Genomic DNA, 112,659 nt, shown 5'->3' with positions numbered 1-112,659 from the left:
GCGCTCGCGGAGGAGTACAGCCCCGACGTCATCTGCATGGATGTGGAGATGCCCCGTCTCGATGGCATCGAGTCGAGCCGCCGGATCATCGCCGCGCGGCCCGACACCAGCGTGCTGATCCTCACGACCTTCGGGCACGAGCACTACCTCTTCGACGCGCTGGCGGCCGGCGTCAGCGGGTTCTTGCTGAAGACGTCGCGGGCGGAGCAGCTCATCGACGCCGTTCGCACCCTTGCGGCCGGGGACGCGCTGCTCGGCGCCGACGTGACCCGGGCGGTCATCGAGCGGGTGGCGGCGGATCGTGGGTCGGCAGACCACGGGCCGGCAGACCACGGCTCAGCGGGGTCGATCGCACCCGAGACGCCGCGGACCGCCTCCGCCGCTGCCGATCCGATCGCCGACGCCGCGGCAACCGCACCCGCGACCGATCCCGCTGCCGCGGCCCTCGACGCCGCCATGGAGCGCGTCGGACTCACCGAGCGCGAGCGGGAGGTGCTCGCGCTTGTCGCCGAGGGCATGTCGAACGCGGAGGTCGCCGGGCGGCTCTTCCTCGGTGAGGCGACGGTCAAGACGCACGTCTCGAACCTGCTGCAGAAGCTCGGGGTGCGCGATCGCATCCAGGCGGTCGTCTGGGCGCACACGCAGGGGTAGGGGCGAGCGGTAGCCAGGCGGGGGCCATCATCGTCAGTCGCTGGCTCTGACTCCTGGATCTGCCGTGCGCTGACCGCACACGCCCCCTCCGCTTTTGTCCGCGCGCTACATCGAGAGGATCTGCCGGAGCGCCCGTTCCAACTCGACTTCGGGGTCACTGGCCATTATTGCGTTGCGCCAGGCGACATGCTGGTCGGGCCGTACCAGCAGAGCTCCCCCTTCTCCGATCTCCGAGACGTCCCTCCAGACTCCGTAGAGATCCTCGACCTCGCACCCCGGCCCGATCCTCACGGCGACGAGGGGAACGCCCAAGCGCTCTCCGACCTTCTGCGCAGCGGCGATCCACTCCGCCCCCCGATTCCGGGCGAGCAGGGTGAACTGCTCCGGGCGACAGAGATCCAGCACCGAGATCGTGCGTCCGCTCTGTGCGACCCAGGCGTGCGGAACCCGAGAACCGGGCCTGCTCGTCATGGTGAAGTGGAGATCGGCATCCCGATGCGCGAGCGGTTCGAGCCCTTCATCCTCGATGATCGCGCTGGATGCGTAGTGCTGATTCATCTCGGTGCCGTGCGCATGGTACGAGTACTCTTTGGACCGCTTAGCCCGTTCGAAGTCACTTCGTCGCTGCTCCCCTTCCTCGGAGTCCTCGAAGAGCACGTCGAACTGCGCTTGACGCTCGACCGGCGACGCCGCGGGATCAATGCCGAGCGATCGAATGACCTCCGGGTTCTGCCGCCACCCCGCAACGGCGCGATCGACCACGGTGCGACCAACGGGTTGGCGCTCGGCGCTGTAGGTCTCGAGTAGACGAGGGCCCGCGCCCCAGCGCAGCACTGCGGCGAGTTTCCACGCGAGTCCGAATGCGTCCTGAATGCAGGTATTGCCCCCGAGGCCATTCATCGGCGGGTGCCGGTGCACTGCGTCACCCGCACACATCACCCGTCCCCGGCTGTACTCTTGCGCGATCACGTGGTTGATCCGCCACGGATACGATCCGATGATCTCGATCGGCACGCTGTCATCACCGATGATCTCGTGCACCAGGCCGATGAGTTCATCCTCGCTGGCGCCACGGATGCTCTCCCCGAGATGGACGAACCCCACGATCCACTCCGACCACGGTCGCACCATGCGGAGCATCGCGTTTCCCATCGCGCCCTCGCGGTCGGGCTGAAGAATCCAAAAGATGGATCCCGGTCGATCCTCGATGAATCGGGAGAGGTCCGCGCGGAAGTGGATGTTCAATGCGGGCCCGATCCCGGGTGTCCCCTCGAACGGGAGTCCGACCGCTTCTGCGACCGGGCTCTGACCGCCGTCGGCCCCGACGACGTACTTCGAGCGCACAGTGAATTCGGAATTCGTCACCAGGTCTCGGAGCGTCGTCGTCACCCCGTCGTCATCCTGCTCGAGCGAGACGAATTCAGTGCGGAATCGCACGACGGCACCGAGTCGGAGCGCCTCGGAGATCAGGATCGGCTCGAATCGATCCTGGGGCAGATCACACCCGGTGACGGGGCTCGCGGCTCCGTATTCGTCTTGTCGCACCGGGTCGTTCCCCCAGGTCCACAGTCGCCCGAATTCCCGACCCGTGAGTGATGTCATCATCGGGTGGTTCGCCATGAGCTCGCCCGGCACTGCCGCATCGGCGCATACCGACTCGAGATCGAGAGACCGCAGCACTTCCATCGTCCGCTGATTCACGATGTGTGCTCTCGGCGAGTCCGCGACCCAGTGACCCCGACTCACGGCCAACGTGCGCACGCCGTGTCTGGCGAGCATCAGCGCGGCACTTGCTCCGGCCAGTCCGGCCCCCACCACGAGTACTTCTGTTTCGATGTGCTCCATCGCACTCCCACCTCATTCTCACGTGCCGACCGCCCAGCGACCGGCACCTCAGCTTGCACACGTAAATAGTTATGATTTAATAACTAAATACACCATAGCGCAGCTCCGTCATCGCGACAACGACCTGAGGAAGAATGGACCCATGCCCAGCACTCAGCAGCCCTACGCGGAGATCGCAGACCTCACGATTGACATCGCCCGAGAGATTCGACTGCGTGGCCACGCGACGCTCAACCAGACAGAGAGTCAAGTGATGCGACACCTCCACCAGCACCCCGGCAGCACGCCGTCGCACATCGCGGCGGGAACCGGCCTGATCCGCGCGAACGTCAGCCCGGCCCTCAGGCGCCTTCGCAGCCTGGGGTACGTCTCGAGCGATACCGACCCGAATGACGCGCGATCCGTGCGCGTGACGCCGACGGCGTTGGCACAGGACACCCTCGACTCGCTTCGAGCCTCATGGTCGGAATCCGTCCAGGAAGCATGGCCGGCAGACATCGACCCGTCCGAGACCGTCGTCGCACTCCAGCGACTGCTGCACGGGCTGATTCGCACCCGCAACGCGCCTTAGGCGATCCGCTCGGATCGCGCCCTCACGGCACCGGCGTTGCCCCCGCTGCGTGCGCTTCGCTATACGCGCGCCGTGTGCGCCTGCGGTCCTCTCGACCGCTCGGGTGGTCAGCCGGTGTCGCGCCGAGCAGTCTCCGGGTGTAAGGGTGCGAAGGATGCTGGAACACTTCTTCGGCGTCCGCGAATTCGACCAGCCTGCCCGACCGCATGACTGCAATACGATCAGAGATCTTCCTCACGAGCCCGAGATCATGGGCGATGAAGAGATAACTGACACCGGTCTCCTCCTGCAGGTCCGCGAGGAGTTCGATGATCTGCTGCTGCGTGAGCAGGTCGAGCGCACTCACTGCCTCATCGCACACCACCAGCTTGGGTTTCAAGACGAGCGCACGCGCGATGGCTACCCGCTGCTGCTGCCCTCCGGAGAGCTCGGCAGGGCGACGCGCGAGGTGGTCGTTCGTCAATCCGACCTGGGCGAACGCCTGCTCCGCGAGATGTTCGCGTTCGGCGCTCTCACCGATGCCGTGTCGCGCGAGAGCCGCGGTGAGGGCATTGGAGACCGGTTGCTGCGGATTCAACGACATCGATGGGTCTTGGAAGACCGCCTGCACATCGCGACGGTAACTCAACGGGGTGCGAGCGCCGAAAGTCGTGATGTCGACTCCCTCGAACGCCACGCTCCCGCCCGCGATGGGAAGCAATCGCAGAATCGCGCGGCCCGTCGTCGATTTCCCCGAGCCCGACTCTCCGACCAGCCCCAGGGTCTCTCCGGACCCGATGTCGAAGCTCACACCCTCGACGATGGGCGCGGGAGCCTTGCCCCACACCCCCTTCGCGCCGTAAGACAGAGCGAGTTCCTGAACACGCAAGAGCACGTGATCCGACGCATCGCCGTCGTGATCCGCCCCGCGATGCGCCGTGTCAGACCGGACTCCCGGTTCCACCCCGACATGGACGGCCGGGTTCGCCGCAAGCAATCGCTCGGTGTAGGGATGCTGGGGGTGATCGAACAGCTCCCAGACACCGCTGGATTCGACGATCTCTCCCTGGTACATCACCATCGCCCGATCACACGCCTCCGCGACGACACCCAAGCCGTGCGTGATGAACAGAATGCTCAGCCCCATCTCATCTCGCAGGTCGAGCAGGAGGTCGAGCACCTGCGCCTGGGTGGTCACGTCGAGCGCACTCGTCGCCTCATCGGCGATGAGCAATTCGGGGTTCGACGAGATGGCAATCGCAATCGCAACACGCTGAGCCATCCCTCCGGAGAACTGGTGGGGATAGTCATCCAATCGCGCTGCTGCATCGGCGACCCCGACACGCGTCAGGAGTTCAACGGCACGCTGGCGTGCGGCGCTCTTCGTCATCTTCGAGTGGGTGCGAATCGTCTCCGTGAGCTGTTTTCCGATGGTGTGAACTGGAGACAGCGAAGCCATCGGGTCCTGGAACACCGCGGCCATGCGCTTGCCGCGAATGGAGCGCAGATCCTTCTCTCCGAGGCCCGCAATGTCTTGGCCGTCGAGCAGGATCTGTCCGCCCGAGATCCCGATCCCGGGTTGCATCAGACCGAGAATCGCTCGGGCGAGCGTCGATTTCCCGGATCCCGACTCTCCCAACAACCCCACGATCTCACCCGGCTCGATGCGGAAATTGACTCCGCGCACCAAGGGGACCTGACCGTGCTGGGTATGCAGATCGACGCGCAGGTCGCGGACGTCGAGCACCGGCCCACGCTCAGAAGGCGACTGCCCGGCGAAGGACAGGTGGCGCCGGATGACCTTCCGACGCACGGGTTTGATTCGCTTGCGCTGCTCGCCCGCGAGTGCGTCGTTGATGCCGTCCCCCAGCATGTTGAAGGACAGGACAGTGAGGACGATCGCGATGCCCGGCGGAAAGGCGAGGAACGGTTGAACGGCGAGTTGGCCCGCCGCAGTGCTGAGTAGTCCGCCCCATGAGGGAACACTCGACTGGAGCCCGATCCCGAGGAAGCTGAGCATTGATTCGATCGTGATCGCCGCGCCAGTCAAAATGGCACCCTGGATAACGAGCGGCCCGATCAAGTTCGGAAGGATCTGGCGGAACAGGATCGCGATCTCCCGCAACCCGGAGACCTTCGCCGCGTCGATGTACGGCTTCCCCCGCTCGGCAATCGTGATCGCTCGAGTCATACGCGCAAAGTTCATGCTGAAGATCAGGCCGATCGCCAGCATCAATGAGGGTAGGCCTCGACCGAGAATCGCGATCACGGCGAAGGCGAGAAGCAATCCGGGCATCGCATCGAGGATGTCGACGAAACGCGTTCCGATTCGATCCCACCAGCCGCCGCGGTACCCCAGCAAGAGTCCGATCGGAACGCCGATGAGCATCGCCACCAGCACCGACCCGACACCGACGAGCAGCGCAATCCTGGCGCCGAAGAGGATCCGGCTGAAGACGTCTCGACCATTCTCATCGGTTCCGAGCCAGTGCTCCGCGCTCGGGCCTTGCAGGACGGTTTCGGGGGTGAAACTGTTCAGCGCGGGGTCATATGGTGCCAGTGCTCCCGCGAACACCGCCGCGAGAACGACCGCACCGATCCAGATCAGCGACAGTACGGTGGCGGGCTGTGCCACCAGTCGCCGCAGAAACCGACGGCGGCTCGGCTGCGCAGACGCCCGCTTCGCCACGGATACGAGCTGAGTCTGGGGAGGAGTCGGGTGGCTCACTGTGGCCTCGCCTTCGGGTTGATGATGCCGTAGCAGATGTCGACGACGAGATTGACCGCGATGATGAGCACCGCGACGACCAGGACCGTCCCCTGAACGACCGGGAAGTCCTTACTGATCACACTCTCCAGCAGCATGGTGCCGACGCCGGGGAACGCGAACACCCGTTCCATCACGAGGCTCGTTCCGAAGAGGATGGAAACCGCGAGCGCCGACGACGCCAGCACCGGCACCAGCGCATTCTTCAGGCTGTAAGACCAGATGATGCGGCGCCGGGGCACTCCCGCCGCTGTGAGCATGTCGGCGTATCGCGAGGAGAGCGAGGCCGCCATCGCGGTGCGGGTCTGGCGGGCGATGAGTGCAGAAGCGCCCGCTCCGAGCGCCAATGCGGGAAGAATGAGACCGCGCAGCCATCCCCAGACGTCCGACTCCGGCGGCACCCAGGCGACGACCGGAGCGACCCCGAGCTGGATCACGAAGACGAGCACGAGCAGGAGCCCGAGCCAGAACTCCGGCACCGACTGCATGAATGAGGTGAAGGCGGTCACCCCGCGATCGATCGGGCGACGCGAGTGTGTGCCCGCGAGCACTCCAAGTCCGATGCCAATGAGCATCGCGACGACCAAGCCCGCGCCGACGAGCGACAGCGTCGCGGGAAGTCTCGCGGCAATGAGGTCGACCACCGGTCGTCCGTTCTGCAGCGAGGTGCCGAGATCACCCTGCACCGCCAGGCCCAGCCAGTCGACCAGCCGCACGAGCACCGGGCGATCGAGTCCGAGTTCGGCTTCGACGCGCGCGATGTCGTCCGGAGTCGCGCCAGTATCGCCCAGGATCATTGCGGCAGCGCTTCCTGGAATGAGGTAGACCATGAAGAACACCAGCACGGAGACGATCAGGAGCTGCGGGATCACGAAGAGCAATCGTGTCCCAATGAGCTTCAGCATGTCGCCCCCGTCGGGCTCGCTGCTCGAGCTGACATCATCTCTCCTCTGTCAATCATCTGTACGTCCTGCCGATACTCCTGCGCGAGCCCCGATGGCCTCGCCCGTAGGGGGGGGTGAAGCGCAGTCGGATCACCCAACACGCTCACCCCCGCCGGTTCGCGATTACCCGGCTGGTGTCACGGCGCGATAGTCGATGAGATTCTGCTCCCAGGCTTGCACACCGGGTCCGACATTGGCGACGGTGTCGGTGTTGTAAGCGATGCTCTCCAGTACGACGAGGTGGCTGCACGACAGTCGTTCCTCCGACACCTGGTACATCACGTTCTGCCAGAGTTCCTCGGCTTCCGGAGTTCCTCCGGCCTGCTGGGCGGCCGACGCCGCGGCCTGCAATTCCTCGCTCACGAAGCCAGAGTGATTCACCGGCGCTTGGGCGGAGAACCAGCCGCCGTACCAGTCCGCCGGCGTGATCTGGCCGTGGCTCCCGACTCCGAGCGGATACTGGCCCCCGTTCCACGAGGAGAAGAACTGCGAGGGCGTCACCTCCTGCACCGTGATGTCCACGTTGGGCAATTGATTCATCTGCTCCACACGCACCGTGACCTGTTGGAGGTTGAACGGTGCGGCGGGAATCTCCGCCTTCAACTCGGGGTTTCCGAGCTCCTCCCAAATCTTGAGCGCTTCATCGAGATCGCCGTTCGTACCGGTGATCGCCTCGCTGAATCCCGGCTCGCCCTCAGTGAAGTGCTGATTCGCGGCCTCGAGATCGGTGGCCATATTCGCGACGACATCGTTGTCGACCGCGTAGCACAGCGCCTCTCGAACCCGCTGGTCTTCGAAGACGCCTCCGGGGCCCCGGTCGAAGAAGGTGACATTATTTCGAATGGCCGGGTAATCGAACCACTCAGCGTTCGATGCCGCGTCGATGCGAGGAATCTCTGCGACCTCGGTGTCGGTGATGTCGATGTCACCGGCCAGGAGCGCAGCCGTCGCCGCCGTGTCATCGGGAATCGCATAGAGATCGATGTTCGGGAATCCTGGCTCCTCACCCCAGTAGTCTGCGAACGCACCGAAGTACGCACTCGTTCCCTCGACGGACTTTTCCGGGTCGTAGGCCCAGGGGCCGGTTCCCACCGGATGCGTTTCGATCGACCCGTCGGCAATGGCGGTCGGACTCCCCATCGGCAAATTGCGTTGGCTCAGCAGATCCAGGAACGTCCCGAAGGGACGAGTGAAGTTGAACGTCACGGTCTGGTCGTCGACGACATCGACCGACGCTACACCGGCCTTCAGCGGCCCCCCGAACTGTCCACCCACAACGTTCGCGACGTACTCGAAATTCGCTTTCACGGCATCGGCGTTGAAGTCGGTTCCATCATGGAATTTCACGTCATCCCGGAGGGTCAGTGTCAGCGAAGTCGCCCCGTCTCCGAACTCCCACGCCGTTGCGAGATTGGGAAGGATCGTGCCGTCCTTTTCTCGGATCACGAGCATCTCATAGGGTACGCGCGCATAGCCGGGTTCCATCGCCTGCGAGCCCGGCGCCCAGGTCTCCGGAAATCCGCCGAAGTTGACCCGTAGCGTGTCGCTGCTCGGGGTGCTGGAACTTCCTCCGCCGGATCCCGAGCCTCCGCCGCTGCATCCCGAGAGCAGCAGACCCGCGATACTGAGTGGAATCAGGGACTTCATGAGAAGTGACCTTCTGGACATGGACGCCTCCTTGCGTCTGACCGGGACTGACGCTTCCGCGCCAGGCTCGTGTTGTGGATATGTTGACCAGTTGTGGATGAGTGAAAGAGAGGTCGAGCGCACCGGTGGTCCCGATGCGACTCGCGATGATTCAGCTGGGCGCCGGAAGCACCGCGAGCAGGTCGGCGTGGATCAGGCTGCCCCGGTCGAGGACCGCGGCCATGACCTGGCGGGCTGGGCGGTGCGCGGGATCCGGGAAGGCCCGCTCCCACTCGCGGTTCAGGGCGGTGCGATCCCGGTAGTCGACCAAGTGCACTGTCAGTTTGAGCACATCGTCGAGCGTGCCGCCGGCTTCAGCCAGCAGCGCTCGCACGTGGGCGAACACGTTGACGCACTGGTCGTCGAGGTTCGCCGGCATCTCGTGCGTCACGGGATTCCGCCCAGTCAAGACACCGGATGCGAGGAACGGCCCGATGCGGCTCGCCACAGGCACGGGGTTCTCGTGACTGAATCCCGGAAGAGAGATACTGACTCGACTCGACATGATCACGACTCCTGAACAACACGGTTCTCGATGGCCCCGAGTCCCTCGATCTCCGCGCGAACGACGTCGCCGACCCGGAGGAAGTTCCCGGTGGGGGCTCCAATGCCCGCAGGAGTCCCCGTCGCGAGGATATCGCCTGGCAACAGCGTGAAGACCTGCGACAGGTAGGCGATCTGCTCGTAGATGTCGTAGATCATGTCGTCGGTGCGCCAGTCCTGTCGCACGTCGCCGTTGACCGTCAGTCGCATACGCAGTTGCAGCGGATCCGGAATCTCGTCGTCCGTCGTGAGCCACGGTCCGATCGGGCCGTGCGTGTCGAAGGACTTGCCGAGCGTGAAGGTTGGCGACCGCTTCTGCAGCCAATCCCGCACGGAGACGTCGTTCGTCACCAGGTATCCCGCAATGACCGAGCGCGCATCTTCCACGGCGACGTTCTTGCATGTCCTCCCGATCACAACGCCGAGCTCGACCTCGTAATCCAGGGCGTCCGAGATGTCCGGTTTCACGATCGCGCCGTACGGCCGATTGATGCAGGAGACCTGTTTGTTGAACCACATCTGATTGTCGGGGATCGGGATCCCGGCCTGCCGGGCCTCTTCAGCGTGCTCGCGATAGTTCATGCCGATCCCGAGATACTTCTGAGGGTCATCGACGGGAGCCTCGAGGATCACCTCGGAGAGGGGGTATCGGTTGCCCGAGGATGCGAGGATCGCAGCTCGATGCTCGTCGAGCTGCGGCAGCATCGCGCGCAGCGACGTCTCCCCTCCCACCGCCTCCGTCAGGTCGACGATGGTGTCACCGGTGCCGGAGAGGTCGACACGTCCCAGAGCTACGGGGCTGTCGCCGAGCCGAAATCGTGCGAGTCTCATACAGGGTCCCTTTCGTCGTTCTGCGAGGGAAGTGCCCCCCATGCCTTATCGCCGTAGGGCGTCATCTGGAAGCTCACGAAGACCCACTCCGCATCATCCGTGCACCGCAGCACCTGGGTGGCTTCACCCGAGATCGACCGCTCTCCACCACCCGGAGCTTTCATGCGGTTGGTGATCGCACCAGTGATGATCGCCACGTCCCCGATGATGCGCACGGTGAGGGCACCTCGAGTGATCTCCAAATACACGCCGCGGGTGGCGACGTGCTCAAGGAGCAACGCCTTCGTGTGCACTTCACCCGGTGCGTGGACGTGCACCAGTGAGTCGTCGAAGAGGGCCTGCAGAGCACCGAGATCCTGCGCGATCAACGCCTCCTGCCGTCGAGACTCCGCGGCGAGGATCTCCTCGCGGAGCTCGCCCGTCGCCTCGATGACGGCGCTCACGTCGTCTCCCACGTGCGGAATCCGCTGGAGTAGGTCTCGTGCCCGTCGCGGAGCGGCTGACCGACGAGGCGGTGGTAGTTGCTGAAGATCTCATCCGCCTCGGCAAGTGGCAGCACGGCTTCGATCTGCTCTCGAGTGTCGAGCGGTGTCCCGTCAGTCCGTTCCGCGACCATACGGCGCACGACTTCGTACCCCTCTCCGCGCATGTTCATGACGATGCGATTGACCGGCACACGGCGTTCGGCGTCGTACGCGGCGAACGCCGTGTGTGGGTCGTCGTGCAGGGCGAGCTGCTCGGCAACGACTCGGGCATCGAGGATCGCCTGGCACACGCCATTGCCCCCGCGCGGGTACATGGCGTGCGCTGCGTCACCGAGCAGCACAACACGGCCGTCGACCCAACTGTCGAGTGGATCGTGGCGAATCAATGGGAAGAGATAGACCTCGCGGGCATCCCGCATGAGCTGCTGAAGATCGAGGAATTCGAGGTTCGCGGTGTCGTACAGCGGAATGATGTCATCGGTGGAGCCGAGCTGATTCCAGTCCTCGATCGTCTCCTCACCCTCCACCTCGACCACCCAGTTGATGAGTTGCTTCCCGGTGCCCTCGAAGTCATCGGCAATGGGGTAGATGATCATCGTCGAGATCCGCGGATCACCGACGTGGAGGATCGTGTGCCCATCACGAATGGGCTCCCGCAGCGTCGTCCCCCGATACATCGTGATCCCCGAGTAGTGCGGTTCCGCGAGATTGGGGTGCATCTGTGCCCGGACGACGGACTTGATCCCGTCCACGGCAATGACCGCTCCGTGCCGTACGCTCTCGCGGCGACCGTCCCGATGCTCGAGGTGCAGCGTCACCCCGGTGTCATCCTGCTCGTAGTTGACAAGACGAGCACCGAGCTGCACCGCATCCGGTCCGAGGCGATCGAGTACGGCACGGTACAGCATCATCTGGAACGCCCCGCGGTGCACGAAGCGCTGCTCGTGGAGGTATCCCATGTGCACCCCGCACTTCTCCGCGTAGATCTCCTGGCCGAAGTGGTTGTAGAAGACCGAATCGACGGCGTCGACCGACATTGCTCGAAACTCGTCAAGCAGCCCGATCTCCTCGATCTCCTTGACCCCGTACACCTTGATGTCCACGCCGACCCCGAGCGGCTTCAATTCGGGGACAGACTCGTAGATTCGGGTGGGGATGCCCCGCTGGTGGAGCCGGAGTGCGGTGAAGAGACCTCCCGGGCCGGCCCCGATAATGGCGATGTCGTGCATATGGTCCTCGTCTGTAGGTTCGGACGCGCAGGAGATGGTCTGCGCGGTCGGTGTCAGAATCGAACGCCGTCTCGGAGTTCGATCAGGAAGTCTTCCGTTGCCCGCCACGCTCGTGCCGCGTTCCGAGGGTGGTACATCACCGTTTCGGGGTCCGGCGAATCTGCCGCGCGCGGACTGGTGAATCCGTGCACCGTGCCGCTGTAGAGATGCAGTTCCCAGTCGACTCCGGCAGCGCTCATGTTCGCCTTCGTTCGGCGCCACTGCTCGGGGGTCGCCATCGGATCGTCAGCGCCGAAACACACGAGCGCGGCGGGCGCCCGCTCGGGTTCCACCGAGGACCAGTCGAACTCGATGAGATCGAGCCCGGGGTGGATGGCGATCACCGCGCGCACGTCCCCTCCGCTCCGCGCATACTCCAGAGCTGACGAGCCCCCGAAGCAGTAGCCGAGCGAAATGGGCCGTGCTCGCGAGGAGCCGGGCTGAGCCAGAGCCACCTCATGTGCAAGAGCGACTCGTTCAATCCACGTCGCCCGTCGGGACACCATCGCACCGATGAGCGGGCCGAGTTCGTGCTGCTGACCCGGGGTCGCACGATCTCCCCAGATATCAGCGGCGAACACCGAGAAGCCGAGCAGAGCGATACGCCGGGCAATCGACACCATCTCGTCTGCGAGCCCGAACGCATCGTGCAGCAGCACGACGGTCGGTGCGTCGACGGCCGCTTCCGGAGCGCAGTGGAGGCCGAGCAACCTCGTGCCAGCGTGCGTATATTCCACATCGCGGATATTGAGCTCGGTCACGTGCATTCCTCTCTGAATGGGCTTGATCAGTGATCGTACGCAAGATCACACACGATTTCAACTGCGATACAAAATCGAGTCCAGCGAGTTTCGCGAGAGGGTGGATCCGAAGCGGAAGCGACCTGCACGCGCGCGAGCAGGAGTGCGCCGAGCCGCAGAAATGGCGGAAAGACGAGAACTCGGGCCTGATGACTTGATTTCACGTAGGAAATCACACACGATTGTCAGTGGCAGTAGTCGCTCTGATGCGCGCATCAGGGATCGGACTGCATTTCTTTCCGCAACGATGCACAGTAGGAGTGCCGACATGACTGTCGTAGACATCAACATCCACCATCTGCCCGAAGATCTCTTCACGAACGAGAAGATCCTTAACGGCTTTCTGAACAGCGCCCCGCGCGGGTTTGGCGAGATCGCCAGTGTGATCACCATGGAGAGCGGCAAAAAGCAGCTCATCCTGGAGAAGCCCAGCGGGTATCAGAATCTCAACTACGTCGAGGGCGACTACTCCGTCGAGTCCAAACTCGCCGCCATGGATGAAGCGGGGGTCGACTACGGCATCATGCGCGTGCCCGTGTGGCAGGAATGGCTCGGCCTGGAGACCTGCAAGGCCGTGAACGACAACGCTGCCGACATCGTGAGTCGTTCCGGTGGACGCCTGTTCGCCACCGCCTGCGTTCCGCCCTGGGGTGGCAAGGAGAACATCTATGAACTCGAGCGCTGCGTGAACGAGCTCGGCGCGGTGGGCGTGCAGCTCGCTTGCCACTACGGCCAGCTCTACCTCGACGATGAGGTGTTCGAGCCCTATCTCAAGGTCATCGAGAAGCTCGATGTCCCGGTCGTCGTGCACCACACCCCACTTCCGGTTGAGTACAAGTCGGTCATCGACTACACCAATCTGCGCCGAGAGTACGGGCGGATCGTCGATCAGGGAGTCGCCGTCGGTCGGGAGCTCTTCAGCGGAATGTTCGACCGGATGCCCGGGCTGCGGTTCATCCACACCATGATGGGCGGCAACTGGTTCGCGAATACCGCTCTGCTCACTCCGCATGCGACCAACAAGAAGGAAGCGATGGAGCGCCTCGACCCCACGGGCGGCGAGAAGATCAAGCAGTATCTGGATGAGAACATCTTTTTCGACATGACGCACCCCCACTCCTGGGGCAAGGACCAGGTCGAGGCGGCCCTGAAGATCAATGGGGCAGACCACTACCTCTTCGGCTCATCCTTCCCGGTCTTCTATAGCTGGATGGGCCAGGGGGTCGACTTCGTGCAGAACGAACTCGAGATCAGCGAGGCGGATCGTGAGCTCGTGCTGTCCGGAAACGCCAAGCGGCTGTTCAACCTTCCGATCTAGCGCCGAGATGTCACAGCGGAATGACATTGACGAGTTCTTCTCGAGCGACCGCACGAGCGCTCGCTCTGAGAGCATCGAACTCGGATCGCTGAGTTATCGAGAGCACCTGTACCCGCTGCAGGATGAGGTGCTCGCCCCTTACCGGGGCATGACGTACGAGGAGTTCACCGCTGACAGATACTCGGCGCCGTTCCTCCGGTCCCTGCTCGAGTACTGGAAAGGTCTGTACGACGAGCCCTTCGTGGGCTTGACCACCGATGGATCGCCGATCGAGGGTCTCTACGGGCCCGCCGATCCGGAGGGGACCGCGGATCCCGAGCTGCTAGCGGCAGCATCGCACCTCCTGGATCTCGTGTCCACCGATCAGCGGGACGACCTCTGCTATCCACTCGATGCACCCGAGTGGCGCGGCTGGAGCAACCCCGAGTTCGTGTTCTTTCGCACGGGCCTGCGTCTGGAAGACCTGCATCCCGCGATCGCTTCAGCGATCCTGGACGTCGTCGAACGGTCGCTGAGCCCAGAAGGGTTCGCGCGCGTCAGCGAGGCGATGCACTTGAACGCCTACCTCGGGGAACTCGTCGACCTGCCTCGGATCATGAACAGCGAGAGTTACTGGTTCGCTCTGTTCGGCACTCCCGGGAGCGAGGCGCCCTGGGGCTGGCAATTGTTCGGGCATCACGTCGCACTGAACTTCCTCACCGTCGGAGATCGAGAGATCGTTGCACCCGTGTTCCTCGGAGCCGAGCCGGCGCTCTCGGAGGGAGCGCGGCCTCCGCTCTTCGATGCGCGTGAACAGCTCGCCATATCGCTCGCAGAATCACTCGATTCCAGCCAGCGGCGTGACGCGATCGTGTTCGAGTCGGTGCTCGATCCGCTCATGCCCGAGGGGCGGCTGCATCCGGCCGACGAACGCCACGTCGGAGGTGCCTTCCGGGACAACCGAGTGGTTCCGTACGAGGGGATCTGCGCGGATTCGCTCGATGATCATCAGTGGGACCTGGTGTTGCGCATTGTGGAGGACTTCCACCTCTTGCTCCGGCAGGAGCAGCGCGAGGCAACGATGGCCGAGGTGCGGGCGCATCGGGCAGCGACGTACTTCTCCTGGTACGGAGCGACCGACGGTTCACAACCGTTCTACTTCCGCGTGCACAGCCCGGTGATCCTCGCAGAGCTCGATCACCACGCCGGGGTCTGGCTGAGCAATCGGTTGCCCGCTCGATTCCACGTCCATACGACGCTGCGGCTGCCGAACGGTAACGATTACGGCAAGGCGACGCTGGCGGCATGGGAGCGGGAGCACTCGGAGCACTGATGCGCGGTCGGGGTGGATGAGCCGCCCCGACCGCGTTGTTCTCCGCGGAGTCACGCCAAAGATGCATCCTCGGCATGACGTTGCTCGTCGTGGGCGAGCACCGCCTCGAGCGTATTGACCTCGTGGCGTCGTGCGGCGGTTTCGATGGTCTCCGCGTCTTCGCCGGCTTCGATCAGATCGAGGAGCGCATCGTGTTCAGCGAGTGAGGCCACCGCGCGCCCCGGGGCGTACCAGAACGCCGAGCGTCGGATGATATCCATGCGGGTCCACTCGGCCTCGACCATGTCGACCAGCCGCTCGTCGTCGCAGCGGGAGCAGAGGAACTGGTGGAACTTCCGATTGAGCCGACCGAAACGATTGGTATCGAAGTTCTCCAGCGCATCGCGCATCTCATCATTGAGCGCCCGCGCCGTGGCGATGTCCTCGGCGCTCAGCTGTTCGGCGGACAGCGCCGTGGCCAGACCCTCCAGTCGGGCCAGCAGACGAATCGTGCGCTTCCAGGTGCCCGTGTCGAACGTCTTCACGAGCGCCCCGGCATTCGGAATGATGTCGACCCACCCTTCCGCCTCGAGCCGGCGCAGCGACTCTCGCCAGGGGACCGAGCTGATGCCGTACTCGCGCCCGAGTTGATCGATGACCAGCCGATACCCCGGACCGTACGTGCCATCCATGATCTTGACCTTCAGGATGTCGTAGCATTGCTCGGCTTTGCTCTTCGCCATCGCCGCCCTCCCGGTTCTCGCTCCAGTGCGCATTCGCAGGGTTCAATTGAAGCCCGAAGACTCCGCTTCTGCAATCCTATCTGATTTCACACACGATTCTCGGATGCCTCGCCTGCAATCCGAGACAGCAGCCCGGCCAGCGCGGGATCCGAGGCCGCGCCGATCCGGGAAAGCACGAGTGCGCGCAGCGGTGCGGGAGCAGGGTGCAGGGTGCGAACCGTGAGATCGAATCGCGCGAGGCTGCTCCGATCGGGATCGGGCAGAATTCCCCACGCAACGCCTGCCTCGATGAGTGGAACACTCGCCTGGATGGTCTCGGCGGTGCGTACGCGAGCGGGCTCGATCCCGTAGCGCTCGAACGCCGCATCAATGGCCTCCGGGAGACTCGGGACCGCAGCGGTACTCCGTGGCATGACGACATCAGCATCATTGAATGACAGCAGCGGGAATGGGCTCGCCGCATCCGCACGTTCCGGGGGAAGCGCTGCGACCAGCGGCACGTCACCCCAATCAACGATCTCGAACTCTCCTCTGAGCCGTTGAGCAAATTGCCGGTGATCCGAGACCAGGATGGCTGCCAGGTCGACCTTGCCCTGCTGCAGCATGTCGATGGCCGTCCACGGGGGCGGATCCACCAGCCGGACGTCGATCTCCGGCACGACCGCAGCGTGCGTGCGCACCAGCTTGGGAAGCCGGTGCCACATGAGCACGGGAACGGCGGCGATGGTCACCGACCCCGCGGTCCCCGACCCGAATCGGGCGAGTGTCGCGAGCATGTCGTCGACATCCCCGAGCACCCGAGTCGAGGCATCAAGCAGAAAACGGCCAGCGCTTGTCGCCTGCACACCTCGAGTCGAACGTCGAATCAGCTGCACTCCGACTTCGGATTCCAGTTTGGTGATCGCCACGCTGAGTGACGGCTGCGACATGTGCAACGCCGCCGCTGCCGCCGTCAACGATCCGGCTTCAACCACCGCGGCGAAGTATCTCAACGATCGAAGCTCCATGGTGTCAAGCATATTTGAGCACCCGCCATAGGTACAGGCTATGTCCGTGCGAGTGCATTCCCTGCTTCCGGAACGCGCACACCACGGCGAAGCTGGTGATCACCGTGGACCGATCTCGACCCGAATTGGAGCTCCCGTGCTACCCGTCAGCAACCCTCATCCGCAGTTTTCCATCACGCGCGCGAGCCATGTCGTCCTCGGGGTCACCGACCTCGAGCGAAGCCGTGATTTCTACCGAGACGTCGTCGGGCTCGTCGTGACCGAGGAGACGGACACCACCATCTACCTGCGGGGCCTCGAGGAGGCTGCCCACCACAGCCTCGTTCTGGAGCGGTCCGCCGCGGCGCACGCGCATCGGATCGGTCTGCGTGTGCGCAGCGATGAGGACATCCATGCGGCCGAGCGCCACTTCGCCGCAGCGGGCATCGAGCATCGCCGGGTCGAGCGTGATCACCAGGGACCGACCCTGCAGTTCCGCGATCCCGTAGGTACGCTCATGGAGTTCACGTCCTCCATGGACGTGGTCGATCGCAAGATGCAGAACTATGACGAATACCGGGCAGGATTCCCGCAGCGTCTCGATCACTACCAGGTCGTCACCTATGACGTTCAGACCGCGACGGAATTCTGGACCGGCCTGGGCATGCGCATCTCGGAGTACACCGCGACCGACGGCTCAGACGAGCTGTGGGGCTCCTGGATGGAGGTCAAGGGCAATACGCACGACCTCGTCTTCACGAACGGTCGCGGGCCCCGACTGCACCACTTCGCCTACGCAGTACCGGACGGCTCGTCGCTCCTCCATGCAGCCGACGTCGCCGGCGCGATGGGGTTCGGGGATGAGATCGACCGAGGCCCGGGCCGGCACGGCATCAGTAACGCGCTCTTCCTGTATCTGCGAGATCCCGATCAGCACCGCGTGGAACTGTTCAACACGCACTATCAATTCATCGACCTGGAGACCCCGCCGATCCGGTGGGACATCAGCAATGCCCGCCGCGCACAGTTGTGGGGCATGCCCGCCTCGAATCGATGGTTCTTCGAAGCCAGCGAGTTCCCCGGCGAGGCGGTGCAGGACCCGCTCCTGACCGCTACTCCGCAAACGCTCGAGACCTACCTCGGTCTGCACTAGTCGCGCGGCAATCAGCAGGCGAGGGGGGGGTGAGGCCCGCCCTCCACCTCACCCCGCGCGCGGGGCCCCGTGCTTCTCCAACCGGAACTCGAGGCCCCGGCGCACGCCCGGCCACTCCGCTTCGGTGATCGAGAAGACCACCGTGTCGCGGAGGTAGCCGTCGCCGCGGATATGGCCGCGCAGGATACCGTCCTGCTTCGCCCCGAGTCGCGCGATCGCGGCGCGGGACTGCTGGTTGTGGAAGTCCGTGCGAAACTCCACCGCCGGGCAGCCCCAGACCTCGAAGGCGTGACGGAGCAGCAGCAGCTTCGACTCCGCGTTGGTCCCCGTACCCTGCGCGCTCGCAGCGTTCCACGTGGAACCGATCTCGACACGCGGGGTCTCCGCGTCGATGTTCATATAGGTCGTCATCCCGATGAGCGTCCCAGTATCGAGACGTCGGGCCGCGAACGGGATCATCGATCCCTGCCGCCGCAGGTCGAGGCGGCGCTCGATCTCCGCGCCCATCCCGTTCGGGTGCGGGATCCGGGTGACCCACAGCCGCCACATCTCGCCGTCGCGCGCCGCCTCGGCGAGCCCCGCCTCGTGCTCCATCGCGAGCGGCTCGAGCGCGACCAAGTGTCCGCTCAACGTGCCGGGATCCTGCAGCATGTCCACTCCTTCGGGGCCGACCGGGCTTGCAACGCCGGTAATCCTCCCACGCTACGGAATGCACCCGAGCGCGGGGTGAGAATTGCGTGGCGACACGCCCGCGTGCAGTGACGCTCGCCCCCGTCTACGCGGAATCGCTGGCCCAGCTGTCACAAAGCTCCATACCTGGGGTATTCTGGGAACATGCAATCACGTGGCTTTCAGGGACTCCCCTCACAGGTACAGGATCTCGTCCTGCAGGGCCTCGACTCCGAGGTCGAATCCGCCAAGTCGAAGATCGAAGAGGCCGAGGAGAACCGTCCCGTCGACGCCGATCTGCTCGGCTCGCTGCAGGGCGACATCGTCCGCGTCGAAGGTCTCCGCTCGCTGCTGACCAGCGGTCAGGCCTAACAACCGGGTCGAGCGCGGCGAGTCGAGACCCGGGCCCCCAACCCTCACGCACTGAGGCAGAACTCGGCGCGCCCGAACCTTACGGCGCCGCCCGCAGGATCCGCGTCAGCGCAGTCAGTTCCTCCGCCGACAGGCCGCCCGACCGCAGGTACGCCCCCGCGTCGCCGTGCTGCTCGGCGATCCACCTCAGTGCGGCCTCGATGGCCGATGCGGGAGATTTCGTCGCGAGCTCGGCGAGCTTCGGGGTGAGCGGCAGCCCGAAGCCGGTGATGAGCCCGGTGAGCGCCTCGGCGAACGGGCCGGCGAGGTTCACCTCGGTCTGCGTGTAGTCCGCGACGATCGTGTCGTGGGGCACTCCCGCAACCGAGAGCAGGATCGCCGCGGCGAGCCCGGTACGATCCTTCCCCGCGGTGCAGTGGAAGATGACCCCGGGCCGATCCGTGTCCGCCGCGGCGATCACCGCACGCGCGAGCTCCGCGAACTGGGCCGCGCTGCTCGAGAGGATGCCCTGGTAGAGCTGCTCGAGGGTCGGCACCTGATCGAGCAGGGCTGCGAGCTGATCCGGATCCAGCGCGGCCTGCGCCCCGTCGGCGGGCAGGATCCGCCGCACCATCTCGTCCATCGCGCCGCCGAGCACCGGCAGCGTGACGAGGGTGATACTGCCGTCCTCCGGCAGCACGTCGGCCGCGCGCGCCCGTTCCCCGTCGGTGCGGAGGTCCACGATCGTGCCGATCCCGAGCTCCGCGAGTGCCGCGAGTCCGTCAGCGGTGAGCGCGGAGAGCGAGTCCGAGCGGAACAGCACCCCCTCCGCGACGGTGTGCCCGTCGGCCGTTGCGAGGCCGCCCAGACCCCGAGCATTGTGCGTGACGAGAATGCGAGAACTCAGATTCGGCATGCCCACTCCCCCAGGAACGTCGTGTGGTCTCCAGCGTATCGGCGTGCGCCCGGAGTGCGCAGCCCAGGCGGTTCCCACAGTTCAGGCGGTCGGATCCAGTGGATCTCGACCGCCTGACGTGCAGGAACCGCGTGACGTGCAGGACCGGCAGCGCCCACCACCACCCGATCACCGCCCCGCGGTCTCGAAGTCGTCGAAGATGAGCTGGGTCCGGGTGCCGCGCACGGCCGGGATCGACTGGATCTCACCGAGCACGACGCGTCGGAGGTCGGGGTTGTCGCGCGCCCGCACGAGCGCGATGACGTCGAACTCCCCACCGATGAGCGCGATGTGCCGGATCTCGGGGATCTCGGTGAGCCGATCCCGCAGCTCCTGCCACTCCGTCTGCTCCGCCGAAATCGTGACGTAGGCGGAGGTGTGCCGGCCGGCGAGCACCGGATCCGTCTGCACGGTGAACCCCCGGATGATGCCGGACTCGATCAGGCGTTTGAAGCGCGCGTGCGCGCTGGCCCGCGACACGTGGACCTCCTCGGCCAAGGTGGTCATCGAGACCCGCGCATCCGCCTCGAGTGTCGCGATGATGCGACGATCGATGTCGTCCAACTCCATGGTGGGCTCCCCGTCGAGCACGACCCGTTCGCGGTGGAATTCGCGCGGGGCACCCGGGTCCGTCGGCGCCCCGCACGATGCCCGACTACGTGAGCAGCGCCCGGTCGTCGAGCAGCGCACCCTTGATCTTGCCGAACTCCGCGAGCAGCAGGGGCACCGTGAGCTCGCGCTTCTCCGCTTCGGAGGCCTGGAAGACGATCCGGCCCTCGTGCATCATGATGAGCCGGTTGCCGAGGTGCAGCGCCTGCTCCATGTTGTGCGTGACCATCAGGGTGGTGAGTCCGCCCTGCGACACGATGCGCTCCGTCAGATCCGTCACGAGCGCGGCCCGCTGCGGATCGAGCGCGGCGGTGTGCTCGTCGAGCAGCAGGATCCGCGGGTGCGTGAACCCCGACATGAGGAGCGACAGCGCCTGGCGCTGCCCGCCCGAGAGCAGGCCGACCTTTGCGGGCAGCCGGTTCTCCAGCCCCAGCTCGAGCGTCGCCAGCTCCTCGCGGAATCGCGCCCGCTGCTTCGAGGTCAGAGCGAGGCCGAGGCCCCGCGGCTGCCCCCGCCGCAGCGCGAGCGCGAGGTTCTGCTCGATCGTGAGGTTCGGCGCGGTACCGGCCATCGGGTCCTGGAAGACCCGGCCAATGTACTTCGCCCGCTGGAACTCCTGCAGCCGGTTGACGCGCTTGCCGTCGATCTCGATCGTGCCGCTGTCGACGGTGTAGCGGCCGGAGATGGCGTTGAGCAGCGTGGACTTGCCGGCGCCGTTCGAGCCGATCACGGTGACGAAGTCACCCTCGGCGAGTGTCAGGTCGAGGTCGACGAGCGCCTTGCGCTCATTGACCGTGCCCGGGAAGAAGGTCTTGGAGATCTTATCGATGTTCAGCATGGCTGGCTACCTTTCTCCGGTCTTCGCTGCGGGATCCTGCGCCGCGGCCATCTCGGCCTCGGTGAGGCCCACGACCCCGACCCCGGCGGTGAGTGCGACCCCGGGATCCCCCGAGGACTTCGGCCCGACTTTGCCGCCGCGTCCGCGGAGCGACGGGATCCGTTTCAGGAAGCCCCAGCGCGGCAGCAGCAGCGCGAGCACCACGAGCACCGCGGTGATGAGCTTCATGTCGTTGGGGTCCAGACCACCCTTCATGGCGAAGAAGATGATCATGCGGTAGAGCACGGCGCCGAAGACGACCGCGAAGCTCGCGATCCAGATGAACCGGGATCCGAAGACCGCCTGGCCGAGGATCACCGAGGCAAGCCCGACGAGGATCAGGCCGATGCCCATACTGATGTCGGCGAATCCCTGGTACTGGGCGACGAACGCACCGCAGAGTGCGACGAGCCCGTTGGAGAGGGCGAGCGTCAGGATCGTGGTGCGGTCCGTGCTCACGCCGAAGCTCCGGATCATCGGGCCGTTGTCACCCGTCGCCTGGATCGCGAGACCCAGGCTCGTCGACAGGAACCAGTCGATGATGAACTTGAACGCCATCACCGCGAGGAACAGGATCAGCACACCGACCCAGGTGCCGAGCACCCCGGCGTCCCGCATGGGCGTGAAGAGCGTGTCGGCGCGGAGCAGCGGCAGGTTCGCGGCGACCGCGGATCCCTCTTTCGCCGTGCCCATGATCCGGAGGTTGATCGACCACAGCGCGATCATGGTCAGGATCCCGGCCAGCAGGCCGTCGATCTTGCCCTTCGTGTGCAGCAGACCCGTAATCGTGCCGGCCACGAGCCCCGCCCCGCCACCCGCGAGAGTGGCGAGGACGGGGTTGTGACCGTTGGTGATCAGCGCAGCCGCCACCGCAGCGCCCGTCGTGAAGCTGCCGTCGACCGTCAGGTCGGGGAAGTTCAGCACTTTGAAGGTGAGGTAGACCCCGAGGGCCATCACCCCGTAGATGAGCCCGAGCTCGAGTGCGCCAATCATGTCGTGTCCTTATTCGATGCGGTCGTTCGAACTACTCGACGAGCTCGGCCTGCGCGAGGATCTCCTCGGGCACCGTGACGCCCATGCGCTCCGCCGCGCCCTCGTTCACGACGTAGGTGAACTCCTTGGAGAACTCGACCGGGGTGGTCGCGGGATCGCCGCCGTCCTGGAGGATCTTGAGCGCCATCTCACCGGTCTGGATCCCGAGCTTGGTGTAGTCGATGCCGAGCGTCGCGATGGCGCCGCCCTCGACCGTGCCCGACTCAGCGCCGATCACGGGGATCTGCTTCGCCTCGGCGACCTGGATCAGCGACGCGATGCCGGAGACGACGGTGTTGTCGGTCGGAACGTAGATCGCGTCGACATCGCCCAGCGACTCGGCAGACTGCGCGATGTCGTTCGCGGTGGTCACCGTCGACTCGACGATCTCCATGCCGCGCTCCTCGGCGGCCTCCTTCGCGGCCTTCACCTGCACCTCGGAGTTGACCTCGCCCGAGCTGTAGACGATGCCGATCTTCTTCGCGTCGGGCACGATCTCGGCGAGCAGATCGAGCTGGTCGCCGATCGGCGCCGCGTCGCTCGTGCCGGTCACGTTGCCGCCCGGCGCGTCGTTCGACTCCACCAGCTCCGCGGAGACCGCGTCGGTGACGGCGGTGAAGAGGACCGGCACGTTGGTGATCGCCTGCGCGGAGGCCTGCGCCGCCGGCGTCGCCACCGCGAGCACCATGTCGAGGTCGCTCGAGGAGAAGTTCTGCGCGATGGTCACGGCGGTGGCCTGCTCGCCGTTCGCGTTCTGGATGTCCCAGTCGACCTCGACGCCGGCGTCCTCGAAGGCCTGCTGGAAGCCCTCGGTCGCGGCATCGAGCGCCGGGTGCTGCACAAGCTGCAGCACGCCGATGGAGTACGACTGGCCCTCCGAGCCGCCCTCGGAGGCGGCGTCGTCGCCGCTTCCGCTGCAGCCCGCGAGTCCGAGGACACCGGCTGCGGCAAGTGCGAGCCCGGCGGTGAGCTTTCGGTTCATCATGGTGACCTTCCTAGTGGTGTGATTCGTGCACGTGATGGTGAAGTGAGTATGTGGGCGACCCGGTCGCGATCAGACCGAGGCGGGTACGCCGTCGAGCGCCGCGAGGAAGCGATCGTTCATCTCGGGCGATCCGATGGTGACGCGGATCCCGTCGCCCGCGAAGGCGCGGGCGACGACGCCGTTCTCGCGCAGGATCCCGTCGACCTCGGTGGTCGACGCTCCGGTGCGGAGCCAGACGAAATTGCCGAGCGAGTCGAAGACCTGCCAGCCGCGGTCGCGCAGCCCGGCCAGCACCCGGGCGCGCTCGGCCCGGATCACGTCGATGCGCTCCTGCAGCTCGTCCTCGGCGTCGAGCGAGGCGATCGCGGCGGCCTGCGCGAGCGCGCTGACGCCGAACGGCACCGCCACGCGCCGCAGATTCGCGGCGATGCGCTCGGGGGCGATGGCGTAGCCGATGCGGAGCCCCGCGAGCCCGTACGCCTTCGAGAAGGTGTGGAGCACAACGACGTTGTCGCAGCGGCGGAAGAAATCGAGCCCGTCCACCGAGTCCTCGGCGTCGTCGAAGTGGGCGTACGCCTCGTCGATGACCACGAGCACGGAGCTCGGCACCCGCTCGAGGAAGCGCTCCATCTCGTCACGGGTGACGATCGCACCGGTCGGGTTGTTGGGGGTGCAGACGAACACCAGGCGCGTGCGGTCGGTGATCGCGGCGAGCATGGCCTCGAGGTCGTGGCGGTCGTCGGCCGTGAGCGGCACGGGGACCGGCGTCGCACCGGCCACCTGGACGAGGATCGGATACGCCTCGAAGGAGCGCCACGCGAACATCACCTCGTCGCCCGATCCGGCGCTCGCGGTGATGAGCTGCGCCGCGACCTCGACGGATCCAGCCCCGACCGCGATCTCGGAAGGACGCACCTGCCAGCGGGCGGCGATGCGCTCGACCACATCGTGCGCCGACATGTCGGGGTAGAGGCTGATGCTCGCTGCGCGCTCGCGCACGACCTCGACGACGGAGTCCAGCGGCGGGTAGGGGTTCTCGTTCGACGAGAGCTTGACCGCGTTCGGGATCGACTTCCCCTGCACGTACGCCGGCAGTGCCTCGACGGCGTCTCGCTGGTACACCATTGTGCCTTCGATCTCCTTAGCTTCGTTGCTGAGTCCGCGCGACGGCACTCCCGCCTCACGCTTCCAGCAGCCTATGAGACGGCGAACACATCTGAGCGCCAGATCGATGAAATGGCAGACAGATCGCGATAAATTGTCAGATTCTGCGCAGAAGTGTCACGAATAGCCACGTCTGGCGCACGAAGTGCCATCTCGCTCGGGTGGGGCAGACCGAGGGCCTCGCTCCGGTGGGGTTCCACCGGAGCGAGGCCCCGTTCAGCGCGCCTCGTGCGAGACGACTACCCGTCGGTCGGCTGCGCTCCGCCTGCGCGACGGCGCATCAGGAGCACCGCGCCGGCACCACCCAGGGCGAGCACCAGAGCCAGCGCGCCGTAGCCCAAGAGCTCCGAGCCGCCAGTGGTGGCGAGCCCGGAGTTCGGGCTGCCGGGCTTGGCACCCGGGGCACCGGGCGTACCGGGTTCCGGCTCGGGCACGACCGGCGCCTCACCGGCCGCGAACGCGAGGGTCGCCAGCGCGCTCGAGTGACCCGCGACGTCGGTCGCGCGAAGCTCGACGGAGACGGCCTCCGCGCCGATCGGAAGCGTGCCCGTGCGCGCCGCACTGCGGAGGATCGGGTCGCTCGGGAAGGCCTGCCACGCACCGCTCGGCAGGATCCGGTACTCGACGCTCGCCACCCCGGAGGTGGCGTCGGCGGCCTCCACCGTCACACTGCCGCGAGCGGTCGTGCTGGCCGTCGCCGCGAGTGTCGGTGCGACCGTGTCGATGTTGAACGTCTCAGCGCCCTCGATCACGTTGCCCGCCCCGTCGGTCACGCGTGCCTGCAGGGTATTCGCGCCCTCAGCGGAGAGCGCCACGGGCGCGGCGTACGGGTTCCACGTGCTGCCGTCCAGTGAAACCTCGACGGTCGGCGCGGCATCGGTCTCGTCCTCAGCCGTGACCACGACGGTGACGGGGGCAGTGCGGTACCAGCCCGAAGCCGGAACCTCGGTGTCGGCCGCGATCGCGACCGTCGGTGCGACCGTGTCATTGATCAGCGCGATCTCAACGTCAGTGGCTCCGGCGATGGCCTGCGCCACGGCCCCGCCCACGGCGCCGTTCTCGGCGACCGCCGCGAAGTCGCACTCCGTGCGCGGAGCGAGGGTCTCGACCGTGCCGTCGGCATCGGTGGTCCCGACCTCGCGCCAGCCTGCATCGTCGCCGCAGGACATCGCGACCGGCACGCCGTCGGCCGCATCGCCGCCCTCATCGAGCACGGTGACGCTCACCGTGTTCAGCGCCGCGCGGAAGGCGGATCCGCCGATGAGCTCGGTCGCGATCCCGACCCGCTCCTCGGAGATATTGTCGATGGTGTCGGACGGCTTGTGGTATGTCGGCTCGAGCACGATCGAGGTCGCGGGCGACCAGAACATCCAGCTGAACACCGCCGCGTCGATCCCGACGTCGTGGAAGGACTGGTGGTCGCTGCGGCCCACGTACCCGCGATTCAGTTCGCCGCGGCCTGTGCCCTGCGACACCGCTGCGGCCTGGTTCAGCACCGCGTTGTCGGCGTTGTCCTGGTTGACGGAGAGCCCCCAGAACTCGGTCGGCTGCCCCGGGTTCCCGAGGAACGAGGTGCCCGCCATGTCCATGTTCCAGGCGCCGACGGTGCGCGCGATCTCCTCGGGGGTGAGACTCGTAGCGTGGAACTTGGAGCCGAGGATCCCCTTCTCCTCCGCGCCCCAGGTGCCGACCCGGATCTCGGTGTCGAGCGAGTACTGGCTCATGATGCGAGCCGACTCGAGCATGATGCCGACGCCGGAGGCATTGTCGCTCGCGCCGGGGCTGCCCACGACGGAGTCGATGTGCGCGCCGATGTAGACGATCGGCGCCGTGCCGTCCGCGTCTCCGACCGCGGGCCGCACGCCGATGGTGTTCGTGCTCGTCAGGCTGCTCTGCTCGGTAGTCATGCTGAGCGTGAGCGGGCCGGTCGTGAGCAGCTCACGGATCCGGATCGCCTGACCCGAGGCCGCCCCGACGACCTGGATCGCCGCGGCCTGCGCCGGCACGGTGCCCGGGTTCGCCAGCGAACTGTTCTCCGTCGTCTGCGCGATGATGATGCCGGCGGCACCCGCCGCGGCGATCTCGGTGAGCATTGCGTTCCGGGTCGCCGACGTCGCGTTCCAGTCCACCAACACGAACTTGCCGGCGACCACCGCGGGGTCGATCGTCGTTCCGGCGCCGACGTCGACGACCTCGGCCGTCACGGGGGCGCCCGCCCCGGTGAAGAGCGCGTTGGCCGCCGGACGGTACTGCCAGCTGACCTGCAACGGCAGATCGCGGCTCGGGGTGGCGTCGGCGAACGTCGAGACGGAGACGGGGAACGACTCGGTTTCGGTGATGAAGCCGTAGCTGGCCAGGGCGTCCTTCACGTACGTGTTTGCCTCGACCTCGGCGGCGGAGCCCGCAACGCGCGGCCCGATCCCGACAGCCAGGTGGCGCGCGTGGCCGAAGGCCGTCGCGGCGTCCGCCTGCGCGGCGAACTCCTGCTCGAAGGTCGGCAGGTAGGTGCCGTTGGCGATGGCCTCGGCCGCGTCGACCGGGATGTACGGTGCCGCGTTCGCGATGCTGGGCGTCATGACCAGCGGGATCAGGATCGCCGCGGACCCGAGTGTGCCGAGCACCCGCCCCCGCGTTCCGGCCCGAGACCGGGACGTCTGATGATCGTTCATGAAGTGTGCTGTCCTCTCTGACATGCGTCGATGGCGCGCCGAGCACCCGTCGGGCCCCCTGCGCGGCGGCCGGTCGGATCACGCGGCTCGTCTGTGAGCCGCACTGCGTCGCGCCGCGAATGGTTGGTTGCGGGCGGGCGGTGATTCCTGAACTGGTGCGTGTGACGACTGAGGCGTTCGCCTCCCGGAATGACCGTATCGAAGGCGACCCCTGCGGCACAGACTCCCACCGAAATGTCAGGAGCAGGTGTCACTTTGGACGCTGTTTCAGTGATTCGCCGATGAATGTCCGTGGCGCCGAACACATCCGGTTACGTCCCGGGTCGCGCGCGGTTGCACGACGCCGGCAACATCTCGGAGGATGAAACGCGGCGCGGATCCCGCCCGAGCATCGCCCTCACCCAGACGTGGAGACGCCATGAGTCACTTGCACGGCCCGCTGATCGCGGGCGATCTCACCGAACTCGTCGGGCGCACGCCGCTCCTGCGCATCAACCGACTGGTGCCGGACCACGGCGCGCGGGTGCTCGCGAAGCTGGAGTCCGCTAATCCCGCAGCGAGCGTGAAGGATCGCACCGCGCTCGCGATCGTCGAAACGGCGGAGGCGGACGGCCGCCTCACCCCCGGCGGCACGATAATCGAGGCCACGAGCGGCAACACCGGGATCGCGCTCGCGTGGATCGGCGCGGTCAAGGGGTACCGCGTGATCATCGTGATGCCCGACGACGTCTCGGAGGAGCGGCGCACCCTGCTGCGCGGGCTCGGCGCAGAGCTGGTGCTCACGCCGGGGCCGCTCGCGATGGCGGGAGCGAACGAGGAGGCGGGCAAGATCCTGGAGCGGCACCCGGGCGCATTCCTCTCCGGTCAGGGCGGCAACGCCGCGAACGCGGACGTGCACTTCCGGACGACCGGCCCGGAGATCTGGGAGGCGACGGAGGGTCGCATCGACGCCTTCGTCGCCACCGTCGGCACGGGCGGCACACTGACCGGCGCGGGCAAGTATCTGAAGTCGCGCAATCCCGAGATCCGCGTCATCGCGGTCGAGCCCGCCGAGGCCCCGGTGCTCTCGGGCGGCGAGTTCCAGCCCCACAAGATCCAGGGCATCATCGGGGGCAACGGGCTGCCGCCGATCCTCGAGCTCGACCTGGCGGACGAGATCATCGGGATCCCGCAGGACACCGCGATCGAGACGGCCCGCGAGGCGCTCGCGCGCGAGGGGCTGCTCGTCGGCATCTCGGCCGGAGCGGCCCTCGCCGCGAGCCGGCAGGTGGCCGCGCGGCCCGAGTTCGCGGGTCGCACGATCGTGACGATCCTCGGCGACACGGGCGAGCGATACCTGTCCACGGAGCTCTTCGACCACGCTCGAGCGTAGGCCGCTCCCCGGCGGGGCTCTTCCCGCGACCCCGTTGGAGTGTGTACATTTTGTACATGGACTCCGCGACCTTTCTCCGTCTGCCCTCGAGTATTCAGCGGCTCATCACGGATGGCCTCGACGCGGAGATCAGTGCGGCGTTCGAGCGCATCGGGCAGGCGAAGACGGACCGGAGGATCGAACCCGCCGAGGTGCGGTTCCTCGAGGGTGACATCGTGCGCGCCTCCGCGCTGCGCCAGCGCCTGACCGGCGAGGCCGCGACCTCCTAGACCGATGCACCGCCGCACAGGCCGCATCCTGGTGGTCGGGGCCGGGATCGTCGGCGCCACTGCCGCGTACCACCTCACGCGAGCGGGTTACCGGGTCACGGTGATCGAGGGCGCGGGCGTTGCGGGCGGCGTTACCGGCGATTCCTTCGCCTGGATCGGGTTCGCGAAGAGCTCCGCCGCGACGGCTGCGCACGGGCTTCGCCGCACGGCCGCCGAGGACTTCGCGCGCGTGGCATCCGAGCTGCGCACGCCGATCGGCCTGCGACGCACCGGGGCGCTGACCTGGGAGTCGACCGACGCGGCGACCCGCGCGTTCGTGTCCGAGCACCAGCGCGCCGGGCATCCGGTGCGTCTCGTGGACGCGGAGGAGATTCGCCGCCGGGAACCGGGGGTGCGGGAGGTCCCCGCGGTCGCGGCGTTCGCGCCGGACGACGGCGGCGTGGATCCCGCGGCACTCACCGCTGCACTGCTGCAAGAGGCGCTCGACGACGGGGCCGCGCTCCGCACCGGCACACGGGTGCGCGGACTCATCGCCGAGGGCGGGGCCGTGACCGGCGTGGCCACCGATGCCGGCCCGGTGCACGGATCGGCAGTGCTGCTGGCCGCGGGCACGGGCATCCCGCCGCTGCTGGCGTCGCTCGGGATCGCCGAGCCGATCGGCGCATCGCCGGCACCGGCGCGAGTCGAGGCATCACCGTGCTGCCTCCTCCGGTTCTCGACGCCGACGCCGCTCGTCTCCGGGATCCTCTCCTCCCCCGATTTCGAGATCCGTCAGCTCGACGACACGACCCTCATCGCAGCCGAGGATGTGCCGCGATCCGGGTTCGACGGCGACACGCGGAGATTGGCGCAGCCCACCCTCGCGTCGATCCGGCGCCTGCTGGTCGGCGGAAAGCGGGTCGAGCTGATCGACGCGGTCGTTGCCGATCGCCCGGTCACCGACACCGGCGAGCCACTGCTCGGGTTCGCGCCCGGTGTATCCGGTCTCTATCTGGCATCGGCGCATCCCGCGATCATGCTGATGGGGACGATCGGGGCGCGAATCGCTCGTGACTTCATGAGCGCCGACCGCGACTGACCCTCCCCGGGCGTGAGTGTCCGACTCCGGGCGTACGCTACCCCCACGGCTTCGTGAGGGAGGGCACCATGCACCGCAGCAACCTGATTCAGGCGGATACGCACACCTGGCTGGTGCTGCGCGAGTTCCCGCAGCACCCGAAGGCGATCATCCACCTGATGACGGACACGGCGGGCAACGATCGGTACATTCTCATGACCTGGCACCCAGAGCAGGCGCAGCGCCGCATGGTCGGGATCCACACCTCGCTCTCGCAGGCCGAGGCCGCGGTGCCGTGGCCATCGACCGCGCCCGCGACCCCGGGGATGCCGCCGCGTCCCGGGCGCCTCGCCGCCGCCGACACTGCCACCGCCCGACGGGCGGGCTGATCGCGCTCCCCACTCCGGCCTCGTCGCAGCCGGACGTATCGATGTGACGCGCCGGAGTATTCCCGGAGCGCCCGCAGCATCCGGGGATTCGCGGGGCGCCGTGGCGCCGTATTCGCGGCCCACAGAGCTCAAACCTGTTCGAGCTCACGGCCCCCAGCACCACTCAGGCCCCCGCGGTCGCAGTTCCGGGATACTCGAGCACATCACCTCAAGTTCAGTCTCGGACGGCCGCGGTTGCTTCGATCTCGACGAGCTGATCGTCGTAGCCCAAGACGGTGACCCCCAGCAGTGTGCTCGGAGCATCGTGATCGCCGAATGCATCACGGACGACCTCCCAAGCAGTGACGAGATCGGACTGCACAGTGGACGCGACCAGCACGCGCGTGCTGATGATGTCAGTGATGTCCGCGCCGGAGGCTGCGAGAGCGATCTTCATGTTCTCGATGCATTTCGCGGCCTGTGCGGCGACGTCGCCGACCCCAGCGGTCGATCCGTCGGTATTCAGCGGGCAGGATCCCGCGAGGAAGATCAGCCGGGCGTCAGCCGGAGCCGTCGCGGCATAGGCGTACTCGGCCGCATCGGACAGGGCGGCAGACCGGATGAGGGTGACAGCAGTGGGCAAGTCGATCCTTTCTCAGGGGTGGATTCATCCCATCATTTCAGAAGGAACCGGGCCACTCATGACCCTTCAGGGGAGCGAATTCAGAGGATCCGGGATCACTCGAATGCCACGGTTCCGGACTCGGCGATGTGCCACCCGGGGTTGTGCGCGATTTCCCAGATGAGCCCATTCGGGTCGGCGACGTGACCGTGGAAGATGCCGCCGAAGGCGCTCTCTTGGGCGGGCTTGAGGATCGTCCCGCCCAAGGCGTCGAGTTCGGCGAGCGTCGTCACGACATCATCGCGTGTCGCGACATTGTGCGACAGCGTCACACCGTTGACGCCGTCCGTCGAGCCTTCGCGCAGGAGATCTCGGTCGAATTTGTTCGCATCGAACAAGCCGAGCACAAGGCCGGGGGCGATCTGGAAGAAGAGGATCTCGCCGGGCTCGTCGATGAGCGGATTCCAGTGGAGGCCGTCGCAGTAGAAGGATCGAGCAGCATCGAGATCGGGAGTCGCGAAGGTGAGAACGTGCACGCGTTGGTCCATGCTCCCATCCTCCCTGAAGCGATTGACCGGGGCGAGCTGCTTCGATGGACCACGCAGATCCAGGTCCGAGCATGACAGCTAAGAGGTCGCTCTCCGCGCGACGTTGAAGTAGCGCACTTCCTGGTACTCCTCCAACCCCTCCGCGCTGCCCTCGCGGCCGATGCCCGACTGCTTCACGCCGCCGAAGGGCGCGGCTACGTTCGATAGCAGCCCCTGGTTGATGCCGACCATGCCGGTTTCGAGAGCCTCAGCCACGTTGAGCGCGCGGTCAGCGCTCTCGGTGAACACGAATGCCGCAAGGCCGAAGCAGGTGTCGTTCGCCTTCTCGATCGCCTCCTGCTGGGTGCGCACCCGCGTGATCGACGCGACCGGGCCGAAGATCTCCGTGGTGGTGATGTCGGCGGCGACTGGAACGTTATCGAGTACCGTGGCCTGGAAGAAGGTGCCCGATCCAGCCGGAGCAGCGCCGCCGGTCAGCAGATCGGCACCCTTCGCTACGGCATCGTCGACGAGGTGTGCAAGTCTCGCGACCGCGCGGTCGTCGACGACCGGGCCGAGTTCGACCTCGCGATTGAGAGGATTGCCCTGCACGAGCGCCGCCATGCGTTCCGTGAATCCGGCGATGAACTCATCGGCGATCCCCTCCTGAATGAACATGCGGTTGGCCGAGACGCACGTCTGGCCTCCATTGCGCATCTTCGCGAGCATTGCGCCGTCGATCGCCCGCTCGAGGTCGGCATCATCGAACACCAGCAGTGGGGCGTTGCCGCCCAGTTCCATCGAGCTCTTGACGATGTTCTGCGCTGCGAGCTGCATCAGCGTCGAACCGACCGCCGTCGATCCCGTGAACGAGACCTTGCGCACCCGATCATCGGTGAGCACGGCCTCGCTGAATGCGGAGGCACTGCGCGTCGTGATCACTTGCACGAGCCCTTCTGGCACACCGGCCTCCTCGAACAGCTGGACGGTGAGGTAGGTCGTGAGCGGCGTGAGTGTGGCAGGCTTCACGACGCAGCCGCATCCGGCGGCGAGGGCGGGTGCGATCTTGCGGGTCGCCATCGCCATCGGGAAGTTCCACGGCGTGATGAGCACGGAGAGCCCCACGGGGCCGCGCGTGGTCAACATCGTGGCGCCGCCCGCGGGGGCCTCGCGGTAGCTGCCCCCGGCGCGCAACGCCTCTTCGGCGAACCAGCGCACGTAGTCGGCCGCGTACTGTACCTCCGCGTACGACTCGGAGATCGTCTTGCCCATCTCCCGGCTCATCACGAGCGCGAGGTCGTCTTTCCGCTCGATGAGTCGGGCGTACACCGCGTGCAGCACGTCGGAGCGGTGACGCGGCGTGGTCTTCGCCCAGGCCTTCCCCGCGGAATCGGCCAGCGAGACCGCTTCGAGCGCGGTCTCGACAGTATGATTCGGGATCGTCGCGATCTCCTCGCCGGTCGCAGGGTCGTGCACCGGGATCGTGCCGTCCATCCCCGACAGCGGACTGTGCGGCACCGCGGCGAGCGCGGTGGCGGATCGACTCAGCAGTTCTGGGTCAGCGGTCTCATAGGTCACGGTGGGGTCCTTTCTGGAGTGCGTGGTCGAGCACGCGTCGCACAGTCGCGGCAAGCTCGTTGATTGTGTGGTCTTCTGCAATGAAGGGTGGGCCGAAGTGACGTGCGTTGCAGACGCTGGTCAGGATCTCGTCACTCAGCTCACCAGCGGCCATCAGCGAGCTGGTACGCCGGGGCTGACTCCAGGCGCTGCCGCACCTGCCCACGAACCAATCGAAGAGCACCTGGTGATCCGCCATCTTTTCCGGGTGCCATTGCACGCTGAGCAACAGCCAATCGTCATCCTCGGACTCGAGTGCTTCGACGATGCCGTCTTCGGCGCGGGCCACGACGCGCAGGCCAGGGGCGCATCGATCAACCGCTTGATGGTGGATCGAATTCACGCGGGCGGTTGCTCCGAGTATCGTGCTGAGGAATCGACTGTCGGGCTCGATCGTGATGGTGTGTTCAGCCGCTGGGGACTCTCCGGGCGCGGCCGCTCCGGGCGAGTGCTGCACCGGATCCTGTGCAATGTCTTGGTACAGCGTGCCGCCGAACGCGACGTTCACCAGCTGATGCCCGCGACAGATCGCGAACACCGGGAGTCTGCGCCGGTGCGCCTCGCGTATCAGAGCGATGTCGAACGCATCGGCCTCGGGCGTTGTGCGGGTGCTGCCCTCGTTCTCCTGCCCATACCAGGATGGGTCGACATCCTCGCCGCCGATGAGCACGAGGGCGTCGGCGCCCGCCAGCACGTGCTCGGCGCGCTCGGGCACGTCTCGGGGCACCTGCAAGACGATGGCGCCCGCGTTCCGGGTGCGCTCGACGTACTCCACGATCGCGCCTTCGATGTCGAACACGCCATACGGCGAAATGTTCATCGTCTTCTGCCAGGTACTGACGTACACGGTCGGCGTCACTTCTCCATTGATTTGATCAACCATGACTGTTAGCGTATACCGTACTCGGTGTTTTGTCTCGCGACTTCGCGGTCTCAACCTGGCGCAGATACCCACTCGATGACGAGCGCACCTCTCTGGGGCACTCCTCACCGGAGCCTCCGCCAGTCCGCACCGGGCTTCCAACGGATTTCATCACAGGATCGCCCGCTGGAGTACGGTCCTCCAAGAAAGGTGACAAAGGTGTCCTCTTCAACAAGCGATGCGCCGGCGACCCAGTCGCTGCGCAACGGAGCTGTGGGTGCTCCGGCGATCGCGTTCTTCGTGATCGCCGCCGCCGCCCCGCTGACCTGCGTGATGGGAATCACGCCGCTCCTGATCGGTTACGGCGTCGGCATCTCTGCCCCGCTCGTGTACGTGTTGATCGGCCTCGTACTGCTCCTCTTCGCAGTGGGGTATGTGGCGATGAGCCGTCGGATCCGCAACGCGGGTTCCATGTACGCCTACATCGCGCAGGGCCTCGGCCCTTCCTGGGGCGCCGGCGCGTCCTTCGTCGCGCTGGCCGCGTACTTCTGCGCGATCATCACGCTGCTTGGCTTCTTCGGTTTCGTCACGCAAAACCTCATCAGCAGCCTCACCGGCTTGGTCGTCCCCTGGTACGTGCTCTGCATCGCTGCCATCGCGATCTGCGTTCTCCTGGGGCGCAGCAATCTCGAGGTGGGCGCAAAGGTACTCGGACTCCTCCTGATCGCCGAGCTGTCGGTCCTGCTCATCCTCGCCATCGCCGTCATCTTCACGGGCGGCTCCGAAGGCGTGACCTTCGACTCCTGGAATCCGGTCGGGCTCTTCGGCCCGGGTCTCGGTGTGAGCCTCGCGTTCGGGTACGCCTCGTACATCGGCTTCGAGCAGACCGCCATCTACTCGGAGGAGGCGAAGGACCCGAAGCGCTCGGTGAAGCGCGCGACCATCGGCGCCGTCATCTTCACGTCGCTCTTCTACGCACTCATGACCTGGGTCATGGTGCTCGCGTTCGGCCGCAGCGAGGCGATGCAGATCGCACTCGAGAATCCAGGCGACATGGTGGTCATCGCAGCGAGCGACTACCTCGGTCAGGGCATCGTGTGGGTTGTGCAGATTCTTGTGGTGACCGGATCCTTCGCCGCGATCCTGTCCTTCCACAACGCCATCTCACGCTACTTCTTCTCCCTCGGCCGCGAGAAGGTACTCCCCCGCGGCCTCGGCTACGTGCGCGAGGTGGCACAGTCACCGCACCGCGGCAGCGTCACGGTCGGCGTTGTCAATGTGATCATCCTGCTCACCCTCGCCCTGATCGGGGCCGACCCGTATCTCGATATCTTCACCTGGGGAGCGGCAGCGTCGACGGTGGGCTTCGTGTTCCTGCAAACGCTCTGCTCCGCGGCGATCGTCGTCTACTTCCGCCGCCATCGAGCCGCGGATGAGAACACGTGGACGACGACTATTGCTCCCACACTCGCCACGCTCGTGCTCGGCGCCGGCGTCGTGCTGATCGTGTCGAACTTCGGCAACCTCGTCGGCGGCGAGGTGGGCATCGCCCCGGTGATCATCGGGCTGCTCTACCTCGGCATGGGCGCGATCGGTTTCATTGTCGCCGAGGTCATGAAGCGCAAGCGCCGCGCAGATTGGTCTGCGATCGGCACGGGCCGCATCGAAGTCGTCGCACCGACCGAAGAGCCTGGTGTCGTCGTCTCAACGTAGACATCATGTTGCGGGGAGGGCAGCCGACACAGAGCGTGCGGCGCCCTCCCCGTTCGTTTCCTCGCGACTATTGCTCCCCTGACTCAGACGTGCAACGAGCGCCAGGACGATACCCTGAAGATGACCCCTCGAGGAAGGCGATCGTTCAGTGGCCATTCAGAAGACTTCGCTCTCGCGTGAAACGCTCGGCGAGGCGGCGTACCGCTACCTCTTCCAGGGCTTTCTGAATAAGGAGCTCGTGCCGGGCACGCGTTTGCTGATGGATGAGCTTGCCGAGCAGATGGGCATCAGCCGCACCCCGGTGCGCGAGGCACTGCAGCGGCTTGAGCGCGAAGGCGTGATCGAGCCCCACGGCGGCAGGGGCTACGTCGTTTGCGAGACCACCACCGACGAACTCGACCACCGCTACGAGGCCCGCGAGGCGATCGAGGGTTACGCGGTGCGACGCGCAGCGACCTTCGAAGCCGAAGCCCGCGCCCAGCTCGTCGCCGAGTACGAGACGCTCCTGACCAGACCCCAGACCACGGCAGAAGAGGTCTTCCTGGCGAATCGCGACGTGCACCGTATGATCGTGCGGGCGCTCGACAACACCTACCTCGTGGAGTCGTTCGACCTGCTCTGGAACCGGGTGCTGACCTCGGATATCTGGGCTCGGATGCTCGACAACGACGACGTCGTAGGAAGCTTCGATCGTGAGCACCGGCCGCTCTTCGATGCCATCGCATCGGGCGATGCGGATCACGCGCACAAGATCATGCTCACCCACATCCACAGCGGGCGCTCGCTCCACCAGATCTAACGCCCGCGTCGCCCTCCGAGGGTGCACACGTGGCAGGGCAGTGGGGGCGGCCCGATTCGGGCCGCCCCCACTGCCCTGCCTTCCGCTAGATCGCTCCGATGTAGCGCGTCCGTTCGATGTCGGAGACCGGCTGCATGATCGCCTGATACTCGCGCTGCACTGTGTCGACGTAGGTGTCGATGAGCAGCGCGGGAAACGCCTCGCGCGCGAGGTCGGAGCCGCGCAGCGCGTCGATGGCCGCGGGCACGGATCGCGGCAATGGCTTGGCGTTCGGGTCGGTGTAGGCGTTGAGCTCGCATCTGGGGCCGGGTGTCAGCTGGTGACGCACCCCATCGAGCCCGGCCGCGAGCTGCCCAGCCACGACGAGGTAGAGGTTGCTCGTCGAGCAGGGGTCTCGCTGTTCGAACCGATACGAGCCCTCGGCCTCGATCATTCGGATCGCGACCGTGCGGTTGTCGCCACCCCACGAGTCCGTCGTCGGACACAGCGTGAAGTCCTGCCGACGCTTGTAATCGTTGACGCTCCACGATCCGAAGAGCGAGAACTCGCCGATCCGGCGCTGCAATCCACCGAGGTAGTGCATCGCGTACTCCGAGGGACCATCGACCGCGTCGAACAGGTTCACGCCGTCGCGCCACATCGACTGGTGAATGTGGAGACCGCTGCCGCTCTCACCATCGAACGGCTTCGCCATGTAGGTTGCGACGAGCCCGTGCTTCACGGCGAGTTCTTTCACCGCGCTGCGCATGAAGATCGCGTCGTCGGCCGCCTTGAGCGCACGATCGTAGCGCAGGGTGATCTCCATCTGACCCGTGCCGTACTCCTGCATGCCGGCTTCGACCGGCAGCCCGTACGCGACAAGGTTCGTCATGATGTCGGTGAGGATCGCGTCGTAGGGCGAACCGTCGACCACACCGTACGTGTTCATCTGCGAGATGAGCGGGCGGTGCGTTTCGGGATCGAGCAGGTAGAACTCCATCTCGAGGGCGATCTGAGCATCGATACCCTCCTTCTCGTATTCGCTGAGCACGGAGACGAGCGCGTTGCGCGGGCACAGCTCCGACGGACTTCCGTCGGGATTCTCAATCGAGCAGAAGACCTGAGCGACGCCGGGGCGCCAGGGCACCGGACGCAAGGTACCGACGACCGGCTTGATGACGACGTCGGGATATCCCTCGTCCATGCCACCGGCGGGCGACTCGTCCGGGCACTCGCAGCGCACTCCCCAGTAGAGCGGAGCCCCGGGAATATGCGACCCCTCATGCGCGACTCGCGGCCACTGATTCGCGGGGACCTTTTTGCCCCGCAGCACACCGAAGACGTCCGCGAAGACCATTTCGACGGTGTGGATCCCCTCGGGGAGTTTCATCTCGGACACCAAATCCTCCTTGATTGGCTCTGCTCACATCGGATCATACGCCCGATCTCGCTGGGTATACCATATACTTTATATTCTATTTTCACAAACGCCATGCTGGGCCGAAAGTGATCGGACCGCACCTCCCGTGCGGTCCGACACCTCACTACTGTGCAGCGTAGGCGGCAATGCGATCTGCGAGCTTCTTCCGCAGCAGACCGCCCTCGGCACCGCCGTCGACCACGAGATCCTCACCCGAGATCCACGATGCCTCGTCCGAGGCCAGGAACGCGATCGCGGCCGCGATCTCCTCGGGAGTCCCATGTCGGCCGGCGAACTCCTTCAACGGGTCGAGTTGGTCCTCGCCGATCGAGTCGTAGAAGTCCTGGAGCAGCGGCGTTTCGGTCGGCCCCGGGCTCACGGTGTTCATGCGCATGCCCGGCACCAGCTGCCGCGAGGAGATCATCGTCCACACGATGACCGTCGCCTTCGCCAGGTTGTACGCCTCAAACGATTCCTGCCCGTCCGGCAGGAATGGCGCAACGTTGACCCGCGCCTCCTCGAGGCTCCGCGATCCGATGAGCGCCTGTACGCCCTCGATTCGCCGACGCCACTCGAACCCGGTGGTTGACGCGATCGTGACCACGTTCGACTCAGCGGTCATGCGCTGCACCGCAATCTCCGAGAACCGGCGCATGCCGAGAAAATTCACGGCGAGCGCGGCATCGACGCCGTTCTTGCCTGAAATACCCGCGGCGTTGACCAGCACATCGATGTGCTGGGGCAGCGCATCGGCTGCGGCGTCGATCGCGTCCGGTTCGGTGAGATCGACCAGGATCGTCGGCACGTCGCGCGGGGAAGGGTTCCGATCGACCACGACCACATGGTCGCCGTCGTTCAGAAACCGTTCCACGACCTTGTCGCCGATTCCGGATGCGCCGCCCGTGATCACAACGGTTCGTCGTACTGACATGTTTTCTTCCTCTCAGATTGCGCGCTTCAACACCGGGGTGCCAGGCGCGAACATATTCGCGGTGATCCGAGCTATCTCGGATCGATGAACACCGACTTGCTCTTCGTGTACTCGAGCACGCTCTCCCGGCCGAGCTCACGACTGTTGCCCGAGAGCTGCTGCCCGCCGAAGCTCACTCCCGGATCGAGCTTGCCGACGGTGTTCACCCAGACCAGCCCGCCGCGCAATCGCTGCGTGAGCCGGTGCGCGCGCGAAATGTCTCGCGTCCACACCGCTGCCGCGAGATCGTACTCGGACGAGTTCGCGAGCCGCAGCGCCTCCTCCTCATCGCGGAACGTGATGATCGAGAGCACTGGGCCGAAGATCTCCTCGCGAGCCACGCGCATCTCATTCGTCACCCCCGTCACGATGGTGGGTTCGACGAAGAATCCCGCCTCGCCGACGGTCTTGCCACCGACCGCGACCCGGCCGCCCTCGGCGCGCGCGGCCTCCACGTACCCCCGCACGGTGCCCCTTTGCTTCTCGGATACGAGGGGCCCCAGCGTCGTCGCCTCATCAAGGGGATCGCCGAGCCGCAACTTGGCGGTCTCCTCGGCGAGCAGCTCGAGCATCTCCTGCGCGATGCTCTCGTGCACGAAGAGTCGCGTGGGTGCGATGCACACCTGGCCGGCGTTCTCCCACACGGCCTCCGCCGACGCCGCGGCGGCCTTCCGCAGATCGGCATCGGGGAAGACGAGGTTGGGGGTCTTCCCACCAAGCTCGACGCTTACCTTCTTCATGAGCGGCGCAGCCACCGCGAGGATGTGCTTGCCAACGGGAGATGAGCCGGTGAAGGAGACCTTCTGCACGTCGGGGTGCGTGGTCAGCGCCTCTCCGACCACACTGCCCGCTCCCGTCACAACGTTGAGCACACCCTCGGGAAGCCCGATCTCACGTGCGAGGTCGGCGAGGAACAGCGTGGAGTACGACGAAAGCTCGGCCGGCTTCAGCACGATCGTGTTGCCCGCGGCGAGCGCAGGCCCGATCTTGTGCGAGGCCATCACGAGTGGGAAGTTCCACGGAGTGATCGCCGCGCACACGCCGATGGGCTGGCGCACCGTCATGCCGATGAACGGTTGGCGCACCGGGTTCAGGTCTCCCTCGATCTTTGTCGGCCACCCTCCGTAGTACCGGAAGACGAGCGCCACTCCGCCGATGTCGTCGCGCGCCTGCGTGATGGGCTTTCCCATGTCGAGCGACTCGAGCTCTGCGAGCGTTTCGCGGTTCCGATCCACCGCGTCGGCCAGATCGAAGAGGTACTGCGCCCGGGTGGCCGGGCTGATGTCTCGCCAGTCCGAGCCTTCGAGTGCGCGTTCAGCCGCGGTCACCGCCGCATCGACATCGCTCGCGGTGGCGGCGGCGATCGATCCAAGCACGTCTCCCGTTGCGGGGTCGATCGAGTCGAAGGTGCCGCCATCAGCGGCCTGCGCATTCCAAGCTCCGCCGATGCGCAGGCCCTGCACACGGTCGAGGAACGCGAGAGTCTCGTCGCGGAGAGGCCTGCAATGGCCGCGGGTCGGATCGATTGTGTGTTGCATCGTTGCTGCACTCTCGCTGTTCTGGCCGCTCATGCGGCAATCTGGGTGAGGCGGACGGGCAGGTGCTTCACACCGTGCGTGAGGTTTGAGCGCAGTCGCTGCACATCACCGACCAGCTCGAAGCGCTCCACCTGCTCGATCTGGTGCTGGAGCAGCACCTTCACCTCGAGTCGCGCAAGTGAATTGCCGAGGCACCGATGCGCGCCGCCGCCGCCGAAGGCGAGGTGGAAGTTGGGCTTGCGCTCGATGTCGAACGTGTGCGGATCGTTGAAGATGCGCTCGTCGTAGTTGGCCGACGCGTACCACATCGCGATCTTGTCGCCCGCTTCGAGCTTCCTGCCGTGCACCTCCGTGTCCTGCGTCACCGTGCGGCGGAAGTGATGGATGGGCGTCGCCCAGCGCAGGATCTCCTCGACCGCGCTATCGACGAGTTCGGGGCGCTCACGCAGCTTGTCCCACTGATCGGGGAAGTCGCAGAATGCCTTAGCCGCGTGAGAGAACGCCATGCGGGTCGTCTCGTTGCCGGCGATCACCAGGAGCGAGAAGAAGTTCGCGAGCTCGTGGGGTGTGAGCTTGCGGCCGTCCACCTCGCTCGTGATGAGCAGGGAGAAGACGTCGTGGCCGAGATCCTTCTCGCGACCGATGCGCAGCTTGTCACCGTACTCCCATAGCTCCCGCCCTGCCGGGCTCGAGAACTGGTACTTGCTGTTCTCCGCGAGCACCTCGGGGGTCAGCGCGGTGCGCGGTGCGGAGTCCGGATCGGAACTGGCGATCATCTCGTCCCCGAGCTCCATGATGTAGTGCGCTTCGGAATCTGGCACGTCGAGCAGCGCGGCGAGCACACGAACGGGAATCTCAGAGGAGATCTTCGAGACGTACTCGATCGTTTCGTGCTGCAGCGCCTCGGTGAGTGTCTCGGTGACAATGCGGTCGACCTTCTCGTCCCAATTGCGGCGCACGATCCCCGGGTTGAAGGTGGGGGCGAGGATCTTGCGGTACCCCGTGTGCAGCGGCGGGTCGGTATCGATCATGGTGCGCCGGCCCTGCAGGTCGGCCTCCGGAATGTCTTCGAGGGTGGTGCCGCCCTTTTCCGAGGAGAAGGTGGCGGTGTCGCGACTGAGTGCCACCACGTCGTCGTAGCGGGTGAAGGACCAGTAGCCGCGGGAGCCGTCGCCCGGCTCAGTCCAGTGCACGGGATCGTTGTCGCGGAGCTCCCGGAAGTACTCGTGCGGCACGGAGCTCTCGAAGGCGAGCGAGGTGAGCAGGTGATCGTTCTCGTGGCCGACAGTCATGACGGGTTCCTTTCACGTGGTGCGGCGACGATGCCGCGTATCTGAGGGAAGAGCAGCGCGTTCAGACGAGCTGAGCGCGAAGGTCTGCGAGTACGCTCGGCACCCACGCGAGGGCGAGCTCGGTGCCGTCCTCGATCGATGACGCATCATGACGCCCGTACTCACCGATGCGCGTCGCACCGAGTTCGGTGAGCTTCCGGTCGATGATCTCGCTGCCCTGGCTGTAGGTTTCGGCGTAGAAGGAGTCCCCCAGCCCGAACATGGCGTAGCGCACACCGGTCAGATCCGGCGCCTTCGCCTCCAACTCGGCGAGGAAGGGGATGGCGGTGTGCGGCAGTTCGCCCTCACCGTGGGTCGAGCACACGATCAGATACGCGTGCACGTCGGGATCGACGTTCGTCGGGTCGGTATCTGCGAGATCGGAGAGCTCGGCCTCGTAGAGCTCGGCCGTCAGGTGTGCGACGACGTCTTGCGCGATGAACTCGGAGTTACCCGACTCGGTGCCGTAGAGAACGCTGAATTTCATGGGTGATGCCTCATTTCAAAGAAGTACAGGTGCAGCGGTGAGGTGCGCGTCAGGCGTGGGCGCGCTCGCGTGCGACGGCGAGCATGCGGTCGATCGAGCGCACCTTGGCTCGGGTCCGATCGTCGGGCGCGGTCTCGCGTTCGTGCCGATCGATCGCGAGCCAGTCGTCGTAGCTGATCGACGCATCAGCGACATCGGCTGGGAGCAACTCCTCCGGGAGCTCATGCGTCTTCGTTTCGAGAGCACCCGTCGTGAGGTCGGCGATGATCTCGTCGGCTACGCACATCGCGTCTGCGCGGTTCTCCGGGATCGTGCCGCGCGGTCCGCGACGAAGCCAGCCGACTCGGTAGAGGCCGGGTTCGATGCGCCCGGACGCCGGATCGGATCGGCGAATCTCTCCAATCGTCCCGGCGATGCAATCCTCCTCCGCAGCGAAGCCGATCGCCGAAATGACACTCTCGACGGCGATGGTGCGCTCGGCGCCGTCACGTTCCGCAGTCACGAGACGCTCGACGCGCTCCGCTCCCTCCACGCGCACCGGCTCGACCCCAAAGTGCAGGCGCAGTTCGATGCGGGCGTCGTCGGCATCGGCGGATGCGGCGAGATCACGGATGGCTGCGACACGAGCCGCTTGCGTGCGGTCGCCGATCGTGGCCCCATCGACGCCGGTGTCTCCGTGCAGGCTCACGCGGAGCCCGCTGATCTGTGCGAGCTCTCGCACCATTTGCGCGTCGCATTTCACGGCCTCGATCGGCGAGCGGGAGCACACGTCGATGCTCTGCACGCGTGCCGCGCTGTAGGCCCGCAGGGCGTCATCATTAATGTCGCTGCCCGCGAAATCTGCGTCCGATTTTGCGAGGAAACGAATGATGTCGATCGCAACGTTGCCTATGCCCACGATCGCGACGTGGTCACCGAGTTCGGCGAGCGACTCCGCCACGAGGCGGCTCTCCGGGTGGCTGTTGAGCAGGCCGGTCAGCGCACCCGATCCCAGCACTCCAGCGAGGCGATCCCCCGGCACGCCGAGCGGCTTATCGGCCGCGAGCCCCGTGGCGAGCACAACGGCGTCGGCGCTCGCGCGCAACTGATCGAGCGACACCGCGCCCGGCCGCGCGGTGCGGGTCACGCTCACGTTTCCGGCGAACTCCACGCGTTCGCGCGTGAAGATGCGGTCGAACTGACGCGTGATGTTCTTCGTGCTCTGGTGATCTGCCGCAACACCGTAGCGCACGAGGCCGAACGGGCAGGGGAGCTGATCGACCACCAGGATCCTCGCGCGCGGCAGCGAGCGGCGAAGCGCACCGGCGATAAAGCATCCGCTCGGGCCCGCGCCCACGACCACGATGCGCGGGTCATGTTGGGCAATGTCAGTCATCTCACCACTCCTTTATGGGATACCGTATACGGTATGCCATTGTGGCGTGGTGCGCAACTCCCTCCTCGCATCGACTGAGCTGAGCGTCCTCTGCCACTGAGGCACGCCTGACGCCGAGAGGTTGCCCCCTCGCGTCGCATGATGGCTACTCTGCGACCTGCTCGCTCGACCCGTGGCCATCCGGAGGATTGTGCTCGCCGAGCCGGGGAACGGGACCAGGAGTTGCGTGTTCACCGTCGAACAGCAGCGGAAGGCGCGGGAGGGAGATCCGCGAGCCGTCGGCGCGCATCGCCACCTCATCGACCATTGGCACAAAGAGCTCCCGGTGCGCGAGGTGGGGGTTCGCCCGCACCTCGCCGATGTCCTGCACGAGGCCCACAGGCTGGCCAGCGACGCGCAGCGCGTGCGCAGCCTCTTCCTGGGTCAGCCCCGCTGCCCACGCTTCGAACGCAGGAATCACGCGATCATGCATGCGATCGGCTCGCTTCAGCACCGTGTCAAGTTCCGGATCGGTGATCATCTGGGGTCGGCCCATCGCATCTGCGCACCGCCGCCACATCTCATCGGTCGGAATCACGATCGAAAGCCAGCGCCCGTCACCGGCCCTGAACATCCCCACTGGACTGAACCGATCGATCCCGCGGGTGGGCACTGCTCCCGTGAACTCGTGCAGCGTGAGCGGGCGCTCGAGGAACGCGGCCGTGATGTCGAGCATCGCCGCGTCGACCAGGCTCCCCTCGCCCGTGCGCTCGCGCTGAATGATCGCCATGAGGATCCCGATCGTCGAGTACACCGCGGTGAGCATGTCGGTCGTCCCCATCGGGGTGAGCGTGGGCGGCCCGTCGGCCTCGCCCACCAGGCTCGCGAAACCCGACATTCCCTGGATCACCGAGTCGAACGCCGGCCAGTTCGCAGCCTCTCCGCCGGTGCTGCCGAAGCCGGTGATCTCGCAGACGACGAGACGAGGGAACCGCTCCCGCAGCGCCACTGGGGCGAGACCCATCCGCGCCAGGGCGCCGGGGCGCAAGTTGCACACGAGGACATCGGCATCGGCGAGCATGCCCGCGAGTTCAGCAACGCCCTCCGGGGTGTCCAAAGCCAACTCGACCGATCGTTTGCCGCGGTTGTAGGACGCGAACCCGCCGCTGATGGCGTCTTCGCCGTCGCCGACTTTCGGCTCGTACGACCGCCGCGGATCGCCGACACCGGGACGTTCGATCTTCGTCACCTCGGCGCCGGCATCGGCGAGCAGAGACGTGCAATAGGGGCCCGCGATGAACTGTTCGAGTGAGACGACCCGGAGGCCCTGCAGCAGCGTTAATTCAGACATGGCATTCCGTGTTAGTTACGGGGCCTGTCGCCGCTCGAAGTAGTCGGCGAGCTTTTCGCCGGCATTGCGGATGTGCTGCGCCATCGCCGCACGCGCGCCGTCGGCATCGTGTGCGACAACGGCATCGCACACAGCCGAGTGGTCTTCCGCGGTCGTTTCCGGCCAGCCGTCGATCTGCGCGTAAAACGCGCTCGGCACATACTTCACGAAGTTGCCGAGCGCCCAACGGAGTCGCTCGGATCCGGCCGCCAAATAGATCCGGCGGTGGAACTCGTCATTCAGCTGTTCCAATCGCTGCGTATCGCCCTCCTCCGCCGCGCGCATGAGCTCCGCGTGCTGCTCCACCAGGTCGGCCACCTGGGCATCGGTGACACGCTCCGCGGCGCGAGCCGCGAGCTCGCCGGCGACCAGTGCGTGCGCCTCGAAGATATCGCGAATGTCGGTGGCGGTGAGCGCTCGTACCGTGAACCCACGGCGGGGCACGAGTTCGAGGAATCCTTCAGCACGCAGCGCGTGGAGCGCCTCGCGCACCGGAGTCGCCGAGACGTCAAGCGCTTCGCCCACAGCTTCCGCGCGCACGGAGGTGCCGGGGCCGAGCTCGCCCGCCATGATCGACTGTCTCAGGTAGGACGCAACCTCATCGCTGAGCTGTCGTCGTTGCATGTGATTCTCCTCTGGCCCGGCTGGCCTCTCGGAAGCCGCGCACGAACTGGAACGACCGTGCGCGGTCAATTCTATTGACGCTTCCGTTCGATTCTTCGCCGGAACTTCCGTTTTCAATATTCTATATAGTATATTCAAACCACTCGCACGTCACCCCAAGACGCGTAGGAAAGGATCCCCGATGCCTCGCCTCAATGAAGAAGAGAGCTTCCTCGTCGAAACCGTTCGCGCATTCGTCGACCGGGAAGTGAAGCCGACCGTGCGCGAGGTTGAACACGCGAACGAATATCCCGAGCGCTGGATCGATCAGATGAAAGAGATCGGGATCTTCGGTCTCGCAGTGCCCGAAGCATACGGCGGCATGCCGGTGTCGATGCCATGCTACGCCCAGGTCGCAGAAGAGCTTGCGCGGGGCTGGATGACGCTCACCGGCGCGATGGGCGGCCACACCGTCGTCGCGAAACTCCTCGACGCGTACGGCACGGAGGATCAGAAGCAGCGCTACCTCCCTCGCATGGCGACGGGCGAACTGCGCGCCACGATGGCGCTCACCGAACCCGGTGGCGGCTCCGATCTCCAGGCGATGACGACCACCGCATTGCTCGATGGCGACGATCTTGTGATCAACGGCTCGAAGATGTGGATCACTAACGCGCGCCGCTCCGGGCTGATCGCCTTGCTCTGCAAGACCGACCCCTCCGCAGAGCCCCGCCATCGCGGCATCTCGATCGTGCTCGTCGAACCGGGTCCGGGATTCGAAGTATCCGGGGATCTGCACAAGCTCGGGTACAAGGGTGTCGAGACCTGCGAGATCGTCTTCTCCGGCTACCGCACCCCCGCCTCGCAGGTGCTCGGCGGAGCGACCGGACACGGCTTCGCCCAGATGATGCGGGGCCTCGAAACGGGTCGCATCAACGTTGCAGCACGTGCGCTCGGCGTCGCTTCGGCCGCGTTGTCGGATGCGCTCACCTACGCGCAGCAGCGGGAATCGTTCGGCAAACCCATCTGGAAGCACCAGGCGATCGGGCACTATCTCGCGAACATGGCGACCAAGCTCACGGCGGCGCGCGAGCTCACGCGGCACGCCGCGGAGCAGTACGACAGCGGGGCCCGCGCGGATATGGAGGCCGGTATGGCAAAGCTCTTCGCCTCCGAGGTGGCGATGGAGATCGCCCTCGACGCCGTGCGCATTCACGGCGGCTACGGATACTCGACCGAGTTCGACGTGGAGCGATACTTCCGCGATGCGCCGCTCATGATCGTCGGCGAAGGCACCAACGAGATTCAGCGCAATGTGATCGCCTCTCAGCTGGTGGCGCGCGGCGGCATCTGAGCCGCAACGACGCGTACTCGAGAGAACGACGAAAGAGGAGACAGTGACAGGACTCCCCCTTGAGGGCATCACCGTGGTTTCGATCGAGCAGGCTGTCGCGGCGCCGTTCGCGACGCGACAACTCGCCGATCTCGGTGCTCGAGTCATCAAGATCGAGCGCGAAGCGGGCGATTTCGCCCGCGCGTACGACACGACGGTCGGCGGCGAGGCGAGCTACTTCGTGTGGCTCAATCGTGGCAAAGAATCCGTGGTGATGGATCTCAAGTCGGAGCGAGACCAGAGCCTGCTCCGTTCACTGCTCGCTCACGCCGATGTGTTCGTCGAGAACTTGGCCCCCGGTGCGGTGGAGCGACTCGGCTTCACTCCCGAGGTGCTTGAACAGATCAACCCGCGGCTCATCAGCGTCTCCGTCTCAGGGTTCGGCTCAGGCGGACCTCACGAGCGCAAGAAGGCCTACGACCTGATCATCCAGTGCGAAGCCGGCATGCTCTCGGTCACCGGCGGGCCGGAGGCTCCTGCGAAGGTGGGGGTGTCGATTGCCGACATTTCGGCGGGCATGTACGCCTATTCGGGCGTACTCGCGGCCCTCATCCAACGCGGCCGCACTGGCACGGGATCACGCATCGAGGTGAGCATGCTCGAAGCGCTCGGCGAGTGGATGCAGCAGACCTATCTGTACGCCGAGTACTCCGGAGCCGCCCCGAAGCGATCCGGGGCGTCGCACGCGAGCATCGCTCCGTATGGCCCGTTCCGAGCCTCCGACGGAGTGGTCTTCCTCGGCCTGCAGAACGAGCGCGAGTGGGCTCAATTCTGCGATCGGGTGCTGGAGCAGCCCGAACTCACGGAGCACCCCGACTATGCGAGCAATTCCCTGCGCGTCGCCAATGGCGCAGCGCTCTCCCAGCTCATCGAGCACCGCCTGGGCGAACGCACCGTCGCAGAGGTGCAGTGGCTCCTCGACAACGTCGGAATCGCCAACGCGCAGATGCGCACCATGGCCGAATTCTCCGCCCATCCGCAGCTCGCTGCCCGCGATCGCTGGCGCACGATCAAGACGCCCTCGGGAGAAGCGCGTGTTGCGCTCCCTCCCGTCACCTTCGGCGACGAACCCCCGATGGGCGACGTCCCCGCGCTGGGCGAGCACACCGAACGCATCTTCGCCGAGTTCGGGAGCTGAGCGGGTTCAACCCCGACGGCACGACATCGGCGAGCGCGATGCTCGGTCCATCAGGTGCGCTCAGCGCGCCTGCGCGATGATGCGCGCGGCCCGGTCGCGGACGGGCTTGTCGACCATCTGCCCGTCGATCTGCACGGCACCATCTGCCGTTGCCGCAGCCGCCATGACACGCTGCGCCCACGCGATCCGCTCGGCGCTCGGCAGAAACCCCGAGTGGATCGCCGGAATCTGCGCCGGATGTATGCTCAACTGAGCGGCGGCGCCCAGGCCTCGCAGTCTCGCCGACTCGAGTGCGACGGCCTCGAGGTCGTCGATCTCGAACGGCGGGGATGCAATGGGCCCGGCGAGGCCGGCACGCCGAGATTCGATCACCAGCTGCGCGTACACCCAGTCAACCGTCGCAGAGGCGATCTCAGCATCGAGATCGAACGACAGATCGGCAGCACCGACTGCGAAGCGGGTCAGGCCCGGCACCGCCGCAAGCTCACGCGCGGCAACCACGCCGGCAGCGCTCTCGATGAGCGCGATCACGTCGGCGGGGTGTTCTGCGCCGTGCCCGGCGCCGTTCCCATTGCCCCTCTCAGTGCGCAGCAGCGCATCGACGACACGGCTCACATCATCCGCGCGCTCCGCCTTCGGCACCAGGACACCGGCCACCGACGCACGCGCACGCGGTGACAAGCCCGCGATCGCCGAGAGGTCGCGCTCGAACCAAACGGAATCAGCTGCGTTGATCCGCACGTGCGCCGGCCGGGCGAGGCCCGCGTGCAGCGCGGCGAGCAAGTGGTCGAGCGCGCTGTCCTTCTCTTCGACGGAGACCGCATCTTCCAGGTCGATGATCACCGCGTCGGCGGCGCTCCCGAGCGCTTTGGCGTAGCGATCCGGCCGAGAAGCCGGCACGAAGAGGAAGGAGACTGCGGCGGCTGCGGTATCGGGTCGACTCATCTGGTGCTCTCTAACGTTCGCTTACTCGACCGAACGCGCTCGCGATCGGTGCCAGGATCAGGGGTCTCGCGGCCCACGTCGCGGCCGCGGCGACAAGCAAGCCCCCGGCGAACCACAGGAAGCCGATCCAATTCACAGCGTCGGTGCCCGCGAACATGTGGTTCAGGTTGCGCAGTGCCCCGGTGGCCAGCACGAGGGTCACGTGCACGACGACGAACACCGTGAAGAACAGCATGACCGGGAAGTGGATCGCCCGTGCGATCGGGGCCGGGTACATCGCGTTCAGACGGTCGGCGTCCTTGGGCCACCACTCGCTCATCCGCACGCCAGAGATCGCGGCGAGCGGCGCTGCGACGAACACGACGGTGAAGTACATGAGCTGCTGCAGGCTGTTGTAATTCACCCAGCCGTTCTCGGTGGGCCACTCGAGTGTGAGGTACTGCAGCATCGCGCTCAGCGCATTCGGGAATACCTCCCAGCTCGTCGGCACGATCCGCGCCCAGTGCCCGCTCACGAAGAGCAGCACGACGAAGATCACACCGTTCAGCAGCCACAACACGTCGATGCTCGTGTGCAGCCACAAGTAGATACTGATCTTCTTGCCGCCGCGCTTCGGGGTGAAGAAGGCCGGTGGCTTCTGCTGGTGTCGCACCTGCAGCCCGGTGCGCACGATCAGCACCATGAAGAAGAAGTTGAGATAGTGGCTCCACCTCGCCCATGCGGGGAAGCCGGGCTCCGGATGCCAGGGTGACTCGTATTCCCCGGGGAAGCGACGCAGAACATCGGGCACCCCCGGCAGGGTCGTGACGCCGCGCGCTGCGAGCACGATGATCCCCATCGTGCAGAGCGCACCGAACGCCCAGATCACTCCGCGGCGCACGAGCTGCGCGCGGGTGCGCGCCACCGGAGTCTCTGCTGGCGCTGGCGTCGGCTCCAGTGCTGGCTTCGGTAGCGCGGCCGGCTCCGTCGTCAATATCGGCGACAGCTCCGGCGTTTCCACTGGTCCCGTTGCCGATTCCGCTGGCGCCGAGGAGGGGCTCGGCGTCGGTTCTGTGGTGCCGCGCGGCCCGCTGGGGGCGTCTGGCGCGACAGCCGCCTCCGCTGATGCGATCGATGCTCCAGCAACGAGCGGCCCAGCGCCCTCCGGCGGCCAGGGTGCGCCCCCGACCACGCGGGGCAGGCCGCGGCGCAGTGGCGTGTCAGGCGTCGTACGCGGCGCCTGCATCGCGGCCATCGCAACTGGCGCGGCCACCGCAGGAGGAACCTGAGCGGGCGCCGGATCGGCACCCCGCTCACCGGGGGGCCAGGGCTCGCCCCCGACCACACGCGGCAGTCCGCGGCGCAGCACCTGCAGTTCGCTGCTCACGTCACGCCCTCAGCTTCTCGATCTCGGCGACGAGCCTCGGCACCACCGTGTGCACGTCTCCCACGATCCCGAAATCGGCGATGTCGAAGATGGGCGCGTCTCGATCGGTGTTGATCGCGACGATGAACTTCGATGTCTGCATGCCCGCCCGGTGCTGCACCGCCCCCGAGATGCCGAGCGCGATGTAGAGCTGCGGCGCGACGGAGACACCCGTCTGACCCACCTGGGTGCTCTGCGGCACCCAGCCCGCATCCACCGCGGCGCGCGAGGCACCGAGGGCCGCTCCGAGCGCGTCCGCGAGCTGTTCCGCCGTGGAGAACTGATCCTTCGATCCCAGGCCGCGGCCACCGGAGACCACGGTGCGCGCGCCGCGCAACTCGGGCCGGGATCCGCCGGTATCGATCGGTTCGGACGACAGCACCTCGACCACGCGCCGATCGCTCAGCGGCACCTCAAGCGCTTCGCCGACCAGCGGCTGCGATCCGGCCCGCGCCTCGATGACCCCTTGGCGCACGGTGATGACCGGGGCACTGTGCGTGACGGCGGAAGTCACCGAGTACGCGCCGCCGTAGGCGGCATGCGACGCGGTGACGCCCTCGGCATCCCGGCTCACCCCCACGGCATCGACGATGAGCCCGGCGTGCGTGCGAGCCGCAAAACGAGCGGCGGCCTCTCGCCCATCGACCGAGTGCGACACGAGCACCGCCTCTGCCCGCACGCGCCTTGCCGCAGCGTCGAGGGCGTCGACCTCGACCGTTGCCGCCGGTGCCTGGAGTACGGCGGTCGCTCCCATCGCGGCGAGTTGCTCTGCAACCTCGGGGTCTTCCCCGCACACCACGGCGATCGGAGTTCCGATCGCCGCCGCCGCGCCGAAGAGCGCTGCCATTGCCGGCACCGGCTTCCCGTCGAGTGCGAGCTCGGTGAGCACGAGGATGGCGTCTGTCGAGTGTTCCATGATGCGTCTCTCTGATCCTGATCTGCGCGGTCTAGACGAGTCGGTTCTCGGCGAGATATGCAGCGAGCTGTTCGACCACCCCGTCCCCGTCAGCGAGGGTGACTCCCGCGGCACGCGGCGGCCGTTCGGAGATCGCCGTCATGATGGTCCGAGCGGGCGTCATGTCGGTGGCGTCGATGCCGAGATCCATGAGGCTCAGCACCGTCAACGGCTTCTTCTTCGCGGCCATGATGCCCTTGAAGTTCGGGAATCGTGCGTCGGGCAGCTGCTCAGTAATGGAAATGATCGCAGGAAGGGTCGCGGCCACTGCAGTCCTCGCAGTGTCACTCACCCGGGTTCCGGTCACCCGGTCGGCTGCGATCGCAACGGACTCGAGGTTTGTGATGACCGGCACCTCGAGCAACTCGGCCAGCATCGACGCCAGCATGCCCGCAGCGCCGTCGGTCGACTGGTTGCCGGCGATCACGAGGTCGAAACCCTCCGCACGCAGCACGGCGGCGATCGTTTCTGCGGTGAGCCCGAGATCCGCGCCCAGCAAATCTTCACTCACCACCTGCACCGCCGAACCGGCCCCCATTGCCAACAGTTTTCGCAGATTCGTGGCGGCACCCTCCGGCGCGACACTCAGCACCACGATCTCGACGCCTTCGGCGGTGTCCGCGTGCGACAGAGCGACTTCGAGCGCGCGCTCGCAAATCTCGTCGATGACGGCATCCGAAGCGCCCCGGTCTGCAAGTCCCGTCTCAAGGTTGAGCTTGCGCTCCGCGTAGGTGTCGGGCACTTCCTTCACCAGCACCACGATCTTCACCGATGTGTCCTTTCGTCCGAGGCGAGATCCGCTCACTCGCCGAACACCTGCCGCAACCACCAAGTTGGGAGGGTCTTCCTTGCGCCTAATATATAATATATTCTATCCTCGTACAAGCCGGACGATCCCGGGCGTGCGCTCACCCGGCTGCCCTGGACAGCCGGAAGAGCGATCACGAACCCACGCCACACTTCATCCACGCATCGTCGGAAGCCACGTGCACTGCACTTCCCACGGCCCGACTCACTCACCGAGGAGAACTCATGTCCGAACAGTCGGCCCCCACCCCGACCTACACCGAGTGGATCGGTCGCACCGAGACCGTCAGCGACGTTGCCTCACGCTCCGCTGCGATCGGCCTCGCCTCAGTGCTCGACCGCCCGCTCGACGCAGCCGAGACGGACCGATCCGAACTCCTCCCCACGGGCCACTGGCTGCAGTTCACGCCGACCGCTCCCATGAACGAGCTGGGCGCCGACGGCCACCCCAAGCTCGGAGCATTCATGCCGCCGCTCGATCTCCCCCGACGCATGTGGGCAGGAAGCAAGCTCGAGTACCACTCCCCCATCACGGTGGGGCAGACGCTCGATCGCGTCACCACGATCGAATCGATTACCCCGAAAACAGGGTCGTCCGGACGGCTCTGCTTCGTGGTACTGCGTCACGATGTACAGGCCGACGGCGTGCAGGCACTGACTGAGCGCCAGTCCATCGTGTATCGCGAACCAGCCGTGCTCGATCCCGAACAGCCCTCACGGCAGCGCCCGCCGCGTGTCAGCATCGGGGCGCCCGAGGGATGGGACTGGGTCCTCTCGCAGCAGCCGCTCGAGGCCACACTCTTCCGGTACTCGGCACTCACCTTCAACGCGCACCGCATCCACTACGACCTGCCATACGCGACGCGCGAAGAGGGTTACCCCGGCCTGGTGGTGCACGGGCCACTGCTCGCGACCTACCTCGTCGAGGGCTTCCTGCACACGCACCCCGGCGCACATGTTTCGGCATTCGAGTTCAGCGCGCGTGCGCCCATCTTCTGCGGCGAGCAGATCCACGTCGTCGGCCGCGCTGCCGATGACACGAGCGAGGAACTCGCGATCATCGCTCCCGACGGCGGTACGGCGCTCACCGCCCGCCTGAGCTACCGATAGCTCCCACCGCTCCGCGCGGCCGTCGCTCCTGAGGAGTGCCCACCCACAGGGGTGACGGCCGGGCGGTATCTCTCGACACTGAATGCTGACATCAGGTCGCCACGCACATAGCGAGCCCAACGCACAAGACCCCGACTCCGCTGATCTCTCAACGGTGCCGGGGTCTTCTTGCTGGTGGCGGGTGAGGGATTCGAACCCCCGTAGGCGTTGCCAGCTGATTTACAGTCAGCCCCCTTTGGCCGCTCGGGTAACCCGCCGTTGGCCACACATAGCGCAACCAGAGATCAACTGTACCGTCTCACCCGCGCGGAACGGAAATCGAGCACACGAAGGCGCGACCGCGTGGCAAAATCGAAGGATGCGTGCACTCCCCGCCGAGATCAGCCTCCGCCGCGCCGACGGCTTCGACGCCGTGCCGCCGCAGACGTTCTACCGGATCGCGAAGCTCCGCCAGGAGATCTTCGTGATCGAGCAGGACTGCGTCTACCTCGACCTCGACGGCCGCGATCTCGAGCCGAGCACCATCCAGGTGTGGGCCGAGACCGACGACGGCCGCATCGCCTCGTCCGTCCGGATCCTGAACGAGGACGCCGCAGAGCCCGGCCTCCGCAGCATCGGCCGCGTCGTCACCGCACCGATCTGGCGCGGACGCGGGATCGCCGCGGCCGTGCTCCGCGACGCCATCGCGGCCTGCGACGGTCACCCGATCCTCATCCACGCCCAGTCCCATCTCGCCGAGTGGTACGGCCGCTTCGGGTTCGCCCCGAGCGGCCCGGGGTTCCTGGAGGACGGGATCCCGCACACCCCCATGCGCATCGGCTGAGCCGGGATCCGAGATCCAGCGCCGGATCCGACGCGCACCCTACTCGGCGAGCAGCTCGTCGAGCCCCGGCACCTCGACCGCGAGCCCGTGGCGGTGCGCCCGCGCCGACACCGACTGCTCGCGCAGCAGCGTCAGCAGCTCGACCGGCCCGGCCATCGTGACCGGCTCGGCCCACAGCGCCTCGCGGTCGAGCCCGCCCATCCACTCGGCGACCCGCACGCGGTCGCCCCCGATGAGCCGCACGCGCTCGGCCACCACGCCGTCGGCGCCCTTCGGCCCCGAGACGGCGATCCGCGCCATCCAGTCGTCGTCGCGCTCAAGCGACACCTCGATCCCCTGGCTCGCGAGAAAGGCCGAGACCTCGCTCGGCAGCACCTCGCCGGTCGACACCGACACCGGCGCCCGCACCAGCAGCGCGGCGGCGAGGACCCGCAGCAGCGCCGCGACCGGTTCGCGCTCGGCGAGCCGGATGTGCGTGGGCACGGGCCAGTAGCGCATGACGTTGCGCTCGATCCCGAGCCCCACGGTGTCGCGGACGACACCGAACGCGGTGCGCCAGGCGAGCGCGTCCGAGAGGGTCGCTCGCCGCAGAGCGTCGAACTCCTCGTACGCGAGTTGATTCTGCGCCGTCTCGATGAGCCGCTGCACCTCGGGATCGAGCCCGCGCAGATGCAGGGTCTCGCTGCGGGTGCCCTCACGCGGCCGCCAGGAGCCGAGCGCCAGCAGCCAGTTGGGCCCGCCCGACAGCGTCGGCAACCCCATCACGGCGTCGTTCCAGCCGCCCCCGGGCTGGCGCTCGATGCGCGCCTCGGTCGTGGGGCGGTTCACCGACAAGGACGCCGCCTCGACCGTGTCGAGCCAGGCGAGGATCTCGTCGGCGTCCGTCGCGAAGAGTCCTGCGACGGCACCGCTCTCGGGTGCGTTCTGCAGACGGACGCCCTCGGTCAGCGTGTGCGCGTGGAGGATCCCGATGACGGGCACACCGCGGCACTCCTCCCAGAACGGCGAGTCGGGCGCGACCCCGGTGCGCACCCCGGGACTCCAGAGCCGCCCCTCCTCGTCGAGCTGCTCGGGTTGCACGAGCCACTCCTCGCCGCGATGCAGAGTGGTGAGCGCCCGCAACCCGGCCTCGCTCGGCGGCACCGGCAGCGGACCGAGGTCGGTGGCCAGGGCGTCGGTGTCACCGGGTCGGGAGGTGTCGCCCACCCGCAGGGCCCGCACCGCATCGGCGAGCCCCTCGCGGAGACGTCGGGAGCGCGCCGCACCCGCCACCAGCACGAGCGCGTCGACCGCGCGCGGGTGGGACCCCGCGGCGCGGAAAGCGGAGCGGACGATGCTCGGGATCGCGCTCCCGATGTCGGCGGACGGGGACACGAGCACCGATCCACGCACGCGGAAGTGCCCCTCGATCCGCAGGTCCGGTCGCCGTCGCGCGAGGTCGCGCGCCTCGGCTCGGTCACCGAGCACCACGGCGCGGTCGATGTTCTCGTCAGCCGCGAGCGCGCCCAGGGTGCGACCGGCGAACACGGTCTCGAGGCGCACGGCGCCCGCGGTGATCCCGCCGACCTCCCACTCCTCGACCAGCACAGCAGCTGATCGGTGCAGCCGCTGCGGCACGACCCACAGCACCCCGCTGCCCGCGGCGAGGCCGGCGAGCACCGCGTCCGCCTGCGCCGACAGTGCGGTGACGGCGTCGGCCACGACCATCACGAGCCGGTCGGGCACGAAAGTCGCGCCGCGCACAGCCGCGAGCCCCTCGGCGAGCTGGCCGCAGTACCGACCCGCATCGACGATGTCGTTGATCTCGGCGTCGAGCTCGGCGATCGGCGCCCCGGTGTCGACCGCGAGGGCCTGCAGGAGCCGGTCGCGGGCGGCGACAACCGCGAGCGCCCCGCGGCGCAGCCGGACCGCGCGGATGCGGTGGGGCTGGGCGGCCCACTGCTCCCCCGCCGTGCGCGCGACCTGGGCCACGGCTGCGGCGTCGAGGTCCGCGGGCGAGAGCGCCACGGTCTCGTTCGCGAGGTCGCGCTCCTCGGTCCGCTGCGCCGCGCGCTCCAACAGGCCTCGCGCCCACTCGCGGTTCTCCGCGGTGCTCGCGTCGGTTTCGGGCTCTGCGGCGAATCCGGAGCCGGAGACGGCGGGGATCGCCTTCGGCGGGGCGAGCTCCCCGAGGCGCAGGTCGCCGGTCGAGCCACGACTCAGTCCGAGCACCGCGGCGGTGAGGCCGCCCGTCTCGAAGCGCGCCGGTTCGTCGGGTGCGCGGTAGAAGAGGGCGCTGTCGCGCTCGGTCGGATCCCATTCCCGGGCACGACGCTGCGTGCGGTGCGAGGTGGGGGCGTCCTGCTCGGCGGCGATCGCGGCGGCGGCGAAGAGTGCGCGCTCCGCGGCTTCGGCGCCGGATCCGGATCCCGCGGCGGTGGGCTCGGCATCGGTGCCCTCGGCATCGGTGCCCTCGGCGTCGGTGTCCTCGGCGCCGGTGTCCTCGGGGCCAGTGCTCGATGGCTCGGCGCCAGTGCTCGATGGCTCGGCGCCGGTGCTCGATGACTCGGCGAGCATCGCCTCCAGCCGCGAGACGGCCGAATCCGGATCCGCGGCCTCGGCGGCGATCCGGACGAGCGTGTCCACGGCGCCCGCGAACTCCTGCGGCGAGATGACCGGCAGCGCGATCCGGATCTCGCTACCCTCCGCGGCGAGCACCCGATCGAGGCCCGGGGCGACGCCGCTGCGCAGCTGCAGCGACACCAGTTCCGCAATATCGCGATCCGCGGCGAGTTCCACGGCGGCAGCGAGCACCCGGACGTCCTCGCTCGCGATCACCGGGCGCAGCACGGCGGCGCGACCGGGGTGCAGCGCCAGGTCGACGAGTCGAAGCAGTTGCGCGGTGACGTCGCAGCGATCCTCGAGCACCGGCACGGCGAGTCCGCTCTGGATCGAGGCGATGCGCTCGGCACCGGCGACCCCCGAGACGCCGATGACGACCTCGACCGGGGCGCCGCCGTCCGCGACGCGCCGCTGCGCCCAGCGGCTGAGCCGATCATAGAACTCCCGCGACTCGGGCAGCTCGGCGAGGATCCGGGTGCCGATCCGCACCCGGTCGAACTCCGCGTCGGCGAGGGCGTGCACGAGCACGTCCGGGACGACCCGCGCCCAGCGCACGCTGGTCGGTTCGAGGTGGATCGTGGTGTCGTGCTCCGCTGCGGCCGCGAGGATCGGCCGGAGCGCGGTCGCGGCTCGGGTCACGTCGAGATCAGCGGACCAGTCGCTGCCGCCGGGGGCGATGCGGGCGGGGTCGACGACCAGGTGCTTGACGGCGGGGTGCGAGGCGAGTGCCGCGAGGCGCGTCGCCTCCGCGAGCGCGCCCGCGGGGCCGTGCACCTCGTCGCCGAGCGGCACCACGACGGGCACCGCACCGGCCTCGGTGTGCTCGCGGAGCGCCTCGGTGAGCACACCGAGGCGGCCGGGGGTGGCGCCGGTCGGGAGTTTCGCGGCGAGCACCAGGTGCGAGACCCGATCCCGCAGCCAGCGGCGCGCGACCGGCATCACGGCCCAGGGCAGCCCGAGCGACGCCACACCACCCGCGCGCACCGCGAGGCGATCCCGCACCGGCATCGCGGCGGGCACCTCCTGCGCCATCTCGCGCAGCCCCATCGCGGAGGTGAAGGCGTCTTGCGTGCCGGCGACGAGCTCGATCAGCCGGCGCGTGAACTCGAAGCTCTCGGGATCCCGCTGCATGCCCCCGAGCATCTCGGCCGCGGAGACGTCGCCGCGACGCACCGACTCGAGCCAGGCGCTCGCGCGGCGCTCACTCGGCGCGGCCAACGCGCGCCAGACCGAATCCGAAGCAGTGGGTTCGTCAGCCATGAGCCCACTGTATGGCGGCCTTCTGGCAGTTGCCGGGAGGCGCGCACGGTTCCCGGAGTCTGCTGGGCGAGGCCGCGAGCTACGTCAGCAGCGCGCGGTCGTCGAGCTGGGCTCCCTTGATCTTGGCGAACTCCTCCAGCAGCCCCGCCACGGTGAGCTGCTGCTTGCGCGCCTCATCGGCCTCGAACACGATGCGCCCCTCGTGCATCATGATCAGGCGATTGCCGAGCCGCAGCGCCTGCTCCATGTTGTGCGTCACCATGAGCGTCGTGAGCCCGCCCTGGGTCACGATGCGGTCCGTGAGCTCCGTCACGAGCGCCGCCCGCTGCGGATCGAGCGCGGCGGTGTGCTCGTCGAGCAGCAGGATGCTCGGGTGCGTGAACCCGGCCATGAGCAGGGAGAGCGCCTGGCGCTGCCCACCCGAGAGCAGGCCGACCTTCGCCGTGAGACGGTGCTCGAGGCCGAGCTCCAGGGCCGTGAGCTCCTCTCGGAACCGATCCCGCAGCGCACGGGTGAGCGCGAGCCCGAGCCCGCGCGGCTTCCCGCGGCGCACCGCCAGCGCAAGGTTCTGCTCGATCGTGAGGTCGGGCGCGGTGCCGGCCATCGGATCCTGGAACACCCGGCCGACGTACGCGGCCCGCTGGTACTCCTTGAGCTTGTTGACGCGCTTGCCGTCGATCTCGATGCTGCCCGAGTCGACGCTGTAGCGGCCGGAGATGGCGTTGAGCAGCGTGGACTTGCCCGCGCCGTTCGAGCCGATCACGGTGACGAAGTCGCCCTCGTTCAGGCTCAGGCTGAGGCCCGCGAGTGCGCGGCGCTCGTTGACCGTGCCCGGGAAGAAGGTCTTGTCGATGGAGTCGATCACCAGCATGGTTACCGCCCTGGGGTCTCGGTGGAAGCGGGGGCCGCGGCGGCGGGTGCCATGGAGCTCGAGGCTGCTGCGGTGGCGAGTGCCGGATCTGGAGCCGACGGATCCGCTCCGCGCGGCGCACGGCCGCCCCGGTTGCGGAGTGACGGCACACGCTTCAGGAACCCCCAGCGGGGCAGCAGCAGCGCGAGCACGACGAGCACGGCCGTCACCAGCTTCATGTCGTTCGGGTCGAGGCCGACGCGCATGGCGAAGAAGATGATGAGGCGGTAGAGCACCGCGCCGAAGACGACCGCGAAGCTCGCGATCCAGATGAACCGGGATCCGAAGACCGCCTGGCCGAGGATCACGGAGGCGAGGCCGACGAGGATGAGGCCGATGCCCATGCTGATGTCGGCGAAGCCCTGGTACTGGGCGACGAACGCGCCGCAGAGGGCGACGAGCCCGTTGGAGAGGGCGAGGGTCAGGATCGTGGTGCGGTCGGTGCTCACGCCGAAGCTCCGGATCATCGGGCCGTTGTCACCCGTCGCCTGGATCGCGAGGCCCAGGCTGGTCGACAGGAACCAGTCGACGACGAACTTGAAGAGGAGGACGACAGCCGCGATGATCGCGACCCCGGACCACGTCCCCAGCAGGTCGGCATCGCGGAGCGGGGTGAAGACGGTGTCGGCGCGGAGCAGCGGCAGATTCGCGGCGACCGCGGATCCCTCTTTCGCCGTGCCCATGATCCGCAGGTTGATCGACCACAGCGCGATCATGGTCAGGATCCCGGCCAGCAGGCCATCGATCTTGCCCTTCGTGTGCAGCAGCCCGGTGATGACACCGGCGACGAGCCCCGCCCCGCCACCCGCGAGGGTGGCGAGGACAGGACTGTGACCGTTCGTGATCAGCGCAGCCGCGACGGCGGCCCCGGTGGTGAAGCTGCCGTCGACCGTGAGGTCGGGGAAGTTCAGCACTTTGAAGGTGAGGTAGACCCCGAGGGCCATCACCCCGTAGATGAGCCCGAGCTCGAGTGCGCCGATCATGTGGTGTCGTTTCTCTCAGTGGTGGGTCGCGCTACTCGATGATCTCGGCCTGGGAGAGGATCTCCTCGGGCACCGTGACGCCCATGCGCTCGGCCGCAGCGGGGTTCACGACGTACGTGAACTCGCTCGCGAACTCGACGGGGGTGGTCGCGGGATCCGCGCCCTCGATGATCTTGATGGCCATCTCGCCGGTCTGCTTGCCGAGCGTCTCGTAGTCGATGCCGAGCGTCGCGATCGCGCCGCCCTCGACGGTGCCCGACTCGGCGCCGATCACGGGGATCTGCTTGGTCTCGGCGACCTGGATCAGCGAGGAGATGCCGGCGACGACCATGTTGTCGGTCGGCACGTAGATCGCGTCGACGTCACCCAGCGCCTCGGTGGCGTTGGCGATGTCATTGGCGGTGGTCACGGTCTTCGTGACGATCTCGATGTCGAGATCCTTCGCAGCCTCCTCGGCCGCCTTGACCTGCACCTCGGAGTTGACCTCGCCCGAGGCGTAGACGATGCCGACCTTCTTGGCGTCGGGCACGATCTCCTGGAGCAGGGCGAGTTGGTCGGCGAGCGGGGCCATGTCGCTCGTGCCGGTCACGTTCGCGCCCGGCTCCTCGTCGGACTCGACGAGCTCGGCCGAGACGGCGTCGGTGACGGCCGTGAAGAGGACCGGCTTGTCGGTGATGGCCTGCGCGGCGGCCTGGGCTGCCGGGGTCGCGACCGCGAGCACGAGGTCGAGATCGATCGACGCGAAGTTCTGCGCGATGGTGACGGCGGTGGCCTGCTCGCCGTTGGCGTTCTGCTCGTCGAAGTTCACGGTCTCGCCCTCGACGTACCCTGCGTCGATGAAGGCCTGCTTGAAGCCCTCGGTCGCCGCGTCGAGCGCCGGGTGCTGCACGAGCTGGCTGATCCCGATGTTGACCGTCTCCGCGGAGGCGTCACCGCCCGAGTCCTCGCTCGACGAGGAGCAGGCGGAGAGGGTGAGCGCGGCGGCGGCGGTGAGGCTCAGCAGCGTGAGCGCGCGGCGAGACGAGGACTGTCGCATGACTATCGGATCCTTCTGGGAGGTGGATCACCCGAGCGCGTCGAGTGAACGAACGAAAACGGCGCCGCACGACGCCGTTTCAAGCATCGTAAACCGCCGCGGTTCGGATCACCCAACCGGCGACCGGCACCGCCCCCGCGAGAGGGGGAGGGAGTCCCCTACGCCGCGCCGCCGAACTCGCCCGTGGCGACGATGATCGCGCGCGCCAGCACCGCCTCGCGCATCATGAAGCCGAGGACCGCGGGGGTCGCCTGCGGATCCACGTCGATCCGCTCCACGTCGAGCGCGTGCACGACGAACCAGTAGTGGTGCACGCCCGTGCCCTCGGGCGGCGCCGCACCCGTGAACGCGGGATCCCGCTTCTCGTTGGGCATCGTGATCGCACCCTCGGGCAGCAACGTGCTCCCCGCGCCACCCGCACCGCCCGGAAGCTCGGTGACGGATCCCGGGATGTTCGCGACCGCCCAGTGCCAGAACCCCGACCCGGTCGGGGCATCGGGGTCGAAGCAGGTCACCACGTAGCTGCGCGTGCCCTCGGGTGCGCCCGACCAGCTGAGCTGCGGCGACCGGTTCGCCCCGCCCGCGGCCTCGGCGTAGAGCTCCGCCGGGAGCGGCTCGCCGTCCTGAATATCCGTGCTCGTGAGGGTGAACCCCGGCACCTCCCGCATCCCCGCGTAGGGGTTGATGGCGCCGTGGCTGATCTGGTGCTGCGTCATTGCTCTCCCTGCGTCTCGGCCCACGCACGCCGACGCGCGCTCGCGGTGATCCGCGGGGTCCGTCTGGCCCTCAGCTTAGGGCGCGTGGCACCACGATGCCAGGACTCCGCAAGGTCTCGCCGGATATACTCGGAGATGACGACGGCGTACCTCCACGCCGCATTGGGAGCGGAGTCAGCATGGCATCGACGACCGGCTCGGATCGGGCCCGCGCGACCCTGGCGTACCTGCGCCGCAAGATCACCACCGGCGAGTGGCCGGTCGGCAGCCGGATCCCGATCGAACCCGAACTCGCGGAGCAGACCGGCGTCGGCCGCTCCACGGTGCGCGAGGCGGTGCGGTCGCTCGCGAGCATCGGCATGCTCGAGACACTGCCGGGCCGCGGCACCTTCGTGCGCTCCGCCGCCCCCACGAGCACCCTGCTGAACGAGTTCCTGAGCGACTTCACGCTCGAGGAGATCCTGAGCTATCGCCGCGCGCTCGAGATCGAGGCCGCGCAGCAGGCCGCGATGCACCGCACCGAGGAAGATCTCGTGGCGCTCGAGCAGGCCGCCATCGAAGAGGTCGGCTGCACGCGCTGCCCGGTGCTGGGCTTCGCGGGCGACGCCGACTCCTCGGCGTTCGACAGCAAGTTCCACCGCCTCGTGTTCGACGCCGCGAAGAACCGCCTCCTCGCCGCGCTGTACGCGGGCACGAACGACCGGCTGCGCACCCCCGAGCATCGCGGTCGCCTCGCGAACGTCGCGACCGGCGCCGAGATGGAGCGGGATCACGCCCGCGTGCTCGACGCGATCCGCCGCCAGGACTTCATCGACGCCGTGCACGCGATGGTCAACCACGTGGATCACGACGTGGTCATCGTCAACGATCAGTACGAAGTGGTGCCGCCGCTCACCCGCACCCCCGAGCAGCAGCACCGCATCGACGTCGCGCGCGAGGCCGACGACCAGCGCATCGATCTCGCCCGCGAGGCCGACGAGCCCACGCTCACCCGCAAGTAGGCTCCACCCCGGGGGGGGCATCGGGCTCGGGATCCCGCGGCCTATCCGCGCAGCTCCCGCTCGACGTACACCTCGAGCGCGTCGCGCACGAGCGTCGCCCCGGCGATCCCGCCGTAGTTCGCGGCGAACCGCTCGTCGGCGACGTACATCTCGCCGAGGCCGCGCAGGTATCCCGCGAGGTCAGCGGTCGGCGTGCCGGGGGTGGCGGTGAGCCACGCGACGTGGCGGGCGGCGAGCTCCTGCGCGGCCGGGGATCCGGGATCCTCGCCGTGCTCAGCGGCCTCGATCCAGTCGCGGTTGAGGGCCGCGAGCCGCGCCTGCCAGTCGGAGCGCTCCGCGTCGTCGAGGGATCGCCACCAGCGGTCCCCCTGCGCGTAGGCGTCCGCACCCCAGCGCGCCTCCACCTCCTCGCGATGCTCGGTGTGGTCGAATCCGGCGAACATGTCCTGTGCCATGAGGTCTTCTCCTTCAGTGATGTGTGCGGGTTCGGGATCGGCCCCCGCCGAGCGGCGGAGGGCGCCGATCGTGCGCTCGACGGCGCCGATCTGCAGCGCGATGCGATCCCGCTCGCGATGCAGCAGCTCGAGGTGGTGCGCGAGGATCGCGACCTCCGCGAGTTCCGGCCCGTTCGAGGCCGCGCGATCCGATCCGGCCTGCCGATCCTGCGCCGCGAGCACCTGCCCGATCGCGTCGAGCCCGAGCCCGAGCTCACGGAGCAGCAGCACCCGCTGCAACCGAACGAGCGCCCGATCGTCGTAGTACCGATACCCGTTGCTCCCGATCCGGCTGGGAGCGACGAGCCCCAGCCTGTCGTAATGGCGCAGCGTGCGAGACGTCGTTCCGGCGGCCTTCGCGACCTCCTGGATCGAGCGTTCCATGCGCGCCCCCTTCTCCACCGGCCGGGACGATCCCGACCGCATGATCCACGATAAACATTGACGTTAGGTCAAGGTCAAGCACCTCGCAGCACGGCGCGTACGATGGTCAGGTGTCCGAGCCCAAGATCCTGCTGTACTACGCCTTCGCCCCGATCCCCGACCCCGAGGCGGTGCGTCTCTGGCAGACCGAGCTCTGCCGGTCGCTCGGCCTGCGCGGGCGGATCATCATCTCGAGGCACGGCATCAACGGCACCGTCGGCGGGGAGCTCGACGCGTGCAAGCAGTACCTGCGCCGCACCCGGGCCCACCCGGCATTCGCGGACCTCGACGTGAAGTGGAGCGCGGGCACCGGGTTCGAACCCGACGCGGCCGAGCCCCTGCACGGCATCGACCGCCGGGCTCCCTGGCGGCGGATCACCGACTTCCCGAGGCTCAGCGTGAAGGTGCGCGACGAGCTCGTGGCATTCGGGATCCCCGACGAGACGGTCGTCGACGCCAACGGGGTGGTCGGGGGCGGTGAGCACTTGTCGCCGGAGGCGGTCAACGAGCTCGTCGCGGAGCGGGGCGACGACGTCGTCTTCTTCGATGGGCGGAACGCCTGGGAGGCCGAGATCGGACGCTTCGCGGGCGCCGTGGTGCCGGACGTGCAGACGACGCACGGGTTCATCGAGCAGATCGAGAGCGGGGCGTTCGACGACATCAAGGACCGCCCGGTCGTCACCTACTGCACCGGCGGCATCCGCTGCGAGATCCTGTCGGCCGCCATGCGCAAGCGGGGCTTCAGTGAGGTCTACCAGCTCGACGGCGGGGTCGTCCGCTACGGCGAGGCGTTCGGCAACGATGGGCTCTGGGAGGGATCCCTCGCCGTGTTCGACGGCCGGGAGTCGCTGGAGTTCGCGCCCGGCGCGGCCGTGATCGGGACCTGCGCGGCGTGCCAAGCGCCCTCCTCACTCCTGGCCGACTGCACCGTCGACGACTGCGCGGCGCGGTTCGTGGTCTGCACCGCGCACCGCGGCACCCCGTGCGCTGAGCATGCCGGAGCCTCCGCGCGCTGAGCGCAAGCCCTCGAGAGATCCCAGGTCGTTCCCTTACGCTGCTCGTGTGATGCCTGAAGATCCACGGACCGTGCCGGTTCCTGCGCCCGAGCCGGTGCCGGACCTGGCGCAGACCGCGCCCGCAGCGGCCCCCGCGCCTGTTGCGATCCCGACCATCCTCACGACGTCGACGCCGCCCGCGCCCGCGGACCCCGCCCTGCCCTGGCTCGATCGCGCCGTCGACCGCGTGCTCTCGATCCAGCGTCCGATCGTCGTCGCCCACCTCCGCCGCGTCGCCGCGAAGCACCGCACGGCCACCCCCGTCGCGCTCACCCGTGCACTGGAGACCCGGTACATCGCCGCGGTCACGGCGGGCGGCAGCGCCGTCGGAGCGACCGCGGCCGTGCCCGCCGTCGGCACCGTCGCGGCCCTCGCGCTCGCGAGCGCCGAGACCGTCGGGTTCCTCGAGGCGACGGCGCTGTACGCGCACTCGCTGGCGGAGGTGCACGGCATCACCCTGGAGAATCCGGATCGGGCGCGCGCGATCATCCTCACGCTGCTGCTCGGGGACGAGGGGCTGACGCTCCTCCGGCAGGTCACCTCGCAGGCCAAGGGCGGCGCGAGCCGGTCGACCTTCTGGGGCGAGTTCGTCGGCTCGGTCCTGCCTCGGCAGATGCTCGCGCCGCTGGTGGATCAGCTCAAGGGCATGTTCCTGCGCAAGGTCGCCACGACCGGGAGCGCCTCGGTCATCGGCAAGGCGATCCCGTACGGCGTCGGCGCCGTGATCGGCGGCGTCGGCAACTACGTGCTCGCGCGCCGCGTCGTGGCGCGATCCCGCACCGCCTTCGGGCCGCCTCCGCTCGTGCTCCCCGCGGAACTCACCGCGCCGCGGGTGACCGCGATCGAAGCCGGCGAGCCGAGCCCGTCAGAGCTGGCGAACCCGGCCGGTCAGCCGGACCAGCCCGACCGGCCGACCCGTCGCCGCATCTTCCGCCGAACGTCGCGGGCTACCAGATCCTGACGCGCTGCTCGGGCTCCAGCCACAGCCGGTCGCCCGGCTTCGTGTCGTACGCCTCGTGGAACGCGTCGAGGTTCGCGACGATCTGGTTGCAGCGGAACTCGTTCGGCGAGTGCGGATCGATCGTGAGCAGCCGCACGGTTTCGGCGGGGCGCGACTTCTGCTGCCAGGCCTGCGCCCACGACAGGAAGAAGCGCTCCGCACCGGTGAGTCCGTCGATCACCGGCGGCTCGGCGCCGTCGAGCGACCGGAGGTACGCGCGCCAGGCGATTGCGAGGCCGCCGAGGTCGCCGATGTTCTCGCCGATCGTGAGCTCGCCGTTGACCGTCTGCCCGTCCGCGCCCTCCGGCGAGAGAGCGTTGTACTGGCCGATGAGCGCGCCCGTGCGCTCCTCGAACGCGGTGCGATCCGCCTCGGTCCACCAGTCGGTGAGCTTGCCGTCGCCGTCGTAGCGGGATCCCTGGTCGTCGAAGCCGTGGCCGATCTCGTGACCGATCACGGCGCCGATGGCCCCGAAGTTCGCGGCCGCGTCGACGCGCTTGTCGAAGAACGGCGGCTGCAGGATCGCCGCGGGGAACACGATCTCGTTGAAGCCGGGGTTGTAGTAGGCGTTGACGGTCTGCGGGGTCATGAACCACTCGTCGCGGTCGATCGGCTTGCCGACCTTGCCGAGCTCGCGGGTGAACTCGTACTCCGCGACCTGGCGCGAGTTGCCCACGAGGTCGCCCGAGTCGACGGTGATCGCGGAGTAGTCGCGCCACTTCACCGGGTAGCCGATCTTCGGGGTGAAACGGTCGAGCTTCTCGAGCGCACGCACCTTCGTCTCCGGGCTCATCCAGTCGAGCTGCTCGATCGACTCGCGGTACGCCTCGATGAGGTGCTCGACGAGCCCGTCCATGGCCGCCTTCGCGTCCTCATCGAAGTGGCGTTCGACGTACAGCCGCCCCACGGCCTCGCCCATCGATCCCTCGACGAAGGAGACGCCGCGGCGCCAGCGATCCCGCTGCTCCGTCGCACCGGTGAGCGCGGTGCCGTAGAAGTCGAAGTTCGCGCGCGACAGCTCCTGCGAGAGCAGCGCCGCCGAGCTGCGCACGATCGACCACGCGAGCCACGCCTTCCAGGCGTCGAGCTCCTCGGCGACGAGCAGCTTCGCGACCCCCGCCACGGCCTCGGGCTGGCCCACGACGACCTCGGCGAACGCACTCTCGGGGGCGCCCATGGCCGCGAGGTACGCTGACCAGTCGAGCTCGGGCGTGATCTCCTGGAGCCCCGCGAACGTGCGGAGGTTGTAGAGCTTCTGGATGTCGCGGCTCGCGACCTTGTCCCAGTGCGACGCCGCGATCCGGGTCTCGAGGTCGAACGCGAGCTCCGCGAGGCGATCCGCCCCCTCGACGCCCGCGAGCTGGAGCATGCGCGCGATGTGGGCGCGGTACTGCTCGCGCACCTGGGCGAACTGCTCCTCTCGGTAGTAGGACTCGTCGGGCAGACCGATGCCGCCCTGCATCACGAACACGATGTAGCGGGCCGGGTCGCCCGGGTCGTTGTCGACGAACATGCCGGCGAAGCCGCCGAGCCCCTGGCGCTCGAGCTCGCCGACGAGGGCGATCAGCTCGGGGATCGACGTGAGCGCCCGCACGCGCGCGAGATCCTCGGCGATGGGCTCGGCGCCGAGCGCATCGGCGCGCTCCAGGTCCATGAAGCTCGCGTAGAGCGCGGCGACCTTGTCGCCCTCGGAGGCGTCTGCGGCGAGGGGCCCGGGTGCGGGCGCCTCGGTGCCGGTGATGATGTCGCGGACCGCCTCCTCGGCGTTCTCGGCGAGCACCGCGAACGAGCCGTAGCGGGCCTTGTCGGCGGGGATCTCGGTGCGCTCGATCCACTTGCCGTTGACGTGCCGGTAGAGGTCGTCGTGCGGGCGGATCGCGGGGTCGAGTTCGGTGAGGTCGATACCGGAGGTGAGCGCGTCGTGGGTCATGGCCCCAGCCTAGCGATCGCACGGGGTAGCGTGGCAGGGTGAGTGCACAGGCGGCGGGCGAACGGCGGCGGATCGACCGCAGCATCGCCCACCTCGCGATCCCGGCGCTCGGTGCCCTCATCGCCGAACCCATGTTCCTCGTGGTCGACTCGGCTCTCATCGGACACCTCGGTGCGGTGCCGCTCGCGGGTCTCGCCGTCGCGGCCGCGATCCTCCAGACGGCCGTGGGTCTCATGATCTTCCTCGCCTACTCGACGACCCCGATCGTGGCGCGCCGCCGCGGTGCCGGCGATCTCCGAGGCGCCGTGCAGGCCGGGATCGACGGGCTCTGGCTCGCGCTCGGGATCGGCGCCGTCGTGGGGCCGGGCTGTACGCGGCCGGCGCCCCGCTCGTCGCCGTGTTCGGGGTCGCGGCGGACACCGCGGAGCAGGCGACCACCTACCTCACGATCTCGTGCTTCGGGATCCCGGCCATGCTCGTCGTCTTCGCGGCGAGCGGGCTGCTGCGCGGTCTGCAGGACACCCGCACCCCGCTCGCGGTCGCGGTGATCGGCTTCACGGCCAACGCGCTGCTCAACTGGTGGTTCATCTACGGACTCGGGTTCGGGATCGGCGGCAGCGCCTGGGGCACCGTGGTCGCGCAGTGGGGCATGGTGGCCGTGTACGTCGTGGTGATCGTGCGTCACGCCCGGCGGGCGGGCGCCGGGTTCCTCCCCCGCCGCGACGGACTCGGGCACGCCGGTCGGAGCGGCGGCTGGCTCTTCCTCCGCACCGTCGGGCTCCGCGCCGCCCTGCTCGCGACGGTGTTCGCCGCGACGAGCCACGGCACGGCATCGACCGCGGGCTACCAGGTCGTCTTCACGGTGTTCACCACCGCCGCGTTCGCGCTCGATGCCCTGGCCATCGCGGCGCAGGCGCTGATCGGGGACGCGCTCGGATCCCGCGACGCGGCGCGAGCCCGGGCCATCGTGCGGCGCACGGTCACCTGGGGCATCGCGTCCGGGGCGGCGATGGGGGTGCTGCTCGCCCTCGCGAGCCCCGTGATCGGGCGCGTCTTCACGAGCGACGAGGCGGTGCTCGCGATCCTGCCGCCCGCCGTGCTCGTGCTCGGCATCTCGCTGCCGCTCGGCGGGCTCGTGTTTGTGCTCGACGGCGTACTGATGGGTGCCGGCGACGCGCGCTACCTCGCGTGGACGAGCCTCGCGAACCTGGCGGTGTATCTCCCCGTGCTGTGGGCGATCACGGTGCTGGTGCCGAGCGGGACCGCGGCGCTCGTCGCGCTCACCGCCGGATTCACGATCGCGTTCATGCTCGCCCGCGCTGTCACGCTCGGGATCCGGGCGCGCGGCGAGCGCTGGGTCGTGCTCGGGGTCTGAGCCCGGGGTCTGGCCCGGAGTATGAGCCTGCTGCTCGCGCCGGCGAGCCCACCCCACCCTCTCGCCGAGCTGCCATCCCGCTCGCCGAGCTGCCACCCGATTCACGCGAAACCGGTGGCAGCTCGGCGAGGACGTGGCAGCTCAGTGGCTCTGCCGCTCAGTCGTCGGTGCAGACCGTGCCCTTCGGCGGCAGCTCACCCGACAGCAGGTAGTCGGTCGCAACGTCATCGGCGCACGTGGAGCGATTCATGAACGAGGCGCCGTGCCCCGTCCCCTCGAGTGTCAGCAGCCGCGCATTGCCGAGCTCGCTCACGAGCCGTTCCGCCCCCGCGTAGGGCGTCGCATGGTCGCCCGTGATGCCGATGACGAGGATCGGCGCGTCCGGCGACCCGCTGAACGTGTCCGTGATGTCGTCGCCGCTGTTCGGCAGGGCATCGCAGGCCATGCTCACGAGGTCGCGCAGTGAGTCGTCGGTGACGTCCGGTCCCCCGAGGATCGGCGGGATCCCGGTCTCGTCGATGCGCTCGAGGAGGCCCACCAGGTCGGGGTCGGCGGGGAACGAGTGGCACTTCACGATCGTCCCGTCCAGGGTCACCGCGCTGCCGCCCCCGCTCATCTCGGCGGCGAGCGCATCGATGGCGCTCTGGTCGCCCGACACGACCGCCGCCGCGAGTTCGAGCGAGAGCTCGCGCCCCACCTGCCGCTGGTAGAGCGCCGAGATCAGGGAGCTGACGAGGGCGTCGCCCGTCACCTCCGTGCCGTCGCTCGCGATGAGCGGGGCCGCATCGAGCGCGGCGGTGGTCTCGGGGAACGTCTGACTGTCGAGCGGACACGACGAGACCTCGTACCGCGTCCCGCAGTCGTCGAGCAGCGCGTTCAGCTGGTCTGCGATCGCGATCGACTGGTTGAAGTTGCCGATCGGACTCGCCCAGTTGCCGGGCGCCGCACTGTCGAGCACCATGCGCCCGACGCGCTCCGGGAAGAGCGTCGAGTACGTCCCTCCCAGCATCGTGCCGTACGAGTAGCCGACGTAGTGCATCCGGTCGTCGTGCATGAGCGCGCGCAAGAGATCCATGTCGCGCGCCACCTGCGAGGTCCCCATGCTGAGTGCGATCGGGTGCTCGGCCGCGCACGTCGCGAGGTTCACCTCCTTCAGGGTCGAGACGGCGTCGCACTCGACGGGAGTGCTCCGGCCGATGCCGCGCGGATCGAAGCCGAGGATGTCGTACTGCGCGTGGACGTCGTCGAACCCCGGGGTCGTCGTGAGTTGCAGCGCGAGGGACAGCCCGCTCTCGCCGGGCCCACCGGGGTTGCTGAGGAGCGTTCCGATCGGTTCACCGGTCCCGCTCGACGGGATGTGGACCGCCGCGAGCTCGATCGTCTCGTGGCTCGTCGGAGCATTCCAGTCGAGTGGCGCCTCGATCATGGCGCACCGGATCGACTCGATCGGAGCGCCGCGCTCATCGAGGGCGGTCGACAGGGCGTCCCCGAGCCCGAAGTCCTCGCCGCACGCGCCCCACTCGATGGTCTGTGCGTAGACCCCCGGGAACCGTTCGGCCTGCAGTGCACTCTCGGACGCGTCGGGCGCTGTCGCGCATCCGCTGAGCGCCAGTGCCCCTGCGGCGAGCGCCGCCACGACCGCGGCACCCCGCCGAACGACTGCGCGCGAACGCGCCTGAGATGCTTCGAACACCCGTACCTCCACCCCATAGTTGGACATGGTCCATCCTAGTGGACGAGGCACCGACAGAACGGCCGACTCACTCGTCGGTCCCCATGCCGACTCAATCGTCGGTGCAGACGGTTCCCGGCGCGGGCATCGATCCCGACAGCAGGTAGTCGGTGACCGCGTCGTCGACGCAGGTCGACCGACCGGTGTACGACGCCCCGTGTCCCTGGCCATCGAGGGTGAGGAGCGTGGCATCGCCGAGCTCGTCGGTCAGCACCTGGGCGTACTGGAACGGGGTGGCGTGGTCTCCGGTGACCCCGATCACGAGGATCGGGTCGGCCCCGGTCGCGTCGAACGCGTCGGTGATGTCGAGTCCGCTCTCCGGCAGTGCGTAGCAGGACAGGTCGACGAACGGGGCCAGTGTTTCGTCAGTGATCTCCGGGCCACCGAGCAGGCGGGGCATGCCCGTCTGCTCGATGTGCTCCAGCAGGCCCGGCACGTCCGGCTCGATCGGGAAGGAGTGGCAAGAGACGATGTCCATCGCCAGGTCGAGCCCCGATTCATCGCCCGCGAATGCGGACCCGATGCTGTCGATGGCCTCCTGATCGCCGAAGAGCGCCAGTGCGATGGTGTCGAGCGTGCGGCCGCGATCGAAGTGGCTCTGGTAGAGCGCGTCCGAGAGAGTGCTCTGCAGCAGGTAGCCCGGGATCTCGGTGCCGTCGCTCGCGACGAGGGGATCCTCGTCGAGCCGGGCGATCACCCGCAGCAGGCTGTCCTCGTCGACGAAGGGGCAGACCTCGACCTGGTCCTCGTACTCGGTGCGGCACGCCGTGGCGAGCGCCACGGTCGCATTCGAGATCGCCACCTGCTGCTCGAAGTTGTGGATCGGGCTCGCCCACTGCGCATCCTCGGCGCTGTCGAGCACCATCCGCCCGACGCGCTCCGGGAACAGGGTCGCGTAGGTCGCGCCGAGCATGGTGCCGTAAGAGTACCCGAAGAAGTTCAGCCGCTCGTCGTCGCTCAGGTGCCGCAGCAGCTCCATGTCTCGGGCGACCTGCGAGGTGCCCATCGTGTGGGCGATGGGGTTGTCGGCGATGCACGCGCCGAGCTGGACGACGCGGAGCTGGGATCCCGCACCGTCGCAGTCGAGCGGGGTGCTGCGCCCGATCCCGCGCGGGTCGAACCCGAGCAGGTCGTAGTGCTCCAGCACCGCATCGAACCCCGGCGAGAGCGGCATGCCGAGCATGAAGTCGACGCCGGTGGCGCCGGGCCCACCCGGGTTGCCGAGCATCGTGCCGAGGTCGCCGTCGCCCGTCGACGGGATGTGCACCACAGCGAGCTCGATCGTGTCGGGGTTCGACGGGTCGGTCCAGTCGTAGGGTGCGAGGATGTCGGCGCAGGCGATGCCGTCGACGTCGATCCCCCCGTCCGTGAGCGCTTCGGTCATGACCCGATCGAGGCCGTCCCCCTCGCCGCAGTCGCGCCAATCGATCGTCTGCTCGTAGACGGCGGAGAAGTCCCGAACCTGCGCCCCCGCATCGATGGGCGCGGTCTCCACCGCGGCGGGATCCCGAACCTCCCCGGGCAATCCCGGTTCGAGGCCGCAGCCGCTCAGCACCAGTGCCGCAGCCGCGACCGCGGCGACTCCCCCGAACCGTCCGGCCAGGCGCGGCCCCCGCCTCGCCCGATCCCGCGTGCGTCCGGACGCGCCGACGCGAGCCTCTCCGATGTCCTGCATGGAACTCATCGTAGGGCGCGGGGTCGGCGGTGGGCAGCTTCCCGTCCTCCCCCGGCATTGATACGCTGATCCGGTGCCGTGACGAGCGAGAGGGGCATCGTGAATCTGCGCCCTGCGTCCGCGCACGACGCCGTCTCCCGCTGGGTGAACGGCATCCTGCTCATCTTCACGCTGCTCGGGCTCGGCTTCGGCAGCTGGCTGTCCCGACTGCCCGCGGTGCGGGATCACGTCGGCGCGAGCACGTTCGAGATGAGCGTGTACGGGCTCTGCCTCGCGGTGGGATCGCTCGTCGGCCTCATGCTCTCCGGCCGCACGATCTCGAAGCTCGGCTCGCGCCGAGCGCTCGCACTGGGGGTCGTCGCCCAGGCGATCGCCATGCCCCTCGCCACGACGCTGATCTGGAGTGGCGCACTGATCCCGGGCCTCGCGGTGCTCTTCTGCTACGGCTTCGCCTTCAGCACCTCGGACGTGGCGATGAACGTGAGCGGCGCTTCGGCAGAGCGCGCGCTGGGCAAGCCGCGCCTGCCGCTCATGCACGCGGGATTCAGCCTCGGCAGTGTGAGCGCGATGGGGATCGGCGCGCTCGCCGAGATGTGGTCGATCCCCGTACCGGTGCACCTGACCGCGGTGTTCCTCCTCATCGTAGTCGTCGGCGGGTTCTCGCTCCGCTTGATTCCACCGGACTCCGAGACGAGCGGCGCCGATGCGGCGACGCCGGTGACGACGCACTCCGGGCCGATCCCGCTGCCCGTGCCCGCCGAAGCGGCTGCGGCGTCGGCTGCGGCGCACCCGATCCGGCCCCACAGCCCGTGGCGAGATCCCCGCATCCTGCTCGTCGGGCTCATCGCCATGAGCATGAGCCTCGCCGAGGGCACAGCCGCGGACTGGCTGCCGCTCTCCCTCGCCGACGGCCGCGGGCTCGCGAACGAGGTCGGCGCGCTGATGCTCGGGATCTTCTACGTGTCGATGACGGGAACCCGTCTCGTCGGGTCCATGATCCTCAGCCGCTTCGGGCGGGTGCCGGTGCTGCGCGGCGGCGCGATCCTGTGCGGGATCGGCGTGGTGATCGTGATCCTGGCGCCCGTCACCTGGGGCATCGTGATCGGCACGCTCATGTGGGGTGTGGGGTGCGCGCTCGGGTTCCCGGTCGGGATCTCGGCGGCCGCCGACAACCCGAAGACCGCCGTGCGCGACGTCGCCGCGGTCTCGGCGATCGCGTACACGGCGATGCTCGTCGGCCCGATGGCGTTCGGGTTCCTCGGCGAGCACATCGGGTTGCTGACCGCGTTCTGGGCGCTGGTGGGCATCGCGCTGCTCAGCGCATTTGTGGCGGGCGCGGCGCGCGAGCCGAAGCGCGACCCGGAGACAGAGCGCCCCCGCCCGGCTCCCCAGGCTCCACCTGCTGCGTGAGCCCGGCTCCTTGCGTGAGCTGGGCCTCCTTGCGTGAGCTGCGCCTCCTTGCGTGAGCTGGGCCTCCTTGCGTGAGCGATTTCTGGTGAAGACACGCCACATCACTCCAGAAATCGCTCACGCCAGGAAGCGAGGTCGCGCCCGTCGCGCGGCCGGACCGACTACACTGAACCGGTGCGAATCGTTGTGGCTGACTGCTCTGTGGACTACGCGGGGCGACTCTCCGCGCACCTGCCTCGCGCGCAGCGGGTGCTCATGCTGAAGAACGACGGCAGCATCCTCGTGCACTCCGACGGCGGCTCCTACAAACCGCTCAACTGGATGAGCCCGCCGTGCACGCTCGCGCCGCTCGATCTCGACGAGGATCAGGTCGCCGCGGGCATCGTCGAGGCGTGGGAGGTCACGCACAAGAAGACCGCCGACAAGCTCGTGGTCTCTCTGTTCGAGGTGTTCCACGACAGCTCGCACGACCTCGGGGTCGATCCCGGACTCATCAAGGACGGTGTCGAGGCCCACCTCCAGGAGCTCCTCGCGGAGCAGATCGAACGCGTCGGCGACGGCCACACCCTCGTGCGCCGCGAGTACATGACCGCGATCGGCCCGGTCGACATCCTCGCCCGCGACGCGGACGGCGGATCGATCGCCATCGAGATCAAGCGCCGGGGTGACATCGACGGCGTGGAGCAGCTCACCCGGTACCTCGAGCTCATGAACCGGGATCCGCTGCTCGCCCCCGTGCAGGGCATCTTCGCGGCCCAGGAGATCAAGCCGCAGGCGCGGACATTGGCCGAGGATCGCGGGATCCGCTGCCTCGTGCTCGATTACGACGAGATGCGCGGCATGGAGGACAAGAACACCCTGTTCTGAGCAGTGCTGCAGATCGACCGTGTGGCCGGAGCGTCCGGGCGCTGGGCGGGGCCCGCATCGCGCCCGCGGGATCCCCTTCTGCGTCTCGTCGGCCGGCGACCGGTCGCGGCAGGACGGCGCTGTCGGGAACCGACATGCGGATCGCTCCAGGCGGATGAAGCCCCGGTGACGGAGCCCCACCCACCTGGATCGAGGGGTGCGTGTCAGGCGACGAGTGATGCATCCGCCGAGCGCGGCGTCGACTCGACAGCGACCTTTCGCGGCTTGGCCCGTTCACTCAGCGGCAGAATGACGCTGAGGACGCCGTTGTCATACGACGCACTGATGCGTTCGGTGTCGACTCCCTCGCCGACACTGAACTGGCGAAGGTAACTGCCACCCGGCCGCTCGCGCGACAGCCACTTCACACCCTCGGCAGTGTTGCTGGTCCGGTGCGCACGGAGGGTGAGGAGCTGGCCGTCGATATCGATATCGATGCTCCCGGGGTCGATACCAGGCATGTCGGCGTTCAGCACGTAGCGTTCCGGCTCACGGTAGAGGTCCACCGGAATGGCGCGAGGTGCGGATCGGTCCTGGAGCACGCTCCCCGTCAGGCGGTTGAGCTCCGTGAAAGGGTCAAAATACGATGCCATACTGAATCAATCTCCTTCCATTGCTGAAACTTGAGTGATGTTGACTCAAGTGAAGATAGATTAGCACTCGAACCCTGAGAGTGCTAAGTGTGAATCCTCAACATTCGCTCAATGAAGCCGGCTGCGCTCAGTCCGGGATCGCCACGACCACCCGATTCCGAGCCGTGATGAGCCGCCTGAGGTACGGCACCAAGACGAGGCGCTCCGCGATGATCCCGAACACCGGCGACGCAATGGTCAGCGTGTCCGTCATGCGCGTCCCGGCCGACGTGGGTTCGAACCTGTGCTCGTGGCGGAACATCTTGAACGGTCCGGAAACCTGCTCGTCCACGAAGCGGTGAGGCCGCTCGAGCTCGGTGATCCGCGACGTCATGGTAAACCACACGCCGAAGTGGCGTGCCCTCCACGTGACGCACTCACCGAGACCGATCTGACCACTCGTCACACCTCCAACGGCACGTTCGTTCGAGTGCGCCATCGACCTGATGTGCAGACCGATGTCGAGCGAGCGCGAGAACACCGCGTCGACATCGATGGGCCCCTCTGTGGTGATGGTGAACGTCGACGCCATATCGCTATCGTCTCACGCACGCCGATCCCACACCCGCCCGCGTAACCGACAGGTCATCACCCCGAAACACGGCCTCAGTAACGTGGAGCCCGGTCGCGCAGCTCTCAGGTGCGAGGCCCGCCCCCGTGCTCCGTCGATGTGGCGCGGGGGCATTTTCGCGCTGAGAGCCCGGAGCCCGGGGATCACAGGTCCGGCGCCGGGAGATCCCGGATCCGGCGACCCCGCATAGCCCCGGCCCCCTACGGCGCCCAGAGCAGCATCGACAGCACAAGCCCTACGGCCGCGAGCGCGATCCCGACCCCCGCGGTCACCCGCACTCCGGTGCGCTGCGCCCGCGTCGCCGCCACGACCCCGAGTCCGGCGAGCACGATCGCACCGATGGGGCCGAGGATGCCGACGACGAGCGCCGCGCCCCACGACGACTGGTCAGCCAGCGTCGCAATCGTCATGAGCATCCCGAGAGCAGAGAGCACCACGACGACGACCGCGAGCGCCATCCCGCGCGACTGCCGATTCGGCTCCGTCATGCTCACAGGCTAACAATCCGGGGTCCGGATCGCACACGCGCCGGGCACTCCGCCCCCGCGAGGCACCGCGAGGCACCGCGAATCAGTAGTCAACACGCCGGATGTTCGTTACATTTGTGGCATGAACGAGGACATCAGGGACGTCGCCCGCAAGCGGATCAAGGCGAAGCGGGACTTCTGGAACCTGCTGCTGGTCTTCGGCGTGATCGCCATCATCATGAACGTCATCTGGCTCATGAGCGGCTACCGCACCTACTACTGGCCGACCTGGCCCATGATCGGGTTCGCCATCGCCCTCTTCTTCACCGGGATCGGCGCGTACGGCCCGGGCAGCAAACCGATCTCCGACAGCGCGATCGACCGCGAGATCCAGAAGCTCAACGGCGAGGGCTAGTCGCCGCTTTCGTCGCACCGAGTCCGGCGAGGATCAGGTCGATCCCCCGCGCGTACGACGCATCGAGGTCGAGCGCGGGATCGATGCCGGGCTCGGGCTCCGCATCGGCTGCGGCCGCAGGTTCCGGATCGACGTCCGTCCGATCGGCCGCTGCCGGTGCCGGTCCGCTGCCGGTGAGCAGCGCACCGAACGCCGCCGCCTGACGATGCGTCTGCGTGGCCTGCGCCTGCCCGAAGGTGTAGAGGAGGAGCGTTCGCGCACCGTCGATGCCGACGAGCGCGGCGAGCCGGTTCTCCACCGCCGACGCGCCCAAGCGGAAGGCCGAGGCCGTCGCGACCACATCGGCCCCGTCGCGCACGGCGAGCATGGCGTCCCGAAGCGCCTGGCAGATCCGCCGAGGGTCTGCGCCCGGTGATCCGGCCGCCACTGATCCCGCGCCCGACGATCCCTCGACCGACGATCCGGCGTCAGCCCCGGTGCCCGGGCTCACCGACCCCGCCGCGGCGCACGCCGGCTCGCCGACTCCCCCGACGATCTCGTCGGCCATGAGCGCGAGCAGCGTCTGCTTGTTCGGCACGTGGTGGTAGAGCGCGCTCGGCTGCACTTCGAGCTCGGCCGCCACCCGACGCATCGAGCATCCCTCGAGCCCCTGCACCTCGAGCACCCGCAGCGCCGCAGCGACGACGTCGGCTCGGCTGTTGCGCATCACCCCAGTCTAGCGCTAACCTGAACACCGTTCACCAGAACACTGTTCAGGTTGGCGGGATCCGAGGGGTCTGCACTGCAGCATCGCCTCGACCCAGGATCCCCGACCCGCCCCACGACCCACCCAGGAGATACCGTGACCCTCGCCGACACCCCCGGCACCGCCGCCGTTCCCGCCCCGCCCCGCCGACGCAACGTCGCGACCGATCTCGCCCTCATCGCCACCTTCGCCGCGCTGATCGCGGTGTGCTCGATCATCCCCGGCATCTCACTCGGTCCCGCACCGCTCACCCTTCAGACCTTCGCGGTCATCCTCGCCGGTGCCGTGCTCGGCGCGAACCGGGGCCTGCTGGCGGTGCTGCTCTACCTCGCGGTCGGCGCCGCCGGCCTGCCGGTCTTCTCCGGCGGCACCGCGGGCCTGGCCCCGTTCGCCGGGCCGACGGTCGGCTACCTCGTGGCGTTCCCGCTCGCGGCCTGGCTCACCGGGTTCATCGTCGAGCGCCTGCCGCGCCAGCGGATCGCCACGAGCATCCCGCTCGTATTCCTCGCCGGGCTCGTCGCGAACCTCGTGTTCATCCACACCCTGGGCCCGCTCGGCCTCGCCTGGCGCGCCGACATGACGGTGGGCGCCGCCTTCGTCTTCGACCTCGCCTTCTGGCCGGGCGACCTCGTGAAGACCCTGCTCGTCGCCCTCGTCGCCACCGCGGTGCACCGCGCCTTCCCCGGGCTGCTGCCGGAGCGCCGCCGCGCCAACCCGGCCTCGGCTGCGGCGACCGCGGCACCGACGGCACCGGCGACCCCCACGACCGCCGAGTAGGATCGCCGGGTGATCGAACTCCGCGGAGCCACCGTGACCGCGCCGACCTCGAGCGGCGCGGTCACGATCCTGCACCCGACCGACCTCACGCTCGGCGAGCCGCGCATCTCGATCATCGGCGGCAACGGCTCGGGCAAATCCACGCTCGCGCGGCTCTGCAACGGCCTGGTCGAACCCAGCGCCGGCAGCGTCACGATCACCGCCTCCGGCGACCCCGCCCTCGACACCAGGCGCGACGGCCCCGCCGTGCGCCGGAAGGTGGGCTTCGTCTTCACCGACCCCTCGGCGCAGCTCATCATGCCGACCGTCGTGGAGGACGTCTCGCTCTCCCTCCGCCGCGCCCACCGAGATCCGGTCGCTCGCCAGGCCGCCGCACTGGCCGCGCTCGAGCGGTTCGGGATCGACCGCCTCGCCGACCACAGCGTGCACACGCTCTCCGGGGGGCAGAAGCAGCTGCTCGCGATCGCGTCCGTGCTCGCGACCGACCCGGCGATCCTCGTCGCCGATGAGCCCACCACACTCCTCGACCTCAGGAACTCCCGCGCGATCGGGGATCTGCTGATGTCGCTCCCCCAGCAGGTGATCATCGTCACCCACGATCTCGAGCTGGCCGCTCGCGCCGATCGCACCCTGGTCGTCGAGGACGGCCGGGTGGTCTTCGACGGGCCCGCCGAGGCGGCCGTCGCGCACTACCGGGCGCACGCGTGAGTGCCGTCAGCCCGCTCGGCGCCTACATCGCTGGCGCTGGACCGCTGCATCGGCTCCGACCCGGCGCGAAGCTCCTCGGCCTCTTCGCCTTCGCGACGGCGGTGGTCTGGGTGCCGGGCGCACCGAGCGCGGCCGTGGCGCTCGGGATCGCGACCGCGCTCGCCATCGTCGCCGGGCTGCGGGGTCGGGATTTCTGGCGGGTCGCCCGCGGGTTCCTGCTGATCGCGGTTCCGCTCTTCGTGTTCCAGACCTGGCAGCAGGGGTGGGAGCGCGGCTTCGAGGTGGTGGGCGATCTCTTCGCGCTGATCCTCGCCGCGAGCGCGGTGACGGCGAGCACCCGGATCGAGGACATGCTCGACACGATCACCTGGTCGCTGCAGCCGCTGCGACGCTTCGGCGTGCGGCCGGATCGGGTCGCGCTGTCGTTCTCGCTCATGATCACCGCGATCCCGAGCATTCTGGGGATCGCGCGCGAGACCCGCGCCGCCGCCCGGGCCCGCGGGCTCGAGCGGGATCCGCGCGCCCTCGTGGTGCCGCTCGCGATCCGCACCGTCGCGCACGCGCAGCTGACCGGGCAGGCGCTCGCGGCGCGCGGCATCGGCGAAGACGAGGACTGAGAATCTCGGGCTGAGGTTGCGGGTCGGGGCTGATGCCGCGGCTGAGGGGGAGCACCGGGCCCACGCGCCGTAGGCTAGATGCATGGCTCAAGCGCAGATTCCCGATGGTGTGCACGCAGACTACGCGAACACGGAGGTGCAGACCGCGCTGCGGGCATTGCAGGAGACCCCCGACTACGCGCACCTGGCCGCGTTCCTCACCGCGCTGCGCGACGGCTACCTCGTGATCGACGTCACCGGCACCTCGACGAAGCGCGGGCCGCGGGTGCGCACGATCCGCTCCACCAACGGTCAGCTCGTGCTGCCGCTCTTCACGTCGATGGCGGAGCTGCGGGCGGCGATCCCGGCGAACCAGCAGGATCAGCTGAAGGGAGCGGTGATGGTCGCCTCGGAGGCGCTCGCGCTCATCGGCTCCGACCGCTTCGTCGCGGCGGAGTTCGACAAGGCGTCAGCCGCGCTCGTGATCCTGCGCAAGTACATCACCCTGGCCGCGGGCAGCGATCCCATCACCGCGGCCACGCTGGAGCAGATGCGCTGACGCACCGCCCCAGCGGGCGAACGGAGACGCCCTAGACCGCGCTCGGCTTCACCGAGAACGCGCGCACCACCTGGACGATGCCGAGCACCACCATGGAGATGCCGAGCAGCAGCCACAGCGTGATGGCGCCCATGAACGGCGAGAACAGCAGCACGACACCGGCGATGATGCTGATGATCGCGTAGACGACGGTCCAGACCTTGTTCGAGCTCTGCTTGAGCACCGTCAGCGCGAGCACACCCTCGAAGAGCCAGAGGATGCCGATCGTCACCGACAGGAAGATGGCGAGCACCACGGCGGTCGCTCCCAGGTTCACCATCATGATGACGCCGCCGACGATGTAGAGCAGGCCGAGCACGATGTGGCCCGTGCGGGCCCAGCCACCGAGGGTACGGCTGAAGATCGACGAGCCGATGTAGACGACGCCGACGACGAGCGCGTAGGCCGCCACGACCGCGGCGACGATCTGCAGCGCGACCTCGCCCGACTTCAGCGGGAAGAACATGATGAGCAGGCCGAGGACGACCGCGATGAGGCCGCCGACGCCGATCGCGGTGCGGACGCCGTCGCCGGCGCGCTGAATGAGAGTGGTCTCCGGAGAGGACATGGGAATACTCCTTGATGATGTGCCCCGACCCCTGTCGCGGCTCCTCCCCCCATCCTGGCGCATCCCTCACCGGAGTCCTATCTTCGACACCGTCTCGTTTTCGAGTTGTGATGCTGCGGGACCGGAGACCCCCCGGTCGGATCCCGCAGCACCACGACTCCGCCTATCGGGTCGACCCGTTGAAGGTCCACTGCGTGCGCGGCACGCCCTCGACCACGACCCAGGTGTCGGGGCGGGCGCCCTCCGGTCCGGTGCAGTGCGCTGCGACGACCTCGTCGATCGCCACGGCGAGACGCTCCGCGAGCTCCGGATCCTGCTGCAGGCGGTGCTCGAACATCTTGATGGTGACGAGTGGCATGTCTCCCCTTTCCCTACGACCAGACCCGCTCGATGCGGGCGCGGCGTTCGGCGCGAGCGGCGAGCGCCTCCTCCATCGACACCGGCACGAAGCGGACCGTGGAACCGGGCGCCATGCGCGCGAAGAGATCCATGTCGGCACTGATGACGGTGCCCGCCTGCGCGTAGCCGCCGCCCGAGACCGCGTCGCAGTGCAGCACGATGGGCTGCGTGCCGCCCGGGATCTGGATCGAGCCCACGGCGTAGCCCGCGTCGGTGATGTTCGAGGGATCCTGCCCCGCACCGAAGGGCTGCTCCTCCTGCTTCCAGGACGCTCCCGGGCCGTCGAAGCGGAGCCCCATGCGATCCGCCACCGGGGTCAGGGTCCACTCGGCCTCGGTGAGGTTCGCGAGCCCCTCGTCCGTCAGCTTGTGATCGTAGAGCCCGAGCATGATGCGCACGGTGACCTCGCGCGCGTAGTCCGGACGCAGCTCCTCGGGGATCGACTCGAGCACGGGCAGACCGGAATCGACCGGTGCGCCGACCGGGAGGACGTCTCCCGCCTGGATCGCACGCCCCTCGAACCCGCCCATCTTGCCGATGGGATAGGTGGAGCGCGACCCGAGCACCTCGGGCACGTCGATGCCGCCCGCGACCGCGATGAAGAACTTCGAGCCGCCCTTGAGCATGCCGAACGAGAGCTCATCGCCCGCGGCGAGCGAGACGCGCTCGTACTGCGGGGCGGCCTCGCCGTTCACGAGCACATCGACCGGTGCTCCGGTGATCGCCACCACGGTGTCGGCGTCCACCGTGAGCTTCGGCCCGAGATAGGTGCACTCGAGCACGGCCTCGTCCGCCGTGTTGCCGACGAGCCGATTGCCGAGCGTCGCCGCGTACTGATCCATCGCCCCGCCCTGCGGGATCCCGAATCGGTAGTAGCCGAAGCGGCCGCGATCCTGCACCGTCGTGGCGAGTCCGGGGGAAAGAATCTCAAGCGACATCAAGAGCCTCCAGAAGTGAGCGGTTGTAGCCGTCGGGATCGGCGAGGGCCTCGGCGAGCGTGAAGCGCACGGGCGCCTGCCGGTAGCGGTACGTCCCGGCCTCGACCTCGGCCTGGATCTCGTGGTACTCCGCCTCGTCGATCGGGCGATACTTCACGATGTCGCCGGTGCGGAACAGCACCATGAAATCGGAGAAGTCGGCGAGCTTCTGCTCGGGGTCGAAGATCGGGCTCGGCGTGATGCCGAGCATCTGGTAGCCGCCCGCGCCCCGCACCGAGTAGTGCGCCGTGAAGCAGCCGCCGATGCCGAGCGTGAGCGGCGGAGTGTCCGTCCGCGGGCTCAGGTACTTCGGCACCTCGAGCTGGCGCTCGCGCGGGGTGAGCTGGAAGAGGAACGGCAAGCCCGCGACGAAGCCGACCATCGAGACGAGCCAGGGCGTCTCGTGGTGACGCCGGATGAATTCCTCGGCGTTCGCGAGGCCGTTCACCTCCGCGCTGTAGTCGAGGTCCGTGCCTTCCGGCCGCTGGTGGTAGCCCTCGCGGAAGCGGGTCTCGGTCTCGCTCGTGAACGGGTCGTCGTACCAGACCGGGACCTCGATGATGCGGGTCTCCAGCTCCTGCACCGTCGCCTGCTTCACCTCGGCCTCGAGTGCGCGAGCGGTGCGCTCGAGCTCCTCGTGATCGAGCGCGTCCGGATCGAAGCGGATGAGCAGCGACGCGTTCGCCGGGCAGATGTCGACGATGCCCGCGAGGGCTCGCTCCTCGAGGCCCGCCGCCATGGCGTTGGCGACGAAGTTCGCCTCGAGTGACATGTCGGGGGCGATCTCGACGAGGAGGAACTCGTCACCGCCCCAGGTGTATCGTGCGTGTTCCGACAGGGTCATGCTGATCTCCTCACAGGCCCGAGGCCGACTCGATGGTGGTCGTGTGATGGCTCGCGGAGCGGAACTCCTCGAGTGCGATGAGGCGGCGCATGAGCGGAACCGTAGACTTGATGCCCTCGATCAGCGTCTCGTCGAGGGCGCGGGCCGCTCGCGCGAGGGCGCGCTCGCGGTCGGTGTCCCAGACCACGAGTTTGCCGAGCAGCGAGTCGTAGAACGGCACCACGGTCTGGCCGGCGCTGAAGCCGAAGTCGGCACGCACGCCCGGTCCGCCCGACAGGTCGAGGGTTTCGATGAGCCCGGGGCTCGGCATGAAGTTGTTGTCGGGATCCTCCGCATTGATTCGGAACTCGAACGCGTGACCGTCGAGCCGGATGTCCTCCTGCGTGTACCCGAGGCGCTCGCCCGCGGCGATGCGCAGCTGCTCGCGCACGAGGTCGATGCCGGTGATGGCCTCACTGATCGGGTGCTCGACCTGGAGGCGCGTGTTCATCTCGATGAAGGCGATCTCCTGCCGCGCGGGGTCGTAGAGGAACTCCACGGTCCCCGCCCCCGTGTAGGCGGTCTGGCGGGCGAGCTCGACCGAGGTCTGCCGCATCTGCTCGCGGAGGTCGTCGGGCAGCCCGGGCGCCGGTGCCTCCTCGATGACCTTCTGCTGCCGGCGCTGCATCGAGCAGTCGCGGTCGCCGAGGTGCACCCAGGATTCGCCGTCGCCGAAGACCTGCACTTCGACGTGGCGGGCATGGGTCACGAAGCGCTCGAAGTAGACGTCGCTCGAGTTGAACGCGGCGAGCGCCTCGGCCTGTGCGACCTCGACGGTGCCGCGCACCTCCTCGCGGGAATTGATGCGCCGGATCCCGCGCCCGCCGCCGCCGGCGGAGGCCTTCACGACGAGGGGGTAGCCGATCTCGTCGGCGAGCGCCTCGATGTCGCCCGAGACGTCGAGCACGCCGTCGGTGCCGGCGAGGACCGGCACGCCGGCCTCGATGGCGGCCCGCCGTGCGCGGGCCTTGTCGCCCATGAGATCGATCGAGTCCGGATTCGGTCCGACCCAGATCAGGCCGGCCTCCTGCACCTTGCGCGCGAAGGCCGCGTTCTCGGAGAGGAATCCGTAGCCCGGGTGGACGGCGTCCGCGTCGGTCTGGGCGGCCGCTGCCAGCACCGCGTCGTGATTCAGGTAGCTGAGCCCGGCGGGGGCGGGACCGATGACGACCGCCTCGTCGGCGTAGCGCGCCGCGTTGGAGTCGCGGTCGGCCTCGCTCGTCACCGCGACGGTCGCGATGCCCATCTCCTTCGCCGCGCGGATGATCCGCACAGCGATCTCACCGCGGTTGGCGATCAACAGTTTCTTCAAGGTGTGTCCTTCACTCGATGGGTCGGAGCTCGTCGATGGGGCGGGCTGCGGGGGCTAGTCGATCGTCGCGATGACGTCGCCGGGGCCCACCATCCCGAGATCCTCGACGTCGAAGGAGGCCACCACACCGGCGGCCTCGCTCCGCACCTCGGTGAACTGCTTCATGATCTCGATGACCCCGATGGTCTGGCCGGCCTCGACGGTGTCTCCCACCTCGACGAACGGGTCCTTGTCCGGGGCCGGACGGCGGTAGAAGATACCCGGGATGGGGGCGATGATCTGTGAACTCATGGAATCTGCTCTCTTCAGGGGGGGTCGTGCAGGGGGTTTGGGGGTGATGCCGCGGCGGGTGTACAGGTGCGCCCGCGGGCGTCGAAGGCCGGTGCCTAGCCGTCGACGACGGCGCGCACGGCGCTCGCGACCTCTACGGCGTTCGGGGTGTCGGAGTGGACGCAGATGCTCCCGAAGGTGATCGGCAGCTCAGTGCCGTCGACCGAGAGGATCGTGCCGGTGTCGAGCGCGCGGCGCGCCCGTTCCGCGGCGGCGACGATGTTGGTCTCGTGCGGCTGACGCAGGATGATGAGCCCGCCGTCGGCGTTGTAGTCGAGGTCGACGTAGAGCTCACCGATGAACTCCACACCCTCACGCTCGGCCACCAGCTGATGCGCGGAGCCGGCGATCCCGAACACGGGGACCCCGTAGTCGCGGGCCACCTTCACGGCGCCGAGCATGAGCTCCTCATCGCGGGCGAGCATGCCGTAGAGCGAGCCGTGCGGCTTGATGTGGTGCAGCGGCAGATCGTACTTGCGCAGGAATCCGCTCAGCGCACCGACCTGGTAGCGGATGAGGCTCTCGACCTCGTCGGCGGTGAGTTTCATCTCACGCCGGCCGAACCCGACGAGATCGGGGAGTCCGGGGTGAGCGCCGACGCTGACCCCGTGCTGCTTCGCGAGCCGGACGGTCTCGTCCATGGTGCCGGGATCCCCCGAGTGGAATCCGCAGGCGACGTTCGCGACGTCGATCACCGACATCAGCGCCGCGTCGTTGCCGAAGGTGTGGAGGCCGAACGCCTCGCCCATATCCGAGTTCACCGAAACCGAGTCACTTCGCTGTGCAGTCATGGCCTCCAAGCTACGCGGTGCGGTCGAGGAGCGTTATTATGCAAGTGCAAGAATTTTCAGAGCTGTATTGTGCAATCGCGAGAGGACGGTGCCGTGCGCGTCGCTGATCTGCTGACCGAACACTCCCTCCAGTTGCGCCTCGAAACGCCGACGGGGCCGCAGCGGCTCAGCCAGGAGATCGTGCGCTGCGCACCGACGGAACACCTCGACCCCACCCCCTTCCTCGACCCCAATGTGCTCCTCCTGACGTCCGGCATCGGCATGAACTTCTCCGAGGAGAGCATCTGGGACGGCTACGTCGAGCGTCTCACCCGCGTGCCGGTCGCCGCCCTCGCGTTCGCGGTCGGGGCGGCGCACGCCACCCTGCCCCAAGGACTCATCGCCGCGTGCACCGCGCACGACCTCCCGCTGCTGGAGGTGCCGACGACCGTACCGCTCCTCAAGATCGACCAGCACGTCGAGAGCATGCTGCAGGCGGAGCGCATCGCGCTGCTCGACCGCGGCTGGCTGCTCGCGGACGAGTGCGCCCGGCTCGCGAGCCAGGGCGCGGAGATCTCCACCCTGCTCGCGGCGATGTACGCGGCGCTCGAACTCCCGATCGCGGTCTACGACGCCTTCGACTCGCTGATCGCGCAGTACCCCGAGTCCGTGACGTGGCGGACCGGCCCGGCGCGGGCCTCCCAACCCGACACCATCACCGTGCCGCTCCCGATGGGGCTCAGCAACTCCTGTCAGCTCGCGGTTCGACTGTACGGCTCGTCCGCGGAGGTGGAAGCCCTGCTCGCTCCCGTCACCTCGATCCTCGCCCTGCAGCTGAATCGCTCGGTGGTCGTGGACGCGAGCAGCCACCAGGACATGCTCCGCTTCGTCAACCGCTGCGTCGCGTGGTCGGAGTCGACGCGCAGCGACGTGGCCAACGCGTTCCACGAGCTCGGACTGAGCCGGCGCGCGGAGACGACGCTGCTCGTCGCGGACATGAGCGGGGAGCACGCGGCCGCGGCGTGGAAGCTGCGCGTCGCCCTGCACGACACCTTCCACGACGTCCGGGTGGCGGAGCTCGACGAGCAGCTCGTCGCGCTGGCGCAGTTCCCGCGCGAGGAGTTCGACCAGGTGTCCGAGCGTTTGCTCGGGATCCGGCCAGAACTGCCGCTCGTGCTGCGCGGCCCGGCGCGCACCATCGACGAGCTCCGGCTCGCACTCGTGCACGCGCTCAACCTGATCCGGCATGTCACGGCCCCGGTCATGGCCCCCGTGCTCGGGCTCAGCGCGGTGGTCGCGGCGGCGGCCGGTCGGGGCGCCCGGGAGTCGGCCGAGCGCTTCCTCGCGCCGCTCCTCGAGCACGACGAGCAGCGCGCGACCGAGTTGCTGCCCACCCTGCGCACCTGGCTGCGGAACGACGCGCAGCCGTCGCGCACCTGCGAGGAGCTGTTCATCCACCGCAACTCGCTGAGCTATCGCCTGCGGCGCATCGAGGAGCTGCTCGGCACCTCGCTCGACACGCTCGACGGGCGCGCGACCTGCCTCATGGCACTCCGGCTCGTGGAGCTCGAGCCGTACTAGGGGGCCGGGCCCGAGTGGGAGGAGCGGGGCGGGCGCCCCGCTCCCGAGCCCCAGGTGCCGAGGCGCCTAGGTCCCCACCACCGTGATGAGGCCCGTTCGGCTCACGGGGTTCGCCTTCCACAGGATCCCGTAGACGAGCGCCGCGGAGACCGCCGTGAGGATCGGGCCCCAGGTCGCGCCGATGCCGGCGAGCTCCGGGTTGAAGGTGCCGAGCTGCAGCATCACGATGCCCACGAGCGTCGCGACGATCCAGGCGATCAGGCCGTTGTTGTTGAAGGCCTTGTAGTGCTGGTCGCCGATCGCGGCGTGCTCCTGGTGCTGCCAGCGGTCGAGCAGGATGTGGGTGAGCGCGATCGCCACCCAGGCCGTCACGAGCACGCCCTGCCAGGCGAGCGCGATGAGCAGGTACTGCACGACGGGCAGCAGCATGAACAGGAAGATGATCACCGACGACAGCAGCACCCACACGATGTTCGGCATGTTGATCTTGAAGACCTTCTCGCCGAAGGCGCGCAGGTTCGCGGCACCGAGGTAGTAGTTCGCGGTGTTGATACGCGTCTGCGTCGCGATCACGACGATCAGACCGAGGATGCCCATGAGACTCACGAGGCCACCGGCGAGACCGGTCTCGGAGGCCTCGAGGCCCGGGATCGTGAAGGTCAGGAAGATCCCGACGAACGCGGAGAAGCCATAGGCGAGCACGTAGAACAGCGGGCCGAAGGTGATGCGCTGGTGGTACTTGATGTCCTTGCGCTTGCCGAGCGCGGCGAAGTCCATGGTGAACATCATCATGATCCACACGCCCATGTAGCCGGCGAACGTGGCGAGCCAGCCGGGGCCGCCCATCGAGAGCGGAACGGGCACCTCGGGCGCGTGGGTGATCCACGCGTCGGTGAACCCGTACTGCACGCCCGCCCACACGACGGCCGCGACCAACCCGAAGAAGTAGATCGGCATGAGGATGCCGTTGATCTTGTCGAGGAAGCGGCGCACGCCGCCGATGATGAGCGGCGTCGAGTAGATGACGACGATCAGGCTCCACATCCACATCTCACCGCCGAACGCCGTCATGAACGCGTACGCGACGATCGAGCCCTCGAACACGGCGTAGTAGATCGCGATGAGCGCGAAGATGATCATCGCGATCGCGGATCCCGCGTTGCCGAGGATGGTCCGGGAGAACTGAGCCACGGTCGTGCGGTTGTTGATCGCGTAGCGCGAGAGCACCGCGTTGATGAGCCCGTAGACGATGATGGTCAGAATGATGCCGATGATGGCGTTCACCGTGCCGTAGGCCGAGGCCATCGCGGCGCCGATGTAGACGAAGAAGAACGCGCTCGCGGTGCCGTACCACGCCATCGTGAGGCGGCCGCGGCTCATCTGGTCTTGATCGTCTCCCTGGCGGGCCAGGGTGTCGGTCGCTTCGACGTCGTCGTTGCTCCCGGTTAGGTTGAGTGACACTGTCCGTACCTCCATTGGTATTGGTGTGAGTGTGCGTCGCCATCTCATTGTTGTGAGTCGGGAGGCTCAGAAGTATTGTGCGTGAGCCGGAATGAGAAGGCTAAATTTTGTCACTTGCACAAAAAGGGATCCGGGGGCGGGGCGCACAGAAGCCGCGACCCGCCCCGGATTGAGCGGGAGATCGAGTGACCGTCTACGCCGCCCAGTGCGCCGCCGAGCGGCGGGACATCTGCTCCCGATGTTGCCGGGTGGTTTCCTCGAAGAGCTCTCCGGTGCCCCAGTCCAGGATCACGCCGTGCCGACGGATCACATCGAGAAGCCCGAGATCCCCCGCCCGGTACTTGGCTGCGACCTCCTCGGCATCGCTCGTGATCCACTCGGCGCGGTGCTCCCGGATCCACTCCCGCTTCGTCGCGGTCGCGTCGCGGTCGATCTCGTACCGATCCAGCTCGGGATCGATCGCCGTGATCACCACACCGTAGTCCGCGTCGGCGCGCTCGATCGACACGTAGCCGTCGATCACGTCCTCGAGCACCTCCTCCGGGGTGCGGTCCAGCGGATCCCCGAACCCGCCGCCGCCCGCGGAGGGTCGGTAGAAGGTGTCGCCCGGCTGCACCGGCACCGAGGAGAACACCGATCCGAGGAACCGCTCGTCGGCGGTGTCGCGGTTCAGCCAGACGCCGTGCGGGATCGACGGCAGACCGCCCTCGATGCCCCAGGTGATCGAGCGGGCGCGGTCGCAGCAGTAACTCATGACCGAGGCGTCCGCGTCGGTGAGCGTGCCGCCCTTCTCCACGCCGCAGCCGCCGCGGAAGCGGCCGGGCCCCCCGGAGTCGGTGCCGATCTGATGCATCGTGGTCAGCACGGGCGTCAGCCGTTCCTGCCCCTCGCAGGCCTGGACCGCGAGGCCCACGCCGAACACCGGCGCGGTCGCGTTGGAGCCGTCCTTCGAGGATCGGCCGCCCCAGCCGCCGGCCATCCAGTCGTACCACATGAAGTACGGGTTGTCCTCGCTGCGGGCATCGCGCCCGCCCACGAGCAGGTACTCGAGGTTGAACGCGCAGGCCATCGCGCGCTCGGGCATGATCTGCGACCAGATCTCGAAGATCCCGTTCATCAGCTTCTCGTACGGCCCCGAGCAGAAGCCCGTGACCGCGTACGGCCAGCCCGCGTTCACCACGGTGCCCTCGGGCCCGATCTCCGCCGTCACCGCGGCGTAGAAGCCGGAGTTGAGCGGCACGTCGGGGAAGAAGGTCTTCGTGCCGGCGTAGATCGCCGAGAACGTGGTGCCGTACCCGGAGTTCAGGAAGGTGTCGACGACGTCGGCACTGCCCTCGAGGTTGTAGTGGATCCCCTCGCCGTCGAGCGTCATGACGATCTTGATGGGCACGAGGCCCTCCGACTTGCCCGGATCGAGGTCCATGTAGTCGACGGTCTCCCACCGGCCCTGCGGCAGGTCCGCGAGCCGCCGGCGCACGGTGCGCTCGACGTAGTCCTGCGTCTCCTGCATCGCGAGCTCGACCGTCTCCGTGCCGTAGCGGTCGACGAGTCGCAGCACTTCGCGCTCGCACACCGCGGTCGCCTCCGACTGCGCGTGCAGGTCGCCGAGCGCCTGCTCCGGGGCGCGGGTGTTCGCGACCAGCAACTGGGCGACATCGTGCAGGAACTTGCCGCCCGACCACACCCGGATGGGGGTGATCCGGAGTCCCTCGCCGAAGTGCTCCGACGCCGACACGTCGAAGGATCCCGGCACCTTGCCGCCGATGTCGGCCCAGTGCCCCTTGTTCTGCGCGAAGGCGATGATGCGCCCCTTCGAGAAGATCGGCCGCACGAACGAGACGTCGTTGAAGTGCGTGCCGCCGCGGTAGGGGTCGTTGATCGCGAACACGTCGCCCGGGTGAATGTCGCCGTCGAACTCCTCGATGACGGCCTTGGCCTGGAAGTGGAGGGTGCCGACGTGGACCGCGATGTCGCCCGATCCCTGCATGACCGTGTTGCCCCGCGCATCGCAGAGCGCCGACGAGAAGTCGCGCGAGTAGATGACGAAGGAGTAGCAGGTGCGCAGGATCTGCTCGCTCATCAGGTCGACGCTCGTGGCGAAGGCGTTCTTCAACACCTCGAACGTCACGGGGTCGAGGGCGGTCTGTCGGGCGGCGCCGACGGCCGGTGCGGATGCTTCACTCATCGGTTGATCTCCTCGAGGTGGATGCGGATGTTGAGCCATTCGTCGATCTCCGCCCGGGTGTGCGGCGGCACGACGGTGGTGGAGTCGAGCTGATTGAGGATCGCGGGACCGGCGAAGGCGGTGCCGGCCGCGAGGTCCGTGCGGTCGTAGACCGGAGTGTCGAGCCAGCCGTCGTCGCCGAAGTAGACGGCGCGGCGTTCGGCGGCGGCGCCGGGCTCCTGCTCGACGAGCTCCGCGGGGCGGAAGGACGGCTTCGGCGTCTTGCCGACCGCAGCGACGTGCAGCTGGTAGACCTCGACGGGGGCGTCGTCCTGCCGGAATGCGAACTCGCGCTCGTACTGCTCGTGGAAGGTGCGCACCGCCCGGGTGAGCGCCCCCGGGCCGGAGCCCATCGGCACCTGCAGCGACCGCCACTGCCCGCGGTAGCGCATCGAGATCTTGCGCTGCAGCAGCGCGTTCTCGTCGGACACGCCCTCGTGCCGGAGCCGGGCCGAGGCCTCACCCTCGAGTCCGAGGAACGCCTGCTCGATCCCCTCTTCATCCGCGGCGGAGGCGAGCCCGGTGTACATCTGCGCGAAGTCGTGCTGGATGTCGACGAGCAGGCAGCCCATGGCCGAGGTCACACCGGGGTTCGGCGGCACGATCACGGTCGGGATCCCGAGCTCGCGCGCGACGTCGGCGCCGTGGAGCGCCCCGGCCCCGCCGAACGCGAGCAGGGCGAAGTCGCGCGGATCGTAGCCGCGTCGGATCGAGACGAGCCGCACGGCGTCGGCCATGTTGGCGTTCGCGACCGAGACGACCGCCTGCGCGGCCTCCTCGAGTCCCATGCCGAGCGGCTCGGCGACGACCCGGCGGATCGCCTCCTCCGCGAGCGACCGGTCGAGTTGCTTGACGCCGCCCGCGAGCGAGGTGCCGAGGCGCCCGAGCACGACGTTCGCGTCGGTGTTCGTCGGCTGATCGCCGCCGGTGTCGTAGCATGCGGGTCCGGGATCCGCGCCGGCCGACTGCGGGCCGTTGCGGAGCGAGCCGGCGATGTCGATGTGCGCGAGGGATCCGCCGCCGGCGCCGATCGTGAGCACCTCGATCGAGGGGAAGATGATCGGGTGGCCGTACTCCACCTGCCACTCCTGCGAGACCCGCAGCTCGCCGTCGGCGACGAGCGCGATGTCGGTCGAGGTGCCGCCCATGTCGAGACTCACGGCGTTGTCGTAGCCGCACTGCTGGGCGATGTGCTTCGCGGAGATCGCGCCGGCCGCGATGCCCGACGCGGCGAGCCGCACGGGGAACTTCTCGACGAGGCGCGGGGTCATGGATCCGCCGCCCGAGTGCAGCAGCAGCAGGTCGCCCTGGTAACCGCCATCGCGGAGCCGATCCGCCAGCCGGTTCACGTACCCGGAGACGAGCGGCGCGAGCACCGCGTTCGCGACCGCGGTATTGAAGCGCGGGTACTCGAAGATCTCGGGCAGGATCTCGGCCGAGGTCGACACCGTCGCGTCGGGGATGACCTCCTCGAGGATCTCGCGCATCCGGGTCTCGTGGGCGGGGTTCGCGTAGGAGTTCAGGAAGCAGACCGCGATGGTCTTCACCCCGCGGCGCAGCAGCAGCTCGGCGAGCGAGCGCGCCTCGGCCTCGTCGAGCGGCTGCACCGTGTTGCCGCTGAAGTCGATCCGCTCGGTGACCTCGAAGCGATCCCGGCGGCGGATGTACGGCGCGGACACGTCGTTGTACGCGTCCCACAGGTCGTCCTTGGTGCCGTCGCGGATCTCGAGCACGTCGCGGAACCCGCGGGTGGTGACGAGCGCGGCGGCCGGGAAGTTGCGGGTGATCAACGCGTTCGTCGCCACCGTCGTGCCGTGCGAGAAGAGTGAGACCTCACTGAGGTCGATGTCGCCCCGCTCCACTCCGTTCATCACCGCGATCATCGGATCGCTCGGTGTCGACGGCACTTTCGTGACGCGCATCTGCTTCGTCTCGTCGTCAAAGATGCAGACGTCGGTGAATGTTCCCCCGACGTCGACTGCGACACGAACACTGCTCATGGGTCCTCCTGAAGTTCCTCGTTGAGTTCCGGATGCCTCCAACCTTCGTGCGCTCCGCCCCGAGGGTCACTAGAGAATACGAAGCTTTCACGGAACTCGTTTGTGATTTCTCCAAAAACCGTCGAGAATTTAGTCCTGAAACGTCCTGTTCACACAATCCGTGAGGGAATCCGGCATGGTTGACTCCGCACCACCCCTCGACGAGCTCGAGCGTCTGCACACCGCCCTCGACATCACGAACACCCTGATCTCGGCGGTCTCGGCGACCGATCCCGTGCGCGCGCTCGCGTCGCGGATCAGCACCATCTGCCGCGGCACCGCCATCATCTACGACTTCGAGGGGTCGGTCGTCGCGAGCACCGGTGAGGCCCCCACGCAGCTCATCTGGAACGAGGTCGCGGCGACGAACCGGCGTGAGATCAGCATCGAGATCGGCCGGTGGTACGTGCGCACCCGCCGGGTCGCGCTCCGCGACGGGGTGCACGTCATCGCGATCGCGAGCCGCGCTGAAGACACGCTCGACCAGATCGGCGAGCTGCTGCTCGACACCTCGGAGCGGCTCCTCGGCGCCGTGCACGGGATCCAGTACGGCGCGACGCAGCGGGATCGCCGCGACAACGAGCAGCTCATCGCGACCCTGCACGACGGTGTGCTTCCCGCGCGCGAGCACCGCTTCTGGAGCCGGCTCGCGCAGTTCCGCTTTCCAGCGTACGCGCCGATCCGCGCTCTGGAGCTCGCGCCGCTCACGGGCGGCTCGGCGACCGACGCGCACCTCTCCGGGCTGATCGGGCGCGCCCGCTCGGAGGGGTTGCCGTTCCTCACGATGCTCCGCCGGGCCGACATGGACTCGCCCGCGACCATCGCCGCGCTGATCCCGGAGTCCGAGGCGAGCGCGCAGTGGATGGCGCTCACCTCGCGCGACTTCCTGCTCGGCGCCTCCGCGCCGTCGTCGGCGCTGTCGGCGGTGCCCGAGTGCGTGCGCGAGGCGGAGACCGCGCTGGGGATCGCGCGGCAGTGGGGCGGCGCCGCCGGGATCCCGAGCGAGATCGGGCCCGTGCTCATCGACCGGATCGACCTCTCGACCTGGCTGCTCTCGCACGTCGACGCGCGGCAGCTCCGGGAGCGCATCGAGCGGACCCTGGCGCAGATCGCGTCGCCGCAGCTCCGGGAGACGTTGATCACCTATCTCGCGGCGGAGCAGAACGTCACCCGCACCGCGGAGGCGCTCTTCGTGCACCCGAACACGATCCGATACCGGCTCACGCGCATCGAGGAGGCGCTCGGCGAGCCCGTCACGTCGCCGTTCGCCCTCGCGAACGTGATCCTCGCGATGCACCCCGAGCTCATCGGGCGCTCGGCCGAACTCCGACGCGGGGAGCCCTGACTCCGGTGCCGTCGGCCCGAGCCGATCACCTATGCTGAGACCACTCGACGACAGGAGGAACATGAGCACGGGTGCGCACAGCAGAGTCCAGCTGGAGAACGAGCACTTCCGCGTGACGGAGTGGACGATCGATCCGGGCGGGGTGATCCCGATGCACCGGCACGATTTCGAGTACGTGGTGGTGCCGATGGTGACCGACACGATGCACGTCGTGACCGCGGCGGGCGAGGAGATCGTCGCCGAGCTCGTGGCCGGCGAGAGCTACACGCGGCCGGCGGGATCGGAGCACCAGGTCGAGAACCGCACCTCGGACTCCCCCGTGGTCTTCGTGGAAGTGGAGAAGCTGGCGTGAGCGCGATCGTCGTACGTCCCGTCACCGCCGCCGACCGCGAGGCCTGGGCCGGGCTCTACCGCGGGTACCGCGATTTCTACGGCAAGCCCCACGATCCCGCCGTGTACGACACCGTCTGGGGGTGGCTGCTCGATGACACCCACGAGTCCCGCGCGCTCGTCGCCGAGCTCGACGGCACGCTACTCGGACTCGGTCACTTCCGCAGATTCTCGCGGCCGATCGATGGGGCGCACGGGCTGTACCTCGACGACCTCTTCACCTCGCCCGAGGCGCGGGGCACGGGGGCCGGCACCGCGATCCTGCACCGGCTCGCGGAAATCGCGCGCGACGAGGGAGCGTCACTCGTCCGGTGGATCACCGCCGACACGAACGCGACCGCGCGGAGCCTGTACGACCGGATCGCGAAGGAGACCCCCTGGGTCACGTACGACCTCGCCCCCGCCGCGGAGTAGGTGCGGCGCCTCTGCTCGGCTGAGGCTTCGGGGCCACTGTTGCACGCGTTTCGAGAGGTTCTCGTGCATTTTTGGCCCCGCAACGTGACGCGGGGCGGGTGACGGGCAGCGGGGCCCGGCCTCAGCGCTGGCGCAGGCGCTCCGTGCCCGCGGTCGCCTCGGTGCGGCCGTGGGGCACGGCCTGTCCGTTGTCGTCGACCGCGACGAACACGATGCGGTCGAGGGTCAGGATCTCCTGGCCCGTCACCGCGTTCTCAACCCGGCAGGTGAGGGTGAGCGAGGTGCGCCCGAACGCCTGCACGCGGAAGTCGAGCTCGAGCAGGTCGCCGCGGTCGGCGCGCGCGCTGAAGTTGATCTCCGAGATGTATCGCGTCACGAGGCTCGTCGTGCCGAGCTGCGCGACCGCGAGGATTGCGGCCTCCTCATCGACCCACTGCAGCAAGCGCCCGCCGAACAGCGCGCCGTGCTGATTCAGGTCCTCGGGCTTCACCCATTTGCGTACGATCTGCCGGTACTCAGTCATGCCCGCCAGCCTATGCCCGCTCGCTGGTGCCCGCTCGGGCTCAGCCCCGCGGGAAGACCGGCGCGGACACCTAGAGCACGCTCTCCAGGAACTCCTGGGTTCGACGGCTCTTCGGATCGTCGAACACCTGCTCAGGGGACCCGCTCTCGACCACGACACCATCGTCCATGAACACGACGGTGTCGGCCGCGCTCCGCGCGAACCCGATCTCGTGCGTCACCACGACCATGGTGGTGCCGGCACTCGCGAGGTCGCGCATGACCTCGAGCACATCCCCCACGAGTTCGGGATCAAGCGCACTGGTCGGTTCGTCGAAGAGCATGATCTTCGGCTTCATCGCGAGCGCGCGAGCGATGGCGATGCGCTGCTGCTGACCGCCCGAGAGCTGAGCCGGATAGTGGCCCGCCCAATCCGACAGACCCACGTTCTCGAGGAGTTCCATCGCATCCGCCCGCACCTGCGCCTTCGGACGCTTCGCGACGCCGACCGGCGCCTCCATGATGTTCTCCAGCGCGGTCATGTGCGGAAACAGGTTGAAGCGCTGGAAGACCATGCCGATCTTCCGCCGCTGCTTGGCGACATCACGCGGGTGCAGCTCGTGCAGTTCGCCTCGGCGCTCGCGATACCCCACCAGTTCTCCGTCCACCGTCACCCGGCCGCCGTTGATGGTCTCGAGGTGATTGATGCAGCGCAGCAGCGTCGACTTGCCGGACCCCGAGGGTCCGAGGAGGCAGGTGACCTCCCCCGCGTGCACATCCATTTCGATGCCCTTAAGCACTTCGAGCGAGCCGAATCGCTTGCGCACCCCGCGCAACCGCACCAGTGCGGTCTCGTCGAGAGCGGCGGCGCCTGCGCCGGGGACCGGCGTGGTGGAGTTAGACATGATTCTGGGCCTTTCGCTTGCGCTTGTGCTCACGCTGCACCTGGATGGAGCCGGTGACCTCCCTGGCCCTCTGCATCAGCGTTTGGGGTTGGTTCTTCGTGCTGCCGCGCCCGAAGTATCGCTCGAGGTAGTGCTGCGGGATCGACAGCACCGACACGATCGCGAGGTACCAGATACTCACCACGATGAGCAGCTCGACCTGCCGCAGGTTCTGCGCGGAGATCTGCGTGGCCTGGGTGTAGAGCTCGAGCACCGCGATGAGGGAGAGCAGGGAGGTGTTCTTGATCATCGAGATGAGCTGATTGCCCATCGGCGGGATGATCACCCGCATCGCCTGCGGCAGCAGGACGCGCATGAAGCAGTACGCCGGGCTCATGCCGAGCGACGCCGCCGCCTCGCGCTGTCCCTCGTCGACGGACAGCATGCCCGACCGGACGATCTCCGAGGAATAGGCCGCCTCGTTCAGCGTCAGCGCGATGATGCCCGCGACCATCGCCGTGATCAGCGTGTTCGTGTCCGCCTGGACGAAGACGATGTCGGTGAACGGGATCCCGAGGGTCAGCTTGTCGAAGATCAGGCCGAAGTATCCCCAGATCACGATCTGAACCAGAAGCGGGGTCCCGCGGAACGCCCAGACGTAGACGGCCGCGACCGCCACCATCACGGGGTTTCCCGACATGCGCATCGCCGCGACGATGACCGCGAGAATCGCCGCGCACGACATGGCGATCACCGTGATCAGCAGCGTGAGCTGCACCCCCGACAGGATCCGCGGGTTGAAGAGGTACTCGCCGATGGTGGCGAAGTCGATGTTCTCGTTCGTCGCGATCGCTTGCGCGAAGGCGATGAGGAGCACGATGATGACCGCTGCACCCACCCACCTCCCCGGTCGGCGAAGCGGAACGACAGCGTTGTCGAATTCTCGACTCGGAACAGTCACAGCCATGAGGGTGCCGCTACTCCGTCGCCGCGTTCACGCGGGCCTCGTCCAACGCCAGGGCGCCCATGCCGTACTGATCCAGGATCGCCTGGTACACGCCCTCGTCCATGAGCTCCTGCATGGCCGCCTGCAGGGCGTCGGTGAGTTCGGTGCGATCCTTCAGCAGGCCGATCCCGGTGAAGACCGGGTTGAAGCCCTGGGGATTCTCCGGGTCCGCGATCATCTCGAAGTGCTCACCGTCTCCGGCAGTCGCGACCGTGTACGCGGCGACCGGCGCGTCCACGATGTACGCCTGCGCCCGCCCGGCGCGCAACGCCGTCTGGGAGTCCTGTGCGACAGGAAGGGCCTGCACGTCGATCCCCTCCTCGCCGTTCGCGATGCACTCCTCCGAGAGCTCGGCGAGCAGCTCGGCCTGCAGCGTGGACTTCTGCGTCGACGCGCTGAGCCCGCAGAGATCCGTGAGGGTCGTGATGCCCTCGGGGTTGCCCTTGGCAACCACGATCCCGAACCCGGCTCGGATCTCCTCGACGAAGTTGAGCGTCTGCTGTCGCTCCTGGGAATCGTTCATGCCCATCATGATGAGGTCGTGACGGTCGGACTGCAGCGACGGGATCACGGACTCGAAGGGTTGATGGTTGACCTCGATGGGGATGTCGAGTTTCTGGCTCAGCGCGGTCGCGAGGTCGACGTCGAGGCCGATGAGTTCATCGTTCTCGTTGACCTCCACGAAGGGCGGGTACGGGACGCCCATCGCGATGCGGATCACGCCTCGGTCGGTCACGTCGGCCGGAAGCATCGCCGCTGCGTCGTCGCTGACGTCGGTCGTGAATTCGGTGGTGACGGCGAGTGGAAGTCCCTGCGTCGAGGCGCCTGCCGCATCGTCGGATTCGGCGCCGCCGCCACTGCAACCGCTCAGCGCCAGCGCGCTGACCGCCGCAATCGCGAGGAGCCCGGTGATTCGATTCTTCTTCTGCATGGATCTGCCTTTCTTCGGTGAAACGTCAGTGGAAGGTATGCGGGTGGGCGGGGAGCCCCGTGCGGTCATGCGGTGCGATGAACTCCTCGTAAGTCTGACGCCGCACGGCCTCTCTCGACTCGCCGTCGGCGCAGAAGATGACGGGTGGGTGGAGCGCCCCGTTGTAGTTGTTGACGAAGGTGAAGCCGTACGCCCCCGTCGCCCCGAGTGCGACGATGTCGCCGGCTCGAGGGGCGTGGAGCCTCGCCCGGTCGACCAGCAAGTCGCCGGACTCGCACTGGCGCCCGACCAGCTGCGCGGTGGTGTCCGGACGCAGCTCCACGCGCTCGGCCATCACCGCGGTGAAGCGATCGTCGGTGAGTGCGATGTTGAGCTGGTCGGACATTCCCCCGTCGACGGCCACGAAGAGGTCGTTCGACTGCTTCACGTTCCGCACGCGGTACACCGTGACCCCGCTCCGGGCCACCAGCGAACGACCCGGCTCGATGATCAGCTCGGCAGCGGCGGGGATCGCCTGCCGCGCCGCCTCGGTGACCGCATCGAGATACGCGTCGATCGTCGGGGCCGCGTCGTCCTCCGAGTAGTTCACTCCGAGACCGCCGCCGATGTTGTACGTCTCGAACTCACCGAGCTCACCCAGCACCCGCACCGCAGCCGCGAACGGTTCGGTCTCGAGGATCTGCGAGCCGATGTGCAGGTGCACGCCGCGGACCCGGATCGCCGGGTGATCCTGCAACTGATCGATCAGCGCCATCGCCTGATCGATCGGAAGGCCGAACTTCGAGGTGCGACCACCGGTGGCGATCGCCGGGTTGGTCTGGGCGTCGATCTCGGGAATGACGCGGATGAGCACGTCCTGCGTTCCGGTCGCGAGCTCGGACAGGAGCGCGATGTCGTGGAGGTTGTCGACCACGATGAGCCCGACGCCGACGCGCAGCGCGAGGTCGATCTCCTGCCGACTCTTCGCGTTCCCGTGCAGCACCAGACGCTCGGGGTCCACGCCCGCTGCCAGAGCGAGCCGCAACTCGCCCTCGCCTGCGACATCGACCGACAGACCCTCCTCCTGCGCGAGCGCGTAGGCGGCCAGGCAAGGAAGGGACTTCGAGGCGAAGCACACCCGCGAGTTCGGCCACCGTGCCGAGAGGCCCTCCCGATACTCCCGCATCGTCTCGCGCAGGCCCCGCTCGTCGAAAGCGTAGAGCGGGGTACCGAACCTCTGAACGAGCTCGGGGATCGAGCACTCTCCGATGGTGAGCTCTCCGTCCGGGCCGATGCCGCTGGTACGGGGGAAGACTCTCTCCAACGACGGGGGCAGCGGACGCGAGCGTGGCACGTGGAACTCCTTGACGACACTGTGATGGGAAGACGAAACACCAGACTAGGAGCCCGCCGAATCGAAACTTTTATCGGATTCGCTAGAGTTTCCCCATGGATCTATCGAAAAGCGCACACCTCGATGCGTTGGACGGTTGGGAGGATCGCGACTTCGGGTTGCGCCTCGGGGAGCTCGAAACGCACCTGGGGAGCGATCTGATCCGTGTGGTGCGTCCCGACCGGGAGTCTGATCCCTTCATCCGGGCGCTCGACATCTACGACGCTCGGAGTGGAAGCACCGGGGGTGAGGGTGTGCTCCTCTCTGTCGTCTCGGCCGACGCCATGCGCCCCGACGAATTCCGCCGTGCGCTCGACGACGCCCACGAGAGCGGCTGCGCCGGCGTCGTCGTGAAGGTCGAGGAGGGCAGTGAGGCCGCCGCGAGTGCGATCCGGGACATCCTCGAGCGAGGTCTTGCCGCGGTCGTGCTCGCGGCCTATGTGAGCTGGCGGGAGTTCGACGCGCTCCTCACGCGGGTGCTCGGCGAACACGCGCAAACGCTCGACCTCGCCCCCTCCACCGGAGATAAGCTCTTCGCGCTCGCGAACACGGTCGCGCGGGTCTACGGCGGGTCCGTGGCGATCGAAGACCATCAGCGGGGGATCCTCGCCCACTCCTCCGTGCAGGGCCAGGCGATCGACGACCTCCGGACCACCGGGATCCTGTTCCGCCGCGCCGGGGACGCGCCGGTGAACGAACGGCGGTACCGCGACGTGCTCGCCGCAGATGGCATCGTGCGCTTCGACCGTCACGACCCCTACCTTCCGCGGGCGGCGATCGCCATCCGCGCGGGAAGTATCCCGCTCGGGACCATCTGGGCACTCGACCCGGACGGGGATCGGCCCTCTGAACATCCGCTGTCGCACGAGAAGGCGCAGGTCCTCACGACCGCCGCGACGCTCGCCGCCGACACCCTGCTCGAGTCGTGGCGGCAGGGTTCTCGGCACGGGTCACGGCGCGAAGCGGCGTTCAAGCGGATGCTCATCTCCGCGAACCGGCCCGGGGACCGAGAGCTGCTCGATCCCACCGCCGACGAGATCGGGATCATCGTTCTCGCCGCCGTTCCCCGGGGAACCGGTGCCGCGGTGCGCCTGTCGGAGATACGCTCGGTGCTGGCGAGGTACCTCGCGATGTACGTCCCGGACATGGTGATCATCATCGACGGGCATGAGATCGTCGCCTGGTGCCCGGCGACGCGAGTCGAGACCGTGCAGGAGTGGATGACGTCGGCCCTCTCGGAACTCTCCGAGGACACGCTGCGCGGGCTGTCGATCGGGCTCAGCGATCCGCACCCGATCGGTCACCGCTTGATGTACGCCGTCGACGAGGCACGGGAGGTGGCTGCCGCCGTGGACCGTGCGAACTCGGTCGTCGGCACCGTCGCGATGGTGCGACCGCAGCTCTTCATCTCGGCCTGCCGACGGCAGCTCGATCTGGATGACCGTCTCGTGCTCCCCGAGGTTCGCGAACTCGTCGACCGGGGAGAGGAGAGCCGGCACCTGCTCGACACGCTCGAGTGCTGGATGGAGGAATCCGGCAACGTGGGACGCACCGCACGCCGGCTTCGCGTGCACGAGCAGACGGTGCGCTACCGCATGCGCAAACTCAGAACCCTCCTCCCGATCACCGATCACGGCCCCGACACTCTCCTGACCGTCTGGGCCCAGCTGCGCGCGCTGCGCTGGGAATGATGCGGCCGTGCCCGGCTCAGCCCCGCGGGAACACCGGCGGGAAGAGCGCGTCGGCTGCGGCACCCGCATCGACGGGACCAGCGCCGCCGGATCCACTCGCACCCGCGGTGCCCGCCAGCGCATCGCGCTCGGGGTAGGCGGCACGCAGCTTCTCGAAGATGCGCTGCCCCTCGGCCCGCAGCGCCCCGACGTCGACACCCGGGATCGCCCCATCCCGCATCACCACGCGCCCCGCGACCATGCTGAAGTGCGCGTCGCGCCCGGTGCCGGCGAGCACGAGGGTCCGGATCGGATCGTCGATCGCGCCCATGCGGAGGTCGCCGAGCGAGAAGGCCACCAGATCTGCGGCGGCGCCCGGCGCGATCCTGCCGAGGTCGGGCCGACGGAGCGCCCGTGCACCACCGAGCGTTGCAGCCTCGACGTACTCGGCGAGCATGCCGCGGCCGAGGTCGCCCTGCTGCGCCTTGGCCAGCTGCACCCCCGTGTCGATCGCGCGGATGAGGTCGGGCGGGAAGGAGTCCGTGCCGAGCGCGATCCCCACCCCGGCATCGAGGTACTGCGAGAGCCGCTCCAACCAAAAGGCGTAGCGCGCGTTCGTGAGCGGGCAGTGCACCACGGTCGCTCCGGCGGCGGCGAGCGCAGCGAGATCGCCGCGATCCTCCCCGTGCACCTCGGGGTGGACGTCGAGGTAGACCCCGTGCGCGAGGATCAGCCGCTCGTTCAGCAGGCCCACCCGCCCGAGCAGCCCGAGCGGAGTGGCGCCGCGATCCCTCACGAGCAGGTCGCGCTCCGAGGCGAGCCCCTGGGTCGCGTGCACCCGCACCAGTGCGTCGCGCGCGGCGGAGACCTCGGCGGTGCGCGCGAGCAGGTCGTCGCTCACCGTCTCGATGCGGCACGGCACGAGCACGCCGGTGACGAGCGGATCGTCGAGCGCCCGGGCGGTGTCGAGGAACCGGACGGCGCCCGCGAACGCCTCGTCGCCCCGCGCCTCGTCCCAGTGCAGTCCCGCCGAGCCGTCGGCCCGCGTGACGTGCACCGCCGAGCGGTAGGACGGGCCGAGGAACACCCGGATGCCGAGCTCGCTCGCGGTGCGCGCCGTGTCGAGCGCGTCATCGTGCGTCTCGGCCCACGCGCCGTGCACCTCGGACGAGATCGGCATCGCCGCGGTGATGCCGTGCAGGATCAGCTGCACGAGCCCGTAGCGGCGCAGCGTGCTTCGCTCCGCCGTCGTGAGCACCTCGCGCGGCGCCCGCGCGTAGTCCTCCGACCACTCGAGCCGCGCCTCGTGCTCCGGGCTCCACCAGGAATCGAGCAGCAGGTGGTCGATGTCGGTGAGCCCCTCGAGATCGATGAGCCCGGGCATGAGCAGGCTTTCGCCCAGGTCGATCACCTCCGCGGCCTGCCCCGCGAGCCGATCGCCGGCCGCGCCGCTCGCGATTCCCTCGATCCTGTCGCCGCGCATAAGCACCGTCGCGTCGCGAAGCTCCACGCATCCGCCTCGCTCTGCGTCATGCGCCAGCACATGGGAGGCCCTGACCGCTGTCGCGGCCGCAGCCGTGGCACCAGTCGCGGCCGCGACTCCCCCGACCTTCGGCAGCGCTGCACTCGCATCCGTCACGACGCGAGTCTCTCACGCCGCACCGGCTTCCACCCCGGCCCGGGCACCGCGGCCCGCAGCGCGCGCGTGTACGGATGCGTCGGGTGGGCGAGCAGGGTCGCGGTATCTCCCTGATCCACGACCTGCCCGTTCTCCATCACGATCATGCGGTCGGAGATCTGGTTGACGACGGCGAGGTCGTGGGAGATGAACAGGTAACTCACCCGGCGCTCGGCCTTGATGTCGGCGAGCAGGTTCAGGATCTGCGCCTGGATCGACACGTCGAGCGCCGCGACGGCCTCGTCGAGCACCACGACCGCCGGGTCGGCGGCGAGCGCCCGCGCGATGGCGACCCGCTGCCGCTGCCCGCCCGACAGCTCTCGGGGCAGCCGGTCGATGAACCGCTTCGGCAGCCCGACCGCGTCGAGCACCTCCTGCGCACGCCGCTGCAGCTCGACCCGGCCCGGTCGGTCCTCGGCGTGGAGCCGCAGATTGCTCAGGATCACGTCGCCGATCCGCTGCCGCCCGTTGAGCGACGAGTACGGGTCCTGGAACACGTACTGGACCTCGCGTGCCCGCGCGCGGCGGTCACGGAGGTGCCGTGCGGCCCGCGAGCGATCCTGCCCGCCCACCGTCACCGTGCCGCTCGTGACGGTCTCGAGGCCGACGATCATGCGGGCGACGGTGGTCTTGCCCGATCCCGACTCCCCCACGATCGCGAGGCACTCGTCGGCGTGCAGGTCGAAGGAGACGCCGTCGACCGCGAGCACGTCCTCGGCCTTGACGCCGCGGGGCGCCGGGAAGACCTTTCGCAGGTCGCGCACGCCGATGAGCGGCTGCGGTGCCGCGTCGGTGCGGAGTTCGATTCCAGCGGCTGCGTGCGTCATCCTGCGGCCCTCGCCTTCAGTGCGTCGTGCATCTCGATGTTGTAGTCGAGCACCGGCAAGCGGTCGAGCCGCTCGTCGATGCTCGGGCGAGCGCCCATGAGCTCCACCGTGTAGGGGTGCGTCGGAGCGTCGTAGACGTGCGCTCCCTGCTCCACGATCTCGCCCGCGTACATCACCGCGAGCCGGTCGCAGCACGCGTTCGCGAGCTCCAGATCGTGGGTGATGAAGAGGAGCGAGAGACCGCGGGCGCGGCGCTGCTCGTCGAGGATCGCCATGACGTCGGACTGCGCCGTCACGTCGAGGGCCGTCGTCGGCTCGTCGGCGAGGATCAGCTTCGGTTCGGCGAGCAGCACACTCGCGATCATCACCCGCTGCAGCAGCCCGCCGGAGAGTTCGTGCGGGTACTGCCGCAAGCGCCGCTCCGGGTGCCGCACCCCGACCTCGTCGAGCAGTTGCACGGCGCGACGGACGACCTCGTCGCGCGGCAGCCCGCGATCCCGCACCAGCGCCTCGGTGAGGAAGTCCCCCACCGTGTGCACCGGGTTCACGTGGGCGCGAGGATCCTGGAAGATCATGCCGACCTCGGTCGCGCGGTAGCGGCGCAGCCGCTCCCGGCTCATGCCGAGCACCGATTCGCCCTCGAACCGGATGTCCCCCTCGGTGCGGAAGCCCTTCGCGAGCATGCGCATCACCGCGCGGGTGGTCAGGGACTTGCCCGACCCCGACTCGCCGACGAGGCCCAGCGCCTCGCCGCGGTCGAGGGTGAGGCTCACCCCGTTCAGTAGGTCCAGGCGGCGGTAGCGGGTGACCAGACTCGCGTGCAGGTCGGTGATCTCGAGCAGCGGTGCGCTCATCGGATGCTCCTTGCGTTCGAGGCGAGCCGGTCGCCGATGACGGTGATGCTCCACACGATGAGCACGATGGCGAGGCCCGCGCTCACGGCCTCGAGTGGCTGGCCGCGGAGCACCGAGTCGAAGCCGCTCTTCACCATGAGGCCGAGGTCGGCCGTCGGGGCTGCACGCCGAGCCCGAGGAAGGAGACGGCGGCGAGGTCGATCACCGCGAACCCGAGCGACGACACCGCCTGGGCGACCACGATGGGCTGCACGTTTGGGAAGATCTGCCGCAGGCTGATCCCGATGCCCGACTGGCCCTGCAGCCACGCCGCCTGCACGTACGGCATGCCGCGCTCGCGAAGCGCGGCGCCGCGCACCACCCGCGCCACGTAGGGGATGTAGCCGATCGACAGGCCGACCACGACCGTGAGCAGGTTCGGGCCGAAGATCGCGACCGCGATGAGGCCGAACACGATGCCGGGCACCGCGAACAGCACGTCGAGCACCCACGAGATCGCCGTGTCGACGGCGCCGCGATTCCACGCCGCGATGAGCGCGAGCAGGGTGCCGACGACGGTCGAGATCAGGATCACGAGCGTGGGGCCGAGCAGCGTGATGCGGGCGCCGTAGATGAGCCGCGAGAACAGGTCGCGGCCGAGGGCGTCGGCGCCGAGGATGTGCTCGGGGCTCGGGCCCGAGAGCGCCGAGAGCAGATCCGGGTAGTCGGGGTCGTAGGGCGCGATCACCGGCGCGAACACGGCGAGGATCACGAAGATCGTGAGCACCGTCGCCGCGATGATGCCGGAGACCCCGAGCTTCCGGGCGAGCAGGGTGAGGCGCCCGGGATCCTGCGCCACCGATCGGGCGAGCGCGATCTGGGTCGTGCGCGGGGCCGTGGGGCCCGGCGCGGTCGTGGGTGCGGTCATCGTGTGCTCCCGAGTTGAATGCGCGGATCGATGAGGGTGTACAGGAAGTCGACGATCGCGTTGATGACGACGAACGCGACGACCAGCACGAGGATCACGGCCTGCACGACCGCGAAGTCCCGCTGCAGGATCGCGCGCACGAGCAGGGACCCGAGGCCGTCGAGGGCGAACACGTTCTCCACGACCACGGCGCCCGCGATGAGCGTCGCGATCGTGAGGCCCATGACCGTCGTGATCGGGATCAGCGCGTTCCGCAGCACGTGCCGGCGCACGATGAGGCTCGAGCGCAGGCCGCGGGCGACCGCCGTCTGCACGTGCTCGCGGCCCTCCTCCTCGAGCACCGAGGCGCGGGTGATCCGAGCCAGGTACGCGGCGCTCGCGACCGAGAGCGCGACCGCCGGGAGGGCCAGGTGCCACAGGGTGTCGATCCCGCCCCCGCCACTGCCGTTCGTGGGGAACCAGCCGAGCCCCACCGCGAAGAGGCTGATGAGCGCGACGCCGATCACGAAGGTCGGGGTCGCGAGTCCGAGCGTCGCGAGGGTCGTCACGATCTGGTCGGTCCAGCCGCCCCGGAGCGACGCGAGCAGCCCGAGTCCGATACCCACGATCGCGATGATGATCACCGCGAGGGCGATGAGCGCGACGGTGGTGCCGATGCGGCCGCCGATGAGGTCGGAGACCCCCTGGCGGTAGACGATCGAGTCGCCGAGCTGCCCCTGGACGATGTCGCCGAGCCACGCGAAGTAGCGCACGAAGAACGGGTCGTCGAGGTGGTACTGCTCGGTGACCCGCGCGATCTGCTCGGGGGTCCCGCCCCGGGGACCGAGCACGAAGCTCAGCGGACTACCCGGGGCGAGATACATGAGCCCGAAGACCACAAACGAGGTCACCAGGAGGACGAGCAGCAGGCTGCCCGTCCGTCGCAGGAGAAAGGCGGGGATGGACACGCTACTCCACGCCCCCGATGGTCGCCGCCCACGGGTAGCCGAGGTAGGCGGAGGAGGCGGTCGCGCCCGAGATGGCGTTGTTCTGCACGAGGATCACCGGGAGGTCGCCCATCGGCAGCCACGGCAGGTCGCGCGTGATCTTCTCCTGCGCGGCGATCGTGTACTCCGCGCGCTCGACCGGGTCGAGCGTCTGGCGCGCCTCGGTGAGCTCCTGGGCGGCGCCGTCGTACCCGATGAAGTTGTTCGAGCTGTCGGGCATGAAGGTCGTGTAGACGTCGAGCGGATCCGTCACGTTGCCGTAGTAGGTGGTGAAGAAGCCGTCGAGGCCCTCGCGCGCAGTCTCGTCGAAGTAGAGGTTGCCGAACTGCTCGACCGGGATCACCTTGGTCTCGATCGTGAGCCCGATGGCCTGACCGGCCGCCTGGATGAGGCTCGCGGTCTGCTCGTGCACCGCCGAGGACCCCTGCACCCCGAGCACGATCGGCTCGGACACGTCACCGACCTCGGCGAGCAGCGCCTTCGCCTTCTCGATGTCGGGCTTGACCTCGTACGAGTCGAACGCCTCCTGGAAGAGCGCGCCGGCCTCGTCGTCGGCGTAGTAGGCCGGGCCGGTGAGCACCGGCGACGGGATCGAGGCCCCCTGGAACACGACCTCCGAGATCGCCTGCTGATCGATCGCGGCGAGCAGCGCCTCGCGCACCTTCGGGTTGGAGAAGGTGCCCTCGGGCTGGATCGCGCGGAGCGACCAGAAGATGTAGGACTCGCCGAACGTGATCGTCGCGTCGCTGTTCTGCAGCTGGCTGAGGCCCGCGGGCGGCAGGTAGAAGAACTGGCCGTCGACGTCGCCCGAGCGGAGCGCGTTCACCGCCGTCGACTCGTCCGCGATGAAGCTGAACGAGAGCTTCTCGACCTTCGGGATCAGGTTCTGATCCCAGTACGCCTCGTTCCTCACGAGGGTGATCGCCTTGCCCGGCTCCCAGCTGTCGAGCTGGAACGGGCCGGTGCACATGAGACCGCCCTGCGGGGTGCCGAACTGCTCGCCCGCGGCCTCCGCCGCGGCCTTCGAGACGATCGCACCGGCGGCGCTCGACATGCCCTGCGCGAAGAGCGCGTCGGGCTGGGTCATCTTCACCGTGACCTGCATGTCGCCGGTCTTCTCGACCGAGGCCACGTTCTGGAAGTAGTCGGCCCAGTACGTCGCGGACTCCGCGCCGACCTGGCGGCCGAGCGAGTAGACGACGTCGTCGGCCGTGACCGGGGTGCCGTCCCAGAACGTCGTGCCCGCGCGCAGCGTGTAGACGTAGGTGGTGTCGTCAGGGGTCTCGACCGACTCCGCGAGCGCGTTCTCGATGCCGAGGTCGGGGGTGATGCGGGTGAGCCCCTCGCACAGGTTCGCGTCGACCGTGTTCTCCGCGTAGTTGAACGTGAGCATGGGGTCGAGCGACAACGGCTCATACGGCAGGTTCCAGGTCACCTCGGCGACGGGCTGCGTGCCCGGTTCGGTGGTGGTGGCGAGGCTGCTGAGGTCGACGTCGAGGGCGTTGCCGCCCCCTCCGCCGCCCGACGCCGAGCCCCCGCCCGCGCAGGCGGACAGGGTGAGCGCGGCGACGGCGGCGACGCCGACCAGGGTGAGTGATCGTTGAGACACGGGGACTCCTTCGTTCCGTATGGTCGTGCAGTGTGTGTGGGTTGAGAAGCGGTGGGGCGGTCAGCCGGGTGGCGGCTCAGCCGCGCGGGACCTCGCGGCCGTCGCGCAGCACGCGGACGGGGGCCGGTCGGTCGACCACGAGCTGGGCGACGTGTTCGGCCTCGAACTCGAGCCGCGTGCCGCTGTCGGCGCCCGACCAGTCGGCGATCTCGGGGAGGCCGAGCATCTCGCCGCCGGCGGTGGACGCGAGCCGGAAGACCCGCTCGAGATCGGCATCGGTCATCGCCCCGGTGCGGTAGCCCAGCAGATGGGCCCGGTCGACCATGCTCGCGGTGCCGAAGGGGCTCCAGCTGTCGCGCACCCCGTCGGACCCGGCGACGAGGCGCACCCCGTGGCGCTCGAGCAGATCGATGTCGGGCACGGGATCGGGACCGAGGGCGCACGTCGCGATCCAGATTCCAGCCTCGGCGACCGCATCGAGGGTGCGGCCGAGGCTCGGCAGCGAGGTGTCGCAGAGCGCGAACGCGTGGCCGATGGTGACGCGGCCCTGACGGCCGCCCGCGATCGTGCGCGCGGCGATCTCGCGGATCTCCTCCAGGCCGGTCTCACCCCCGTCGTGCAGGTGGATGTCGAGGTCGCGACCCTTCTGATCGGCGAGCCCGAAGACCGCGTCGAGGTGACCGTGGAGGTCGTGCTCGATCCCGACGGGGTCGATCCCGCCGACGAGATCCGCGCCGGCGTCGAGCGCCGCCGCCATCGCGTCGAGCGCACCCGGGTTCGTGAGCAACCCGAACTGCGGGAATGCCACGATCTGCACCGTGAGGAACGGCGCGAGTCGCTCGGCGGCCGCGCGCACCCCCTCCACGTTCGCGAGACCGATCTCGGGCGAGACGTCGACGTGCGCGCGCATGGCGAGCGTGCCGTTCTCGACCGCGTGCGAGAGCAGGGCGAACGCGCGCTCCTCGACGCTCAGGTCGAAGGAGAACTGCGAGGCCCGATCGTTCTCGATGAGTTCCGCGAGGGTCGACGCGGGGCGACGGGACATCCAGGCACCGCCCCAGGAGGTCTTGTCGGGGTGGATGTGCGAGTCGACGAGACCGGGGGTGGAGAGGTGGGAGGGAGGGGGGTTCGCCGTCATTGGAGAGCCTTTCTCGGTCGGTCGGTGCGATGGGGATCGTCGCACTCGGGCTGGACCCGGGCGAGTCATCAGACATATGATAACCACACAAGTACCCGAACCTGCAAGGATGGTGACGTGCGACATATTCAACGCCGCTCCCTCGTCGACACGGTGGTCGACGAGCTGAAGCGCGAGATTGCCCAGGGCAACTGGTCCATCGGCGACCGTCTGCCCTCCGAAGCCGAGCTCACCGAAGCGCTCGGCGTGAGCCGCACCTCGGTTCGCGAGGGAGTCCGCTCCCTGGTCCAGCTCGGCCTCCTCGAGACCCGGCAGGGCGATGGCACCTATCTCATCGCCACCGACGCGACCCAGGTCGCGCTCCGCCGGGCCCTGCACTCGGCCGACAGTCGCGAGGTCATCGGCGTGCGACGAGCCCTCGACGTGCTCGCAGCGCGCGAGGCAGCCGCGTGCCGGGTCGAGGGCGACATCGACACCCTCGCCGAGCACCTGCGCCGACGCAGCGAGGCCATCGCCGCGAACGACACCGTCGCGTTCGCCGAGGCCGACGTCGCGTTCCACCTCGGGATCGCCGACGCCTCGGGCAACCGGCTGCTCGCCGACATCTACGCGAGCTTCGACACGTCCCTGCGCGAATCGGTGACCGACGCCTCCTGCCTCGCGAGCGGCACCGACCCCGATCGCGCCGACCAGCACGAGCAGCTGTTCCGCGCGATCGTGGCGGGCGATCCGGACACCGCGCAGGCCGCGGCGCTCGGGGTGCTCGATCAGCAGACGCGACTGCTCGATGAGCAGGGCTGAGCGCGCACAGGGAGTCGCCGCCGGCATTCTGGTGATCGCAGTGGGCCTCAGCGTCCGCTACCCGATCACCTCGATCTCACCCCTGCTCGGTGAGATCGCCGCCGCGTACCGCCTGCCGGCCTCCGGCATCGCCGTGCTCAGTGCGATCCCGGTGCTGCTGTTCGGCCTCGCGTCTCCGCTCGCCCCGCTGCTCGTCTCCCGACTCGGGTTGGAGCGCGCCATCACGGTACTGCTCGCGACCCTCGCGCTCGCGACGCTGCTGCGGCCGCTGTCGGCCCCCACTCTGTTCGCCGGAACCGTGCTCGTCGGCGCCACCATCGCCCTGCTCGGGATCCTCGCGCCCCAGATCATCCGTCACGCCCTGCCGCACCGGGGCGGGTTCTGGACCGGGATCTACACGACCTCGTTCGGCGTCAGCGCCGCCGCGGGGGCCGCGGCCGCGATCCCGCTCTTCCACCTGCTCGGCGATCGGGTCGCCCCGGCGCTCACGGCCTGGGGCATCCCGCTGCTCATCGCCCTGGGGCTCGCGATCGGCTTCGCCCCCCGGCTCGGCCTCGGGCGCTCCGCGGGGCCGCAGCGAAGCGCTGCACCGGCGGAGTCGATCCTCCGCGCGCGCGGACTCTGGTCGGTGACCGGCTTCTTCGGCTGCCAGGCGCTCATCTACTTCTCCCTGACCGCCTGGCTGCCCACCATCGCCGTCGACCGCGGTATGGCCCCCGCCCAGGCCGGGCTGCTCCTCGCCTGGCTGAGCATCGCGGGGCTGCCCGCGTCGCTCCTGGCCCCGACCCTCGCCGCACGGCCGCAGCTGCGCACCAGGCTCATCGCGGGGATCGCGGTGCTCTCCGCGCTCGGGCTCGTGGGCCTCGCGTTCGGGCCCGTGGCGCTCGCGCCGGTCATGGTCGCGGTGCTCGGCGTCGCGCAGAGCGCGGCGTTCGGGATCGCGATCGCGCTCATCGTCTTCACCGCGCCGAGCGTCGCGCAGACCGCATCGTTCTCGGCGATCAGCCAGGGGGTCGGCTACGCGGTCGCGGCGACGGGACCGCTGCTCCTCGGGCTGCTCGCGCAGGCCGGAATCCCGTGGTCGCTGATCCTGCTCATGCTCACCGCCGCGTCGCTCGGTGAGCTGTGGTTCGGGATCGTGGGCTCGCGGGCGTCGCAGGAACCGACCGAATAAGCTGGAGTCATGGTCGTCTTCGCCGGAATCCTGCTGCTCCTGAACGCCCTCTACAATGTGGTCGTCTGGCCGCGATTCTGGACCCGCGTGGCCAAGGACCCCCGGGCGCGCGACGCGCAGGGTCGCCCCACCAAGTTCCTCACGGTGCACGCGATCCTCATCGGCGTCGCGCTCGTCATCGCCGTGGTCTCCGCGATCGCGGGGATCATGCTGCTGCTCGGCTAGCCCCCGAGCGCCACCTCGGCTGAGACCCCGAGGAGCTACTCGGCGGCCGGCGTCTCGCCGTCGTCGGCTTCGTCCGCCGCGGGCCGACCCGAGTCGGTGTGGGTCGCGGGGCCGAGGTGCGAGGCGCCGCCCTCACCCACCCACCCGTCGCCCGGGGTGCGGGCGGGATCGGACTCGTGGTCCGGGGCGTGCTCCGGAACGTGACGGTCATCGGTGTGCGACATGATGTCCTCCAGTCGACGGCGGTGCTCGGGTGGTCCCTCCAGCCTACGCCGGGCGGGGCCCGCTCGATAGGGCCGACTCCGAGGTCGCGACCCTACACTGGAACCATGAAGCGGATCCTCACCTACGGCACCTTCGACCTCCTGCACTGGGGGCACATCCGGCTGCTGAAGCGCGCGCGCGACCTCGGCGACTACCTCGTCGTTGCCGCCTCGACGGAGGAGTTCAACGCGGGCAAGGGCAAGCAGACGTACCACGACTTCGACACCCGCAAGAACATGCTCGAAGCCGTGCGCTACGTGGACCTGGTGATCCCGGAGCAGGCGTGGGACCAGAAGATCCGCGACGTGCAGCGGTACGAGATCGACGCGGTCGTCATGGGCGGCGACTGGGCGGGCGATCCGCGATTCGAGGTGCTGCGCGACTACTGCGAAGTGATCTACCTCGACCGCACCGAGGGCGTCTCGACCACCAAGATCAAAAACGACCTCGGGGTGAATTCCTAGGTTTCGGCGCTGCGGCCCGGGCCGGCAGCCCGGTACTGCGGGCCGGTACTGCGGCCCGTCACTGCCAATCGGGCCTGCGGCCCGCACCCCCCCTGGTGCGTGAGCGATTTCTGGTGGAATCCGGCTGGATCTCACCAGAAATCGCTCACGCAAGCCGGGGGCAAGGTGGTGCTAGAGCACCTTCGAGAGGAACGCCCGCGTGCGCTCGCGCTGCGGGTTCGAGAGCACGTCGTTCGGATCGCCCTCCTCCACGACGACGCCGCCGTCCATGAAGACGAGCTTGTCGGCGACCTCGCGCGCGAAGCCCATCTCGTGCGTCACGACGATCATCGTCATGCCGCTCTCGGCGAGCCCCTTCATCACGTCGAGCACCTCGCCCACGAGCTCGGGATCGAGCGCGGAGGTCGGCTCGTCGAAGAGCATCAGCTTCGGCTCCATCGCGAGCGCCCGGGCGATCGCGACACGCTGCTGCTGGCCGCCCGACAGGTGTGCGGGGTAGTAATCCCAGCGCTCCGCGAGCCCGACTCGGGCGAGCAGGTCGAGCGCCCGTGACTTCAGCATCGCCTTGCTGCCCTTGCCGAGCAGGGTCGGCGCGAGCATCACGTTTTCGAGCGCGGTCATGTGCGGGAACAG

General features: G+C 68.2%; 109 protein-coding genes, 1 tRNA gene and 2 pseudogenes (2 of these 112 running past the window's edge). 37 read left to right on the top strand and 75 right to left on the bottom strand.

The genetic code is table 11. The features are described from left to right. Positions 1-651: the 3' portion of a response regulator transcription factor gene (locus tag MUN76_RS11665; RefSeq protein WP_244684859.1), read on the top strand. It extends 120 nt beyond the left edge of the window; 651 of the gene's 771 nt are visible here — the last part of the coding sequence; its start codon lies off the left edge, out of view; the stop codon is at positions 649-651. A gap of 105 nt (positions 652-756) precedes the next feature. Here the strand turns inward: MUN76_RS11665 and MUN76_RS11660 are convergent, their stop codons facing one another. Next, a complete protein-coding gene (locus MUN76_RS11660) occupies positions 757-2,496 on the bottom strand; it encodes an FAD-dependent monooxygenase (RefSeq protein WP_244684857.1) in 1,740 nt (579 codons plus the stop codon). A 142-nt stretch (positions 2,497-2,638) separates the two neighbouring features. On the opposite strand from MUN76_RS11660, the gene MUN76_RS11655 reads away from it, so the two are divergent. Next, positions 2,639-3,067: a MarR family winged helix-turn-helix transcriptional regulator gene (locus tag MUN76_RS11655; protein ID WP_244684855.1), complete on the top strand. Its 429-nt coding sequence runs from the start codon at positions 2,639-2,641 to the stop codon at positions 3,065-3,067. A gap of 22 nt (positions 3,068-3,089) precedes the next feature. Here MUN76_RS11655 and MUN76_RS11650 read toward each other — a convergent pair whose 3' ends face one another. From MUN76_RS11650 to MUN76_RS11615, 9 genes and pseudogenes are all read right to left on the bottom strand, one after another. Then, positions 3,090-5,435, bottom strand: coding sequence for an ABC transporter ATP-binding protein/permease (locus tag MUN76_RS11650; protein WP_244688765.1), 2,346 nt, complete (start codon positions 5,433-5,435; stop codon positions 3,090-3,092). A 123-nt stretch (positions 5,436-5,558) separates the two neighbouring features. Continuing rightward, positions 5,559-5,735: pseudogene (locus MUN76_RS15650) on the bottom strand (hypothetical protein); the annotation flags it as partial. 35 nt (positions 5,736-5,770) lie between these two features. Next, on the bottom strand, positions 5,771-6,718 hold the full coding sequence (locus tag MUN76_RS11645) for an ABC transporter permease (RefSeq protein WP_244684854.1): 948 nt from the start codon (positions 6,716-6,718) through the stop codon (positions 5,771-5,773). A gap of 162 nt (positions 6,719-6,880) precedes the next feature. Continuing rightward, entirely contained in the window at positions 6,881-8,404 is a 1,524-nt protein-coding gene (locus MUN76_RS11640) for an ABC transporter substrate-binding protein (RefSeq protein ID WP_244684853.1), read from the bottom strand. A 151-nt stretch (positions 8,405-8,555) separates the two neighbouring features. Continuing rightward, the gene (locus MUN76_RS11635) at positions 8,556-8,834 is read right to left on the bottom strand and encodes a RidA family protein (RefSeq protein ID WP_244684852.1); all 279 of its coding nucleotides are present in this window, start codon (positions 8,832-8,834) and stop codon (positions 8,556-8,558) included. A gap of 116 nt (positions 8,835-8,950) precedes the next feature. Next, the gene (locus tag MUN76_RS11630) at positions 8,951-9,817 is read right to left on the bottom strand and encodes a fumarylacetoacetate hydrolase family protein (protein WP_244684851.1); all 867 of its coding nucleotides are present in this window, start codon (positions 9,815-9,817) and stop codon (positions 8,951-8,953) included. Next, positions 9,814-10,260, bottom strand: a complete 447-nt coding sequence (locus tag MUN76_RS11625) for a nuclear transport factor 2 family protein (protein WP_244684850.1) — start codon at positions 10,258-10,260, stop codon at positions 9,814-9,816. Before MUN76_RS11625 ends, MUN76_RS11630 begins: the two co-directional genes overlap by 4 nt. After that, the gene (locus MUN76_RS11620) at positions 10,257-11,531 is read right to left on the bottom strand and encodes an FAD-dependent monooxygenase (RefSeq protein WP_244684849.1); all 1,275 of its coding nucleotides are present in this window, start codon (positions 11,529-11,531) and stop codon (positions 10,257-10,259) included. Before MUN76_RS11620 ends, MUN76_RS11625 begins: the two co-directional genes overlap by 4 nt. Positions 11,532-11,584: 53 nt before the next feature. Next, complete coding sequence (locus tag MUN76_RS11615; RefSeq protein WP_244684848.1) at positions 11,585-12,331, bottom strand: dienelactone hydrolase family protein; 747 nt, start codon at positions 12,329-12,331, stop codon at positions 11,585-11,587. A gap of 307 nt (positions 12,332-12,638) precedes the next feature. On the opposite strand from MUN76_RS11615, the gene MUN76_RS11610 reads away from it, so the two are divergent. Together MUN76_RS11610 and MUN76_RS11605 are read left to right on the top strand one after the other, a co-directional pair. Then, positions 12,639-13,688 carry an amidohydrolase family protein gene (locus MUN76_RS11610; protein ID WP_244684847.1) on the top strand — a complete coding sequence of 350 codons (1,050 nt, stop codon included), beginning with the start codon at positions 12,639-12,641 and terminating at the stop codon, positions 13,686-13,688. Positions 13,689-13,695: 7 nt separating this feature from the next. Further along, positions 13,696-15,000 carry a DUF3500 domain-containing protein gene (locus MUN76_RS11605; protein ID WP_244684846.1) on the top strand — a complete coding sequence of 435 codons (1,305 nt, stop codon included), beginning with the start codon at positions 13,696-13,698 and terminating at the stop codon, positions 14,998-15,000. 50 nt (positions 15,001-15,050) lie between these two features. Here the strand turns inward: MUN76_RS11605 and MUN76_RS11600 are convergent, their stop codons facing one another. Beyond that, the gene (locus tag MUN76_RS11600; RefSeq protein ID WP_244684845.1) at positions 15,051-15,722 is read right to left on the bottom strand and encodes a GntR family transcriptional regulator; all 672 of its coding nucleotides are present in this window, start codon (positions 15,720-15,722) and stop codon (positions 15,051-15,053) included. A gap of 86 nt (positions 15,723-15,808) precedes the next feature. Then, complete coding sequence (locus tag MUN76_RS11595) at positions 15,809-16,729, bottom strand: LysR family transcriptional regulator (protein ID WP_244684844.1); 921 nt, start codon at positions 16,727-16,729, stop codon at positions 15,809-15,811. 136 nt (positions 16,730-16,865) lie between these two features. Here MUN76_RS11595 and hpaD point away from each other — a divergent pair, with 136 nt between their 5' ends. Continuing rightward, complete coding sequence (gene hpaD, locus MUN76_RS11590; RefSeq protein ID WP_244684843.1) at positions 16,866-17,861, top strand: 3,4-dihydroxyphenylacetate 2,3-dioxygenase; 996 nt, start codon at positions 16,866-16,868, stop codon at positions 17,859-17,861. Positions 17,862-17,909: 48 nt separating this feature from the next. On the opposite strand, the gene MUN76_RS11585 is transcribed toward hpaD, so the two are convergent. Continuing rightward, positions 17,910-18,512 carry a GNAT family N-acetyltransferase gene (locus tag MUN76_RS11585; RefSeq protein WP_244684842.1) on the bottom strand — a complete coding sequence of 201 codons (603 nt, stop codon included), beginning with the start codon at positions 18,510-18,512 and terminating at the stop codon, positions 17,910-17,912. A gap of 183 nt (positions 18,513-18,695) precedes the next feature. Between MUN76_RS11585 and MUN76_RS11580 the strand changes: the two genes are divergently transcribed. Further along, the gene (locus MUN76_RS11580; RefSeq protein WP_244684841.1) at positions 18,696-18,902 is read left to right on the top strand and encodes a hypothetical protein; all 207 of its coding nucleotides are present in this window, start codon (positions 18,696-18,698) and stop codon (positions 18,900-18,902) included. A gap of 79 nt (positions 18,903-18,981) precedes the next feature. On the opposite strand, the gene MUN76_RS11575 is transcribed toward MUN76_RS11580, so the two are convergent. The 7 genes from MUN76_RS11575 to MUN76_RS11545 all read right to left on the bottom strand — a co-directional run bounded on the left by MUN76_RS11575 (position 18,982) and on the right by MUN76_RS11545 (position 27,172). Next, entirely contained in the window at positions 18,982-19,797 is an 816-nt protein-coding gene (locus MUN76_RS11575) for a tyrosine-protein phosphatase (RefSeq protein WP_244684839.1), read from the bottom strand. A gap of 168 nt (positions 19,798-19,965) precedes the next feature. Continuing rightward, positions 19,966-20,406, bottom strand: coding sequence for an Lrp/AsnC family transcriptional regulator (locus MUN76_RS11570; protein ID WP_244684837.1), 441 nt, complete (start codon positions 20,404-20,406; stop codon positions 19,966-19,968). A gap of 85 nt (positions 20,407-20,491) precedes the next feature. After that, a complete protein-coding gene (locus MUN76_RS11565; RefSeq protein WP_244684835.1) occupies positions 20,492-21,283 on the bottom strand; it encodes an ABC transporter ATP-binding protein in 792 nt (263 codons plus the stop codon). Positions 21,284-21,289: 6 nt separating this feature from the next. Then, positions 21,290-22,315, bottom strand: coding sequence for an ABC transporter permease (locus MUN76_RS11560; protein ID WP_244684833.1), 1,026 nt, complete (start codon positions 22,313-22,315; stop codon positions 21,290-21,292). Positions 22,316-22,346: 31 nt separating this feature from the next. Then, the gene (locus MUN76_RS11555; protein ID WP_429953372.1) at positions 22,347-23,336 is read right to left on the bottom strand and encodes an ABC transporter substrate-binding protein; all 990 of its coding nucleotides are present in this window, start codon (positions 23,334-23,336) and stop codon (positions 22,347-22,349) included. 72 nt (positions 23,337-23,408) lie between these two features. Then, a complete protein-coding gene (gene hisC / locus MUN76_RS11550) occupies positions 23,409-24,464 on the bottom strand; it encodes a histidinol-phosphate transaminase (protein WP_244684829.1) in 1,056 nt (351 codons plus the stop codon). A gap of 278 nt (positions 24,465-24,742) precedes the next feature. Then, entirely contained in the window at positions 24,743-27,172 is a 2,430-nt protein-coding gene (locus MUN76_RS11545; RefSeq protein ID WP_244684827.1) for a M28 family peptidase, read from the bottom strand. A gap of 418 nt (positions 27,173-27,590) precedes the next feature. Here MUN76_RS11545 and cysK point away from each other — a divergent pair, with 418 nt between their 5' ends. From cysK to MUN76_RS11525, 4 genes are all read left to right on the top strand, one after another. Continuing rightward, positions 27,591-28,544: a cysteine synthase A gene (gene cysK, locus MUN76_RS11540; protein ID WP_244684825.1), complete on the top strand. Its 954-nt coding sequence runs from the start codon at positions 27,591-27,593 to the stop codon at positions 28,542-28,544. Between the two features lie 56 nt (positions 28,545-28,600). Continuing rightward, on the top strand, positions 28,601-28,813 hold the full coding sequence (locus MUN76_RS11535; RefSeq protein WP_244684824.1) for a hypothetical protein: 213 nt from the start codon (positions 28,601-28,603) through the stop codon (positions 28,811-28,813). A 4-nt stretch (positions 28,814-28,817) separates the two neighbouring features. Beyond that, complete coding sequence (locus MUN76_RS11530; RefSeq protein ID WP_244684822.1) at positions 28,818-29,891, top strand: NAD(P)/FAD-dependent oxidoreductase; 1,074 nt, start codon at positions 28,818-28,820, stop codon at positions 29,889-29,891. 68 nt (positions 29,892-29,959) lie between these two features. Continuing rightward, complete coding sequence (locus tag MUN76_RS11525) at positions 29,960-30,259, top strand: hypothetical protein (RefSeq protein WP_244684820.1); 300 nt, start codon at positions 29,960-29,962, stop codon at positions 30,257-30,259. Positions 30,260-30,473: 214 nt separating this feature from the next. On the opposite strand, the gene MUN76_RS11520 is transcribed toward MUN76_RS11525, so the two are convergent. From MUN76_RS11520 to MUN76_RS11505, 4 genes are all read right to left on the bottom strand, one after another. Then, complete coding sequence (locus tag MUN76_RS11520; protein ID WP_244684818.1) at positions 30,474-30,881, bottom strand: RidA family protein; 408 nt, start codon at positions 30,879-30,881, stop codon at positions 30,474-30,476. Between the two features lie 95 nt (positions 30,882-30,976). Continuing rightward, positions 30,977-31,408: a VOC family protein gene (locus MUN76_RS11515; protein WP_244684816.1), complete on the bottom strand. Its 432-nt coding sequence runs from the start codon at positions 31,406-31,408 to the stop codon at positions 30,977-30,979. A gap of 78 nt (positions 31,409-31,486) precedes the next feature. After that, entirely contained in the window at positions 31,487-32,965 is a 1,479-nt protein-coding gene (locus tag MUN76_RS11510) for an NAD-dependent succinate-semialdehyde dehydrogenase (protein WP_244684814.1), read from the bottom strand. Then, on the bottom strand, positions 32,955-33,887 hold the full coding sequence (locus MUN76_RS11505) for a gamma-glutamyl-gamma-aminobutyrate hydrolase family protein (protein WP_244684812.1): 933 nt from the start codon (positions 33,885-33,887) through the stop codon (positions 32,955-32,957). The genes MUN76_RS11510 and MUN76_RS11505 overlap by 11 nt, the downstream gene beginning before the upstream one ends. 198 nt (positions 33,888-34,085) lie before the next feature. On the opposite strand from MUN76_RS11505, the gene MUN76_RS11500 reads away from it, so the two are divergent. Further along, on the top strand, positions 34,086-35,579 hold the full coding sequence (locus tag MUN76_RS11500) for an APC family permease (RefSeq protein ID WP_244684810.1): 1,494 nt from the start codon (positions 34,086-34,088) through the stop codon (positions 35,577-35,579). Between the two features lie 148 nt (positions 35,580-35,727). Beyond that, the gene (locus MUN76_RS11495) at positions 35,728-36,378 is read left to right on the top strand and encodes a GntR family transcriptional regulator (protein WP_244684808.1); all 651 of its coding nucleotides are present in this window, start codon (positions 35,728-35,730) and stop codon (positions 36,376-36,378) included. Positions 36,379-36,463: 85 nt separating this feature from the next. Here the strand turns inward: MUN76_RS11495 and MUN76_RS11490 are convergent, their stop codons facing one another. From MUN76_RS11490 to MUN76_RS11455, 8 genes are all read right to left on the bottom strand, one after another. Then, positions 36,464-37,747 carry a glutamine synthetase family protein gene (locus MUN76_RS11490; RefSeq protein ID WP_244688763.1) on the bottom strand — a complete coding sequence of 428 codons (1,284 nt, stop codon included), beginning with the start codon at positions 37,745-37,747 and terminating at the stop codon, positions 36,464-36,466. A 154-nt stretch (positions 37,748-37,901) separates the two neighbouring features. Then, entirely contained in the window at positions 37,902-38,708 is an 807-nt protein-coding gene (locus MUN76_RS11485; protein WP_244684806.1) for an SDR family oxidoreductase, read from the bottom strand. A 71-nt stretch (positions 38,709-38,779) separates the two neighbouring features. Next, positions 38,780-40,285, bottom strand: a complete 1,506-nt coding sequence (locus tag MUN76_RS11480) for an aldehyde dehydrogenase family protein (protein WP_244684804.1) — start codon at positions 40,283-40,285, stop codon at positions 38,780-38,782. A gap of 29 nt (positions 40,286-40,314) precedes the next feature. After that, complete coding sequence (locus tag MUN76_RS11475) at positions 40,315-41,577, bottom strand: cytochrome P450 (RefSeq protein WP_244684802.1); 1,263 nt, start codon at positions 41,575-41,577, stop codon at positions 40,315-40,317. A 61-nt stretch (positions 41,578-41,638) separates the two neighbouring features. Beyond that, the gene (locus MUN76_RS11470) at positions 41,639-42,103 is read right to left on the bottom strand and encodes a flavodoxin domain-containing protein (RefSeq protein ID WP_244684801.1); all 465 of its coding nucleotides are present in this window, start codon (positions 42,101-42,103) and stop codon (positions 41,639-41,641) included. A 49-nt stretch (positions 42,104-42,152) separates the two neighbouring features. Next, on the bottom strand, positions 42,153-43,478 hold the full coding sequence (locus MUN76_RS11465) for an FAD-dependent oxidoreductase (protein ID WP_244684799.1): 1,326 nt from the start codon (positions 43,476-43,478) through the stop codon (positions 42,153-42,155). A 145-nt stretch (positions 43,479-43,623) separates the two neighbouring features. Beyond that, entirely contained in the window at positions 43,624-44,808 is a 1,185-nt protein-coding gene (locus tag MUN76_RS11460; protein ID WP_244684797.1) for a CaiB/BaiF CoA transferase family protein, read from the bottom strand. 15 nt (positions 44,809-44,823) lie between these two features. After that, positions 44,824-45,471 carry a GntR family transcriptional regulator gene (locus MUN76_RS11455; RefSeq protein ID WP_244684795.1) on the bottom strand — a complete coding sequence of 216 codons (648 nt, stop codon included), beginning with the start codon at positions 45,469-45,471 and terminating at the stop codon, positions 44,824-44,826. 181 nt (positions 45,472-45,652) lie between these two features. On the opposite strand from MUN76_RS11455, the gene MUN76_RS11450 reads away from it, so the two are divergent. Together MUN76_RS11450 and MUN76_RS11445 are read left to right on the top strand one after the other, a co-directional pair. Then, positions 45,653-46,804 carry an acyl-CoA dehydrogenase family protein gene (locus MUN76_RS11450; protein WP_244684794.1) on the top strand — a complete coding sequence of 384 codons (1,152 nt, stop codon included), beginning with the start codon at positions 45,653-45,655 and terminating at the stop codon, positions 46,802-46,804. A gap of 43 nt (positions 46,805-46,847) precedes the next feature. Continuing rightward, on the top strand, positions 46,848-47,981 hold the full coding sequence (locus tag MUN76_RS11445) for a CaiB/BaiF CoA transferase family protein (protein ID WP_244684792.1): 1,134 nt from the start codon (positions 46,848-46,850) through the stop codon (positions 47,979-47,981). Between the two features lie 60 nt (positions 47,982-48,041). Here the strand turns inward: MUN76_RS11445 and MUN76_RS11440 are convergent, their stop codons facing one another. From MUN76_RS11440 to MUN76_RS11425, 4 genes are all read right to left on the bottom strand, one after another. After that, positions 48,042-48,926: an HpcH/HpaI aldolase/citrate lyase family protein gene (locus tag MUN76_RS11440; protein ID WP_244684790.1), complete on the bottom strand. Its 885-nt coding sequence runs from the start codon at positions 48,924-48,926 to the stop codon at positions 48,042-48,044. Between the two features lie 10 nt (positions 48,927-48,936). Further along, entirely contained in the window at positions 48,937-49,830 is an 894-nt protein-coding gene (locus tag MUN76_RS11435; protein ID WP_244684788.1) for a cytochrome b/b6 domain-containing protein, read from the bottom strand. Positions 49,831-50,293: 463 nt separating this feature from the next. Beyond that, positions 50,294-51,247 (bottom strand): electron transfer flavoprotein subunit alpha/FixB family protein, encoded by a 954-nt coding sequence (locus MUN76_RS11430; RefSeq protein WP_244684787.1) that lies wholly within the window; start codon positions 51,245-51,247, stop codon positions 50,294-50,296. Between the two features lie 31 nt (positions 51,248-51,278). After that, on the bottom strand, positions 51,279-52,055 hold the full coding sequence (locus MUN76_RS11425; RefSeq protein ID WP_244684785.1) for an electron transfer flavoprotein subunit beta/FixA family protein: 777 nt from the start codon (positions 52,053-52,055) through the stop codon (positions 51,279-51,281). Between the two features lie 263 nt (positions 52,056-52,318). On the opposite strand from MUN76_RS11425, the gene MUN76_RS11420 reads away from it, so the two are divergent. After that, positions 52,319-53,203, top strand: coding sequence for an HTD2 family dehydratase (locus MUN76_RS11420; protein ID WP_244684783.1), 885 nt, complete (start codon positions 52,319-52,321; stop codon positions 53,201-53,203). A 172-nt stretch (positions 53,204-53,375) separates the two neighbouring features. Here MUN76_RS11420 and MUN76_RS11415 read toward each other — a convergent pair. After that, positions 53,376-53,460 (bottom strand) — tRNA-Tyr (locus MUN76_RS11415). A 101-nt stretch (positions 53,461-53,561) separates the two neighbouring features. Here MUN76_RS11415 and MUN76_RS11410 point away from each other — a divergent pair. Beyond that, a complete protein-coding gene (locus MUN76_RS11410) occupies positions 53,562-54,026 on the top strand; it encodes a GNAT family N-acetyltransferase (RefSeq protein ID WP_244684781.1) in 465 nt (154 codons plus the stop codon). 39 nt (positions 54,027-54,065) lie between these two features. On the opposite strand, the gene MUN76_RS11405 is transcribed toward MUN76_RS11410, so the two are convergent. From MUN76_RS11405 to MUN76_RS11385, 5 genes are all read right to left on the bottom strand, one after another. Then, on the bottom strand, positions 54,066-57,887 hold the full coding sequence (locus MUN76_RS11405) for a proline dehydrogenase family protein (RefSeq protein WP_244684779.1): 3,822 nt from the start codon (positions 57,885-57,887) through the stop codon (positions 54,066-54,068). Between the two features lie 79 nt (positions 57,888-57,966). Next, positions 57,967-58,758 carry an ABC transporter ATP-binding protein gene (locus tag MUN76_RS11400; protein ID WP_244684777.1) on the bottom strand — a complete coding sequence of 264 codons (792 nt, stop codon included), beginning with the start codon at positions 58,756-58,758 and terminating at the stop codon, positions 57,967-57,969. Between the two features lie 2 nt (positions 58,759-58,760). After that, positions 58,761-59,780: an ABC transporter permease gene (locus MUN76_RS11395; protein WP_244684775.1), complete on the bottom strand. Its 1,020-nt coding sequence runs from the start codon at positions 59,778-59,780 to the stop codon at positions 58,761-58,763. 31 nt (positions 59,781-59,811) lie between these two features. Further along, positions 59,812-60,816: an ABC transporter substrate-binding protein gene (locus tag MUN76_RS11390; protein ID WP_244684773.1), complete on the bottom strand. Its 1,005-nt coding sequence runs from the start codon at positions 60,814-60,816 to the stop codon at positions 59,812-59,814. 158 nt (positions 60,817-60,974) lie between these two features. Then, complete coding sequence (locus MUN76_RS11385) at positions 60,975-61,532, bottom strand: YbhB/YbcL family Raf kinase inhibitor-like protein (protein WP_244684771.1); 558 nt, start codon at positions 61,530-61,532, stop codon at positions 60,975-60,977. A 179-nt stretch (positions 61,533-61,711) separates the two neighbouring features. On the opposite strand from MUN76_RS11385, the gene MUN76_RS11380 reads away from it, so the two are divergent. Further along, positions 61,712-62,533 carry a FadR/GntR family transcriptional regulator gene (locus MUN76_RS11380; protein ID WP_244684769.1) on the top strand — a complete coding sequence of 274 codons (822 nt, stop codon included), beginning with the start codon at positions 61,712-61,714 and terminating at the stop codon, positions 62,531-62,533. A 41-nt stretch (positions 62,534-62,574) separates the two neighbouring features. On the opposite strand, the gene MUN76_RS11375 is transcribed toward MUN76_RS11380, so the two are convergent. Then, complete coding sequence (locus MUN76_RS11375) at positions 62,575-63,411, bottom strand: MerR family transcriptional regulator (protein ID WP_244684767.1); 837 nt, start codon at positions 63,409-63,411, stop codon at positions 62,575-62,577. 110 nt (positions 63,412-63,521) lie between these two features. On the opposite strand from MUN76_RS11375, the gene MUN76_RS11370 reads away from it, so the two are divergent. Together MUN76_RS11370 and MUN76_RS11365 are read left to right on the top strand one after the other, a co-directional pair. After that, complete coding sequence (locus tag MUN76_RS11370; protein WP_244684765.1) at positions 63,522-64,466, top strand: tRNA uridine(34) hydroxylase; 945 nt, start codon at positions 63,522-63,524, stop codon at positions 64,464-64,466. A gap of 49 nt (positions 64,467-64,515) precedes the next feature. Further along, positions 64,516-65,466 (top strand): hypothetical protein, encoded by a 951-nt coding sequence (locus tag MUN76_RS11365; RefSeq protein WP_244684763.1) that lies wholly within the window; start codon positions 64,516-64,518, stop codon positions 65,464-65,466. On the opposite strand, the gene MUN76_RS11360 is transcribed toward MUN76_RS11365, so the two are convergent. Next, entirely contained in the window at positions 65,453-67,435 is a 1,983-nt protein-coding gene (locus MUN76_RS11360; protein ID WP_244684761.1) for a M13 family metallopeptidase, read from the bottom strand. The two genes, MUN76_RS11365 and MUN76_RS11360, sit on opposite strands and share 14 nt — an antisense overlap. Positions 67,436-67,566: 131 nt before the next feature. On the opposite strand from MUN76_RS11360, the pseudogene MUN76_RS15645 reads away from it, so the two are divergent. Together MUN76_RS15645 and MUN76_RS11355 are read left to right on the top strand one after the other, a co-directional pair. Continuing rightward, positions 67,567-67,734 (top strand): annotated as a pseudogene (locus tag MUN76_RS15645) (MATE family efflux transporter); the annotation flags it as partial. A 98-nt stretch (positions 67,735-67,832) separates the two neighbouring features. Continuing rightward, positions 67,833-68,810 carry an MATE family efflux transporter gene (locus tag MUN76_RS11355; RefSeq protein WP_429952669.1) on the top strand — a complete coding sequence of 326 codons (978 nt, stop codon included), beginning with the start codon at positions 67,833-67,835 and terminating at the stop codon, positions 68,808-68,810. Positions 68,811-68,967: 157 nt separating this feature from the next. On the opposite strand, the gene MUN76_RS11350 is transcribed toward MUN76_RS11355, so the two are convergent. Together MUN76_RS11350 and MUN76_RS11345 are read right to left on the bottom strand one after the other, a co-directional pair. Continuing rightward, entirely contained in the window at positions 68,968-70,530 is a 1,563-nt protein-coding gene (locus tag MUN76_RS11350) for an alpha/beta hydrolase (RefSeq protein WP_244684759.1), read from the bottom strand. 64 nt (positions 70,531-70,594) lie between these two features. Further along, positions 70,595-72,217 (bottom strand): alpha/beta hydrolase, encoded by a 1,623-nt coding sequence (locus tag MUN76_RS11345; RefSeq protein WP_244684757.1) that lies wholly within the window; start codon positions 72,215-72,217, stop codon positions 70,595-70,597. 99 nt (positions 72,218-72,316) lie between these two features. Here MUN76_RS11345 and MUN76_RS11340 point away from each other — a divergent pair, with 99 nt between their 5' ends. Both MUN76_RS11340 and nucS read left to right on the top strand, forming a co-directional pair. Next, a complete protein-coding gene (locus MUN76_RS11340; protein WP_244684755.1) occupies positions 72,317-73,627 on the top strand; it encodes an MFS transporter in 1,311 nt (436 codons plus the stop codon). A 174-nt stretch (positions 73,628-73,801) separates the two neighbouring features. Beyond that, entirely contained in the window at positions 73,802-74,494 is a 693-nt protein-coding gene (gene nucS, locus MUN76_RS11335; protein WP_244684753.1) for an endonuclease NucS, read from the top strand. Between the two features lie 203 nt (positions 74,495-74,697). Here nucS and MUN76_RS11330 read toward each other — a convergent pair whose 3' ends face one another. The 3 genes from MUN76_RS11330 to MUN76_RS11320 form a co-directional block, all read right to left on the bottom strand. Continuing rightward, positions 74,698-75,126 carry an Hsp20/alpha crystallin family protein gene (locus MUN76_RS11330; RefSeq protein WP_244684751.1) on the bottom strand — a complete coding sequence of 143 codons (429 nt, stop codon included), beginning with the start codon at positions 75,124-75,126 and terminating at the stop codon, positions 74,698-74,700. Positions 75,127-75,253: 127 nt separating this feature from the next. Further along, complete coding sequence (locus tag MUN76_RS11325; protein WP_244684749.1) at positions 75,254-75,697, bottom strand: SRPBCC family protein; 444 nt, start codon at positions 75,695-75,697, stop codon at positions 75,254-75,256. A 239-nt stretch (positions 75,698-75,936) separates the two neighbouring features. Continuing rightward, positions 75,937-76,224 (bottom strand): hypothetical protein, encoded by a 288-nt coding sequence (locus MUN76_RS11320; protein ID WP_244684747.1) that lies wholly within the window; start codon positions 76,222-76,224, stop codon positions 75,937-75,939. Between the two features lie 121 nt (positions 76,225-76,345). Between MUN76_RS11320 and MUN76_RS11315 the strand changes: the two genes are divergently transcribed. Further along, positions 76,346-76,618: a 2TM domain-containing protein gene (locus MUN76_RS11315; protein WP_244684745.1), complete on the top strand. Its 273-nt coding sequence runs from the start codon at positions 76,346-76,348 to the stop codon at positions 76,616-76,618. On the opposite strand, the gene MUN76_RS11310 is transcribed toward MUN76_RS11315, so the two are convergent. Beyond that, positions 76,602-77,324 carry a TetR/AcrR family transcriptional regulator gene (locus MUN76_RS11310; protein ID WP_244684743.1) on the bottom strand — a complete coding sequence of 241 codons (723 nt, stop codon included), beginning with the start codon at positions 77,322-77,324 and terminating at the stop codon, positions 76,602-76,604. The genes MUN76_RS11315 and MUN76_RS11310 overlap by 17 nt on opposite strands. Before the next feature lie 135 nt (positions 77,325-77,459). On the opposite strand from MUN76_RS11310, the gene MUN76_RS11305 reads away from it, so the two are divergent. From MUN76_RS11305 to MUN76_RS11290, 4 genes are all read left to right on the top strand, one after another. Further along, positions 77,460-78,140 (top strand): biotin transporter BioY, encoded by a 681-nt coding sequence (locus MUN76_RS11305; RefSeq protein WP_244684741.1) that lies wholly within the window; start codon positions 77,460-77,462, stop codon positions 78,138-78,140. Positions 78,141-78,149: 9 nt separating this feature from the next. Next, entirely contained in the window at positions 78,150-78,848 is a 699-nt protein-coding gene (locus MUN76_RS11300) for an energy-coupling factor ABC transporter ATP-binding protein (protein WP_244684739.1), read from the top strand. Then, positions 78,845-79,465, top strand: coding sequence for an energy-coupling factor transporter transmembrane component T family protein (locus MUN76_RS11295; protein WP_244684737.1), 621 nt, complete (start codon positions 78,845-78,847; stop codon positions 79,463-79,465). Before MUN76_RS11300 ends, MUN76_RS11295 begins: the two co-directional genes overlap by 4 nt. 82 nt (positions 79,466-79,547) lie before the next feature. Further along, the gene (locus tag MUN76_RS11290; protein WP_244684735.1) at positions 79,548-80,003 is read left to right on the top strand and encodes an SseB family protein; all 456 of its coding nucleotides are present in this window, start codon (positions 79,548-79,550) and stop codon (positions 80,001-80,003) included. 31 nt (positions 80,004-80,034) lie between these two features. On the opposite strand, the gene MUN76_RS11285 is transcribed toward MUN76_RS11290, so the two are convergent. The 7 genes from MUN76_RS11285 to pxpA form a co-directional block, all read right to left on the bottom strand. Further along, entirely contained in the window at positions 80,035-80,610 is a 576-nt protein-coding gene (locus MUN76_RS11285; RefSeq protein ID WP_244684733.1) for an HdeD family acid-resistance protein, read from the bottom strand. Between the two features lie 163 nt (positions 80,611-80,773). Beyond that, positions 80,774-80,968, bottom strand: coding sequence for a tautomerase family protein (locus MUN76_RS11280; RefSeq protein WP_244684731.1), 195 nt, complete (start codon positions 80,966-80,968; stop codon positions 80,774-80,776). Between the two features lie 13 nt (positions 80,969-80,981). Continuing rightward, positions 80,982-81,947 carry a 5-oxoprolinase subunit C family protein gene (locus MUN76_RS11275; RefSeq protein WP_244684729.1) on the bottom strand — a complete coding sequence of 322 codons (966 nt, stop codon included), beginning with the start codon at positions 81,945-81,947 and terminating at the stop codon, positions 80,982-80,984. Continuing rightward, entirely contained in the window at positions 81,937-82,830 is an 894-nt protein-coding gene (locus MUN76_RS11270) for a 5-oxoprolinase subunit B family protein (RefSeq protein WP_244684727.1), read from the bottom strand. Before MUN76_RS11270 ends, MUN76_RS11275 begins: the two co-directional genes overlap by 11 nt. Before the next feature lie 10 nt (positions 82,831-82,840). Then, positions 82,841-84,181, bottom strand: a complete 1,341-nt coding sequence (locus MUN76_RS11265; protein ID WP_244684725.1) for an acetyl-CoA carboxylase biotin carboxylase subunit — start codon at positions 84,179-84,181, stop codon at positions 82,841-82,843. Positions 84,182-84,235: 54 nt separating this feature from the next. Next, positions 84,236-84,472 (bottom strand): acetyl-CoA carboxylase, encoded by a 237-nt coding sequence (locus tag MUN76_RS11260; RefSeq protein WP_244684724.1) that lies wholly within the window; start codon positions 84,470-84,472, stop codon positions 84,236-84,238. 95 nt (positions 84,473-84,567) lie between these two features. Beyond that, entirely contained in the window at positions 84,568-85,302 is a 735-nt protein-coding gene (pxpA, locus tag MUN76_RS11255) for a 5-oxoprolinase subunit PxpA (protein WP_244684723.1), read from the bottom strand. 93 nt (positions 85,303-85,395) lie between these two features. On the opposite strand from pxpA, the gene MUN76_RS11250 reads away from it, so the two are divergent. Next, positions 85,396-86,862 (top strand): helix-turn-helix domain-containing protein, encoded by a 1,467-nt coding sequence (locus MUN76_RS11250; RefSeq protein WP_244684722.1) that lies wholly within the window; start codon positions 85,396-85,398, stop codon positions 86,860-86,862. Between the two features lie 66 nt (positions 86,863-86,928). Here MUN76_RS11250 and MUN76_RS11245 read toward each other — a convergent pair whose 3' ends face one another. The 3 genes from MUN76_RS11245 to MUN76_RS11235 form a co-directional block, all read right to left on the bottom strand. Further along, complete coding sequence (locus tag MUN76_RS11245) at positions 86,929-88,323, bottom strand: purine-cytosine permease family protein (protein WP_244684721.1); 1,395 nt, start codon at positions 88,321-88,323, stop codon at positions 86,929-86,931. Positions 88,324-88,516: 193 nt separating this feature from the next. Then, entirely contained in the window at positions 88,517-90,508 is a 1,992-nt protein-coding gene (locus tag MUN76_RS11240; RefSeq protein WP_244684720.1) for a hydantoinase B/oxoprolinase family protein, read from the bottom strand. Then, a complete protein-coding gene (locus MUN76_RS11235) occupies positions 90,505-92,547 on the bottom strand; it encodes a hydantoinase/oxoprolinase family protein (protein ID WP_244684719.1) in 2,043 nt (680 codons plus the stop codon). Before MUN76_RS11235 ends, MUN76_RS11240 begins: the two co-directional genes overlap by 4 nt. Before the next feature lie 175 nt (positions 92,548-92,722). On the opposite strand from MUN76_RS11235, the gene MUN76_RS11230 reads away from it, so the two are divergent. The 3 genes from MUN76_RS11230 (at position 92,723) to MUN76_RS11220 (ending at position 94,735) form a co-directional block, all read left to right on the top strand. Further along, positions 92,723-93,931: a PucR family transcriptional regulator gene (locus MUN76_RS11230; RefSeq protein WP_244684718.1), complete on the top strand. Its 1,209-nt coding sequence runs from the start codon at positions 92,723-92,725 to the stop codon at positions 93,929-93,931. A 61-nt stretch (positions 93,932-93,992) separates the two neighbouring features. Further along, positions 93,993-94,283 carry a cupin domain-containing protein gene (locus MUN76_RS11225; protein WP_244684715.1) on the top strand — a complete coding sequence of 97 codons (291 nt, stop codon included), beginning with the start codon at positions 93,993-93,995 and terminating at the stop codon, positions 94,281-94,283. Further along, on the top strand, positions 94,280-94,735 hold the full coding sequence (locus MUN76_RS11220) for a GNAT family N-acetyltransferase (protein WP_244684713.1): 456 nt from the start codon (positions 94,280-94,282) through the stop codon (positions 94,733-94,735). The genes MUN76_RS11225 and MUN76_RS11220 overlap by 4 nt, the downstream gene beginning before the upstream one ends. Before the next feature lie 121 nt (positions 94,736-94,856). Here MUN76_RS11220 and MUN76_RS11215 read toward each other — a convergent pair whose 3' ends face one another. The 5 genes from MUN76_RS11215 to lysA all read right to left on the bottom strand — a co-directional run bounded on the left by MUN76_RS11215 (position 94,857) and on the right by lysA (position 99,390). Then, complete coding sequence (locus tag MUN76_RS11215) at positions 94,857-95,258, bottom strand: acyl-CoA thioesterase (protein WP_244684711.1); 402 nt, start codon at positions 95,256-95,258, stop codon at positions 94,857-94,859. Positions 95,259-95,328: 70 nt separating this feature from the next. Next, a complete protein-coding gene (locus MUN76_RS11210; RefSeq protein ID WP_283248097.1) occupies positions 95,329-96,141 on the bottom strand; it encodes an amino acid ABC transporter ATP-binding protein in 813 nt (270 codons plus the stop codon). Next, positions 96,134-97,018, bottom strand: a complete 885-nt coding sequence (locus MUN76_RS11205; RefSeq protein ID WP_244684709.1) for an amino acid ABC transporter permease — start codon at positions 97,016-97,018, stop codon at positions 96,134-96,136. Before MUN76_RS11205 ends, MUN76_RS11210 begins: the two co-directional genes overlap by 8 nt. A 79-nt stretch (positions 97,019-97,097) precedes the next feature. Next, a complete protein-coding gene (locus MUN76_RS11200) occupies positions 97,098-98,057 on the bottom strand; it encodes an ABC transporter substrate-binding protein (protein WP_244684707.1) in 960 nt (319 codons plus the stop codon). A gap of 25 nt (positions 98,058-98,082) precedes the next feature. Continuing rightward, positions 98,083-99,390 (bottom strand): diaminopimelate decarboxylase, encoded by a 1,308-nt coding sequence (gene lysA, locus MUN76_RS11195; protein ID WP_244684705.1) that lies wholly within the window; start codon positions 99,388-99,390, stop codon positions 98,083-98,085. 95 nt (positions 99,391-99,485) lie between these two features. On the opposite strand from lysA, the gene MUN76_RS11190 reads away from it, so the two are divergent. Continuing rightward, on the top strand, positions 99,486-101,120 hold the full coding sequence (locus MUN76_RS11190; RefSeq protein WP_244684703.1) for a PucR family transcriptional regulator: 1,635 nt from the start codon (positions 99,486-99,488) through the stop codon (positions 101,118-101,120). 16 nt (positions 101,121-101,136) lie between these two features. Here MUN76_RS11190 and MUN76_RS11185 read toward each other — a convergent pair whose 3' ends face one another. From MUN76_RS11185 to MUN76_RS11150, 8 genes are all read right to left on the bottom strand, one after another. Further along, positions 101,137-102,738 carry a chlorohydrolase family protein gene (locus tag MUN76_RS11185; RefSeq protein WP_429952658.1) on the bottom strand — a complete coding sequence of 534 codons (1,602 nt, stop codon included), beginning with the start codon at positions 102,736-102,738 and terminating at the stop codon, positions 101,137-101,139. Then, complete coding sequence (locus tag MUN76_RS11180) at positions 102,735-103,604, bottom strand: ATP-binding cassette domain-containing protein (protein WP_244684699.1); 870 nt, start codon at positions 103,602-103,604, stop codon at positions 102,735-102,737. Before MUN76_RS11180 ends, MUN76_RS11185 begins: the two co-directional genes overlap by 4 nt. Continuing rightward, on the bottom strand, positions 103,601-104,458 hold the full coding sequence (locus MUN76_RS11175; protein WP_244684697.1) for an ABC transporter ATP-binding protein: 858 nt from the start codon (positions 104,456-104,458) through the stop codon (positions 103,601-103,603). Before MUN76_RS11175 ends, MUN76_RS11180 begins: the two co-directional genes overlap by 4 nt. Next, positions 104,455-104,595 (bottom strand): hypothetical protein, encoded by a 141-nt coding sequence (locus tag MUN76_RS11170; RefSeq protein WP_244684696.1) that lies wholly within the window; start codon positions 104,593-104,595, stop codon positions 104,455-104,457. Before MUN76_RS11170 ends, MUN76_RS11175 begins: the two co-directional genes overlap by 4 nt. Next, a complete protein-coding gene (locus tag MUN76_RS11165) occupies positions 104,589-105,365 on the bottom strand; it encodes an ABC transporter permease (RefSeq protein WP_244684694.1) in 777 nt (258 codons plus the stop codon). The genes MUN76_RS11170 and MUN76_RS11165 overlap by 7 nt, the downstream gene beginning before the upstream one ends. Beyond that, complete coding sequence (locus tag MUN76_RS11160) at positions 105,362-106,312, bottom strand: ABC transporter permease (RefSeq protein WP_244684692.1); 951 nt, start codon at positions 106,310-106,312, stop codon at positions 105,362-105,364. Before MUN76_RS11160 ends, MUN76_RS11165 begins: the two co-directional genes overlap by 4 nt. Position 106,313: 1 nt before the next feature. Continuing rightward, the gene (locus tag MUN76_RS11155) at positions 106,314-107,960 is read right to left on the bottom strand and encodes an ABC transporter substrate-binding protein (RefSeq protein WP_244684691.1); all 1,647 of its coding nucleotides are present in this window, start codon (positions 107,958-107,960) and stop codon (positions 106,314-106,316) included. Positions 107,961-108,036: 76 nt separating this feature from the next. Beyond that, complete coding sequence (locus MUN76_RS11150; protein WP_244684689.1) at positions 108,037-109,098, bottom strand: amidohydrolase family protein; 1,062 nt, start codon at positions 109,096-109,098, stop codon at positions 108,037-108,039. A gap of 117 nt (positions 109,099-109,215) precedes the next feature. Here MUN76_RS11150 and MUN76_RS11145 point away from each other — a divergent pair, with 117 nt between their 5' ends. The 3 genes from MUN76_RS11145 to MUN76_RS11135 are packed head-to-tail and all read left to right on the top strand — an operon-like array spanning position 109,216 to position 111,298. Then, on the top strand, positions 109,216-109,899 hold the full coding sequence (locus MUN76_RS11145) for a FadR/GntR family transcriptional regulator (protein ID WP_244684687.1): 684 nt from the start codon (positions 109,216-109,218) through the stop codon (positions 109,897-109,899). After that, the gene (locus MUN76_RS11140) at positions 109,886-111,073 is read left to right on the top strand and encodes an MFS transporter (RefSeq protein WP_244684685.1); all 1,188 of its coding nucleotides are present in this window, start codon (positions 109,886-109,888) and stop codon (positions 111,071-111,073) included. Before MUN76_RS11145 ends, MUN76_RS11140 begins: the two co-directional genes overlap by 14 nt. A 9-nt stretch (positions 111,074-111,082) precedes the next feature. Beyond that, positions 111,083-111,298 carry an SCO4848 family membrane protein gene (locus tag MUN76_RS11135; RefSeq protein ID WP_244684683.1) on the top strand — a complete coding sequence of 72 codons (216 nt, stop codon included), beginning with the start codon at positions 111,083-111,085 and terminating at the stop codon, positions 111,296-111,298. Positions 111,299-111,333: 35 nt separating this feature from the next. Here MUN76_RS11135 and MUN76_RS11130 read toward each other — a convergent pair whose 3' ends face one another. Beyond that, a complete protein-coding gene (locus tag MUN76_RS11130) occupies positions 111,334-111,522 on the bottom strand; it encodes a hypothetical protein (RefSeq protein ID WP_244684681.1) in 189 nt (62 codons plus the stop codon). A gap of 105 nt (positions 111,523-111,627) precedes the next feature. Between MUN76_RS11130 and tagD the strand changes: the two genes are divergently transcribed. After that, on the top strand, positions 111,628-112,026 hold the full coding sequence (tagD, locus tag MUN76_RS11125) for a glycerol-3-phosphate cytidylyltransferase (protein ID WP_244684680.1): 399 nt from the start codon (positions 111,628-111,630) through the stop codon (positions 112,024-112,026). Positions 112,027-112,197: 171 nt separating this feature from the next. Here tagD and MUN76_RS11120 read toward each other — a convergent pair whose 3' ends face one another. Continuing rightward, positions 112,198-112,659 carry the 3' portion of an amino acid ABC transporter ATP-binding protein gene (locus MUN76_RS11120; protein ID WP_244688760.1) on the bottom strand. 291 nt of this gene lie beyond the right edge of the window, so the window shows 462 of its 753 coding nt (coding positions 292-753); its start codon lies off the right edge, out of view — the gene reads right to left on this strand; its stop codon occupies positions 112,198-112,200.

Source organism: Leucobacter rhizosphaerae (assembly GCF_022919175.1).
Lineage (GTDB): Bacteria > Actinomycetota > Actinomycetes > Actinomycetales > Microbacteriaceae > Leucobacter > Leucobacter rhizosphaerae.
This window is presented reverse-complemented; position numbering and strand designations above follow the sequence as displayed.

Bases quoted from the DNA above. Each gene is read 5' to 3' on its own strand.
- MUN76_RS11660 (WP_244684857.1), bottom strand. From the start codon at position 2,496: ATGGAGCACATCGAAACAGAAGTACTCGTGGTGGGGGCCGGACTGGCC.
- MUN76_RS11655 (WP_244684855.1), top strand. From the start codon at position 2,639: ATGCCCAGCACTCAGCAGCCCTACGCGGAGATCGCAGACCTCACGATT.
- MUN76_RS11650 (WP_244688765.1), bottom strand. From the start codon at position 5,435: ATGCTCATCGGCGTTCCGATCGGACTCTTGCTGGGGTACCGCGGCGGC.
- MUN76_RS11645 (WP_244684854.1), bottom strand. From the start codon at position 6,718: ATGCTGAAGCTCATTGGGACACGATTGCTCTTCGTGATCCCGCAGCTC.
- MUN76_RS11640 (WP_244684853.1), bottom strand. From the start codon at position 8,404: ATGAAGTCCCTGATTCCACTCAGTATCGCGGGTCTGCTGCTCTCGGGA.
- MUN76_RS11630 (WP_244684851.1), bottom strand. From the start codon at position 9,817: ATGAGACTCGCACGATTTCGGCTCGGCGACAGCCCCGTAGCTCTGGGA.
- MUN76_RS11620 (WP_244684849.1), bottom strand. From the start codon at position 11,531: ATGCACGACATCGCCATTATCGGGGCCGGCCCGGGAGGTCTCTTCACC.
- MUN76_RS11610 (WP_244684847.1), top strand. From the start codon at position 12,639: ATGACTGTCGTAGACATCAACATCCACCATCTGCCCGAAGATCTCTTC.
- MUN76_RS11605 (WP_244684846.1), top strand. From the start codon at position 13,696: ATGTCACAGCGGAATGACATTGACGAGTTCTTCTCGAGCGACCGCACG.
- MUN76_RS11600 (WP_244684845.1), bottom strand. From the start codon at position 15,722: ATGGCGAAGAGCAAAGCCGAGCAATGCTACGACATCCTGAAGGTCAAG.
- MUN76_RS11595 (WP_244684844.1), bottom strand. From the start codon at position 16,729: ATGGAGCTTCGATCGTTGAGATACTTCGCCGCGGTGGTTGAAGCCGGA.
- MUN76_RS11585 (WP_244684842.1), bottom strand. From the start codon at position 18,512: ATGCTGCAGGATCCCGGCACGTTGAGCGGACACTTGGTCGCGCTCGAG.
- MUN76_RS11580 (WP_244684841.1), top strand. From the start codon at position 18,696: ATGCAATCACGTGGCTTTCAGGGACTCCCCTCACAGGTACAGGATCTC.
- MUN76_RS11575 (WP_244684839.1), bottom strand. From the start codon at position 19,797: ATGCCGAATCTGAGTTCTCGCATTCTCGTCACGCACAATGCTCGGGGT.
- MUN76_RS11570 (WP_244684837.1), bottom strand. From the start codon at position 20,406: ATGGAGTTGGACGACATCGATCGTCGCATCATCGCGACACTCGAGGCG.
- MUN76_RS11565 (WP_244684835.1), bottom strand. From the start codon at position 21,283: ATGCTGAACATCGATAAGATCTCCAAGACCTTCTTCCCGGGCACGGTC.
- MUN76_RS11560 (WP_244684833.1), bottom strand. From the start codon at position 22,315: ATGATTGGCGCACTCGAGCTCGGGCTCATCTACGGGGTGATGGCCCTC.
- MUN76_RS11555 (WP_429953372.1), bottom strand. From the start codon at position 23,336: ATGAACCGAAAGCTCACCGCCGGGCTCGCACTTGCCGCAGCCGGTGTC.
- hisC (WP_244684829.1), bottom strand. From the start codon at position 24,464: ATGGTGTACCAGCGAGACGCCGTCGAGGCACTGCCGGCGTACGTGCAG.
- MUN76_RS11545 (WP_244684827.1), bottom strand. From the start codon at position 27,172: ATGAACGATCATCAGACGTCCCGGTCTCGGGCCGGAACGCGGGGGCGG.
- cysK (WP_244684825.1), top strand. From the start codon at position 27,591: ATGAGTCACTTGCACGGCCCGCTGATCGCGGGCGATCTCACCGAACTC.
- MUN76_RS11535 (WP_244684824.1), top strand. From the start codon at position 28,601: ATGGACTCCGCGACCTTTCTCCGTCTGCCCTCGAGTATTCAGCGGCTC.
- MUN76_RS11530 (WP_244684822.1), top strand. From the start codon at position 28,818: ATGCACCGCCGCACAGGCCGCATCCTGGTGGTCGGGGCCGGGATCGTC.
- MUN76_RS11525 (WP_244684820.1), top strand. From the start codon at position 29,960: ATGCACCGCAGCAACCTGATTCAGGCGGATACGCACACCTGGCTGGTG.
- MUN76_RS11515 (WP_244684816.1), bottom strand. From the start codon at position 31,408: ATGGACCAACGCGTGCACGTTCTCACCTTCGCGACTCCCGATCTCGAT.
- MUN76_RS11505 (WP_244684812.1), bottom strand. From the start codon at position 33,887: ATGGTTGATCAAATCAATGGAGAAGTGACGCCGACCGTGTACGTCAGT.
- MUN76_RS11490 (WP_244688763.1), bottom strand. From the start codon at position 37,747: ATGAAACTCCCCGAGGGGATCCACACCGTCGAAATGGTCTTCGCGGAC.
- MUN76_RS11485 (WP_244684806.1), bottom strand. From the start codon at position 38,708: ATGTCAGTACGACGAACCGTTGTGATCACGGGCGGCGCATCCGGAATC.
- MUN76_RS11480 (WP_244684804.1), bottom strand. From the start codon at position 40,285: ATGCAACACACAATCGATCCGACCCGCGGCCATTGCAGGCCTCTCCGC.
- MUN76_RS11475 (WP_244684802.1), bottom strand. From the start codon at position 41,577: ATGACTGTCGGCCACGAGAACGATCACCTGCTCACCTCGCTCGCCTTC.
- MUN76_RS11470 (WP_244684801.1), bottom strand. From the start codon at position 42,103: ATGAAATTCAGCGTTCTCTACGGCACCGAGTCGGGTAACTCCGAGTTC.
- MUN76_RS11465 (WP_244684799.1), bottom strand. From the start codon at position 43,478: ATGACTGACATTGCCCAACATGACCCGCGCATCGTGGTCGTGGGCGCG.
- MUN76_RS11460 (WP_244684797.1), bottom strand. From the start codon at position 44,808: ATGTCTGAATTAACGCTGCTGCAGGGCCTCCGGGTCGTCTCACTCGAA.
- MUN76_RS11455 (WP_244684795.1), bottom strand. From the start codon at position 45,471: ATGCAACGACGACAGCTCAGCGATGAGGTTGCGTCCTACCTGAGACAG.
- MUN76_RS11450 (WP_244684794.1), top strand. From the start codon at position 45,653: ATGCCTCGCCTCAATGAAGAAGAGAGCTTCCTCGTCGAAACCGTTCGC.
- MUN76_RS11440 (WP_244684790.1), bottom strand. From the start codon at position 48,926: ATGAGTCGACCCGATACCGCAGCCGCCGCAGTCTCCTTCCTCTTCGTG.
- MUN76_RS11430 (WP_244684787.1), bottom strand. From the start codon at position 51,247: ATGGAACACTCGACAGACGCCATCCTCGTGCTCACCGAGCTCGCACTC.
- MUN76_RS11420 (WP_244684783.1), top strand. From the start codon at position 52,319: ATGTCCGAACAGTCGGCCCCCACCCCGACCTACACCGAGTGGATCGGT.
- MUN76_RS11410 (WP_244684781.1), top strand. From the start codon at position 53,562: ATGCGTGCACTCCCCGCCGAGATCAGCCTCCGCCGCGCCGACGGCTTC.
- MUN76_RS11405 (WP_244684779.1), bottom strand. From the start codon at position 57,887: ATGGCTGACGAACCCACTGCTTCGGATTCGGTCTGGCGCGCGTTGGCC.
- MUN76_RS11400 (WP_244684777.1), bottom strand. From the start codon at position 58,758: ATGCTGGTGATCGACTCCATCGACAAGACCTTCTTCCCGGGCACGGTC.
- MUN76_RS11395 (WP_244684775.1), bottom strand. From the start codon at position 59,780: ATGATCGGCGCACTCGAGCTCGGGCTCATCTACGGGGTGATGGCCCTC.
- MUN76_RS11390 (WP_244684773.1), bottom strand. From the start codon at position 60,816: ATGCGACAGTCCTCGTCTCGCCGCGCGCTCACGCTGCTGAGCCTCACC.
- MUN76_RS11385 (WP_244684771.1), bottom strand. From the start codon at position 61,532: ATGACGCAGCACCAGATCAGCCACGGCGCCATCAACCCCTACGCGGGG.
- MUN76_RS11380 (WP_244684769.1), top strand. From the start codon at position 61,712: ATGGCATCGACGACCGGCTCGGATCGGGCCCGCGCGACCCTGGCGTAC.
- MUN76_RS11375 (WP_244684767.1), bottom strand. From the start codon at position 63,411: ATGGAACGCTCGATCCAGGAGGTCGCGAAGGCCGCCGGAACGACGTCT.
- MUN76_RS11365 (WP_244684763.1), top strand. From the start codon at position 64,516: ATGCCTGAAGATCCACGGACCGTGCCGGTTCCTGCGCCCGAGCCGGTG.
- MUN76_RS11360 (WP_244684761.1), bottom strand. From the start codon at position 67,435: ATGACCCACGACGCGCTCACCTCCGGTATCGACCTCACCGAACTCGAC.
- MUN76_RS11350 (WP_244684759.1), bottom strand. From the start codon at position 70,530: ATGTCCAACTATGGGGTGGAGGTACGGGTGTTCGAAGCATCTCAGGCG.
- MUN76_RS11345 (WP_244684757.1), bottom strand. From the start codon at position 72,217: ATGCAGGACATCGGAGAGGCTCGCGTCGGCGCGTCCGGACGCACGCGG.
- MUN76_RS11330 (WP_244684751.1), bottom strand. From the start codon at position 75,126: ATGGCATCGTATTTTGACCCTTTCACGGAGCTCAACCGCCTGACGGGG.
- MUN76_RS11325 (WP_244684749.1), bottom strand. From the start codon at position 75,697: ATGGCGTCGACGTTCACCATCACCACAGAGGGGCCCATCGATGTCGAC.
- MUN76_RS11320 (WP_244684747.1), bottom strand. From the start codon at position 76,224: ATGACGGAGCCGAATCGGCAGTCGCGCGGGATGGCGCTCGCGGTCGTC.
- MUN76_RS11315 (WP_244684745.1), top strand. From the start codon at position 76,346: ATGAACGAGGACATCAGGGACGTCGCCCGCAAGCGGATCAAGGCGAAG.
- MUN76_RS11310 (WP_244684743.1), bottom strand. From the start codon at position 77,324: ATGCGCAACAGCCGAGCCGACGTCGTCGCTGCGGCGCTGCGGGTGCTC.
- MUN76_RS11290 (WP_244684735.1), top strand. From the start codon at position 79,548: ATGGCTCAAGCGCAGATTCCCGATGGTGTGCACGCAGACTACGCGAAC.
- MUN76_RS11285 (WP_244684733.1), bottom strand. From the start codon at position 80,610: ATGTCCTCTCCGGAGACCACTCTCATTCAGCGCGCCGGCGACGGCGTC.
- MUN76_RS11280 (WP_244684731.1), bottom strand. From the start codon at position 80,968: ATGCCACTCGTCACCATCAAGATGTTCGAGCACCGCCTGCAGCAGGAT.
- MUN76_RS11275 (WP_244684729.1), bottom strand. From the start codon at position 81,947: ATGTCGCTTGAGATTCTTTCCCCCGGACTCGCCACGACGGTGCAGGAT.
- MUN76_RS11270 (WP_244684727.1), bottom strand. From the start codon at position 82,830: ATGACCCTGTCGGAACACGCACGATACACCTGGGGCGGTGACGAGTTC.
- MUN76_RS11260 (WP_244684724.1), bottom strand. From the start codon at position 84,472: ATGAGTTCACAGATCATCGCCCCCATCCCGGGTATCTTCTACCGCCGT.
- pxpA (WP_244684723.1), bottom strand. From the start codon at position 85,302: ATGACTGCACAGCGAAGTGACTCGGTTTCGGTGAACTCGGATATGGGC.
- MUN76_RS11240 (WP_244684720.1), bottom strand. From the start codon at position 90,508: ATGAGTGAAGCATCCGCACCGGCCGTCGGCGCCGCCCGACAGACCGCC.
- MUN76_RS11235 (WP_244684719.1), bottom strand. From the start codon at position 92,547: ATGAGCAGTGTTCGTGTCGCAGTCGACGTCGGGGGAACATTCACCGAC.
- MUN76_RS11230 (WP_244684718.1), top strand. From the start codon at position 92,723: ATGGTTGACTCCGCACCACCCCTCGACGAGCTCGAGCGTCTGCACACC.
- MUN76_RS11225 (WP_244684715.1), top strand. From the start codon at position 93,993: ATGAGCACGGGTGCGCACAGCAGAGTCCAGCTGGAGAACGAGCACTTC.
- MUN76_RS11215 (WP_244684711.1), bottom strand. From the start codon at position 95,258: ATGACTGAGTACCGGCAGATCGTACGCAAATGGGTGAAGCCCGAGGAC.
- MUN76_RS11210 (WP_283248097.1), bottom strand. From the start codon at position 96,141: ATGTCTAACTCCACCACGCCGGTCCCCGGCGCAGGCGCCGCCGCTCTC.
- MUN76_RS11200 (WP_244684707.1), bottom strand. From the start codon at position 98,057: ATGCAGAAGAAGAATCGAATCACCGGGCTCCTCGCGATTGCGGCGGTC.
- MUN76_RS11190 (WP_244684703.1), top strand. From the start codon at position 99,486: ATGGATCTATCGAAAAGCGCACACCTCGATGCGTTGGACGGTTGGGAG.
- MUN76_RS11180 (WP_244684699.1), bottom strand. From the start codon at position 103,604: ATGACGCACGCAGCCGCTGGAATCGAACTCCGCACCGACGCGGCACCG.
- MUN76_RS11175 (WP_244684697.1), bottom strand. From the start codon at position 104,458: ATGAGCGCACCGCTGCTCGAGATCACCGACCTGCACGCGAGTCTGGTC.
- MUN76_RS11170 (WP_244684696.1), bottom strand. From the start codon at position 104,595: ATGGTGAAGAGCGGCTTCGACTCGGTGCTCCGCGGCCAGCCACTCGAG.
- MUN76_RS11165 (WP_244684694.1), bottom strand. From the start codon at position 105,365: ATGACCGCACCCACGACCGCGCCGGGCCCCACGGCCCCGCGCACGACC.
- MUN76_RS11150 (WP_244684689.1), bottom strand. From the start codon at position 109,098: ATGACGGCGAACCCCCCTCCCTCCCACCTCTCCACCCCCGGTCTCGTC.
- MUN76_RS11140 (WP_244684685.1), top strand. From the start codon at position 109,886: ATGAGCAGGGCTGAGCGCGCACAGGGAGTCGCCGCCGGCATTCTGGTG.
- MUN76_RS11135 (WP_244684683.1), top strand. From the start codon at position 111,083: ATGGTCGTCTTCGCCGGAATCCTGCTGCTCCTGAACGCCCTCTACAAT.
- MUN76_RS11130 (WP_244684681.1), bottom strand. From the start codon at position 111,522: ATGTCGCACACCGATGACCGTCACGTTCCGGAGCACGCCCCGGACCAC.
- tagD (WP_244684680.1), top strand. From the start codon at position 111,628: ATGAAGCGGATCCTCACCTACGGCACCTTCGACCTCCTGCACTGGGGG.